This window comes from Comamonas fluminis (assembly GCF_019186805.1).
GTDB classification, from domain to species: Bacteria; Pseudomonadota; Gammaproteobacteria; order Burkholderiales; family Burkholderiaceae_C; genus Comamonas; species Comamonas fluminis.
The window spans coordinates 1,227,883-1,341,223 of record NZ_CP066783.1; the positions used below are offsets into that span (position 1 = coordinate 1,227,883).

103 protein-coding genes (2 of these 103 running past the window's edge) are annotated in these 113,341 nt (G+C 60.5%); 48 read left to right on the plus strand and 55 right to left on the minus strand.

Annotation, left to right across the window (positions count from 1 at the left end; translation table 11 throughout):
- The 18 genes from nuoF to JDW18_RS06045 all read left to right on the plus strand — a co-directional run.
- Positions 1-319 carry the 3' end of an NADH-quinone oxidoreductase subunit NuoF gene (nuoF, locus tag JDW18_RS05960; RefSeq protein ID WP_425514795.1) on the plus strand. The gene continues 1,031 nt to the left of window position 1, outside the view, so only the last 319 of its 1,350 coding nucleotides appear in the window; the start codon falls outside the window, past its left edge; its stop codon occupies positions 317-319.
- A 23-nt stretch (positions 320-342) separates the two neighbouring features.
- A complete protein-coding gene (gene nuoG / locus JDW18_RS05965) occupies positions 343-2,460 on the plus strand; it encodes an NADH-quinone oxidoreductase subunit NuoG (protein ID WP_218242779.1) in 2,118 nt (705 codons plus the stop codon).
- Complete coding sequence (gene nuoH, locus JDW18_RS05970) at positions 2,457-3,533, plus strand: NADH-quinone oxidoreductase subunit NuoH (RefSeq protein ID WP_218242780.1); 1,077 nt, start codon at positions 2,457-2,459, stop codon at positions 3,531-3,533. The genes nuoG and nuoH overlap by 4 nt, the downstream gene beginning before the upstream one ends.
- Positions 3,534-3,544: 11 nt before the next feature.
- Entirely contained in the window at positions 3,545-4,054 is a 510-nt protein-coding gene (gene nuoI, locus JDW18_RS05975; RefSeq protein WP_003057824.1) for an NADH-quinone oxidoreductase subunit NuoI, read from the plus strand.
- Positions 4,055-4,089: 35 nt separating this feature from the next.
- A complete protein-coding gene (locus JDW18_RS05980; RefSeq protein ID WP_218242781.1) occupies positions 4,090-4,764 on the plus strand; it encodes an NADH-quinone oxidoreductase subunit J in 675 nt (224 codons plus the stop codon).
- Entirely contained in the window at positions 4,761-5,069 is a 309-nt protein-coding gene (gene nuoK, locus JDW18_RS05985; protein WP_218242782.1) for an NADH-quinone oxidoreductase subunit NuoK, read from the plus strand. The genes JDW18_RS05980 and nuoK overlap by 4 nt, the downstream gene beginning before the upstream one ends.
- Positions 5,070-5,099: 30 nt before the next feature.
- Complete coding sequence (gene nuoL / locus JDW18_RS05990) at positions 5,100-7,136, plus strand: NADH-quinone oxidoreductase subunit L (RefSeq protein WP_218242783.1); 2,037 nt, start codon at positions 5,100-5,102, stop codon at positions 7,134-7,136.
- A 16-nt stretch (positions 7,137-7,152) separates the two neighbouring features.
- Complete coding sequence (locus JDW18_RS05995; protein WP_218242784.1) at positions 7,153-8,628, plus strand: NADH-quinone oxidoreductase subunit M; 1,476 nt, start codon at positions 7,153-7,155, stop codon at positions 8,626-8,628.
- Between the two features lie 24 nt (positions 8,629-8,652).
- Positions 8,653-10,146: an NADH-quinone oxidoreductase subunit NuoN gene (gene nuoN, locus JDW18_RS06000; protein WP_218242785.1), complete on the plus strand. Its 1,494-nt coding sequence runs from the start codon at positions 8,653-8,655 to the stop codon at positions 10,144-10,146.
- A gap of 56 nt (positions 10,147-10,202) precedes the next feature.
- Complete coding sequence (locus tag JDW18_RS06005) at positions 10,203-10,508, plus strand: DUF2818 family protein (protein ID WP_218242786.1); 306 nt, start codon at positions 10,203-10,205, stop codon at positions 10,506-10,508.
- Between the two features lie 8 nt (positions 10,509-10,516).
- Positions 10,517-11,050: a DUF1178 family protein gene (locus JDW18_RS06010; protein ID WP_218242787.1), complete on the plus strand. Its 534-nt coding sequence runs from the start codon at positions 10,517-10,519 to the stop codon at positions 11,048-11,050.
- 633 nt (positions 11,051-11,683) lie between these two features.
- Positions 11,684-12,451, plus strand: a complete 768-nt coding sequence (locus JDW18_RS06015; RefSeq protein WP_218242788.1) for an ABC transporter ATP-binding protein — start codon at positions 11,684-11,686, stop codon at positions 12,449-12,451.
- Between the two features lie 110 nt (positions 12,452-12,561).
- Positions 12,562-13,281 (plus strand): ABC transporter ATP-binding protein, encoded by a 720-nt coding sequence (locus JDW18_RS06020; protein WP_218242789.1) that lies wholly within the window; start codon positions 12,562-12,564, stop codon positions 13,279-13,281.
- 54 nt (positions 13,282-13,335) lie between these two features.
- Positions 13,336-14,532, plus strand: coding sequence for an ABC transporter substrate-binding protein (locus JDW18_RS06025; RefSeq protein WP_218242790.1), 1,197 nt, complete (start codon positions 13,336-13,338; stop codon positions 14,530-14,532).
- A 50-nt stretch (positions 14,533-14,582) separates the two neighbouring features.
- A complete protein-coding gene (locus tag JDW18_RS06030; protein WP_218242791.1) occupies positions 14,583-15,467 on the plus strand; it encodes a branched-chain amino acid ABC transporter permease in 885 nt (294 codons plus the stop codon).
- A 13-nt stretch (positions 15,468-15,480) separates the two neighbouring features.
- On the plus strand, positions 15,481-16,473 hold the full coding sequence (locus tag JDW18_RS06035; protein ID WP_218242792.1) for a branched-chain amino acid ABC transporter permease: 993 nt from the start codon (positions 15,481-15,483) through the stop codon (positions 16,471-16,473).
- 223 nt (positions 16,474-16,696) lie between these two features.
- Complete coding sequence (locus JDW18_RS06040; RefSeq protein WP_218242793.1) at positions 16,697-19,132, plus strand: membrane-bound PQQ-dependent dehydrogenase, glucose/quinate/shikimate family; 2,436 nt, start codon at positions 16,697-16,699, stop codon at positions 19,130-19,132.
- Positions 19,133-19,250: 118 nt separating this feature from the next.
- Positions 19,251-19,928 carry a TetR/AcrR family transcriptional regulator gene (locus JDW18_RS06045; RefSeq protein ID WP_218242794.1) on the plus strand — a complete coding sequence of 226 codons (678 nt, stop codon included), beginning with the start codon at positions 19,251-19,253 and terminating at the stop codon, positions 19,926-19,928.
- Here JDW18_RS06045 and JDW18_RS06050 read toward each other — a convergent pair.
- From JDW18_RS06050 to JDW18_RS06100, 11 genes are all read right to left on the minus strand, one after another.
- Positions 19,925-21,067: a lipocalin-like domain-containing protein gene (locus tag JDW18_RS06050; protein WP_425514775.1), complete on the minus strand. Its 1,143-nt coding sequence runs from the start codon at positions 21,065-21,067 to the stop codon at positions 19,925-19,927. The genes JDW18_RS06045 and JDW18_RS06050 overlap by 4 nt on opposite strands.
- Before the next feature lie 90 nt (positions 21,068-21,157).
- Entirely contained in the window at positions 21,158-21,598 is a 441-nt protein-coding gene (locus JDW18_RS06055) for a VOC family protein (RefSeq protein WP_218242796.1), read from the minus strand.
- 135 nt (positions 21,599-21,733) lie between these two features.
- Positions 21,734-24,370 (minus strand): FtsX-like permease family protein, encoded by a 2,637-nt coding sequence (locus JDW18_RS06060; RefSeq protein WP_218242797.1) that lies wholly within the window; start codon positions 24,368-24,370, stop codon positions 21,734-21,736.
- Between the two features lie 132 nt (positions 24,371-24,502).
- Entirely contained in the window at positions 24,503-25,210 is a 708-nt protein-coding gene (locus tag JDW18_RS06065) for a PepSY-associated TM helix domain-containing protein (protein WP_218242798.1), read from the minus strand.
- Between the two features lie 10 nt (positions 25,211-25,220).
- Positions 25,221-27,323 (minus strand): TonB-dependent receptor, encoded by a 2,103-nt coding sequence (locus JDW18_RS06070; RefSeq protein ID WP_218242799.1) that lies wholly within the window; start codon positions 27,321-27,323, stop codon positions 25,221-25,223.
- 190 nt (positions 27,324-27,513) lie between these two features.
- Positions 27,514-28,230: an ABC transporter ATP-binding protein gene (locus JDW18_RS06075; RefSeq protein WP_218242800.1), complete on the minus strand. Its 717-nt coding sequence runs from the start codon at positions 28,228-28,230 to the stop codon at positions 27,514-27,516.
- Between the two features lie 40 nt (positions 28,231-28,270).
- Entirely contained in the window at positions 28,271-29,278 is a 1,008-nt protein-coding gene (gene miaA / locus JDW18_RS06080) for a tRNA (adenosine(37)-N6)-dimethylallyltransferase MiaA (protein ID WP_218242801.1), read from the minus strand.
- Between the two features lie 117 nt (positions 29,279-29,395).
- Positions 29,396-30,718, minus strand: coding sequence for a sulfatase family protein (locus JDW18_RS06085; RefSeq protein ID WP_218242802.1), 1,323 nt, complete (start codon positions 30,716-30,718; stop codon positions 29,396-29,398).
- A 16-nt stretch (positions 30,719-30,734) separates the two neighbouring features.
- On the minus strand, positions 30,735-31,733 hold the full coding sequence (locus JDW18_RS06090; RefSeq protein ID WP_218242803.1) for a Bug family tripartite tricarboxylate transporter substrate binding protein: 999 nt from the start codon (positions 31,731-31,733) through the stop codon (positions 30,735-30,737).
- A 119-nt stretch (positions 31,734-31,852) separates the two neighbouring features.
- Positions 31,853-33,025 (minus strand): multidrug effflux MFS transporter, encoded by a 1,173-nt coding sequence (locus tag JDW18_RS06095; RefSeq protein WP_218243786.1) that lies wholly within the window; start codon positions 33,023-33,025, stop codon positions 31,853-31,855.
- Positions 33,026-33,230: 205 nt separating this feature from the next.
- On the minus strand, positions 33,231-34,091 hold the full coding sequence (locus JDW18_RS06100; protein ID WP_218242804.1) for an alpha/beta hydrolase: 861 nt from the start codon (positions 34,089-34,091) through the stop codon (positions 33,231-33,233).
- Between the two features lie 196 nt (positions 34,092-34,287).
- Between JDW18_RS06100 and JDW18_RS06105 the strand changes: the two genes are divergently transcribed.
- On the plus strand, positions 34,288-35,166 hold the full coding sequence (locus tag JDW18_RS06105) for a methylglyoxal synthase (RefSeq protein WP_218242805.1): 879 nt from the start codon (positions 34,288-34,290) through the stop codon (positions 35,164-35,166).
- 19 nt (positions 35,167-35,185) lie between these two features.
- Here JDW18_RS06105 and JDW18_RS06110 read toward each other — a convergent pair whose 3' ends face one another.
- From JDW18_RS06110 to JDW18_RS06130, 5 genes are all read right to left on the minus strand, one after another.
- Positions 35,186-35,551 carry a YfeK family protein gene (locus tag JDW18_RS06110; RefSeq protein ID WP_218242806.1) on the minus strand — a complete coding sequence of 122 codons (366 nt, stop codon included), beginning with the start codon at positions 35,549-35,551 and terminating at the stop codon, positions 35,186-35,188.
- Positions 35,552-35,617: 66 nt separating this feature from the next.
- Positions 35,618-36,040, minus strand: coding sequence for a cupin domain-containing protein (locus JDW18_RS06115; RefSeq protein WP_218242807.1), 423 nt, complete (start codon positions 36,038-36,040; stop codon positions 35,618-35,620).
- Positions 36,041-36,144: 104 nt separating this feature from the next.
- On the minus strand, positions 36,145-37,746 hold the full coding sequence (locus JDW18_RS06120; RefSeq protein ID WP_218242808.1) for an alkaline phosphatase D family protein: 1,602 nt from the start codon (positions 37,744-37,746) through the stop codon (positions 36,145-36,147).
- A gap of 114 nt (positions 37,747-37,860) precedes the next feature.
- On the minus strand, positions 37,861-38,874 hold the full coding sequence (locus JDW18_RS06125) for a porin (protein ID WP_246610294.1): 1,014 nt from the start codon (positions 38,872-38,874) through the stop codon (positions 37,861-37,863).
- 196 nt (positions 38,875-39,070) lie between these two features.
- Entirely contained in the window at positions 39,071-39,769 is a 699-nt protein-coding gene (locus JDW18_RS06130) for a hypothetical protein (RefSeq protein ID WP_218242809.1), read from the minus strand.
- A 91-nt stretch (positions 39,770-39,860) separates the two neighbouring features.
- Between JDW18_RS06130 and JDW18_RS06135 the strand changes: the two genes are divergently transcribed.
- A complete protein-coding gene (locus tag JDW18_RS06135) occupies positions 39,861-40,505 on the plus strand; it encodes a Crp/Fnr family transcriptional regulator (protein ID WP_218242810.1) in 645 nt (214 codons plus the stop codon).
- Positions 40,506-40,577: 72 nt separating this feature from the next.
- On the opposite strand, the gene gdhA is transcribed toward JDW18_RS06135, so the two are convergent.
- From gdhA to JDW18_RS06150, 3 genes are all read right to left on the minus strand, one after another.
- Complete coding sequence (gene gdhA / locus JDW18_RS06140; RefSeq protein ID WP_218242811.1) at positions 40,578-41,924, minus strand: NADP-specific glutamate dehydrogenase; 1,347 nt, start codon at positions 41,922-41,924, stop codon at positions 40,578-40,580.
- Positions 41,925-42,579: 655 nt separating this feature from the next.
- Positions 42,580-44,802 carry a DNA mismatch repair endonuclease MutL gene (gene mutL, locus JDW18_RS06145; RefSeq protein ID WP_218242812.1) on the minus strand — a complete coding sequence of 741 codons (2,223 nt, stop codon included), beginning with the start codon at positions 44,800-44,802 and terminating at the stop codon, positions 42,580-42,582.
- Positions 44,803-44,932: 130 nt separating this feature from the next.
- Positions 44,933-45,184: a hypothetical protein gene (locus tag JDW18_RS06150; RefSeq protein ID WP_218242813.1), complete on the minus strand. Its 252-nt coding sequence runs from the start codon at positions 45,182-45,184 to the stop codon at positions 44,933-44,935.
- A gap of 380 nt (positions 45,185-45,564) precedes the next feature.
- Here JDW18_RS06150 and JDW18_RS06155 point away from each other — a divergent pair, with 380 nt between their 5' ends.
- Positions 45,565-46,218, plus strand: coding sequence for a DedA family protein (locus JDW18_RS06155; RefSeq protein ID WP_218242814.1), 654 nt, complete (start codon positions 45,565-45,567; stop codon positions 46,216-46,218).
- Between the two features lie 123 nt (positions 46,219-46,341).
- On the opposite strand, the gene JDW18_RS06160 is transcribed toward JDW18_RS06155, so the two are convergent.
- From JDW18_RS06160 to tsaE, 3 genes are all read right to left on the minus strand, one after another.
- Positions 46,342-46,557 carry a glycine zipper 2TM domain-containing protein gene (locus JDW18_RS06160; RefSeq protein WP_218242815.1) on the minus strand — a complete coding sequence of 72 codons (216 nt, stop codon included), beginning with the start codon at positions 46,555-46,557 and terminating at the stop codon, positions 46,342-46,344.
- Positions 46,558-46,698: 141 nt separating this feature from the next.
- Positions 46,699-48,219: an N-acetylmuramoyl-L-alanine amidase gene (locus tag JDW18_RS06165; protein WP_218242816.1), complete on the minus strand. Its 1,521-nt coding sequence runs from the start codon at positions 48,217-48,219 to the stop codon at positions 46,699-46,701.
- Positions 48,216-48,737: a tRNA (adenosine(37)-N6)-threonylcarbamoyltransferase complex ATPase subunit type 1 TsaE gene (gene tsaE, locus JDW18_RS06170; protein WP_218242817.1), complete on the minus strand. Its 522-nt coding sequence runs from the start codon at positions 48,735-48,737 to the stop codon at positions 48,216-48,218. The genes JDW18_RS06165 and tsaE overlap by 4 nt, the downstream gene beginning before the upstream one ends.
- Before the next feature lie 12 nt (positions 48,738-48,749).
- Between tsaE and queG the strand changes: the two genes are divergently transcribed.
- Positions 48,750-49,790, plus strand: a complete 1,041-nt coding sequence (queG, locus tag JDW18_RS06175; protein ID WP_218242818.1) for a tRNA epoxyqueuosine(34) reductase QueG — start codon at positions 48,750-48,752, stop codon at positions 49,788-49,790.
- Between the two features lie 62 nt (positions 49,791-49,852).
- Here queG and JDW18_RS06180 read toward each other — a convergent pair whose 3' ends face one another.
- Positions 49,853-50,761, minus strand: coding sequence for an AEC family transporter (locus JDW18_RS06180; protein ID WP_218242819.1), 909 nt, complete (start codon positions 50,759-50,761; stop codon positions 49,853-49,855).
- Positions 50,762-50,997: 236 nt separating this feature from the next.
- On the opposite strand from JDW18_RS06180, the gene JDW18_RS06185 reads away from it, so the two are divergent.
- Positions 50,998-51,978: a tripartite tricarboxylate transporter substrate binding protein BugE gene (locus JDW18_RS06185; protein ID WP_218242820.1), complete on the plus strand. Its 981-nt coding sequence runs from the start codon at positions 50,998-51,000 to the stop codon at positions 51,976-51,978.
- 91 nt (positions 51,979-52,069) lie between these two features.
- Here JDW18_RS06185 and JDW18_RS06190 read toward each other — a convergent pair whose 3' ends face one another.
- Positions 52,070-53,305, minus strand: coding sequence for an AAA family ATPase (locus JDW18_RS06190; protein WP_218242821.1), 1,236 nt, complete (start codon positions 53,303-53,305; stop codon positions 52,070-52,072).
- Positions 53,306-53,346: 41 nt separating this feature from the next.
- Here JDW18_RS06190 and xerD point away from each other — a divergent pair, with 41 nt between their 5' ends.
- The gene (gene xerD, locus JDW18_RS06195; RefSeq protein ID WP_218242822.1) at positions 53,347-54,303 is read left to right on the plus strand and encodes a site-specific tyrosine recombinase XerD; all 957 of its coding nucleotides are present in this window, start codon (positions 53,347-53,349) and stop codon (positions 54,301-54,303) included.
- 70 nt (positions 54,304-54,373) lie between these two features.
- Here the strand turns inward: xerD and JDW18_RS06200 are convergent, their stop codons facing one another.
- Both JDW18_RS06200 and JDW18_RS06205 read right to left on the minus strand, forming a co-directional pair.
- The gene (locus JDW18_RS06200) at positions 54,374-55,582 is read right to left on the minus strand and encodes a hypothetical protein (protein ID WP_218242823.1); all 1,209 of its coding nucleotides are present in this window, start codon (positions 55,580-55,582) and stop codon (positions 54,374-54,376) included.
- A 248-nt stretch (positions 55,583-55,830) separates the two neighbouring features.
- Positions 55,831-56,490: a molybdopterin-binding protein gene (locus tag JDW18_RS06205; RefSeq protein ID WP_218242824.1), complete on the minus strand. Its 660-nt coding sequence runs from the start codon at positions 56,488-56,490 to the stop codon at positions 55,831-55,833.
- On the opposite strand from JDW18_RS06205, the gene JDW18_RS06210 reads away from it, so the two are divergent.
- Together JDW18_RS06210 and JDW18_RS06215 are read left to right on the plus strand one after the other, a co-directional pair.
- Positions 56,489-56,659, plus strand: coding sequence for a hypothetical protein (locus JDW18_RS06210; protein WP_218242825.1), 171 nt, complete (start codon positions 56,489-56,491; stop codon positions 56,657-56,659). The genes JDW18_RS06205 and JDW18_RS06210 overlap by 2 nt on opposite strands.
- 20 nt (positions 56,660-56,679) lie before the next feature.
- Positions 56,680-57,684, plus strand: a complete 1,005-nt coding sequence (locus tag JDW18_RS06215; RefSeq protein WP_218242826.1) for a Bug family tripartite tricarboxylate transporter substrate binding protein — start codon at positions 56,680-56,682, stop codon at positions 57,682-57,684.
- Positions 57,685-57,798: 114 nt separating this feature from the next.
- Here the strand turns inward: JDW18_RS06215 and JDW18_RS06220 are convergent, their stop codons facing one another.
- From JDW18_RS06220 to JDW18_RS06230, 3 genes are read right to left on the minus strand one after another with little or no spacing between them, the layout of a single operon-like run.
- Entirely contained in the window at positions 57,799-59,076 is a 1,278-nt protein-coding gene (locus JDW18_RS06220) for an EAL and HDOD domain-containing protein (RefSeq protein ID WP_218242827.1), read from the minus strand.
- A gap of 31 nt (positions 59,077-59,107) precedes the next feature.
- A complete protein-coding gene (locus JDW18_RS06225; protein WP_218242828.1) occupies positions 59,108-60,376 on the minus strand; it encodes an EAL and HDOD domain-containing protein in 1,269 nt (422 codons plus the stop codon).
- Entirely contained in the window at positions 60,369-61,172 is an 804-nt protein-coding gene (locus JDW18_RS06230; protein ID WP_218242829.1) for a ferritin-like domain-containing protein, read from the minus strand. The genes JDW18_RS06225 and JDW18_RS06230 overlap by 8 nt, the downstream gene beginning before the upstream one ends.
- Before the next feature lie 52 nt (positions 61,173-61,224).
- Between JDW18_RS06230 and JDW18_RS06235 the strand changes: the two genes are divergently transcribed.
- On the plus strand, positions 61,225-61,749 hold the full coding sequence (locus JDW18_RS06235) for a gamma carbonic anhydrase family protein (protein WP_218242830.1): 525 nt from the start codon (positions 61,225-61,227) through the stop codon (positions 61,747-61,749).
- Positions 61,750-61,778: 29 nt separating this feature from the next.
- Positions 61,779-62,786, plus strand: a complete 1,008-nt coding sequence (gene hslO / locus JDW18_RS06240; RefSeq protein ID WP_218242831.1) for an Hsp33 family molecular chaperone HslO — start codon at positions 61,779-61,781, stop codon at positions 62,784-62,786.
- A 43-nt stretch (positions 62,787-62,829) separates the two neighbouring features.
- Here the strand turns inward: hslO and JDW18_RS06245 are convergent, their stop codons facing one another.
- From JDW18_RS06245 to pyrG, 8 genes are all read right to left on the minus strand, one after another.
- On the minus strand, positions 62,830-63,381 hold the full coding sequence (locus JDW18_RS06245; protein ID WP_218242832.1) for a hypothetical protein: 552 nt from the start codon (positions 63,379-63,381) through the stop codon (positions 62,830-62,832).
- Positions 63,350-63,628, minus strand: coding sequence for a septum formation initiator family protein (locus JDW18_RS06250; protein WP_218242833.1), 279 nt, complete (start codon positions 63,626-63,628; stop codon positions 63,350-63,352). Before JDW18_RS06250 ends, JDW18_RS06245 begins: the two co-directional genes overlap by 32 nt.
- A 121-nt stretch (positions 63,629-63,749) precedes the next feature.
- Positions 63,750-65,039, minus strand: coding sequence for a phosphopyruvate hydratase (gene eno, locus JDW18_RS06255; protein ID WP_218242834.1), 1,290 nt, complete (start codon positions 65,037-65,039; stop codon positions 63,750-63,752).
- Between the two features lie 49 nt (positions 65,040-65,088).
- Positions 65,089-65,346, minus strand: coding sequence for a hypothetical protein (locus JDW18_RS06260; protein ID WP_218242835.1), 258 nt, complete (start codon positions 65,344-65,346; stop codon positions 65,089-65,091).
- A 21-nt stretch (positions 65,347-65,367) separates the two neighbouring features.
- Entirely contained in the window at positions 65,368-65,655 is a 288-nt protein-coding gene (locus JDW18_RS06265; RefSeq protein ID WP_218242836.1) for a DUF1330 domain-containing protein, read from the minus strand.
- Positions 65,656-65,672: 17 nt separating this feature from the next.
- Entirely contained in the window at positions 65,673-66,359 is a 687-nt protein-coding gene (locus tag JDW18_RS06270) for a methyltransferase domain-containing protein (protein ID WP_218242837.1), read from the minus strand.
- 16 nt (positions 66,360-66,375) lie between these two features.
- A complete protein-coding gene (kdsA, locus tag JDW18_RS06275) occupies positions 66,376-67,233 on the minus strand; it encodes a 3-deoxy-8-phosphooctulonate synthase (RefSeq protein WP_218242838.1) in 858 nt (285 codons plus the stop codon).
- A gap of 157 nt (positions 67,234-67,390) precedes the next feature.
- Positions 67,391-69,049, minus strand: a complete 1,659-nt coding sequence (gene pyrG / locus JDW18_RS06280) for a CTP synthase (RefSeq protein WP_218242839.1) — start codon at positions 69,047-69,049, stop codon at positions 67,391-67,393.
- 113 nt (positions 69,050-69,162) lie between these two features.
- Here pyrG and coaBC point away from each other — a divergent pair, with 113 nt between their 5' ends.
- The 4 genes from coaBC to JDW18_RS06300 all read left to right on the plus strand — a co-directional run bounded on the left by coaBC (position 69,163) and on the right by JDW18_RS06300 (position 72,516).
- Positions 69,163-70,392 carry a bifunctional phosphopantothenoylcysteine decarboxylase/phosphopantothenate--cysteine ligase CoaBC gene (gene coaBC / locus JDW18_RS06285; RefSeq protein WP_218242840.1) on the plus strand — a complete coding sequence of 410 codons (1,230 nt, stop codon included), beginning with the start codon at positions 69,163-69,165 and terminating at the stop codon, positions 70,390-70,392.
- 2 nt (positions 70,393-70,394) lie between these two features.
- Entirely contained in the window at positions 70,395-70,931 is a 537-nt protein-coding gene (locus JDW18_RS06290) for a hypothetical protein (RefSeq protein WP_218242841.1), read from the plus strand.
- A 169-nt stretch (positions 70,932-71,100) separates the two neighbouring features.
- Entirely contained in the window at positions 71,101-71,550 is a 450-nt protein-coding gene (gene dut / locus JDW18_RS06295; RefSeq protein ID WP_218242842.1) for a dUTP diphosphatase, read from the plus strand.
- A gap of 285 nt (positions 71,551-71,835) precedes the next feature.
- Positions 71,836-72,516, plus strand: a complete 681-nt coding sequence (locus JDW18_RS06300) for a glycine zipper 2TM domain-containing protein (protein ID WP_218242843.1) — start codon at positions 71,836-71,838, stop codon at positions 72,514-72,516.
- Positions 72,517-72,675: 159 nt separating this feature from the next.
- Here the strand turns inward: JDW18_RS06300 and JDW18_RS06305 are convergent, their stop codons facing one another.
- Complete coding sequence (locus JDW18_RS06305; protein WP_218242844.1) at positions 72,676-73,197, minus strand: FKBP-type peptidyl-prolyl cis-trans isomerase; 522 nt, start codon at positions 73,195-73,197, stop codon at positions 72,676-72,678.
- A gap of 241 nt (positions 73,198-73,438) precedes the next feature.
- Here JDW18_RS06305 and JDW18_RS06310 point away from each other — a divergent pair, with 241 nt between their 5' ends.
- Positions 73,439-74,182 (plus strand): DUF2076 family protein, encoded by a 744-nt coding sequence (locus JDW18_RS06310; protein ID WP_218242845.1) that lies wholly within the window; start codon positions 73,439-73,441, stop codon positions 74,180-74,182.
- 306 nt (positions 74,183-74,488) lie between these two features.
- On the opposite strand, the gene JDW18_RS06315 is transcribed toward JDW18_RS06310, so the two are convergent.
- The 4 genes from JDW18_RS06315 to JDW18_RS06330 are packed head-to-tail and all read right to left on the minus strand — an operon-like array spanning position 74,489 to position 78,396.
- Positions 74,489-76,039, minus strand: coding sequence for an FAD-binding oxidoreductase (locus JDW18_RS06315; RefSeq protein ID WP_218242846.1), 1,551 nt, complete (start codon positions 76,037-76,039; stop codon positions 74,489-74,491).
- Between the two features lie 19 nt (positions 76,040-76,058).
- Entirely contained in the window at positions 76,059-76,565 is a 507-nt protein-coding gene (locus JDW18_RS06320) for a hypothetical protein (RefSeq protein ID WP_218242847.1), read from the minus strand.
- 13 nt (positions 76,566-76,578) lie between these two features.
- Positions 76,579-76,899, minus strand: a complete 321-nt coding sequence (locus tag JDW18_RS06325) for a c-type cytochrome (protein WP_218242848.1) — start codon at positions 76,897-76,899, stop codon at positions 76,579-76,581.
- A 45-nt stretch (positions 76,900-76,944) separates the two neighbouring features.
- The gene (locus tag JDW18_RS06330) at positions 76,945-78,396 is read right to left on the minus strand and encodes an aldehyde dehydrogenase (RefSeq protein WP_218242849.1); all 1,452 of its coding nucleotides are present in this window, start codon (positions 78,394-78,396) and stop codon (positions 76,945-76,947) included.
- Between the two features lie 365 nt (positions 78,397-78,761).
- Between JDW18_RS06330 and JDW18_RS06335 the strand changes: the two genes are divergently transcribed.
- From JDW18_RS06335 to JDW18_RS06345, 3 genes are all read left to right on the plus strand, one after another.
- Positions 78,762-79,712, plus strand: a complete 951-nt coding sequence (locus JDW18_RS06335; protein WP_218242850.1) for an AraC-like ligand-binding domain-containing protein — start codon at positions 78,762-78,764, stop codon at positions 79,710-79,712.
- A 72-nt stretch (positions 79,713-79,784) separates the two neighbouring features.
- Entirely contained in the window at positions 79,785-80,909 is a 1,125-nt protein-coding gene (locus JDW18_RS06340; protein ID WP_218242851.1) for a cupin domain-containing protein, read from the plus strand.
- A gap of 380 nt (positions 80,910-81,289) precedes the next feature.
- On the plus strand, positions 81,290-81,583 hold the full coding sequence (locus JDW18_RS06345; RefSeq protein ID WP_218242852.1) for a hypothetical protein: 294 nt from the start codon (positions 81,290-81,292) through the stop codon (positions 81,581-81,583).
- A 233-nt stretch (positions 81,584-81,816) separates the two neighbouring features.
- On the opposite strand, the gene bamC is transcribed toward JDW18_RS06345, so the two are convergent.
- Both bamC and dapA read right to left on the minus strand, forming a co-directional pair.
- Entirely contained in the window at positions 81,817-82,932 is a 1,116-nt protein-coding gene (bamC, locus tag JDW18_RS06350; RefSeq protein ID WP_218242853.1) for an outer membrane protein assembly factor BamC, read from the minus strand.
- 63 nt (positions 82,933-82,995) lie between these two features.
- Positions 82,996-83,892 carry a 4-hydroxy-tetrahydrodipicolinate synthase gene (dapA, locus tag JDW18_RS06355; protein ID WP_218242854.1) on the minus strand — a complete coding sequence of 299 codons (897 nt, stop codon included), beginning with the start codon at positions 83,890-83,892 and terminating at the stop codon, positions 82,996-82,998.
- Positions 83,893-83,934: 42 nt separating this feature from the next.
- On the opposite strand from dapA, the gene JDW18_RS06360 reads away from it, so the two are divergent.
- Complete coding sequence (locus JDW18_RS06360) at positions 83,935-84,216, plus strand: hypothetical protein (protein WP_218242855.1); 282 nt, start codon at positions 83,935-83,937, stop codon at positions 84,214-84,216.
- A gap of 51 nt (positions 84,217-84,267) precedes the next feature.
- On the opposite strand, the gene JDW18_RS06365 is transcribed toward JDW18_RS06360, so the two are convergent.
- From JDW18_RS06365 to JDW18_RS06375, 3 genes are all read right to left on the minus strand, one after another.
- Positions 84,268-85,302 (minus strand): hypothetical protein, encoded by a 1,035-nt coding sequence (locus JDW18_RS06365; RefSeq protein ID WP_218242856.1) that lies wholly within the window; start codon positions 85,300-85,302, stop codon positions 84,268-84,270.
- Positions 85,303-85,407: 105 nt separating this feature from the next.
- Positions 85,408-87,543, minus strand: a complete 2,136-nt coding sequence (locus tag JDW18_RS06370) for a DUF6630 family protein (RefSeq protein WP_218242857.1) — start codon at positions 87,541-87,543, stop codon at positions 85,408-85,410.
- A 28-nt stretch (positions 87,544-87,571) separates the two neighbouring features.
- Complete coding sequence (locus JDW18_RS06375) at positions 87,572-88,153, minus strand: class I SAM-dependent methyltransferase (RefSeq protein ID WP_218242858.1); 582 nt, start codon at positions 88,151-88,153, stop codon at positions 87,572-87,574.
- Between the two features lie 298 nt (positions 88,154-88,451).
- On the opposite strand from JDW18_RS06375, the gene JDW18_RS06380 reads away from it, so the two are divergent.
- A complete protein-coding gene (locus JDW18_RS06380) occupies positions 88,452-89,396 on the plus strand; it encodes a transposase (RefSeq protein ID WP_218242859.1) in 945 nt (314 codons plus the stop codon).
- A gap of 161 nt (positions 89,397-89,557) precedes the next feature.
- Here JDW18_RS06380 and JDW18_RS06385 read toward each other — a convergent pair whose 3' ends face one another.
- The 3 genes from JDW18_RS06385 to JDW18_RS06390 are packed head-to-tail and all read right to left on the minus strand — an operon-like array spanning position 89,558 to position 91,748.
- Positions 89,558-90,370: an SDR family oxidoreductase gene (locus JDW18_RS06385; RefSeq protein ID WP_218242860.1), complete on the minus strand. Its 813-nt coding sequence runs from the start codon at positions 90,368-90,370 to the stop codon at positions 89,558-89,560.
- 42 nt (positions 90,371-90,412) lie between these two features.
- A complete protein-coding gene (locus JDW18_RS22740; protein ID WP_281421606.1) occupies positions 90,413-90,544 on the minus strand; it encodes a hypothetical protein in 132 nt (43 codons plus the stop codon).
- 4 nt (positions 90,545-90,548) lie between these two features.
- Positions 90,549-91,748 (minus strand): MFS transporter, encoded by a 1,200-nt coding sequence (locus tag JDW18_RS06390; protein WP_218243788.1) that lies wholly within the window; start codon positions 91,746-91,748, stop codon positions 90,549-90,551.
- Positions 91,749-92,141: 393 nt separating this feature from the next.
- On the opposite strand from JDW18_RS06390, the gene JDW18_RS06395 reads away from it, so the two are divergent.
- The 3 genes from JDW18_RS06395 (at position 92,142) to parC (ending at position 97,470) form a co-directional block, all read left to right on the plus strand.
- On the plus strand, positions 92,142-94,112 hold the full coding sequence (locus JDW18_RS06395) for a DNA topoisomerase IV subunit B (protein ID WP_218242861.1): 1,971 nt from the start codon (positions 92,142-92,144) through the stop codon (positions 94,110-94,112).
- Positions 94,113-94,173: 61 nt separating this feature from the next.
- Positions 94,174-95,034 carry a lytic transglycosylase domain-containing protein gene (locus JDW18_RS06400; protein ID WP_218242862.1) on the plus strand — a complete coding sequence of 287 codons (861 nt, stop codon included), beginning with the start codon at positions 94,174-94,176 and terminating at the stop codon, positions 95,032-95,034.
- Between the two features lie 45 nt (positions 95,035-95,079).
- A complete protein-coding gene (gene parC, locus JDW18_RS06405) occupies positions 95,080-97,470 on the plus strand; it encodes a DNA topoisomerase IV subunit A (protein ID WP_218242863.1) in 2,391 nt (796 codons plus the stop codon).
- Positions 97,471-97,552: 82 nt separating this feature from the next.
- Here the strand turns inward: parC and JDW18_RS06410 are convergent, their stop codons facing one another.
- Positions 97,553-98,953, minus strand: a complete 1,401-nt coding sequence (locus tag JDW18_RS06410) for an aminotransferase-like domain-containing protein (RefSeq protein ID WP_218242864.1) — start codon at positions 98,951-98,953, stop codon at positions 97,553-97,555.
- A gap of 192 nt (positions 98,954-99,145) precedes the next feature.
- Between JDW18_RS06410 and JDW18_RS06415 the strand changes: the two genes are divergently transcribed.
- Positions 99,146-99,382 carry a hypothetical protein gene (locus JDW18_RS06415; protein ID WP_218242865.1) on the plus strand — a complete coding sequence of 79 codons (237 nt, stop codon included), beginning with the start codon at positions 99,146-99,148 and terminating at the stop codon, positions 99,380-99,382.
- Positions 99,383-99,426: 44 nt separating this feature from the next.
- On the opposite strand, the gene pdxY is transcribed toward JDW18_RS06415, so the two are convergent.
- Both pdxY and JDW18_RS06425 read right to left on the minus strand, forming a co-directional pair.
- Complete coding sequence (gene pdxY / locus JDW18_RS06420; RefSeq protein ID WP_218242866.1) at positions 99,427-100,338, minus strand: pyridoxal kinase PdxY; 912 nt, start codon at positions 100,336-100,338, stop codon at positions 99,427-99,429.
- 159 nt (positions 100,339-100,497) lie between these two features.
- Positions 100,498-100,956 carry a RidA family protein gene (locus tag JDW18_RS06425; RefSeq protein WP_218242867.1) on the minus strand — a complete coding sequence of 153 codons (459 nt, stop codon included), beginning with the start codon at positions 100,954-100,956 and terminating at the stop codon, positions 100,498-100,500.
- A 143-nt stretch (positions 100,957-101,099) separates the two neighbouring features.
- Here JDW18_RS06425 and JDW18_RS06430 point away from each other — a divergent pair, with 143 nt between their 5' ends.
- The 3 genes from JDW18_RS06430 (at position 101,100) to JDW18_RS06440 (ending at position 106,202) form a co-directional block, all read left to right on the plus strand.
- Positions 101,100-103,625, plus strand: coding sequence for a DNA internalization-related competence protein ComEC/Rec2 (locus JDW18_RS06430; protein ID WP_218242868.1), 2,526 nt, complete (start codon positions 101,100-101,102; stop codon positions 103,623-103,625).
- Between the two features lie 160 nt (positions 103,626-103,785).
- Positions 103,786-105,246, plus strand: a complete 1,461-nt coding sequence (locus JDW18_RS06435; protein WP_218242869.1) for a circularly permuted type 2 ATP-grasp protein — start codon at positions 103,786-103,788, stop codon at positions 105,244-105,246.
- Positions 105,246-106,202: an alpha-E domain-containing protein gene (locus JDW18_RS06440; protein WP_218242870.1), complete on the plus strand. Its 957-nt coding sequence runs from the start codon at positions 105,246-105,248 to the stop codon at positions 106,200-106,202. Before JDW18_RS06435 ends, JDW18_RS06440 begins: the two co-directional genes overlap by 1 nt.
- 61 nt (positions 106,203-106,263) lie before the next feature.
- Here JDW18_RS06440 and bfr read toward each other — a convergent pair whose 3' ends face one another.
- Positions 106,264-106,740 (minus strand): bacterioferritin, encoded by a 477-nt coding sequence (bfr, locus tag JDW18_RS06445; protein WP_218242871.1) that lies wholly within the window; start codon positions 106,738-106,740, stop codon positions 106,264-106,266.
- 397 nt (positions 106,741-107,137) lie between these two features.
- Between bfr and ahpC the strand changes: the two genes are divergently transcribed.
- Both ahpC and ahpF read left to right on the plus strand, forming a co-directional pair.
- A complete protein-coding gene (ahpC, locus tag JDW18_RS06450) occupies positions 107,138-107,716 on the plus strand; it encodes an alkyl hydroperoxide reductase subunit C (RefSeq protein ID WP_218242872.1) in 579 nt (192 codons plus the stop codon).
- Between the two features lie 175 nt (positions 107,717-107,891).
- Positions 107,892-109,448: an alkyl hydroperoxide reductase subunit F gene (gene ahpF, locus JDW18_RS06455; RefSeq protein ID WP_218242873.1), complete on the plus strand. Its 1,557-nt coding sequence runs from the start codon at positions 107,892-107,894 to the stop codon at positions 109,446-109,448.
- 91 nt (positions 109,449-109,539) lie between these two features.
- Here the strand turns inward: ahpF and JDW18_RS06460 are convergent, their stop codons facing one another.
- Positions 109,540-110,850 carry an NRAMP family divalent metal transporter gene (locus JDW18_RS06460; protein ID WP_218242874.1) on the minus strand — a complete coding sequence of 437 codons (1,311 nt, stop codon included), beginning with the start codon at positions 110,848-110,850 and terminating at the stop codon, positions 109,540-109,542.
- Between the two features lie 371 nt (positions 110,851-111,221).
- On the opposite strand from JDW18_RS06460, the gene JDW18_RS06465 reads away from it, so the two are divergent.
- On the plus strand, positions 111,222-113,341 hold the 5' portion of the coding sequence (locus JDW18_RS06465; protein ID WP_218242875.1) for a TonB-dependent hemoglobin/transferrin/lactoferrin family receptor. 172 nt of this gene lie beyond the right edge of the window; only the first 2,120 of its 2,292 coding nucleotides appear in the window; the start codon lies at positions 111,222-111,224; its stop codon lies off the right edge, out of view.

The following is a 113,341-nucleotide window of genomic DNA, read 5'->3' on the forward strand; positions in this document are numbered from 1 at the left end:
AGTGATCGTGATGGACGATTCGCGTGACATGGTCGAGTGCCTGCTGCGTCTGTCGTACTTCTATTCGCACGAGTCCTGCGGTCAGTGCACGCCTTGCCGTGAAGGCACAGGCTGGCTGTGGCGCGTGGTGAACCGTATCCAGCACGGCCACGGCCGTCCGGAAGATATCGAGCTGTTGGACTCGGTATCCGTAAACATCATGGGGCGCACTATCTGCGCGCTGGGCGATGCGGCAGCCATGCCGGTTCGCGCCATGATCAAGCACTTCCGCCACGAGTTTGAAGCGAAGATCCAGAACGCTTCCAAGCAGGCCGCATAAGCGCCTGATCGCGAGACAAGCATATGGTTGAAATTGAACTGGACGGAAAAAAGGTAGAGGTGAAGGAAGGCAGCATGGTCATGCATGCAGCCGAACAAGCCGGCTCCTACATTCCTCACTTCTGCTACCACAAGAAGCTATCCATTGCGGCTAACTGCCGCATGTGCCTTGTGGATGTTGAAAAGGCTCCCAAGCCCATGCCTGCCTGCGCCACGCCCGTGACGCAAGGCATGATCGTGCGCACCAAGAGCGAAAAGGCCATCAAGGCGCAACAGTCGGTGATGGAGTTCTTGCTCATCAATCACCCACTGGACTGCCCGATCTGCGACCAGGGCGGCGAATGCCAGCTCCAGGACTTGGCAGTCGGCTATGGCGGCAGCTCTTCGCGTTACGAAGAAGAAAAGCGCGTGGTGTTCCACAAGAATGTGGGTCCGCTGATTTCCATGGAGGAAATGAGCCGCTGTATTCACTGCACCCGTTGCGTGCGCTTTGGCCAGGAAGTGGCCGGCATCATGGAACTGGGCATGATTCACCGCGGTGAGCATTCCGAAATCACCACGGTGGCAGGCGATACCGTTGACTCCGAGCTGTCGGGCAACATGATCGACATCTGCCCCGTGGGTGCACTGACCAGCAAGCCTTTCCGCTACAGCGCCCGTACCTGGGAGCTGTCGCGCCGCAAGTCGGTCTCTCCGCATGACTCCACGGGTGCCAACCTTGTGGTTCAGGTCAAGAACCACAAGGTCATGCGTGTTGTGCCCTTCGAAAACGAAGAAGTCAACGAGTGCTGGATTGCCGACCGTGACCGTTTCTCCTATGAAGCGCTGAACAGCGACGAACGCCTCACCAAGCCCATGCTCAAGCAGGGCGGCGTGTGGAAGGAAGTGGACTGGCAGACGGCTCTGGAATATGTGGCCAACGGCCTGCAGCAGATCAAGAACGACCATGGCGCCAGCGCCATCGGTGCTCTGGTCAGCCCTCACAGCACGGTGGAAGAGCTGTATCTGGCTGGCAAGCTGGTGCGCGGCGTAGGTAGCGAGAACATCGACTACCGTCTGCGCAACGCGGATTTCACCGCTGCACAAGGCGTGCAGTGGCTGGGTCTGCCTATCGCTGCACTGAGCCAGTTGCAGTCCGCTCTGATCGTGGGCTCCAACCTGCGCAAGGACCATCCGCTGTTCGCTCAGCGAATTCGTCAGGCTGCCAAGGCAGGCTGCAAGGTCTTCTCCATCAACGAACGCGTGTACGACTGGGCTCTGCCCGTCAACGCTTCCGTGGTGGCTGCTGGTGACTGGGCACAGGCTCTGGCCGATGTGGCCGCGGCTGTGGCCGAAGCCAAGGGCGTTGCAGCTCCTGTGGCTGGTCAGGTGCACGACGAAGCCAAGGCGATTGCTGCCGCGCTGCTGGCGGGTGAGCAAAAGGCCGTGCTGCTGGGTAACGCTGCGGCGCACCACGCTCAGGCATCGGCTCTGTTGGCTGTGGCCAACTGGATTGCTGAGCAGACCGGTGCTTCTGTGGGTTATCTGACCGAAGCCGCCAACACCGTGGGCGCGCAATGGGTCAAGGCTCAGCCTGCTGGCAATGGTCTGAACGCTGCTCAGATGATTGATGGTGGCCTGAAGGCTGTCATCCTGCTGAACAACGAACCCGAGTTTGACAGCGCTGCTGGCAAGGCTGCGATCGCTGGTCTGAACAAGGCCGAGATGATCGTCACGGTGAGCCCGTTCAAGGCGAACATGGAATTCAGCGATGTGCTGCTGCCCATCGCTCCGTTCACCGAAACATCGGGCAGCTTTGTCAACGCCGAAGGCCGTGTGCAGAGCTTCCATGCAGTGGTCAAGCCTCTGGCAGATACCCGTCCTGCATGGAAGGTGCTGCGTGTGCTGGCCAACCTGATGGGTGTTCATGGTGTGGACTACGAGACATCGCAAGATGTGCTGGCTGCTGCTACGAATGGCGCCACTCAAGTGCCTGCCAATGTGCTGAACAACACGGCCAAGGCCGTGAGCGCTGTGGCTGCTGGCAATGTGGCTGCTCCCGTGGTCGCCAGCATCTACCAGCTCGACAGCATTGTGCGCCGCGCAACGTCGCTGCAATTGACGGCTGACGCTCGTCAGGTTCGTGAGGGAGGCGCCGCATGATCGACGCATTGAAAGCTTGGGGCCTCGGACTGTCCGCAGCCCCCTTCTGGACCGACGTGGCCTGGCCCGTCATCTGGATTCTGCTGGGCATCATCGCCATCGTGGCGCCGCTGATGGGCGCGGTGGCTTACCTCACACTGTGGGAACGTAAGCTGCTGGGCTTCATGCAAATCCGTTTGGGCCCCAACCGCGTGGGTCCATCGGGTCTGCTGCAGCCTCTGGCTGACGGCCTGAAGCTGCTGACCAAGGAACTGATTCAGCCCACGGCTGCTGCCAAGGGTCTGTTCTATGTCGGTCCCGTCATGGCCATCATGCCTGCGCTGGCTGCCTGGGTGGTGATTCCTTTCGCCCCTGATGTGGCTCTGGCCAACGTGAACGCGGGTCTGCTGCTGATGATGGCCATCACTTCGATCGAAGTGTATGGCGTGATCATTGCGGGCTGGGCATCGAACTCCAAGTACGCCTTCCTGGGCGCGCTGCGTGCTTCGGCTCAGATGGTGAGCTACGAAATCGCTCTGGGCTTCTGTTTCCTGGTGGTCATCATGGTGACCGGTAGCATGAACCTGACCGAGATCGTGCTGAGCCAAGGCAAGGGCCAGTTCGCATCCATGGGTGTGAGCCTGCTGTCCTGGAACTGGCTGCCTCTGCTGCCCATCTTCGTTGTCTACCTGATCTCGGTGGTTGCTGAAACCAACCGTCACCCGTTTGACGTGGTGGAAGGCGAAGCGGAAATCGTGGCGGGTCACATGGTCGAGTACTCGGGCATGGGTTTCGCGGTCTTCTTCCTGGCCGAATACGCCAGCATGTGGCTGGTCTCCATCCTGGCGGTGATCATGTTCCTGGGCGGCTGGTTGCCTCCTGTGGACTTCCTGGGCTTCATCCCGGGCTGGATCTGGCTGGCGATCAAGACCTTCCTGGTCGTGTCGTGCTTCATCTGGATTCGCGCCACATTCCCTCGCTTCCGTTATGACCAGATCATGCGTCTGGGCTGGAAGATCTTCATTCCCGTCACCCTGGTGTGGCTGGTGGTTGTGGGTGCTTGGCTGTACTCGCCCTGGAACATCTGGAAATAAGCGGAGTACGTATGTCTGCAGTAGCTGCAACACCTTTCTCCTTCAAGGATTTCCTCAAGAGCTTCATGCTCTGGGAACTGGCCAAGGGCATGGCCCTGACTGGTCGCTACACCTTCCGTCGCAAGATCACGGTGCAGTTCCCCGAGGAAAAAACACCTCAGTCGCCACGCTTCCGTGGTCTGCACGCCCTGCGTCGTTATGAAAACGGCGAAGAGCGCTGCATTGCCTGCAAGCTGTGCGAAGCCGTGTGCCCTGCCATGGCCATCACCATCGAGTCCGATGTGCGCGATGACGGTTCACGCCGTACCACGCGTTACGACATCGACCTGACCAAGTGCATCTTCTGCGGTTTCTGCGAAGAAAGCTGCCCGGTCGATTCGATCGTTGAGACGCACATCTTCGAATACCACGGCGAAAAGCGCGGTGACCTCTACTTCACCAAGGACATGCTCCTGGCAGTGGGTGACCGTTATGAAGCCGAGATTGCTGCCAACAAGGCGGCCGACGCCAAGTACCGCTGAAGCGGCTCCTTGATCACTTAAAAAAGATTCGATCCATGGACGCCAAAACTGGTTTTTTCTATCTGTTCTCGGCTGTGCTGCTGTTCGCAGCCTTCCGAGTTGTCACGGCTCGCAACCCTGTGCACGCCGTGCTCAATCTGATTCTGGCCTTCTCGCAGGCAGCGGCCATCTGGCTGCTGCTGAAGGCTGAATTCCTGGGCATTGCCCTGGTGCTGGTCTATCTGGGCGCTGTGATGGTGCTGTTCCTGTTCGTGGTGATGATGCTCGATATCCGTATCGATGATGTACGCCGCGGCTTCTGGAAGCACTTTCCGTTTGCAGCCCTGATCGGTGTGCTGATTGCCTTTGAAATGGGTATGGTGCTGATGGGCGGTTTCGGCGACGTTGAAGACGTCAAGGCCGCAGGCTCCACCATCGTCAATGCTGCAGGTCAGACTGTTCCTTACTCGAACACTCAGGCGCTGGGCAAGCTGCTGTACACGCAGTACCTGTACCCTGTGGAAATTGCAGCCGTGATTCTGCTGGTGGCCATGATTGCCGCGATTGCCCTGACGCTGCGCAAGCGCAAGGACAGCAAGGCCATGAACCCTGCCGATCAAATTCGTGTGCGCGCTTCTGACCGTATCAAGCTGGTCAAGGTGGAGACAACCAAGCCTGCACAAAAACCTGACGCCGAAGTCACGGCGCCTGCAGTGGAGACAAAAGCATGACACTGACTTTGGGCCACTTCCTGACGCTGGGTGCCATGCTGTTTGCACTCTCCGTGGTTGGCATCTTTCTGAACCGCAAGAACCTGATCGTCTTGCTCATGGCCATCGAGCTGATGCTCTTGGCCGTGAACATGAACTTTGTCGCGTTTTCCAGCTATCTGGGCGACATGCACGGCCAGGTGTTCGTGTTTTTCATCCTGACAGTGGCGGCTGCTGAGTCGGCCATCGGTCTGGCGATCTTGGTGCTGCTGTTCCGTAACAAGACAAGCATCGATGCGGAAGATCTCAACACCCTCAAGGGTTGAGTCCGCCGTAACTTGCAAGGTTCTCAAGAAATGAGTCAAACCCTTTCTGCATCCATGCTGCTTGCGGTGCCACTGGCCCCGCTGGTCGGCTCCGCACTTGCGGGTATCTGGGGCACGGCCTTTGGTGGCAACAAGATTGGTCGCACCGGCAGCAGCTCCCTGACGATTCTGGGCGTGCTCGTAGCCTTCGTTCTGTCGGCTCTCACGTTCCAGGCTGTCGTATTCGACGGCGCAAAGTTCAACGAAACCATCTACACATGGATGGTTGTCGGTGGCCTGAAGATGGAAATCGGTTTCCTGATCGACTCCATTACAGCCATGATGATGTGTGTGGTGACCTTTGTGTCGCTGATGGTTCACATCTACACCATGGGTTATATGGAAGAAGATGACGGCTACAACCGTTTCTTCTCGTATATCTCGCTGTTCACCTTCTCCATGTTGATGCTTGTGATGAGCAACAACCTGCTGCAGCTGTTCTTCGGCTGGGAAGCTGTGGGCCTGGTGTCTTACCTGCTGATTGGTTTCTACTTCAAGAAACCCACGGCCATTTTTGCCAACATGAAGGCCTTCCTGGTCAATCGTGTGGGTGACTTTGGCTTCATCCTGGGTATTGGCCTGATCGCTGCCTACACCGGCACGCTGAACTACTCTGAAATCTTTGCCAAGTTGCCAGAGATTCAGAACACTCAGCTGCCCGGCACAGGCTGGATGCTGGTCACTGTCACTGCCATTTGCCTGTTCATCGGTGCAATGGGCAAGTCGGCCCAGTTCCCTCTGCATGCATGGCTGCCAGACTCCATGGAAGGCCCCACACCTATCTCCGCACTGATTCACGCGGCGACCATGGTGACGGCTGGTATCTTCATGGTGTCCCGCATGTCTCCTTTGTATGAGCTGTCGGACACTGCGCTGAACTTCATCCTGGTGATCGGCTCCATCACAGCCCTGTTCATGGGTATCCTGGGCATCATCCAGAACGACATCAAGCGCGTGATCGCGTACTCCACGCTGTCGCAGCTGGGTTACATGACCATTGCTCTGGGCGTGTCGGCTTACTCCGTGTCCGTGTTCCACCTGATGACGCACGCTTTCTTCAAGGCGCTGCTGTTCCTCGGAGCGGGTTCCGTCATCATGGGTATGCACCACAACCAGGACATCCGCTGGATGGGCGGTGTGCGCAAGTACATGCCTATCACTTGGATCACCTTCCTGCTGGGTAATCTGGCGTTGATCGGTACACCGTTCTTCTCCGGCTTCTACTCCAAGGACGCCATCATTGAAGCGGTGCACGCTTCCAACCTGCCTGCTGCTGGCTTTGCCAACTTCGCAGTGCTGGCTGGCGTGTTCATCACTGCGTTCTACTCGTTCCGCCTGTACTTCATCGTGTTCCACGGTAAAGAGCGCTACGACCAGAACCCCGATGCCCACCATGACGACCACCACGCTCACGACGACCACGGCCATGGCCACGATGCCAAGCCCCATGAGTCGCCTCTGGTGGTGACTGGTCCTCTGATGCTGCTGGCCATTCCTTCCGTGGTGATCGGTGCGATTGCACTGATGCCCATGTTGTTTGGCGACTTCTTCAAGGGCGTGATCTACGTCGATGGTTCCAAGCACGGCGCTATGGCTGAACTGGCTGAACAGATTCACGGCTGGATCCCCATGGCACTGCACGGCTTTACGGCTGCGCCTTTCTGGCTGGCTCTGGCGGGTGTGGTGGTGTCCTATGTGTTCTACATGGTCAAGCCCGAGATTCCTGCTGCCATCATGGCTTTCTCCAAGAAGATTGGTCTGTACCAGGTTCTGGAAGGCAAGTACGGCGTGGACTGGGTGTATGAAAACATCTTCGCTCGCGGTGCCCGTGCTTTCGGTACCTTCTTCTGGAAGGTCGGCGATCAGGCCATCATCGATGGCGCTGTGGTCAATGGCTCCTGGAAGCTGATGGCCAAGCTCGGTCAGTGGATTCGCGGCCTGCAAACAGGCTATCTCTATCACTACGCGTTGGTCATGCTGCTGGGTATCGTTGCCCTCATGACGTACTTCGTGTGGCTCAACAAGTAGTAGGGGAAGAACAAAAATGGGTTTGTTGAGTCTTTCTATCTGGGTGCCGATTGCGTTCGGTGCCCTCCTGCTGGTCTTCAGCAAAGAAGGGCAAGCCAATGCAGTGCGCTGGCTGGCCCTGATTGGTGCGCTGATCGGCCTGGCGGTGACCATTCCTCTGGTCACCGGCTTTGACACCACGACTGCCAACATGCAGTTTGTGGAGAACATGCTCTGGATCGAGCGCTTCAACATCCACTACCACCTCGGTGTGGATGGCATCTCCATGTGGTTTGTGCCTCTGACAGCCTTTATCACGGTCATCGTGGTGATCGCATCGTGGGCCAACATCACCGAGCGCGTGAACCAGTACATGGGCGCCTTCCTGATCCTCTCGGGTCTAATGATTGGCGTGTTCTCTGCACTGGACGGCATGCTGTTCTACGTGTTCTTCGAAGCCACGCTGATTCCGATGTATTTGATCATCGGTATCTGGGGCGGCCCGAACCGTATTTACGCAGCCTTCAAGTTCTTCCTGTACACCCTGATGGGCTCACTGCTCACGCTGGTTGCCCTGATCTATCTGTACACCCAGTCGGGTGGCAGCTTCGAGATCCTGGACTGGCACAAGCTGCCCCTGTCCGGCACCGCACAGACACTGATCTTCTTTGCTTTCTTCGCGGCTTTTGCCGTGAAGGTCCCAATGTTCCCCGTGCACACCTGGCTGCCAGACGTTCACGTGGAAGCGCCTACCGGTGGTTCCGCCGTGCTGGCTGCCATCATGCTGAAGCTGGGTGCTTACGGTTTCCTGCGCTTCTCGCTGCCTATCGCTCCTGATGCAGCCCATGAGTGGTCCGGCCTGATGATCACCCTGTCCCTGATCGCTGTGATCTACGTGGGCGTGGTGGCTCTGGTTCAGCGCGACATGAAAAAACTGGTGGCTTACTCGTCCGTGGCTCACATGGGCTTTGTGACTCTGGGCTTCTTCATGTTCAACAACCTGGGCATCTCCGGTGGCCTGGTTCAGATGATTGCCCACGGCTTTGTGTCCGGCGCCATGTTCCTGTGCATTGGCGTGCTGTACGACCGCGTTCACTCGCGTGAAATCGCAGCTTACGGCGGTGTGGTCAACACCATGCCCAAGTTTGCGGCCTTTGCTCTGTTGTTTGCCATGGCTAACTGCGGTCTGCCTGCAACGGCTGGCTTCGTGGGTGAGTGGATGGTGATCCTGGGTGCTGTGCAGTACAACTTCTGGATCGGTGTGGGCGCTGCTACGGCTCTGATCTTTGGTGCCGCCTACACGCTGTGGATGTACAAGCGCGTTTACCTGGGCCCTGTGGGCAATGACCACGTGGCCGAGCTCAAGGACATCAACTGCCGTGAGTTCCTGGTGCTGGGCGTGCTGGCAGTGGCCGTGATGGTCATGGGCCTGTATCCCAAGCCCTTCACAGATGTGATGGACGTGTCTGTGGCTGAGCTCATCAAGCATGTGGCTGTGAGCAAGCTCAACTGACCCGACTGAAACGAGAGACACGAGATGATTGACAACATCAGCTGGCTGGCGATCTACCCGGAGATCACTCTCCTGGTCATGGCCTGCGTCATTGCCTTGGTGGACCTGGGCGTTTCAAGCGCCCGTCGCACCGGCACCTATGTTCTGACCATGCTCACCCTGCTTGTCGTAGCGGTGATGCAAGGCATGTATGCCGCGAGCGGCAACACTTTCTACGGCTGGGGCAACATGGTTGTCTCGGACGCCATGGGCAACTGGCTCAAGTGCTTTGCCACGATCGCCATGATGATCACCATGGTCTATGGCCGCCCTTACGCGGCTGAGCGTGACATGCTGCGCGGCGGTGAGTTCTTCACGCTGTCCATGCTGTCTCTGCTGGGCATGTTCATCATGATCAGCGGCAACAACTTCCTGGTCCTGTATCTGGGTCTGGAACTGCTGACCCTGTCCAGCTACGCGCTGGTGGCGCTGCGTCGTGACCATACCGCTTCGGTGGAAGCGGCCATGAAGTACTTTGTGCTGGGCGCCATGGCTTCCGGTTTCCTGCTGTACGGCATGTCCATGCTGTATGGCGCAACCGGCTCGCTCGATATCGGCCAAGTCTTCAAGGCAATCTACTCTGGTGAAATCAAGCACCAGGTGCTGGTCTTCGGTCTGGTCTTTGTGGTTGCAGGTCTGGCCTTCAAGCTGGGCGTGGTGCCTTTCCATATGTGGGTGCCTGACGTTTACCAGGGTGCTCCTACTGCGATTACCGCCCTGATCGGTGGCGCGCCCAAGCTGGCTGCGTTTGCCATGACCATCCGCCTGCTGGTGGACGGCCTGCTGCCCCTGGCAGTGGACTGGCAGCAGATGCTGATGGTGCTGGCCGTGTGCTCGCTGCTGGTGGGTAACCTTGCCGGTTTGCAGCAAACCAGCCTCAAGCGTATGCTGGCTTACTCGACCATTTCCCAGATGGGCTTTGTGCTGCTGGGTTTGATGTCGGGCGTGGTCGATGGCAAGGTTGATCCTGCTACTGTCGAGAACGCTTACAGCTCCGCCATGTTCTACATCATCACCTATGTGCTGACTGCTCTGGCAGCCTTCGGTGTGATTCTGCTGCTGGCCCGCGAAGGCTTTGAAAGCGAAGAGATTGCTGACCTGGCAGGTCTCAACCAGCGTAGCCCGCTGTACGCTGGCGTGATGGCTATCTGCCTGTTCTCCATGGCCGGTATTCCTCCGCTGGTGGGTTTCTACGCCAAGCTGTCCGTGCTGCAGGCACTGATTGCTTCGGGCAGCAGCCTGTACATCGGTCTGGCTGTGTTCGCGGTCATCATGTCGCTGATCGGCGCCTTCTATTACCTGCGCGTGGTCAAGGTCATGTACTTTGATGCTCCAATCACAGCTACCAGCGTTTCCGCTCCTCTGGATGTGCGCGTTGTGCTGACCATCAATGGTGCGCTGGTTCTGCTGCTGGGTATCCTGCCCGGCGGACTGATGGCCTTGTGCGCCGACGCTGTTGTCCGCGCCCTGGCTTCCTGATAAGACGAACGTAATGAGGGCTTGATGCCCTCATTACTTTTTCTAGGATTGGTTCAGTGTCTAGTACCGCCTCCATCTGGCTCATCATCTTGGCTGCCCTTGTGGCAGCCAATTTGCCTTTTATCAACCAGCGACTGGCCATCGTCGGCCCCGTCATGGCTGGCCGCAAGCCCCTGTGGGTGCGCCTGCTTGAAATGCTGGCGCTCTACCTGCTGGTGGGCGCTCTGGGCATGGTGCTGGAGCACCGTGCTGGTCAGAATGCTCCGCAGGGCTGGGAGTTCTATGCCGTTACCGGCGCGCTGTTTCTGACGCTGGCGTTCCCCGGCTTTGTGTACCGCTACCTGGTTCACCGCAAGGGCTGAAACATCCCATGAAAGTGCTTGATCTTCACTGCCCTGCAGGCCATGTCTTTGAAGGCTGGTTTGCATCGGAAGATGATTTTCAGAATCAGTTGCAGCGCAAACTGGTGCAATGCCCCATGTGCGGTGACAGTGATGTGACCAAGCGCCTGAGCGCCCCCAGAATCAACCTGGGTGCGCAGCCACCTAAAGCAGCGGCTGCCGCGCAGAACACTCCATCTGCCGCGCCTGCACAGCCTGCCTCGGCTCCTGTGCCCGCTGCAGCCCAGATGCCAGAGATCAGCGCAGAGGCGCGTGAGCAGTTGCACGCCATGCAAAGTGCCTGGGTGCAGTGGTCGCGCAAAGTGGCAGAAAACACCGAAGACGTGGGCAAGCACTTTGCGGAAGAAGCCCGCCGCATGCATTACGGCGAAACCGAGGACCGTGCCATTCGCGGCCAGACCAGCACGAAAGAGGCGCTGGAGTTGCTGGAAGAGGGCATTGGCGTTGTGCCATTGGCTTTGCCAGAAAGCGCTGGCAACGAAGGTGGCGGCAGCCTGCAGTAAGCCGCTTTCCTGCATCATTCATTGCATCAAGCCAGCAGTTCCATGAGCTGCTGGCTTTTTGGTTGCTGTAGTTTTGATAGCGCCTGTCGCAGAACAAACAAAGAGCTGAGGATGATTGACTATCAAATCTGATAGCTAGATAGCGCTGGCTGCTGTGAAATGCATAGCTATCTTTGTCGCTTTCTGGATTTTGGACGACAAACAGCAAGCATATTTAGAGTGCAGCAGCTAGTAACTTAGCGACGCCAAAGGTTATTGCCTTGCTACGGGTTTTCGACAGGGAGAGCTTTCCTGAGTCGCGCCGCTCATATCCGGATATCTATTCATTTTGATAGCGCTTAGCGCCTATCAGCTGTGCGGTAGAGCCGTGTTTGCCTTGTGTCGTGCAGCTGATATGCAAGATCAACTCATTGGTGTCTTTGATTTTTAATGTGAGTGCATGCTCCTTCTGTGGTGGCCTTTACTGCTGGAATCCTAGGGAAAAGCATAGGCAGGACGAAGCGTGCTGCCTAGGAGTTTCCCGCTGCGGCTTGCGTGCCCGGAGGACCAAGATGCCTGACCTAGGGGAGAGCGAGTTCAAGACCGCTCTGTCATTTGACTTGTTGTCTCGCACTCAGGACTGGCATAGCGCGCATGAGCGACCTTATTCTCGAAACCAGACAGCTCACCAAAGAGTTCAAGGGATTCACCGCCGTCAGCAAGGTGGATCTGGCGGTGCAGCGTGGCTCCATCCATGCGCTGATCGGCCCCAATGGTGCAGGCAAGACGACTTGCTTCAACCTGCTGACCAAATTTCTGGAGCCCAGCTCGGGAACCATCCGTTTCAACGGTGTGGACATCACGCGTGAGCCGCCAGCGCAGATTGCCCGGCGTGGTGTGATCCGCTCGTTTCAGATCTCGGCAGTGTTTCCGCACTGCACCTTGCTGGAGAACGTGCGCATTGGTCTGCAGCGTCAGCTGGGCACGGCGTTTCATTTCTGGACCAGCGAAAAGTCTCTGGACAAACTCAATGACCGCGCCATGGAGCTGCTGACCGAAGTGGGTCTGCAGGACATGGCCGATGAAATCACCATCAACCTGCCCTATGGCCGCAAGCGTGCGCTGGAGATTGCCACCACGCTGGCCATGGAGCCTGAGTTGATGCTGCTGGACGAGCCCACCCAGGGCATGGGCCATGAAGACGTGGACCGTGTGACGCAGCTCATCAAAAAGGTCTCGGCGGGCCGCACGATTTTGATGGTGGAGCACAACATGAAGGTGGTCTCCACCATTGCCGACCGCATCACTGTGCTGCAGCGCGGAGCGGTGCTGGCCGAAGGCCGCTATGAAGAGGTTTCGCGCAACCCGCAGGTGATGGAAGCGTATATGGGGACTACGGATGGGCAACTGAATGGTCATTGATCCCCCCTGTGCCGCCTCGCGGCTTCCCCCAGGGGGACGGCAGCCTCGCCGCAGGGCGGCCTTTGCTCGCTGCCCCTGACTTTTGCGCATGCTTGATTTGAGTGATGTGAATGAATAAAACAAGTACTCCGGCACTGGAAATTTCGGGACTTAATGCCTGGTATGGCGAGTCGCATGTGCTGCATGGCATGGATCTGGTGGTGCATCCCGGCGAAGTGGTGACGCTGCTGGGCCGCAATGGCGCGGGTCGCACTTCCACGCTGCGCGCCATCATGGGTTTGACGGGGTCGCGCAAGGGTTCCATCAAGATCAATGGGGTGGAGACTGTGCACATGCCCACGCACAAGATCGCCCATCTGGGCGTGGGCTACTGCCCTGAAGAGCGCGGCATTTTCTCCAGCCTGTCTTGCGAGGAAAACCTAATGCTGCCGCCGCCGCTCAAGACCGGCCAGCCCGGCATGAGCATCGACGAGATCTATCAGATGTTTCCCAATCTGTACGAGCGTCGCAACAGCCAGGGCACGCGTCTTTCGGGGGGCGAGCAGCAGATGCTGGCGGTGGCCCGCATTCTGCGCACGGGCGCACGCCTGCTGCTGCTTGATGAAATCTCCGAAGGGCTGGCACCCGTCATCGTGCAGGCCCTTGCGCGAATGATCACCACGCTGCGCGAGAAGGGCTACACCGTGGTGATGGTGGAGCAGAACTTCCGCTTTGCTGCGCCGCTGGCCGACCGCTTCTATGTGGTTGAGCACGGCCACGTTGCGCTGCGTTTTGGTGCCAGCGAGCTGGAAGAAAAGATGTCCACCCTCAATGAGCTGCTGGGCGTATAGCGCAGCAGCAAGTTCTCGATTGTTTCCCCAATAAGACTTAACCAGGAGACTGTGATGAAAGCAAAACTGAGTGTTCTGTCGTGCATGCTGGTGGCCGCGGGTCTGGCCAGCCCTCTGGTGCAGGCACAGGAAAAAGTGAAGATCGGTTTCGTCACCGATATGTCCAGCCTCTACGCCGATGTGGACGGAAAGAACGGCGCCATTGCCATGCAGATGGCGATTGAGGACTTCGGTGGCAAGGCGCTGGGCCAGCCCATTGAATTCATGAGCGCCGACCACCAGAACAAGGCCGACATTGCTGCCTCCAAGATGCGCGAGTGGATTGATACGCAGAACATCTCTTTGGTGTTCAGCGGCACCAACTCTGGTACGGCGCTGGCCGTCTCTCAGGTGGCCAATGAGAAAAAGCGTGTGCACTTCAACAATGGCGCGGGTTCCTCCGCGCTGACCAACGAGCAGTGCAACCCCTACACCGTGCACTATGTGTATGACACCGTGGCACTGGCCAAGGGCACGGGCGGTGCCGTGGTCGATCGCGGTGGCAAGGACTGGTTCTTTCTGACGGCCGACTATGCATTCGGTCAGGCCCTGGAGTCCGACACCACCAAGGTCATCAACGCCAAGGGCGGCAAGGTGCTGGGCTCGGTCAAGCACCCGCTCAACGCTTCGGACTTCTCATCCTTCCTGCTGCAGGCTCAGAACTCCAAGGCCCATATTCTGGGTCTGGCCAATGCCGGTGGCGACACCATCAACGCCATCAAGGCGGCCAAGGAATTCGGTATCAACAAGACCATGAAGACCGCTGGTCTGCTGGTTTTCCTGACCGATATTCACAGCCTGGGCCTGAAGAACACCGAAGGCCTGCTGCACACCACCAGCTGGTACTGGGACATGAATGACGAATCGCGCAAGTTTGCCAACAAGTTCTTTGCCAAGACCAAGCGCATGCCTACCGATGTGCAGGCTGGCAACTACTCGGCTGTGATGACGTATCTGAAGGCCGTCGAAGCCGTCAAGACCACCAATCCAGACAAGGTCATGGCCTATCTGAAGAGCACGCCGATCAACGACTTCTACGGCAAGGGCGTGATTCGTCCGGACGGCACGTTTGCCCACGATATGTATCTGGTCGAGGCCAAGAAGCCCAGCGAGTCCACCAAGCCATGGGATTACCTCAAGGTGCTGAACAAGCTGCCAGCCGATACGGTTTGGACGACCAAGGCTGAAACCAAGTGCGCGCTCTGGAAGTAAGCGTTTAGAACCGCTCTGAAGCACACCCCACACCTACCAGCGTATCTCTCATGGAAATCTTTGGTGTCTCATTGCCCGCTTTGTTGAGCCAGCTCCTTCTGGGGCTGGTCAACGGCTCGTTCTATGCCATTTTGAGTCTGGGTCTGGCTGTGATTTTCGGCCTGCTCAACGTCATCAACTTTGCGCATGGTGCCTTGTTCATGCTGGGGGCCATGGTCACCTGGATGGCCATGAGCTATTTCCAGATCAACTATTGGGTGATGCTGATTCTGTCGCCCTTGCTGGTTGGTTTGCTGGGGGTGCTGATAGAGCGCTTTTTGCTAAGGTGGATCTACAAGCTCGATCATCTCTACGGCCTGCTGCTGACGCTGGGGCTGTCGCTGTTGATCGAGGGTGTGTTCCGCTCGATTTATGGTGTGTCGGGTCTGGGCTACGACACGCCAGAGCTGCTGGAAGGCGCCACCAATCTGGGCTTCATGATCCTGCCCAACTACCGCGCATGGGTGGTTGTGGCATCCATCGTGGTTTGCGTGGCCACCTGGTTTGTGATTGAGAAAACCCGCATCGGCGCCTATCTGCGTGCAGGCACCGAGAACCCGCGCCTTGTTGAAGCCTTTGGCGTCAATGTGCCGGTCATGATTACGCTGACCTATGCCTTTGGCGCAGCGCTGGCCGCCTTTGCCGGGGTGCTGGCCGCGCCTGTCTATCAGGTCACGCCGCTGATGGGGCAGAACCTCATCATCGTCGTGTTTGCCGTGGTGGTGATTGGCGGCATGGGCTCCATCATGGGCTCCATCATCACTGGCCTTGCACTGGGTGTGATTGAAGGGCTGACCAAGGTTTTCTGGCCTGAAGCCTCATCCACCGTCGTCTTCTTCATCATGGTCATTGTTTTGCTGATTCGCCCCGCTGGCCTGTTCGGTAAAGAAAAATAAGAGGGCGCACGACATGAAATCCAAGACGCTTGTTCAACGCATTGCCCCGGTGGGCTACGGCCTGCTGCTGCTGGGCCTGGTCGTTGCACCCTTTGTCGGTGCCTACCCGGTGTTTGTGATGAAGCTGATGTGCTTTGCACTGTTTGCTTCGGCCTTCAATCTGCTGCTAGGCTACACGGGGCTGCTCTCGTTCGGCCATGCAGCATTCCTGGGCGGCGCAGCCTATGTGGCGGGTTACAGCATCAAGGCCTGGGGCTTCACGCCTGAGGTCAGCATGCTGCTGGGCACCTTGATGGGTGCAGCGCTGGGCCTGATCTTTGGCTGGCTGGCCATTCGCCGCCAGGGCATCTATTTTTCGATGATTACGCTGGCACTGGCCCAGATGCTGTTCTTCGTGGCGCTGCAAGCCAAGTTCACCGGCGGTGAAGATGGTCTGCAAGGCGTGGCACGTGGCAAGCTGTTTGGTGTGATTGATCTGAGCAATGACCTGGTCATGTACTACGTGGCGCTGGTGATTGTGGCGCTGGCTTTTTTGCTGATCGTGCGCACCATTCATTCGCCGTTTGGTCAGGTGCTCAAGGCCATCAAGGAGAACGAGCCGCGCGCTATCTCGCTGGGTTATGACGTCAACCGCTTCAAGCTGCTGGCTTTTGTGATCTCTGCGGCGCTGACGGGGCTGGCTGGCTCGCTCAAAACCGTGGTGCTGGGCTTTGCCACGCTGTCGGATGTGCACTGGACAACCTCTGGCCACGTCATTCTCATGACGCTGATGGGCGGGCTGGGTACTTTGTCTGGCCCCATTGTTGGCTCTGCCGTGGTGGTGGCGCTGGAAAACAAGATTGGTGATCTGGGCACTTTTCTGGCGCACACCACGGGTGTGGAGTGGTTCAACACGCTGGGCGAATCGGTCACCATTGTCACGGGTCTGATCTTTGTGCTGTGCGTGCTGCTGTTCCGCAAGGGCATCATGGGCGAGCTGATTGCCTGGCTGGATCGCCGCAAATAGCCGCTGACTTCACTTTTACCAAGGCCGCTTCAAGCGGCCTTTTTTGTGTCTGCAGCAGTGCGTGAAGATGAATTTTCAGAGTTTTCTGAAATATCCGGTACACGGTTTGAGGCTGTGGACTTTATTTCTCATAAACAATGGACTTTTTTTCTCACATCAAAAAAGCGTCAATGCAATGCACAGCGGCAGGCTGGTACTGCAGATGGACAGCTGGAGGTTCGAAATGACACAAGAGGAGCGGTCTCAACCCATGGCCGCACGTATCTGGATGGGGGTTCTAGGGGCGGTGCTGGCACTGGCTGGCCTGTTCTTTCTGATCGGTGGTGGAAAGCTCATCAGCTTGGGCGGCAGCTGGTACTTTTTGCTAGCCGGCCTGGGCCTGCTGCTGTCGGGCGTGCAGCTGCTGCGCCGCCGCCGTGCTGGTGCATGGCTGTATCTGCTGACGTTTGCCGCCACGGTAATCTGGGCGCTGGCCGATGTGGGCTTGGACTACTGGGGCCTGATCTCGCGCCTGCTGGCGCTGACCTTTGGCGCCGTGGTGGTGCTGGCCAGCATGCCGCTGCTGCGCAAGGCTGAAGAGCCAAGCCATGCCAAGCCCGCGTTTGCGGCCGCAGGCGTTTTGCTGCTGGCGGGTCTGGCAGCGTTTGTTTCCATGTTTCAGGTTCATCCCGAAGTGCAGAACCAGGCCAGCGCGACGCGCAAGCCTGTGGATGCCGCCAGCGAGCAAAAGGACTGGAGCCACTACGGCAGCAGCAGCAACAACGACCGTTTTGCTGCGCTGGACCAGATCAATGTGGGCAACGTCAACCAGTTGCAGGTGGCCTGGACTTTCCGCACTGGCGATGTGCCTAAATCCACGGGCGCGGGCGCTGAAGATCAGCTGACCCCGCTGCAGGTGGGCGACAAGGTTTTCCTGTGCACCCCCAGCAACAACGTGATTGCGCTGGACGCAGACACCGGCAAGCAACTGTGGCGCCATGACACCAACTCGCATGTGGGCGGTGTGTGGGAACGCTGCCGCGGTCTTGCGTATTTCGACGCCGATGCGCCGATTGCCGCACCCAGCGTGCCCGGCTCCACACCTGTGCAGGCTGTCAGTCTGCCTGCTGGGGCTGCCTGCAAGCGCCGCATTTTGATGAACACCATTGATGCGCGCCTGTTTGCCATCAATGCGGATAACGGCGAGCTGTGCGATGAGTTTGGCGACCACGGCGTGGTTGATCTCAAGCAGGGCATTGGCAAGATTCCCAACCCGGCTTTCTACACACTGACCTCGGCCCCCACGGTTGCTGGCACCACCATCGTGGTGGGCGGCCGTGTGGCTGACAACGTGCAAGTCGATATGCCTGGCGGCGTGATTCGCGGCTTTGATGTGGTGACTGGTGCCCAGCGCTGGGCGTTCGACTCCGGCTCGGCCACGCCCAATGAAGTGCTCAAGCCCGGCGAAAACTACACACGTTCGTCCGCCAACGTCTGGGCGGGTACTACCTATGACCCCAGCTCCAACACCGTGTACCTGCCCATGGGCTCGGCCTCGGTGGACCTGTATGGCGCCACGCGCTCTGCGGCTGACTTGAAGTACGGCTCCTCCATCCTGGCGCTGGATGCAGCCACGGGCAAGGAAAAGTGGGTTTACCAGACCGTGCACAACGACCTGTGGGACTTTGACATCCCCATGGCCCCCACGCTGATCGACTTCCCGCAACAAGACGGCAAGACGACCCCGGCGCTGGTGGTGGGCACCAAGGCAGGTCAGATCTTTGTGCTGGACCGCAAGAGCGGCCAGCCACTGACCAAGGTGGAAGACGTGGCCGTCAAGCCCGGCACCATTCCCAATGAAAAGTACTCGCCAACACAGCCGCTGTCTGTGGGCATGCCGCAGATCGGCACGCAAACCCTGACCGAAGCCGATATGTGGGGAGCAACGCCTGTGGATCAACTGATCTGCCGTCTCAAGTTCAAGTCCATGCGCTATGACGGCCTGTTCACCGTGCCGGATACCGATGTCTCTTTGAGCTTCCCCGGCTCGCTGGGCGGCATGAACTGGGGTGGCCTGTCGGCAGACCCTACCCAGAATCTGATCTTTGTGAACGATATGCGTCTGGGCCTGTGGGTGCAGATGGTGCCGCAGAACAAGGATGCCAAGCTGTCTGACGGCGGTGAAGCACCCAACACCGGCATGGGTCAGGTACCGCTGGGCGGCACACCTTATGCCGTGATGAAGGACCGATTCATGTCGCCTCTGGGCATTCCCTGCCAGAAGCCTCCATTCGGCACGCTGACCGCCATTGACATGAAGACCCAGCAGGTCGTCTGGCAAGTGCCTGTGGGCACGGTGCAGGACCAGGGCCCCATGGGTATCAAGATGCGCATGCCCATGCCTGTGGGTCTGCCCACACTGGGCGGCACGCTGGCCACGCAAGGCGGTCTAGTGTTCTTCGCAGGCACGCAGGACTACTACCTGCGCGCCTGGGATAGCGCCACCGGCAAGGAAGTCTGGAAGGGCCGTCTGCCCGTGGGCAGCCAGGGTGGCCCCATGACGTACAAGTCGCCCAAGACGGGCAAGCAGTATGTGGTGATTTCGGCTGGCGGTGCGCGCCAGTCGCCTGATCGCGGTGACTATGTGATTGCCTATGCGCTGCCCGGTAGCGCCCGGTAGCGCTAAATAAGTTCATTCAGAACTGATCGCTTTAAGCCATGGTGCGCAAGTGCCATGGCTTTTTTCATGGCTTGCTTGCGTGGTACGCTGCTGCGCCTGAGTCAATGGAGCAGTGGTCGTGAGCGAGCAGCAAGGTCTTGAAGTTTCCCAGAGCCAGCCAACCGAGGCAGACGAGGCGGCGGCCGATATGCGCCGCGCCTTGCTGGATGCGGGCAAGACCGAGTTCGCCAACTACGGCTATGACGGTGCACGCCTTGAGCGCATTGCGGCCAAAGTAGGCTGCGCCAAGCGCATGCTCTACTACTACTTTGGCAACAAAAAAGACGTGTACTTGGCCGTCATCGAGCAAAGTTATTCGGACATTCGCGAGTCCGAAGAGATGCTCAACCTGGATGCCATGGCGCCTTTGCAAGCCCTGCACGCGCTGGCCCAAAAAAGCTTTGAATACCACGAGCAAAACCTGGAGTTCACGCGCCTGGTGCTGCAGGAGAACTTTCAGGGCGGCGAAATGCTGGGCCAGATTTCCAAGACCGATTTGCTGCGCAAAGCCGCGCTGGAGCCGGTGGAGCGCATTCTGGAGCGTGGCGCAAAGCAAGGTGTTTTTCGCAGCGGCATCAGTGCCGTTGATGTGCACTACCTGATCTCGGCCCTGTCCAGCTTCCGGGTCGATCATGCTGCCACCTGGCGTAGCCTGCTGGAGGTGGATTTGCTGGGCGACAGCTTGCGCGAGCGGCATCTGCAGCTGCTGCTTGACCAGCTCTCCCGGCTGGTCGCACCAGTCCGCGAATCTCTCTAAAGCTTCATCGTGGCTGCGTAGCCTGTCATTTCCAGATAGCCGCTGCCCACAATCTGGCTGGCACCATTGCTGCCAAGGCGGCGCAGCTCGCTCAAGCCTTCCCAGTAAATGGCTCCTGTGCTGGCGCGGCTGTCCAGTTCCTGGTCGTCGAACAAGGCATGCACCTCGTAGTGCCCCGCAGGTGTTTGCACACGCCAGGCCACAGGGTAACGGGTCTGCGTGCGTGGGCTGACCCAGTGGCGCAGTGGCTCGAAATGCACCATGTCTGCACCAAAGATTTGCGCCTTCTGGCCCGGTGCGCGAAATGAGCCACCAGCCCATAGTGCGCCGCCCGTTTTGCGGCGCAGATGAAAGGCTGTGAGGGCGCTGCCGTCGTCCAGATTCATGCCGATCCAGTCCCAGCCCTGCGCGTTCGCATCCATGATGGATTCGCTGCATTCATGGTCCAGCCATGCGCGGTTGTGCTCGCTGGTCTGCACGGGCAGATGTTTGCCATCGACCACGATGGAGCCGCTGACCTTGAGCTGGGGCTGGCTGTAGTAATAGCTGGTCTGGTCGTCTTGCGGGCCTTTGTGAGAAAGACCATTCAAGCCCTGCAGTAGCAATGGCTGGGTGCTATCAAATTCAAGATTCAGTGCAAAGCCATCCGCAGCCAGTTGGGCACGGTAATGGCTGGCTTGTTCGGGGCGCTGGCCGGTGGCAGTTTCGCGCTGCAGAAACCAGTCGTTGATGTGCACATGGGTGTCGGTTTCACTGGCGCCCGCAAGGCCCAGACCCGCACGCGCCATGCGCTGGTCATGGCGCAGTTTCCGGGCTTGCACATCACTGAGTGCCACATGCGCAAAGATCAGCTGCCTGGCCGCCAGCGGCGATTGCAGGGCCTGAGCCACTCCCACGCGAGAGCGGAAAAACGTGAGCTGAAAGCCCCAGCGCTTGCCGCCCGCCTGTAACTGGCCGGTGATGTACCACCACTCGGTTTGCAGATCAGGGTGGCTGCCAAAATCGCGCGGAAATTGCAAAGTCTTGCGGGGCAGGGCGATTGCGGACGGCGGCAGACTCAGGCCAAGGCCTGCGGCCGCCAGCGTCTGCAAAGTGAGCCTGCGTGACAAGGTGGCAGCAGATAAGGTGGAAGCAGACAAGGGGGAGCGAAGAGTCAGAGGCGTTTTTCGCATGCCCCATTGTCACTGTAGTTATCTGTGCTTTCTTCGCAGACTTGGGGGAGCATGATCTCAGCCAATATCGGGCAGCGGAACAATCACCATCCAGCCGACGCCAAAGCGGTCAGCAGTCACACCAAAGCTGCGTGCGAAAAATGTGGGCCCCAGTGGCATCTGGATGGCGCCGCCCTGGCTGATGGCGGTAAACAGACGCTCGGCCTCGGCCTCATTGGGCGCTTCGATGGACAGGGAAAAGCCTTTGAAATCGGGCTTGCCGCCATTCATGCCGTCAGACGCCATGATCTGCGTTTCGCCAATTTTGAAGCTGGCGTGCATGATTTTTTCCGGGTCTGCCTGCGCAGGGCCACAGCCTTCCTGAGAGGGGTGATCGGGCTGGGGTGGCGCATCCTTGAAACGCATCAGCGCCGTAACTTCGGCACCCAGCGCGGCTTGGTAGAAATTCAGAGCCTCTTCGCAGCGGCCATCAAAGAAAAGATAGGACTGGACTTGCATGGAACCTCCTGAAGCAGAAGCTGGGTATGCCATTGTGCGCCCGGCGGTTTCGGGAGTCAGTCGGAAACCACAATCGCCAGTGCAGCTCTCAGTACTGGCTCTTGGTGCAGCGCTGTCTGTATGCCTGGTACATGGCTACCAGTCTTCCTTGACGGCCAGCACTGCATCGGTGCTGGCAGCCTTGCGCCCGGCCAGCCATGCGGTGATAACGCCAGCCAGCACCACGGCGGCAGCCAGGCTCAGCAGGCGCAGCAGCGGCAGGCGCAGCTCCATGGTCCAGTGAAAGCTTTGCGGGTTGACCACATGCACCAGAATCACGGCCACGCCCAGGCCCAGCAGCGTGCCTGCCAGCGCGCCCAGCGCTGTCCATGCCAGGCCTTCGGCCGCCACCACGGTCAGCACGTTGCGGCGCGTGAGCCCCAGGTGGGCCAGCAGGCCAAATTCCTTGCGCCGCGCCAGTACCTGGGCGCTGAAGCTGGCGGCAATGCCGAACAGGCCAATGGCAATGGCCACGGCCTGCAGCCAGTAGGTGACGGCAAAGCTGCGGTCAAAGATGCGCAGTGACCGCTCGCGCAACGCGGTGCTGCTGACAAATTCCAGCGCGGGCGTGGCCTGGCCGTTGCTCGTCAACGCTGATTCCATGGCTTGCTGCGTGGGTGGTGTGCCCTGCGGCCAGAGGGCCACTTCGCTGACTTGCCCGTCACCACCCAGCGCCAGATAGTCTTGCCAGTCCAGCGCAATCGCACCGAACTGGCGCACATAGTCGCGCCAGATGCTTGCTATATAAAAAGTAGCTGCTTGCGCTTGATGTGTCTGCGATTGCGTGCTGAAAGCCTTGGATAGCAAAGGCCAGTCGTCGCCCGGCTGCAGGCCGTAGAGCTGGGCCACGGCCTCGCTGATATGCACGGGAATGCCGGGGCGCTGTGCCTCCACAGGGCCTTGCACCCACGGCAGTTGCTGAGCGTCAGCGCCTTTGAGAGGGCGCACCAGGATGCTGATGGCGGGCTTTTCGGGGCTCAACAAAAGCGTGCTGCTGCGCATGGGCTGGGCGCGGGCAATGCCGGGCAGTTGAGACAGGCGCTGCGCCGCATCGGCGGGCAAAAGCGCTGCATCGGCGCGGCTGCTGCCGCCCGCTGCGCGCACATACAGCGGCGCGGGCAGCACGGCGTCCAGCCACTGCATCATGCTGCCGCGAAAGCTGGTGACCATGACCGTCAGCGCCACGGCCAGACTCAAGCTGGCCACCACGCCACCCACCGCCACAGTGGTAGATCGGCGCATGCGCCGCGCGCGCTCCAGCGCCAGCATGGACAAGGGTTGCTGCGACAAGCTGTTGGGCATCAGGCCCAGCACCGCACCCAGCAACCAGGGCAGAGCCGCCATGCCGCCCAGCAGCAGCAAGCCCACGGCGATATACGCTGCCAGTGGAATGCCCGCCACAGGCGGCATAAAAGCCAGAGCCACGCTGGCCGCAAGCAGCGCCAGCGCGGGCCAGATACGGGGCTGCGCCTCATGGTTGCTGCCCAGACCTTTGAGTGTGGCTGCGGGCGGTAAATCCATGGCTGATCTCGCGGGCCACCAGGCCCCCGCCAGCGTGGCAATCACGCCCAGCAGCCCAAACACCAGCGCGGCCAGCGGGCTCCATTGCAGGGCAGGTTGCACGCCTGCAAAAAAACCTCCACCCAGATCGCCGCCCAGCATGTGCAGGGCCAGCCAGGCCAGCAGACTACCCAGAGCGATACCGGCAATGCTGCCCAACAGACCCAGCACCAGCGCCTCCAGCAGCACCAGCGCCATGCGCTGGCGCGGCGTGGCGCCCAGCACGGCCAGCAGCGCAAACTGCGGCGCGCGCTGGGCCACACTGAGGGCCAGTACCGAAAACACCAGAAACGCCCCGGTGAACAAAGCGACCAGCGCCAGCACCGTGAGGTTGACCCGGTAGGCACGAGACATCTCCCCCACGCGTTGCTGGTCATCGCTGGGCTGCTGAACCAGAACCTGGCTTTGCCAGGCGGGCAGGGCGTGCAAATCCTTGATGACCTGGCTGCGGCTGGCGCTGCCAGACAGCAGAACATCCACGCGGTCGATCTGCTCAAAGCGCTGCAGCTTTTCCTGCAGCGCGGCTATATCCATCACGGCCACCGCAGCGCCGCTGGCAGTTACTGTTCCTGCAATGCGCAGGGTCTGAAGCTGGCCATTGAGCAGCCATTGAAAGCGGGCGTTGACAGCCTGCTCGGGGTTGAGCTTGAGCACCTGCAGGGCCGCTGCGTTGAGAAACACAGCATCAGGCGCAAACAGGTCCAGACGGCTGGCGCCTTGGAACAAGCGCGGCATCAGCGCGGGGGCCACGGGGGCGAGCTTGATGGCATCGCTGCCCAGTACCCTGAGCGTGCTGCCTTGCGCCGCGCCCCGGGTGTTTCTGGCACTGCTGTCGCCGGAGGCAGGATCGGTCTCACTGGCAGGCAGCAGCACCGTGGTTTCCAGCCAGGGAACAGCGGTCGTAATACCTGCGTTCTGCGCCACCTGCGGGTATAGCGCCAGCGGCAGACCGCCCTGCATGGCATGCAACTGCAGGTCCGGCTGGCCGTTGACGCTGCGCACTGCACGTGAGAATTCATCCAGTGCCGACTGGTTGATGACATGCACGGCAAAGCCCAATGCCACGCCCAGCATGATGGCAACCAGCGCCGTAGCTGTGCGCCAGGGGTGCTGGCGCAGCTCTTGCCAGGAGAAGCTGGTCAGCAACTGAAAAAGTGTGGAGCGGGAGTTCACGGCGGCAGTGACGAGGAAGCGGTGGCTTCCCGGATGTTACTGGCAAGTGCACTGGTCGCTTTTGCCGAGGGGGCGGAGCTGCTGACCCAGCTCAAGCCCCATCAAACATCACCCGTTGCGGGGCATCCTGGTTCAGGCGCTGATGCCAAGAAGCAGCAACAGCCCAAGGCTGGTTCCGCCAATGCCAAGCGCCAGCAGCCGTGAGCCGTGCAACTTGGTCCACAAAAGCATGCCAGTCAAAGACAGTGCAATCAAAGCGCCAGCCAGAGTGTCTGTCAGCAAAATCCAGGCGGCTGATGCACCTGTGGCCATGTGCAAACGGTTCAGCTTGGCCAGAAGATTCGGGTCCATGCGCTTGATGGATACCGAGAGGTTCCCCACCCAGTATTCGGCATTGACCGTGGCCTTGGGGGTGGCAAAGGCAATCAGCCAGCGCTCAGGCTGCATGGCACCGGGCCAGGGCGCAGGGCCTGCTGCTTCCACCTTTTTTTGATGTGGTGGTTTGGCTATGGCCAGTTCCTGCTGCAATTGGAGCACCAGCGTATCAATATCGGCGGGCTGCTGTGCCAGGCTCAGCTGCCACTGCGTATTGTTATGGGCCGGGCCTGGAATCTTCATCGTGGCACGATGATTGAGCAGCAGGCCGGTTGCGCCAAACAGCAGGCCCAGCGCGGCGCCCCACATTCCAAGCCAGGCGTGGGTGCGCCGCAGCCATTTCAGAACCACAGGCCTGTGCCAGCGAGCCGGAACAAACAGATGGCCGCCGCCAGACCTGGCAGGGCGCGGCGGGTTCACCGCGCCTGCTTGCGGCTGCAGTTCAGTCTCCAGGACTTTTTGCATGGAGCGGGTTTTAGAAGCGATAGCGCGCCACGACCTGGGCAGAGCGCGGAGCGCCTGGCAGGTTCAGGTTGGGCGAGCTGCCGTGACCGGCCACGATATAGCTGCGGTTGAGCAGATTGTTGAGCTTGAGCTGAACATCCCACGGGCCCTTGCGGTAGTAGGCCATCGCATCCACCGTGGTGTAGCCAGGCAGGGTGACCGTGTTGCCGGGGTTAGCGAATCGGGCCCCCACATAGTTCATGCCTGCTCCCAGACCAAAGCCGTTGCCCACAGCCTTGGTGACCCAGAGGTTGGCACTTTGTCTTGGGGTCAGCGTGGGGCGCTTGCCTTGCACTGGCTGGCCTGCGTCCATGGCAGGTGAGGTGGTCATCTCGCCGTCCAGGAAGGCATAGCCCGCCCAGACTTGCCAGCTAGGTGCAATTTCGCCAGCAAAGGTCAGCTCCAGTCCGTTGGTGCGCTGCACGCCCAGAGGCACGACGGTGTTGGTCGTTGGGTCGGTGCTCTTGATATTGGTGCGTTCCAGCTTGAACAGCGAGGCCGTGACGGACACCTTGCCATCCGGGCGCTCCCACTTCACGCCCACTTCCTGACTGGTGGTTTTTTCGGGAGCCAGCTGCGCATTGCTGGCGGCCAGTGCAAAGGTCTCGCCAGACGGCTGGAAGGATTTGCTCCACGAAGCGTAATACGACCAGGTGGTTGAAGGCTGATAGACCAGACCGATGCGGGGGCTCCAGGCCGTATCGGTGCGGCCCAGATCAGGTTTGCCAGGCAGACGCTCCTGAGTCTCTTGCTGGAAGCGGTCATAGCGCACACCCGCCAGCGCTTTCCATTGGGGTGTGATGCTCACCAGATCCTGCACATAGGCGCTGGCTACCTTGAAGGTGCTTTGATTGTTGGCCGAAGGATTGCCCGCAATCTGCAGTGGCAGGGTGGGCAGCACAGGGTTCAGCAGCGAAACCGTAGCGACATTGGCACGGCTGTATGACAGCAATCCCTTGCTCTGGCGGCCAAACTCGAAGCCGTACAGCAACTGGTGTTTCATGCCCCCTAGCTGAACTTTCTGGGTTAGCTCGGTCTGGTTGAAGAAGCCATCTTCTTCGCGCTGAATGGCGCCACGCGTCAGCGATGCGGTCATGGCTTTTTCATTGACGGACCCCACCAGCGTGTTGCTGCGGTCCAGCGAATAGTCGTAGTAGCGCAAGGCATTGCGAACCGACCATTCGTCATTGATGCGGTGGTTGAGCGTCATGCCCAGCGATGCCACTTCAGCGCGGCTGACATCTACATCCCTGGCGTTGGCCGCGCCGTAATAAGTGCCGGGTGACACATTGACAGGTCTGCCCTGGTAGGCAGGTATGCCGAAATCGGTCAGGCGCTGGTCTTTCAGGTAATCGGCCTGCAGCAGCACGCTGGTGTCGGTGCTGGGCTTGATGAGTACCGAGGCCGCCAGAGCCTTGCGGTCCAGGAATTGCTGGTCACGGTAGCTGTCTGCGCGCTCGATGGCTCCCGTCAGGCGGTAGGAAACGATGCTGTCCTGCGGTGCGCGGGCCAGGTCAAACTCGCCGCGGCGCTGATTCCAGCGGCCCAGAGTAATGCCCACCTCGCTGAGATTGCTGCCCGGCTTCTTGGTGATCCGGTTGATCAGGCCGCCCGATGAGCCGCGTCCGTAAAGTACCGAAGCGGGGCCTTTGAGGACCTCGATCTGCTCGATGTTGGACAGGTCGCGAAAGTACAGCGCATCGTCACGCAGGCCATCCACAAACTGATCGGCAATGGCCGAGAAGCCCCGGATGGTGACCTGATCGCGCTGGCCGTCGCCGTGTGACAGGCCCACACCGGGCACTGTCTTGAGCGCATCCTGCATGGACTGTGCGGCCTGGTCCCGCAGCAGGCTTTGCGGCACCACATTGACTGTTTGAGGAATATCGCGCAGCGGCGCTTCGATCTTGGTGGCGCTGGTGGCTGTGGGCGGGTTGTAGCCGGCCTCCTGCTGCTGACTGTCGCCACGAACCTGGATTTCGCCCAGCACGACTTCGGATGCGGGCTGAGCCCATGTTGCGCTGGAAAACGCCAGACCCAATGCCGCTGCCAGCGGCGAATACCTGAATGCCATGAATACCTCGTTATATGAAGTTTTTTTGAGATGGCTTGGCGGGTATTCGCCGAAGGAGGCCCCCGGCTTCAATTGGCTACAACCTATTTGCGATGCAAAAGTGTGTGAATCATAAATGAAAATCAATCTTATTTACGTGTACTTTACGGTACAGAAATAATGGGGAGGGCGCTGTCGTGTATAGGGTGGCTCAAGCGGGGTGAGCGGTCTCTATGCCGCTGGCCGTCAGCCGCAGCACGCGATTTGCGCGTTTGGCAGCGTCTGCCGAGTGGGTGACCAGCACCAGCGCAGTGCCGTTGTCGCGGGTTTGCTGCAGCAGCAAATCCATGATCTGTGCGGCGGTTGAGGGGTCCAGATTGCCCGTGGGTTCATCGGCCAGCAGCAGCGGCGGTGAATGCACAATGGCCCGTGCAATGGCCACGCGCTGAAGCTGGCCGCCGCTCAGCTGCTGCGGCAGGCGCTGGCCCAGCCCTTGCAGGCCGACAGCATTGAGCACCTGCTGCACACGCTGCTGACCTTCTGGATTCATGCGGCCCAGCAGCATCAGCGGCAGGGCAATGTTTTGCGCCACATCCAGATGCGGCAGTACATGAAACGCCTGAAACACAAAGCCAAGATGGGCACGCCGCCACAGTGCGCGCTGGGATTCGTCAAGGCTGGAAAGGTCCACGCCTTGATGCAGCACGCGGCCTTGCTGCCAGCTGTCCAGGCCCGCCAGACAGTTCAGAAACGTGGACTTGCCCACGCCGGAGTTGCCGACGATGGCGACAAATTCCCCTGCTGAAACTTCGCAGCTCACATGCTCGAAGACGCTGCTTTGCGCATCGCCCTCACCATAGCGTTTGGCGAGATCCTGAACTTGCAGCAGAGGATGTGCGGAGGTGGGGGCAGCGGCATTGGCGGGCATGAAGCCATCTTAACCAGCGCGGCTGCATAGCCTGTGCAGACTAGCGGCTGGCTTGCTGCGCTGCATCAATGACGGCCATGGCCGCACCCAGCAGTTGCTGCTGGGCATCGGGGGCATCGCAGGCAATGGCATGGCGCTGGGGCATGGATCGCAGCCAGGTGATCTGGCGCTTGGCCAGCTGGCGGGTGGCGGCAATGCCGCGTTCGCGCAGGCCCGCCATGTCCAGCGGCTTGGCGGGGTTGGTTTCAAAGGCGTCCAGCACTTCCCAGGCCTGACGGTAGCCCACACAGCGCATGGAAGGCAGGTCCGGGTGCAGGTCGCCGCGTGCACGCAGTGTTTTGACTTCACTCAGAAAGTCTTGCTCCAGCATCAGGTCAAAGCGCAGTGCAATGCGCTGGTGCAGCCAGGCGCGGTCTGTGGGTTCCAAGGAAAAAAGCGCTGCAAGCCCCATCTGCTCTGCGGGGCCTGCTTTGTTTTTGGTAGTGTGAAAGCTCGATAGAGGCTTGCCGGAAACATGCCAGACTTCCAGTGCACGTTGAATGCGCTGGCTGTCGCCCGGCGCCAGGCGTGCTGCCGTCACCGCATCCACCTCGGCCAGCTTTGCATGCATGGCGGGCCAGCCCAGCTCGGCCGCCTGTGCGTCCAGCATGGCGCGCACTGCGGGGTCTGCGGCGGGCATATCGTCCAGCCCATCCATCAGCGCCTTGAAGTACAGCATGGTGCCGCCCACCAGCAGCGGGATGGCGCTGCGTGCGCGAATTTCATCGACCAGCTTCTGTGTGTCGCGCACAAACTCGGCAGCGCTGTATGACTGCAGCGGGTCGATGATGTCGATCAGGTGGTGAGGCACGGCGGCCAGCTCTGCCGCTGTGGGCTTGGCGGTACCGATGTCCATGCCTTTGTAAACCAGCGCTGAATCCACGCTGATGATTTCTGCCTTTTGCCCCCGCTGAGCCAGTCGCTCGGCCAGTGCCAGCGCAGCGGCAGTTTTGCCCGAGGCAGTGGGGCCGGCAATGGCGATACAGGGCAGGGCGTGGGCAGCAGTCATGGGCGAAATCCGGTCAGGTCAAAGCACAAGAACCAATGACCGGGGCCATTGGTTCTTGCGGGGTGTGAGGATAACGCAGCCAGCCGCCTGGCGCCGCGCCGGGGCTTAGAGCGGCTCCTAACCCTGGCTCACGCGCGTTGGCACATAGCGGTCTGCCTGAATATCGGGCGACAGGCCGTGGCTGTAGTTTTCAGCGGTGATGGGCAGCAACTGCTCGTTCCACTCTTCCCACTGTTTGCGCAGCCGGGCGAAGATTTCAGGCTGGTGGTTCTTGAGGTTGGCGCGCTCGCGGGCGTCTTCCACCACATTGAACAAAAACTCGTTGTCGTTGATCTTGAGGTATTTCCACGGGCCCTGGCGCACGGCGCGCTGGCTTTGCGATTTGTAGCGCCAGAACAGGGTGCGGTCCGTGTTGCTGGCGCTGCCTTCCAGAATCGGCAGGATGTTCTGACCGTCGCTGGGAAAGTCCGGGCTTTGCGGTGCCCCGGCGGCAGCCAGCAAGGTGGGCAGCCAGTCAAACGTGGCGGTGACTTGTTCCTGCACCTGGGGCTGAATGCGCTGGCTCCAGCGCAGCAGCGTGGGCACGCGGATGCCGCCTTCCAGCAGCTCGGTCTTCTGGCCGGTAAAGGGCCAAGTCTTGGAAAAGCGCTCGCCGCCGTTGTCGCTGGTGAAGATGACGATGGTGTTGTCGGCCTGGCCCGTCTCATCCAGCGCCTGCAGCACCTGGCCCACGGCCTTGTCCAGGGCTTCGACGATTTCGCCGTATTTTTTGAGGCTGCCGCCGTCGTAGTGAAACAGATCCTTGATGCTGTGCGCCACATGCTCATCGTCCGGGCCTTCCCAGGGCCAGTGCGGCGCGGTGAAGTGCAGCGACAGGAAAAACGGCTTGTCGATTTCCTTGCGCTCATGCACATAGCGCGTGGCTTCATCGCCCAGGATGTAGGTGTAGTAGCCCGTGCGCTCCACCGGCTCGTCGCCCTGCCACAGGTCGGCGCTGAACTGCTCGCCCACGCCAGGCTTGTGCGTGAAGTAGTCAATGGCGCCGCTGTGATTGCCAAAGAAATAGTCGTAGCCGCTGCGCTGCGGGCCATAGGCGGGCGGCTTGCCCAGGTGCCATTTGCCGATCAGCGCGGTGTCATAGCCTGCCTGCTTGAGCAGCGACGGCAGCGTGGGGTGATCGGGCGGCAGGCCCAGTTGCGCGCCATAACGGGCCAGCGGCTCTTCCAGCCCTGCCTGAAGGCGGTACTGATAGCGCCCGGTAATGAGCGCAATGCGCGTGGCCGAGCACACGGCAGAGTTGGCATAGGCCTGATTGAAGCGCACGCCCTGTGCGGCCAGGCGGTCCAGGTGCGGTGTCTTGAAATCGGTGGCGCCATAAACGCCCAGGTCGGCCCAGCCCAGGTCGTCGGCCAGGATGAAAACAATATTCGGTGCAGTCATGAGTCAGTCTTTGTTGTTATTCAATCGTGAAGCCAGAGTTGGTAATCACAGGGCGCCACTTGGCAATCTCGGCCACGCGCAGTTGCTCCAGCGCCTGCGGTGTGCGCGGGTCGGGCTGTAGCGATAGCTCGGCCCATTTGGGTTGAAGTTTGGGGTCGGCTAGTGCCTGATTGACGGCGCGGTTGACGGTGGCAATCGCATCGGGTGATGTGCCTTTGCGCGCCCACAGGCTGTACCAGCCGCTGCCGGTGGCCTTGGGGTAGCCGGCTTCGGCAAAAGTGGGTACATCGGGCAGTTCGCGGCTGCGCTGGGCGCCGAAGGTGCCCAGAATGCGCACCTTGCCTTCCTTGTGCAGCGGCGCCAGTTCACTGGTGGTTTGGATGGCAGAAGCCAGCTGACCGCTGATAAGGTCGGTCATCATGGCAGGGCCACCTTTGTAGGGCACATGCACGATGTTGACGCCAGCGGCTTCGCCCAGCAGCAGGCCAAAGAAGTGCGGCAGGCTGCCCACGGCCGGACTGCCGAAGTTGGCCTTGTCGGGGTGGGCCTTGAGCCAGGCCACATATTCCTGAATATTGCGCGCCGGGTGCTTGGCGGGCACGGCAAGACCGAACTGAAAATGCGCCAGCAGGCCGACGGGAGAAAAATCACGCGCCGGGTCGTAGCCGGGTTTTTTGTAAACGATCTGCGAGAGCACCGGCGTAATCAGCGGGGCAATCAGATAGGTGCCGCCGTCGCTGGGCGCATTGAGCAGAATCTGCGCCGCAATCTGGCCATTGGCGCCGGGCTTGTTGTCGACCACCACGTAGTGGCTCTTGCCCAGCTGCGCGGCAATGCTTTCGGCCAGCACGCGGGCCAGCAGATCAATGCCGCCGCCTGCGCCAAAGCCCACCAGAATGCGGCTGGCCTGGGGTACGGCAGAGGATTCAGCCGCTTTGGCCAGAGAGCTCAGAGAGAAACCAGCGGCGCTGGCGGCAAGCAGCGATTGCTGCAGAAATGAACGGCGGGAATGCATGGACGGAGATCACAAAAGTGCGGCGCGTGGGCCAGTCCGTGCATTCTGAAAAAAACTCTATAAAAAGAAAAATAATAAAAACTGGTTTTTAAATAGCTTAAACATCTTATTTCAAATCATTATTTGCTGATGCCAAAACGCCGCACCAGCGTCCACGCCGTGATGGCCGTGCAGGCCGACCAGAACCACACGCCCAGCGCCAGCGGCGCGGTGGAATTGCTGTCCAGATGCAGGCCCAACCAGTGGCCCATGGCAAAGGCGATGATCATCATTACAAAGCCGTTGATGGCAGACGCCGTACCGGCGGCCTGCGGAAACGGCGCCACGGCATTGCTCTGCCCGCAAGGCATGTGAATGCCGTGGGCCACCTGATACAGGCAAAACGGCAGGGCATAGACCCAGATGCTGCGAAGACCGGCCAGTGCAGCAATGCCCATGATGGTGCCCGCCACCAGCGAGAGCCCGCCCGCCACGGCTACGGCGCGCTGCACGCTCATGCTGCGCAGCAGGCGGCGGCAGGCAAAGGTGCCGCTGATGTAGCAAAGAGCGTTGAAACCCATCATCAGGCCGTAGTGGGTTCTGTCCATGCCCAGCACATTGATGTAGGTGAAGGACGAGGCGGCCAGATTGGTGAACAGGCCTGCATAGGTGAAACAGGTCAGTAGGTTGTAGGCCTGAAACATGGGGTTGCACACAATGCGTGCCCAGGTGCCCAGCAGATTGGCCGGGTGTAGCGCCTTGGGGTTGCGCTGGGGAATGGATTCCTGAAAGCGCAGCACCACCATCAGCCAGGCGACGCAGCCCATCAGCGCCTGCGCCAGCATGGTGGAGCGCCAGCCTAGCCAGACCACGAACAGGCTGCCGCTGACGGGTGCCAGAAATGCCAGCACGCCCAGCCCCGTCAAAGCCTTGGACATGACTTGCGCACCCAGATGCGGCGCATACAGGTCGCGCACCACGGCGCGTGCGCACATGACGGCCGCGCCCAGTGCCGCGCCTTGCAGCGCACGCCAGGCAATCAGTGCATCCATGCTTTGTGCGCTGGCGCAGCCTATGGCGCCCAGCACATAGCCGCTCAGGCCCAGCAGCAGCACAGGCTTGCGGCCCAGGCGGTCTGACAGCGGGCCCCAGAACAGCTGAGAGCAGCCAAAAGCCAGCAGGAATGCCGTCAGCGTCAACTGCGCCTGCGAGACATGGGCGCCAAAGCCCTGCTGAATCAGCGGCAGGGCGGGCAGATACATATCGGTGGCCAGCGGCTGCAGCCCCAGCAGTAGGCCCAGGATGAGAATCATCCATGCTGCAGAATTGCTAGCGGATGGCGCTTGTTCTGCAATGGGCTTGGCCTGATCTGGCAATGAGGGCGAAGGGTCTGGTAGCGGCGCTGACATGGGCGTCAGCGTAGCAGAGAGCGGGTGATTTTCAGTGTACTGACGAGACAGTATCTGGAGATGCTGGCCCTTGCGGCTGGCGCTGCCCCGCTGCTGGTGGGTGCGTGCTTCAGCGTGGATTCAGTTCGAACAGCTCACGCAGTGCCTTGCGGTACTCGCCCATGGCTCGGGCCTGAGTGTTGTGGTGGGTGGCGCCGTCCACCAGAATGAAGCGCTTGGGCTCCTTGGCGGCATCAAACAGTTGCTGGCCCAGGCGGGCGGGAATCAAGGGGTCAGCCGTGCCGTGCACCACCAGCAGCGGCGAGCCTATGTCGGCCACCTTGTCGATGGAGTCAAAGCGCTGGGTAATCAGCCAGTCCACCGGCAGCCAGCCCCAGCGCATGGAGTCAAACACATCGGGGATATTGGTGAAGGTGGACTCGACCAGCACGCCTTTTTCATCCTTGACGCCGCGGGCCAGATCAATCGCAATGGCGCCGCCCAGCGAATGGCCAAAGATATAGCGCGGCTGGCCTGGGGACTTGCGTGCCAGCCAGTCCCAGGCGGCGCGGGCATCTTCGGTGGCCGTGGATTCAGAGGGCAGGGCATGGCTGCTTTTGCCAAAGCCCCGGTAGTCCACCGCCAGCACCGAAAAGCCCAGTTCGTTGAGCCTGCGTATGCGCGGGGACGAGCCCGTCACATTCCAGCGCGCACCGTGCAAAAACAGAAGCTGCGGCGCCTTGGCGCGGGCGGCAGGCATCCACAGGCCATGCAGCTGCACCTTCTGGCCGCTGCGCGTGGTGTAGGGAATATCGACTTCCTGCATGCCCGCCGTGTTGGCGCCCGGCCAGGTGCGGTTGCTGGGCTGGAAGATCCACACGCGCTGCTTGGCATCCAGCTCTTTCAGCCCCCACGCCGCGCCGCCCGCCAGCAGCACGGCCATGGCGCCGAAGAACAGGCGCTTGCGGGACCAGAAAGCAACGGCAGACATGGGTGTGAGTGGGTGAAACGGTGAAGGACAATGGATGTCAGGAACTGCACAAGTATGGCTGCAGCACCTGTCATCTCGGCATCAGCGTCATCAATTGGCGCTACGCTAGTGGGTGTTTGATCTGTGAAACTCTCATTTTGATAGCTGAAAGCGCATGCAATCATTGCGCTAGAGGCTGTTTTAGGATTTATTCGATATGCCGATCTGCCTGGGCCTGGCCGCTAACAAACTGCATCATCAAACCGAAGATGCCGCACTGTTTTCCCTGTTGCGCGCTTGCGAGGCCGGAATTCGCGAACTCAAGCTGGGCTTTCATGCCGTGGGCCGCACCTATGACGCCATTGCCGCTGCCGGCATGCTGCAGGGCTACCGCGGTCTGGTGCGCTACCCCTATGGCCGTGAAGGCGGGCTGATGCGCCTGGTGGCCGAAGTGGTGGGCATGGAAGGCGACGAGCGCACGCTGGACGGCGCCATCTACCTGATGGACCCAGTGGACCCGTCTTCCATCTTCCCCGAAGCGCTGGCCATGAAGCGCCAGTGCGTGATTCACGGCAAGCCTTTTCTGTCCACCGTGGCCTCCACACGGGACTGGATCGAGATGGAGCGCATTCATGCCGGTTTGCCGCGTGACCGCAATGCCGACCGCTTTCACGACTACGAAAACCAGACGCTGGCGCTGATTGCCCACGATGCGATGAAGCCCACCATGCTGGAGTTTGCCGAGCGTAACTTTGACCTGCTCAGCCGCTATCGCCGCCGCGTGGGCACGGGCACCACGGGCCAGAAGCTCAATGAAATGGCCTGGAGCAAGGGCTGGCCTGCCGACAAGCCCTGGGTGGACCGCTACAACAGCGGCCCGCTGGGCGGCGATGCGCAGATTGCCGACCTGGTGCTGGACAAGCGCTGCCAGCGTGCCATCTTCTTTGAAGACCCGCATGTGGCCCGCCAGCACGAGGCCGATATTCAGCTGCTGGAGCGTGCCGTGACCACCGTGACGCACGACGCGGTGTGCAGCACCTCGCCCCAGGTGGCGCAGCGCTGGTGCGACGCTGCGCTCAAGCGCGGCGCGGCCTGATGAAGGCTGAGGGCAGGGCTTATTTGCTGGCGCGGTAGCGCTTGAGCTCGGTCTGCAGCCAGCTCGCGCTGGGCTCGGCATCCTTGCCCGCGCAGCGCACCTGATAGGGCTTGTGGCTCATGCTGCTTTCGGTAGCCGCGCGGGTGATGAAGTCTTCAGAAGTCACCACCCAGCCTTTTTTCAGCAGATAGTCGTATTTGCCGCGCAGATGCTCGGCCGCTTTGGCGCTGTCGTACCAGCTGCCGTTGCGCTGAAACTCGCAGCCCGAGGCCTTGAGGTGACCGATCAGATGCTCAATTTCCTGACTGGCCGCCGGCGTGGGCTTTTCGGCCAGAGCGGCCAGAGGCAAAGCAGCGATCAGCAGTGCGGTGGTGAGTTTTTTCATGCTGGCATGTTACAAAACAAAGGCCTTCGCCAAGCATTGCCGACTGGCCAATAGGTAAGCAGAGGTTCAGGGCGCAGGCGTAGCCAGTGGCTTGCCCTTTTCCACCACATACACGCCAATCAGCTTCACGGTGCCGCTGCTGGCGTTGTGGGCGTCGTGTACCACGCCCGCAGGCACAACAAAGGATTCGCCCGCCTTGATGGTGCGCGGCGGCTGGCCGTCCATCAGTAAATCGACTTCGCCTTCGCTCACATAGCTGATCTCGTCGCCCGGATGGGTGTGACGGCCCGCACGCGAGCCAGGGGCGACTTCCACCTTGGCAACCACGGCTTCGCGCCCGGGCACCGAGACATCGGCTTTCCCGACCATGGTGCGTGTCAGGCCGCTGGCCTGGGGCGCACCAGCCTGTGCCATGGCGCTGCTGCTGAAGATCATGAAAGCGCTGGCACACAGCAGGCTGGCGTAACTGGCGCGGTAGTTGATGGACATGGATTTCCTCCCGAAAGAAAAAAGAGACAGGCGATAGACCTGTCTCTTTTACTGGCGAGCGGCTGTCCTACGCCATGGGGCCAGCCCTAGCTGCGGCGGGGCGTTCAGGCGCGCTGCGGCTCAAGCGTCTTGGTGTAGAGCGATTTGCCATCCAGATCCTTGAGTACCACGGTCAAGGCCTTGCTGCGGTGGTCAATATCGAGCTGGCCAAAGAACTGGTAGCCCTCGCTGGGGGCCGAGTTCTGATGCGGTGCGGCCTTGCTGTAGACCACGTCCAGACCAAAGGTCTTGTCGGCATCGTTGGGGCCAAAGCCGCCTGCGTTGAGCGGGCCGGAGACAAATTCCCAGAACGGGTCAAAGTCCTGAAACTGGGCGCGGTCCGGGCTGTAGTGGTGGGCGGCGGTGTAGTGCACATCGGCGGTGAGCCAGACTACGTTCTTGATGCCCGCGTCTTTGATGCCCTTGAGCAGGCGCGCCATTTCCAGCTCGCGGCCCTTGGGGCTGCCGTGTTCACCATTGGCTACGGCTTCCCAGACGGGGCGGCCTTCGGCGTCCTTGCCATCGGGAACAAACAGGCCGATAGGCATGTCGGCGGCAATCAGCTTCCAGGTGGCTTTGCTCTGTTTGAGGCCTTCAATCAGCCATTGCAGTTGCGGGCGACCGAGGAAAGCGGTTTCTGCACTTTCTGTGGTTTGCAGATTGTGCGTATTCGGGCCGCGATAGCTGCGCATGTCCAGCACAAAGATATCGGCCAGCGGCCCTTGCGGCAGCACGCGGTAGACGCGCTGGTGCTCTGCCGCGCCAAAGTTGCGCATGGGCGCGTATTCCATGAAGGCGCGTTGCCCACGCGCTGCCAGCAGCTGGATGTTTTTCTCGGTGTAGGCCGCGTTGGACGTGAGGTCCTTGCTATCAGAATAGTTGTTGGTGACTTCGTGGTCATCCCACTGCCAGATCTGGGCGACCTCGCTGCCCAGCGCCCGCACATTGGCATCCATCAGGTTGTAGCGGTGGCGGCCACGGAACTCGTTGAGCGTTTCGGCCACTTTCGAGACTTCGGGTGTGACGATGTTCTTCCACATCGTGCCATCGCGCAGCTTGATTTCAGCGGGGATGGGACCATCGGCATAGATGGTGTCGCCGCTGTGCAAAAACACATCGGGGTTGACCTTGCGCATCTGTTCATAGATGCGCATGCCACCAAAGGCTTCGTTGATACCAAAGCCCTGGCCTGCGGTGTCCCCGCTCCAGACCAGACGGAATGGGCGGGTGGCTGCGCCCGTGGCCGCCAACGGGGTGCGGAAATGCCCCTGAACTGCGGGCGAGCGCACATTGGCGCTGGCAAATTCTTCCAGCATCACGCGGTAGAAGATGTCCTGACCGGCTGGCAGGCCTTGCAGGTCAATGCGGCCTGTGCCGTCGCTGCTGCTGAGCAGATCAGGGCCGCGCAGTTGGGTACTTTGCGCAAAGCTGGCGGTGGTGCTCCATTCCAGCCACATGCGGGCATCGCGGCTGGCGCGGGCCCAGACGATGGCGCTGTTGGCCAGCACATCACCGCTTTGCACGCCGGAGGGCAGCAGGGCGCGGGCGCTGTCGCGGGTCACGGCGGCAGGGGCTGTCTGGGCGCGCAGCACGGCGGGCAGCAGGCCTGCGCCGGTGATGAGGGCGCTGGTGCTCAGTCCGTGACCTAAAAAGCGGCGGCGTTCCATGGTGGGGTCCTTGTAAGTAAACAGGCTTGCAAGCCTATTAAAGAGCTGTGACAAGCCCGTGAATACAGGCTTGTTTGCTCACATTTCAAGGAAACCCAGGCAGGGATCAGACGCTCAGAAGTAATGGCGCATGCCCAGCGCAATTGAGCTGAAGCCCACGCCTTGCTCGCCCGTCTGGTAGCTGGCGTGCTCGTGGTTGTTGACGCGGGTGTAGAGCGCATACAGCTTGGTGCGCTTGCTGAAGTTGTAGTTGTACGCCAGTGTCCACTGCGTGGCCTGGGTTCCGTCTTCGCCGCCCACCTTGCCTGCATGGCCCACGTTCAGGTGGTATTCGCTGGGGCCATCTGTGTATTGAACTGCCACGCGGCCCATATTGCGGGTGCGCTGGCTGCTATCAACCTGATAGTTGGCCTGGTCCCAGCCATGGCTGTTTTGCAGATAGCCAGCCACCGTCCAGGGGCCGGTGGTGTAGGCGGCGCGCACGGTGGTCTGCTCGGCAGCGCCCCAGCGGTTATGGCCCAGGCCCAGCGACAGGTTGCCCAGTTCATAGTTGGCGGCCAGGTCCCAGGCGTTCTTGCTGGGTTCGGCCTGCTTTTCATGCAAGCTGGTGCCCAGCTCCACCGTCAGGCCCTTGTATTCAGGCAACTGCCAGGATACATGGTTGGCCCCGTTGGACACCCAGGCGTACAGCGCATCGGCCGAGCTGCCGGTGTCGAAGTTGTGCATATTCACCACGTCTGCCGTGGCGTAGTAGGCCTCGCTGATCATGCGGCCCATGCGCAGCATGCCAAAGCGGCCCGACAGGTTCACCTCGCTCTTGCGGTTGAAGTAGCTGGTGTCGGTGTTGGCGCCGGTATCCAGTTCAAAACCATGCTCCAGAATAAAACCCGCCTGCATGCCGCCCCCCAGATCTTCCTGGCCGCGCAGGCCCCAGAAGGATTCGTTGTTCTGCAGGCCCATGACGGAGGATTGCCCCTCAATCTTCGCGCTTTCCACCGAGGTGTTCAGACGCCCATACACCTGCAGCGTGCCGTTGGGCGCTTGCTGGGCTTGGGCGAAGGGGGAAGCTGTCAGGGTGGTCAGAGCAACGCTGCCAGATAGCAGCAGGGCGCGGTTCAAAGCGGTCACGGTCGGAAAAAGGAATGCAAAGCGCCCGGTGGTTGCCGGGCGTTGGAAGATGCGCGCCAGGCGGGGCGCCTGGTGCAGGAAAGGTGCGAATCCTAGGGTAATCCCGCGTAAGACGCTGACAAGCAGCGCATACCGGCACGGCCTGCGCAGTTTTTACGCAGGGCTGTGCTGAAGGCCTGAGAGGCCATGCATCTGGCTAGCCGCGAACTTGCATTGAAGCGGCGGGGCGTGCCAGTCGCTCGGTGCGGTTGATCAGCCAGGTCAGCAGCAAGCCCGGCACCACAAAGCCCGCGGTGACCAAAATGCCGTGCTTGATATGGGCCATGGGCTCCGCAAGTGTTGCCACCTCCTTCATGGGCGAGAACCATGGCGACAGGTTCAAAAAGAGCAGCACCAAGACGGCGCATGGCCAGGCCCAGTTGGCCCCGCGCAACCAGGCCGAGCGCCAGGCGTACGCCGTCAGCGCCAGAGCAAACAGCCCTTCCAGCACCCACGACAAGGTGCCCAGCTTGCCCCAGGCGCCCAGGCCAAAGTGCTGCACGGCATAGGGAAAGAGCGCCAGGTCGTTGTTGTGCATGGGCCAGTCGGCCACAAAGTGCGAGAACGCCGCCACAAAGGCCAAGGCTGCAACGCGCTTGTCTTTGATGAACAGCATGCCCCAGACGGCGGACCAGAACAGCGCCATCAGCAGCGAGTGGTCCCAGTCAATGAAGGTGAGGTCAAAGAACAGATAGGGGCCTGCCTGCAAATTGGCGGTGACGGTGTTGAAGCCGGCCACGATAAAAAGGCCGTCCAGCAGATCCAGAAACCCCACGCCCAGCAGCAGGGGCAAGGTGGGGGTTTTGGGAAATTTGGCTTTGAGCGCCAAGCCAATGGCAAAGTGTCCAACGTACATAACAGTCTCGGGTGTCTGAATCAATGCCCGCATCTTGGGCTTGATGAAGATGCAAGACTGTCACTTTCTGGCACTTTCAAGCATTGGACGCATGACGCCGCATTCCGAACCCATCAGCCATCTGCCACCAGCGGTTTCGCAGCAGTTTCTGGCCGCATCGTCGCGCCGTTTGCTGGGCAAAGGCGAGCAGCTGTTTGCCCTGGGCTCCGAGCCCCGCGCCATGTTTTTGGTGCTGAGCGGGCGTTTGCAGGTGTCCATTCTGTCGGCGCAGGGGGAGCAGTTTTTTGCCAGCTTTCTGCCGCCGGGCCACTGGTTTGGTGAGATTCCCTTGCTGGACGAAGGGGCCCGGGCCTTCTATGCCGAAGCCGCAGAGCCATCCGAAGTGGCGGTTCTGGCTGCACCGGATTTCTGGCAGGCGGTGAATGCCGATCCGGCCGTCATGCTGGCCGTGATGCGCCTGTCTTGCAGTCGTTTTCGCGCAGCGGTGGCGTGGATTGAAGATGCCAGCCTACAACCCTTCAAGGTGCGCTTGGCATCGCGGCTGCTGGCGCTGGCGCAGATAGAAGGCGCTGGCTGCAACGCACTGCGCATTTCCCAGGAAATGCTGGCCGCCCAGCTGGGCATGGCCCGCCAGACCGTCAACCGGCAACTGCAAACGTGGTCGCACCAGGGGTTGATTCGTTTGCGTTACGGCACCATAGAGCTGCTGGATCCTGCTGCACTTCAAGCCTTGTAGTGCACAACACAAAAAGCAAAAAAGCAAAAAGGCCCCGAAGGGCCTTTTTGATGGTGTGCAAGCAGCGAATGCTTAGATCACGCCTTGTGCCAGCATGGCGTCGGCCACCTTCACAAAGCCAGCGATGTTGGCGCCGTCGATGTAGCTGATGGTGCCGTCTTCGCGCTTGCCGTGCTTGACGCAAGCGGCGTGGATGCTTTGCATGATCTGCAGCAGACGTGCGTCCACTTCTTCAGCAGGCCAGGACAGGCGAGCCGAGTTTTGCGACATTTCCAGACCGGAAGTGGCCACGCCACCAGCGTTGGATGCCTTGCCGGGAGCGTAGAGCACGCCAGCAGTTTCGAAAGCCTTGGCAGCTTCGTTGGTCGAAGGCATGTTCGCGCCTTCAGCCACGCACAGCACGCCGTTGGCGATCAGTGTCTTAGCATCGGCTTCGGTCAGCTCGTTTTGCGTAGCGCAAGGCAGGGCCACGTCCACCTTGATGGACCATGGGCACTTGCCAGCCAGGAATTCCACGCCGGAAACCAGCTTGGCGTAGTCGCTGACGCGGCCGTACTTGTTGTTCTTCACATCCATCAGGATGGCCAGCTTTTCGGTGGTGAAGCCCGCAGCGTCGTACACGGTGCCCGAGGAGTCGGACACGGTCACAACCTTGGCGCCCAGCTCCATGGCCTTTTCCACGGCGTACTGCGCCACATTGCCCGAACCGGACACGGAGACAGTCTTGCCTTCGAAGGACAGGCCGCGTGTGGCCAGCATTTCGCGGGCAAAGTACACGGTGCCGTAGCCGGTGGCTTCAGGGCGAATCAGCGAGCCGCCAAACGACAGACCCTTGCCGGTGAACACGGAAGAAGCGGTGTTCGACAGCTTCTTGTACATGCCGGCCATGTAGCCCACTTCGCGGCCACCCACGCCGATGTCGCCAGCTGGCACGTCGGTGTCAGGGCCCACGTGGCGGAACAGCTCGGACACGAAAGCCTGGCAGAAGCGCATGACTTCGGCTGGGCTCTTGCCCTTGGGGTCGAAGTCAGAGCCGCCCTTGCCGCCGCCCATGGGCAGTGTGGTCAGTGCGTTCTTGAAGGTCTGCTCGAAAGCCAGGAACTTCAGCACGGACTGGTTGACCGAGGGGTGGAAGCGCAGGCCGCCCTTGAAGGGGCCGATGGCCATGCTGTGCTGAATGCGGAAGCCGCGGTTCACTTGCACCTGGCCCTTGTCGTCCGTCCAGCTCACGCGGAACTGGATGATGCGCTCGGGCTCAACCAGGCGCTCCAGCAGAGCGTGTTCGGCGTACTTGGGATTCTTCTCGATGAAGGGCCACAGGCTTTCCATCACTTCGGTGACGGCTTGCAGGAATTCGGGCTGACCGGGATTGCGTTGTGCCACTTCTTCCAGGAATTGGCCTACGGACTCGTACTTCATAGAGAACTTTCTGACTAGACGGGGAGATGCGCTGAAACTCGCGAAACCAAGATTATGCCAAAAAGTTATGCCGTCATGCATGGATTCGGTGCATGACGGCGCAAATCTGGTGCGAGTCTGCTATTTAATAGTGCATGAACGTGAGGTTTTTTCTTACAAACCAAGCACTTAGATGGTGCATTTCATGTGCGGGTTTGCATCTCGCCTTGTCGCAAAAAATCCTCAGCAAGAGGCAAACAGCGCCTGAAAGCGGCCGAAACGGGGCCTGGCAATTCCTGAGTTTTCGCAATTTGTGATAGCACCAAGTTGGTGCAACATACGACAGAGAGATGTTCTGAGCGGTGAACGATGCGCCCGCTGTATCTGCCGGACTTTCTGGGCGCACCCGTGCAACTGCAGCCCGGGCAGTGGGCGCAGTTCTGTAGAGCCGATTTGGGGTGAGGGCGCCGCATGGCGCATGCGGCCAGGTTTTGCTCTGATATTCAGAGCGGCTGGCGCAAGGCATTTATAGAGTTCTGGTGCAAACCTTGAAAAACTCTATGAATAAAGATCGATGGCAGCTTCTGATTCAATAGCAAATAGCCCAATTCGGACAATGGCCGAACGGGTCAAAGAGCCATTCAGAAGCTGCAGAAGCAACTGCCCTGTGGCGCTATCAGCGGCCGCGCAGGAACAGCGCGTCCAGCTCCTTCATGGTCAGCTGGCGCCAGGTGGGGCGGCCGTGGTTGCACTGGTCGGAACGCTCGGTCACTTCCATCTGGCGCAGCAGCGCATTCATCTCGTCGATGGTGAGCTTGCGGTTGGCACGCACCGCGCCGTGGCAGGCCATGGTGGCCAGAATTTCATTGCGGGCGCGCTGCACCACGGTGCTGGCGTCGTGCTGGGCCAGTTCGGCCAGTACGCTGCGGGCCAGTTCCACCGCATCGCCCTGAGCCAGCGTGGCAGGCACGGCGCGCACGGCCAGTGTCTTGGGCGAGAAGGGGGAGATCTCCATGCCCAGCGTCTGCAAGGTGTCGGCATGCTCTTCGGCGGTGGCCACTTCCTCGGGCGTGGCGGCGAAGGTGGCAGGAATCAGCAGCGGCTGGCTGGGAATCTGCTCGCTGCCGTTGTCCGTGTTCACCGCGTTTTTCAGCTGCTCATAGACGATGCGTTCATGCGCGGCGTGCATGTCCACGATGACCATGCCCTGAGAGTTTTCCGCCAGGATGTACACGCCATGAATTTGTGCCACGGCCCGGCCCAGTGGCCAGACGGGGGCGTTGTCAGTGGCTGGTGCTGCGGCCGGTGCAGGAACGGGGGCAGGAATGGGAGCTGATACGGACGCAGCAGAGGGTGCGGTGGCTTCAAAATTGATAGCTGCTGGCGCTTCCTTTGCCTGGGCTACCGGTGGTTTTGACTGAAAGTAGCTTGATTGCCCAGAGGGGCGCAGCCTGATGCCTGATGTGTCAGCGTCTGCCGATGCTGTGACCGGTGTGCTGGCCACCTGGGCCGCAGGTGCTGGAATGGTTGCCGCAGGGGCGGGTGAGCTGGCTTGCGCAGCCGCATTGAACGGCGCGTGCGAGGGCGTTGTTGCCGCTGCTGCTGCTTGCGGCGTTGGTTCTTGCAGAGGTTCACGCATCGGGGCCCAGAGCTTTGCCAGATCGCTGACCTGGGTTCCCGCCCGCTCTTCGCCAAAGCTCATGCGGGTCTGGGGCCATGCGGGCGCGGCAGCAGGCTTGGCGGCGGCTGCACCGCTGTCAATCAGGCTGGGCTGGCGTGCCGCATCCTGCGCGGCTTCCTGGGCTGCGGCTTCCACCACGGCGGCAGCGCGTGGTGCGGCCAGTGCGTTGTCGATCGCGTGGCGCACGGCCTGGTGCACTTCGCGGCTGTCGCGAAAGCGCACTTCGATCTTGGTAGGGTGCACGTTCACGTCCACGCGCGCGGGGTCGATCTCGATATAGAGCGCGTAGATGGGCTGCTTGTTGCCGTGCAGCACATCTTCATAGGCAGCGCGGGCCGCGTGGGTCAGCACCTTGTCACGCACAAAGCGGCCATTGACATAGCAGAACTGGTGGTCGGGGCGCGAGCGGGCAGCGTCAGGAATACCTGCGCGGCCGGTGACGTGGATGGCGCCAGACCAGTGGTCCACGCTCAGCGAGTTCTTGACGAAGTTGTCGCCCAGCACATCGGCCAGACGGCTGGAAATGGCTTCTTCCGAATCGCCACTGGCAGCGCGCCACTGCTCGACCAGCTTGCCTTCGTGCCAGATGGAAAAGCCCACGTCGGGCCGTGCCAGCGCATGACGGCGCACGGATTCAATGCAGTGCGCCAGCTCGGTCGCATCGGTCTTGAGGAATTTGCGCCGTGCAGGGGTGGAAAAGAACAGCTCTTTGACTTCCACCGTGGTGCCCTGATTGCGGGCTGCGGGGCGCAGCTCACCGCTGCGGGCGTCCAGCAAAAATGCCGATTCCTGCCCTGCGGGGCGCGAAAAAATCGAGGTCTCGGAAACCGAGGCAATCGCCGCCAGCGCCTCACCGCGAAAACCCATGGTGGCCACGGTTTCCAGGTCATGCAGATCGGTGATCTTGCTGGTGGCATGGCGGCGCAGGGCCACGGGCAGCTCGGCTTGCGGAATGCCACAGCCATCGTCTTCCACTGCAATCAGGCGCACACCACCGGCCAGCAGGCGCACATTGATCTGGCGTGCGCCAGAGTCCAGCGCGTTGTCCACCAGCTCGCGCACCACGGAGGCCGGGCGCTCCACGACCTCGCCAGCGGCGATCTGGCTGATCAGCTCATCGGGAAGGTCACGAATCGGCCGTCGCGCAGGGGCAGCTTGCGCGGTAGTTTCTGTGAGGGCGGGGGAGAGTTCGGGGCTGGATGCGTTCACGCCGATCATTCTAGGCTGGAGCGGATGTCGGCCGGGCATTGAGCTTTTGTGTGCGTGTGCCGGGCAAAGGCAAAAACAAAAAGAGCTGCCTGGGCGGCAGCTCTTTTGCAGCAAATACCTGCTGATTCAGCGGGCTGATTTAGTGGCGGTGGCCACGGCCGCCACCACGGGTCAGCTCATTGCCCAGCAGCGCACCGGCGGCAGCGCCACCAACGGTGCCCACAGGGCCGCCGAACAGCATATTGCCCACGGCACCACCGGCAACGGCGCCTGCGCCGATACCGACTTGCTGACGGCTGGGGCCATGGGCGCAACCACCCAGGGCCAGGGCACCTGTCAGGGCAACAGCCAGAGTCAGGGCCTTGCCGTAGCGCTTAGTGATCTTGTTCATGCTCGTATTCCTCTCAGCGTGCTAGTTATGGAAGTGGTCTGGCTTCTGCGTAATCCTCTGAAATAGGGAGGTGAGAAACGCTGCACTGACAGGGCTGGGCCCTGATGTCATGGCTGGCAATGCACGGCTTGCTGTGACACACCTCTACTGTGCCAGCAGAAATCGCAAGCTGACGTCTTGTTGACGTATAGATTTATCAAAACTTGTAACAAACAGCGCATATTGCGCAGTGTTTGTAGCTTGCTGCAAGAGTCTGTGAGTTTGCTCTCAAAAACATGGCAGCTTTGCGAGGTCGGATGCGCCTGCGGGCTTTGCGGCTCGCAGTACATTACGCAGCGCGGCCTGCAGATGCGGGCCATCCATTTTTTGAGGACTGTGTTTTGGAAATCATTCAGTTTCTGATCGACTTCATCCTGCATATCGACAAGCACCTGGAAGCGTTTGTCGTGGCCTACGGGCCCTGGGTGTATGCCTTGCTGTTCATCATCGTGTTCGTGGAAACCGGCGTGGTGGTCATGCCCTTCCTGCCCGGTGACTCACTGATGTTCATTGTCGGCGCGCTGTGCGGCGCCGGGTACATGAGCTATCCGCTGGCGGTGGTGGTGCTGCTGGCCGCGGCCATTCTGGGCGACCAGAGCAACTACACGATTGGCCGCTATCTGGGACCCAAGGTCTTTCAGTGGGAAGACTCGCGCTGGTTCAACCGCAAGGCCTTTGATCAGGCCAATAATTTTTATGAGCGCTACGGCGGCGTGACCATCATCATGGCGCGCTTCATGCCCTTTATCCGTACCTTTGCGCCGTTTGTGGCGGGCGTGGCGCATATGAGCCGCTCCAAGTTCAGCATGTTCAATGTCATCGGGGCTTGCCTGTGGGTGCTGGGCATCAGCGCTGCGGGCTACTTCTTCGGCAATATGGAATGGGTCAAGAACAACCTGGAAAAAATCATCTGGGGCCTGATTCTGGTGCCGGGGCTGATTGCCGTGTTTGGCGCCTGGCGCGCAGGCAAGGCAGAGAAAGCCCGATCGGCTTGATGCTGTTTTGATAGCGTGCAGCGCTTGATCTGTAGGCGCTGCAGCCGAAAAATATAAAAATGCAGACGTAAAAAAGGCCCCGATTGTTCGGGGCCTTTCTGCTGGAAGGGTTCAGCGCAGTGATTACTGGCGCTTGCCCACTTCGTTGCCAATCAGGGCGCCAGCGGCTGCGCCGCCTACGGTGCCCAGAGTGCCGCCCAGCACGGCGTTGCCAACGACACCGCCAGCCACGGCGCCTACGCCGGTGCCAATCTGTGCGTTGGAAGGGTTGGTGGAGCAGCCAGCCATGGCAAGGGTCAGGGCGGCAGCGGCGGTCAGGGCAATAGTACGCAGTTTCATGGAAATCTCCGGTAGCGGCCGATGCAATGAAACGGCCTTCAGGAACATGACTCCATGGTGAACCTGAGGCGGCTTTTCGTCAGTAGGACATGCAGCCAAGCCCTTGTCGCAGCAGGCCGGTTGCATGTCTAGGCCGTCTGCTCAGACCGTGCGGCTGCGTGCCAGCGGCGGATTGTGAGCAAAGTATTTGCGAATGCCGGTCATCAGCGCATCGGCCAGTTGTTCCTGATAGGTGCTGCTGCGGAGCTTGGCTTCTTCCTCGGGGTTGCTGATGAAAGCGGTTTCCACCAGCACGCTGGGAATGTCGGGCGCCTTGAGCACGGCAAAGCCAGCCTGCTCCACGCGGGCCTTGTGCAGCTTGGCCATGGAGCCAATTTCACCCAGCAGCGAGGTGCCGAGCTTGAGGCTGTCCTTGATCTGCGCGGTGGTGCTCATGTCCAGCAGCATGCGCTGCACATGCTGATCCTGCAGGCCGCCTACGTTGAGGCCGCCGACCAGATCGGCCTGGTTTTCCTTGTTGGCCAGCCAGCGCGCTGCCGTGCTGGATGCGCCGCGTTCGCTGAGTGCAAACACGCTGGCGCCGCGTGCGGCAGGGGTGGTGAAGGCGTCGGCGTGAATGCTGATGAACAGGTCGGCCTGCACGCGGCGGGCTTTGTCCACGCGGGTGGCCAGGGGCACGAAGAAGTCGGCATCACGCGTCATGAAGGCGCGCATGGGGCTGCCGCCTATGCGTGAGTCATTGATGCGCTCGCGCAGCAGGTGGCCGATTCTGAGCACCACGTCTTTTTCGCGCAGACCGCTGGGGCCGGTGGCGCCGGGGTCTTCACCGCCGTGGCCAGGGTCCAGCGCCACGATGATGATGCGGTCGGTGCTGCGTGAGGTGGCGATATTGGGGGCTGCCCGTGGCGCAGGCGCCGGGGCGGGTGGTGGAGGGGGCGGCGTGGGCCGGGCGACTGCCACAGGAGGGGGCGCAGGCACGGGGGCTTGCGCAATCGTTACCGGTGGCGGCACGGGCGCGGGCAGAGCCGCTGGTGCGGGCGTGCGCTGGTTGCGCTCGGCAATCAGGTCGCCCAGCGGGTCCACAGGGGATGCGGCCACTGCAGGCGGGGGCGTGGTGATGGTGCTGCCGCTGGCAGCTGGTGTGGGGGCTGTCGCTGTATGAGAGCCCGCATCGCGCAGGCGTTCGCTGATGAGCGCCTCCATCGGGTCCACGGCCTTGGCGGGGTACAGGTCCAGCACCAGACGGTTTTTGTAGGGCGGCACGGGCGGCAGCGTAAAGACCTGGGGGCGGGCTTCCTGCTTGAGGTCGATGACCAGACGCACCACGCCGGGCGCGAACTGGCCCACGCGGATGCTGGAGATATTGGGGTCGTCCGAACGAACCTTGGCCACCAGTTCCTTGAGCGCCGGGTTCAGGTCCAGACCTTCCACATCCACGGCCAGGCGCGGGGGCGATGGCACAAAAATAGGTTTGGCGGTCAGCGGAATATCGGATTCCAGCGTAATGCGCGAATAGTCGGGCGCGGGCCAGATACGCACGGCCACGATGGTGGCGCCTTGCGCGATGTGCTGGCGACCCAGCAGCAGAACCACGCCGCCCGCCTGCAGCAGATTGCGACGCGACAGCCCCGAAGAAACCGTGGTGGAAGTTGTTTTGCTCATGCCGTTAATGCTTCAAGCACCGTGCAGCCAGCGAGGGTGCCTGCTTTGAGTGTCACCTGCCGTTGCACGTCGTCAATTGCTTCAATATGAATAGCTACATCCGCAACAGGTGTCACTGCTGCGGCCTTTTCAGGCCATTCTGCCAGTTTGAGTCCGGTGCTGGCAAAGATGTCGCGAAAACCCGCGTCTTCCCATTCGCGTGGGTCATCAAAGCGGTAGAAGTCAAAGTGCCAGATGGACAGATCGCCCGCCTCATGCGGCTCCACCACCGCATAGGTGGGGCTTTTGATGCGGCCCTGCACACCCAGGGCGCGCAGCCAGTGGCGCACCAGCGTGGTCTTGCCTGCGCCCAGGTCGCCGTGCAGCGTGACATAGGCGTTGCGCAGCTGGGGCAGGGCGGCCAGTTGCTGGGCAAAGTGCTCGGTATCTTGTTCGCTTTGCCAGACTATCTGGCGCTGCGCCAGCGCAGGTAGGGGCTCGCTTCCTACAATTCGGGGTGTATGTTGAGCAGCAGTCAATTGGTTCCTTTGATGCAAGCCTGGGCTCGCGAGCTGGGATTTTCCCAAATCGGCGTGGCAGGCGTGGATTTGTCCTCGGCAGAACCCGGTCTGCTGCAATGGTTGGCGCAGGGGTTTCATGGCGAGATGCATTACATGCAGACCCATGGATTGAAACGAGCCCGCCCTGCGGAATTAGTTCCCGGCACGGTGAGTGTGATCACTGCACGAATGGATTATTTACCGCGTGATACATCCAAAGGCTGGCAAGCCGTGGAATGGGATCGCCTCAATCGGCCCGATGAAGGCACTGTCTCCATCTACGCCCGTGGGCGGGACTATCACAAGGTGCTGCGCAACCGCCTGCAAAAGCTGGCCGAGCGCATTGCGCAGGATATTGGTCCCTTCGGCCACCGCGCCTTCACCGATTCCGCCCCCGTGCTGGAGGCGGAGCTGGCCAGCCGCAGTGGCCAGGGCTGGCGCGGCAAGCACACGCTGGTGCTCAGCCGCGAGGCCGGGTCGATGTTCTTTCTGGGCGAGATCTATGTGGACTTTGCACTCGATGCGACCGAGCCCGTTACCGCCCACTGCGGCAGTTGCTCGTCGTGCATGGACGCCTGCCCCACCGGCGCGATTGTTGCGCCGCACAAGGTGGATGCCCGCCGCTGCATCTCGTACCTGACCATCGAACACGCGGGCAGCATTCCCGAAGACATGCGCCCGCTGCTGGCCAACCGCATCTATGGCTGTGACGACTGCCAGCTGGCCTGCCCCTGGAACAAGTTTGCGCAAGCCTCAACCTTGCCGGACTTTGATGCCCGCGCCGGACTGGCGGGAACGCAGCTGGTGCATTTCTTTGCTTGGGATGAAGCCACGTTCTTGCGCGTGACCGAGGGCAGCCCGATTCGCCGCATAGGCCATGCACGCTGGCTGCGCAATGTGGCCGTGGCGCTGGGCAATGCCTGGCGTGAAACCGGCCAGCCCGAGCTGAAAGCCGCGCTGCAAAGCCGTGCCGACCACCCCGACGCGGTTGTGGCCGAGCATGTGGCCTGGGCGCTGGCGCAGCGGGCTTGATTTGAATGAAATTGGCTTGTAGTCCATAAGGTATATAGGCTAGCAGCTATCTTTTTGATATCTCAGATGCCAATCAGCCACAAGCCAAACGGCAGGCTGAGTACACCCAGCATGGTGGACAGCGAAATCAGGCTGGCCACCAGCGACCCTTCATAGCCCATGCGCACCGCCAGCACATAGCACGATGAGGCCGTGGGCAGGCTGGAAAAAGCCATCAGCGCAATGGCCTGTGGCTGGTTGAGCTGGAACAGCTTGACCATGGCAAACGCAATCAGCGGCTGAATGGCATGCCGAATCAGCAGCAGCTCGCCCGCCAGCAGCTTGTTGCTGGCCAGCGCGCTGAGCTTGAGGCCCGCACCCGCAGCCATCAGCCCCAGCGCAATGGAGGCAGCGCCCAGGCGCGCCACCGGTGTTTCGATCAGCGCGGGAATCTTCAGGCCCGCCGCATTGAACAGCAGGGCGCTGACGGTGGCAATGATGAGCGGGTTACGCAGCAACTGCCCCACAAATGGCTGGCCGCTGCCGCGCGACATGGGCCAGACAGCGGCCACATTGAACAGCGGCACCGAAACGCCAATCAACACCGAGACATAGAGCAGTCCATCCGGCCCCGCCAGCCGCGACACCAGCGCCAGCGCAATGAAGGAGTTGAAGCGAAACGCCACCTGCGCCGCGCCCGCATAGCTGCGGGCATCAATGCGTTTGCCCAGCCAGGGCAGGTGGGGCAGGCTGTACGTCAGCGCAATGCCTGCAAGCCCGCCCAGCACGCCAGCGGCCAGCAACTGGCTGGCCTCGCCCCACTGAATCGGGTTGCGCGTGATGGAGTGAAACAGCAGCACGGGAAACAGCAGGTAGTACACCAGCTGCTCCACCGGCTGCCACACGCTGCGGTTGATGGGCGTGAAGCGGCACAGCACATAACCGAGCACGATGAGCGCGAAGTCGGGGAAAAGCAGTTCGAGATAGTTCACGGCCCGCAAGCATAGGCGGTGGCAGGTGCTTGCTGAGAAAAAGCTGTCGGCAGATACGTAAGCGGTAGTACTTACTTGTGGGGATTACGTTATCAGCTATGAACTTTGATTCGGTTCAAAGAATTTGCAGGTATCTGGGGTAAATACCTAGAAATAAGGGCTAATAACAAGATGCCGGTTTTTTATCGGCACTTACTATCAGCCGTCAATTTCAGAACTCATAAGGAGACCCCTTCATGAATCGTCGCATGTACATGGGCCTGACCCTGGCTCTGGCAACCGCAGGTTTTTCGACCGCTGTGATGGCGCAGGCCAACTACCCCACCAAGCCCATCAAGCTGCTGGTGCCCTTCGCAGCAGGCGGTACGACTGACATCATCGCCCGCGTGATCGCCGAGCCTCTCTCCAAGGAGCTGGGCCAGTCCGTGGTGGTGGACAACAAGGGCGGCGGCGGCGGCGTGATTGGCGCGCAGGAAACCGCACGCCAAAAGCCCGATGGCTACAACCTGGGCATCTCCACGTTGTCCACCATGGCCACCAACCCGGCCATCAACCCCAAGACGCCCTACAACCCGCTGACGGACTTCACGCCCATCATCAACATTGCGGCCACGCCCAATGTGATCGCCGTGAACCCCAAGTTCGCTGGCAGCGCCAACTACAAGGCGTTTGAGGCAGAGCTCAAGGGCCATCCCAACAAGTACTCCTATGGCTCCTCCGGCACGGGCGGCATCCAGCACATGCTGATGGAGCTGTACAAGTCGCTGACGGGCATTGAAATGACCCACGTTCCTTACCGCGGCGCAGGCCCGGCACTGAACGATGCGGTTGCCGGCCAGATTCCCATGATTCTGGACAACCTGCCTTCGGCGCTGCCCTTCATCAAGGACAACCGCCTCAAGGCCATCGTCGTGGCCGCACCCCAGCGTCTGGCTGTGTTGCCTGATGTGCCCACCTTCAAGGAAGTGGGCCTGCCCCAGGTCAACCGCATGGCTTCTTACGGCATCCTGGGCCCCAAGGGCATGGACAAGGCCGTGGTCGATAAGATCAACGCCGCTGTGAAGAAGGTGCTGCAGGACCCCGCAGTGAAGAAGCGCATTGAAGACACCGGCTCGCTGGTGGTGGGCAACTCGCCTCAGGAATTCGCCAAGGAGCTGAAGGAAGAGTTCGAAACCTACAAGCAAGTGGTGGCCAAGCAGAAGCTGACACTGGATTGATGTCGTGATGCGCTACTGACTTGGTAGCGCATGCCGCTTATGCATAAAGCCCAAAGTGCCTGAAAGGCCTTTGGGCTTTTTGTTTTTTGACTCAAGCCGACAGCCATTCCCAACGTGGAATCTCGCTCTCGTTTAGATTGGCAATCTGGGTCTCGCCCAGGTCTTTTTCCAGATGAATGGGTTGCCAGTCGGGCAGTGCGGTGTCATTGCTGTCCTCGTCTGATGTGTAGCGACTGGCTTGTGCATCTTCCAGCGCATTGAGCAATCGGTTGGCGTGGGTCACCACAATCACCTGGGTCTGGCGCGCAGCCTGGGTGATGAGGCGGCCCAGCGCGGGCAGCAGATCGGGGTGCAAGCTGGTTTCAGGCTCGTTGAGCACCAACAACTGCGGCGGGCGCGGGCTGAGCAGGGCGGCTATCAGCAGCAGATAGCGCAGCGTGCCATCAGACAGCTCTGCCGCGCTCAAGGGGCGCAGCAGGCCTGGCTGATGCATTTGCACGATAAGACGATTGCCCTCGCTGGCAATGCTGAGGCTGGCGCCCGAAAACGCATCGCCCACGGCTTGCTGCAGTGCTTCGTTATCGCCAATTTGCCCAATGGTCAGCAGCGCAGCCGCCATATCGTGGCCATCGCCGCTGAGCACGGGCGTATAGCAGCCCAGCTGCGGCTGGCGTGCCGGGGCATCGGCATCGGTGCGGAAATGGTCGTAAAAGCGCCAGGCACGGATTTCTTCACGCAGGGTAACGATCTCGGGTGCGCCACGCGGGTCCACCAGCTCGGTCATCATGCTGGCCCAGCGGGCCACCGGGCGCTCCAGCGTCTGCCAGCTGGAGCGGCCACCGCCGTCGCTGCGCAGCTTCAGCGCCGGGCCTTTGCGCTCGACTAGCAAACTGGCGGGGCGGCGCACAGCTCCGGCCCAGACGGCTTCTGCTTTGATCTCAGGGTCTTGCGCAAACGGTGCGGGCACGCTGCTTGGCGCTGGGCGGCCCAGGGCAATGGCGTAGCTCAGCCCATCTCTGCCATGGCTGGCAAAGCCCAGTTCCAGCCGTTCGGTCTTTTTGCGCACTGTGCCTTGCACGGGATAGTCGCCCCGGCGCATGGCTGCGGTGATCTCTTCGGGCCCGGCCCAAAGTGTGGAGGGCAGGCCGCCTTCGCGCACCAGCGACTGTACGGCGCCGCCATAGGCAATATCGCCCAGCAGGCGCAGCGATTTATAGACGCTGCTTTTGCCGCTGCCATTGGGGCCGGTGACCACGGTCAATCGGCCCAGTGGCATGACCAGGCGGCGCAGGCTGCGGTAGTTGGCAATGGCAAGAGTAGAAAGCATGGCGGGCCATGGTAGCAGCGCCAGCGTGTACGCTAGCGGCCATGTCAGAAGCCGCCAAAAAACCACGCAAGCCGCAGATTCCTGAGGACTGGCCCCAGCCCCTGCCTGCCAGTCAGGACGCCATGGATTTATTCATAGATGCTCTGCTGCTGGAGGACGGCCTCTCGCGCAACACGCTGGCGGCCTACCGGCGCGACCTGACAGCAGCCTCGCGCTGGCTGGCCAAGCTGGAGCCGCCCAAAGCTTTGGATGCGGCGCAGGAATCTGACTTGCAGGACTATTTCAGCGCCCGGGTGGACGACACCAAGGCCACCTCATCCAACCGCCGCCTGACGGTGCTGCGCCGCTACTTTCACTGGGCGCTGCGCGAAAAGCGCGTAACGGCCGACCCCACGGTGCGCATGCTGGCCGCCAAACAGGCGCCGCGCATGCCCAAGGTGCTGACCCAGCTGCAGGTGGAAGCCCTGCTGAACGCCCCCGATGTGGACACGCCGCTGGGCCTGCGCGACCGCGCCATGCTGGAGCTGATGTATGCCAGCGGCCTGCGCGTGAGCGAGCTGGTGGGCGTGCGCATGCACGAGCTGGACCTGCGCGCAGGCGTGCTGCGCGTCACGGGCAAGGGGCGCAAGGAGCGACTGGTGCCCTTTGGCCAGGAGGCGCAGCACTGGCTGGAGCGCTATCTGGCGCAGGCGCGCAGCGCCATTCTGGGCGGGCAGCAAAGCGAGGCTGTCTTTGTCACCCAGCGCGGCGCTGGCATGAGCCGGGTGATGTTCTGGATCATCGTCAAGAAGTGCGCGCAACTGGCGGGCATTACCTCACCCCTGTCACCACACACGCTGCGCCACGCGTTTGCCACACACTTGCTCAACCACGGCGCTGATCTGCGTGTGGTGCAGATATTGCTGGGCCATGCCGATATCTCCACCACCACCATCTACACCCATGTGGCGCGTGAACGGCTCAAGGCGCTGCATGCTGAGCATCATCCGAGGGGGTAGGGGCGGCTTATGTGGGCTTGTTGTTGAATGGCGCTGATCGGCCAGAAGCAGCCGGTAGTGACTGACTGCTTCAGTTGCCGTTAGTCGAAGCGCCGCCTTCATCAGTGCTCGGTTTTGCTTTGCGTGAACGAGCTTGCGAAAGCGCGATCTTCTTCGCCCGCTTCGCGTCAAATGACACGATTGGCTTGAACTCCAACTTGTACGGTGTGTAGCGCCCCTTGAAATGTTTCTCACCAGGCAGTGGCTGAATTTCACGCCAATACTTCACACCACCCTCAGGGATAGGACCGCTCGGCAGGGGCCTCAAGATGCATCTAGCTTCGATTTTTCCGCGAACATCGTCCAGCTTGTGGATGTCTGAGTAGTCGGTCGTGCATGCTGACATGAGATAGAAAAGCCCGCTCAAGGCTGCGGTCGCTTCTTGTAAATCAGGCTGGTCACCACTGTGGATGAATTTATTGCGCGCTTTCCTTGCTTCGTTAAGAGTGCAGTACAGCTCCGCGTTAATTACCTTCTTTTGAAACAGAAGTTCAATCCGTGCTGACGTGGTCCAGACACGATAGTCCTTTAGAAAGCCACCACGCTGTGGGACTCCATCAGTTGAGGCTTTCGCTTCAACCTCAATACGCCACAGTCGACTCACTAACTGCTCAATGCTTGTCCACAAGCAGGTAAGGGCTTCGGCCAATGCGCCAGCGACGAAGTGCGAACAACCCGCCAAAACAATTTCATGACTCAACGGATCGCACTTGTTAACGATTCCTCTGCCTCGCTCAACTGCACTTTTAAGATTCGCAATCGTAGTGGGCACTAAATCGAGTAAGCGGATATTCTCTAATGAACTGGCGCTTCGATCTCGAAGCGCTGAATGCAAGCTTGCCACCTGGCCTGACCGTGCATACATGCGAACATATCCAGTCTTGTAGAGTACCCCTTGAAAGATATCAGCAGGTGCGGCCGCCTCCGTGTAGATTCCTCCAAGAAGCATTTCGAGCAAGACGCGGTTGAATATTTTCAGCGCCTTGCCATGCTCAGTAAACTCAGGAAGAGCGGGCAGCGCGAGCGTGCCGTCGAAGCCGACCAGCATCGCGTAAGGAGCGACGTTGCCGTCAATGAATCCACTGACGCGATTTAGCTTTAGGTAGTCGTAGCTGCCCTTATTGATTTGTTCAAGTGACGGATTCCACTTGTCGCGCCCATCCTTTGCGAATAGCTTTATCGGAGCACTAGCCGCCATGATTAGCGGCGTTCCTTCGGGGATCCCATTTTCATCAGTCATGCGCGGATATTGGCTGATTTCGATGCCCGACTATATTCGGAGAACAACTGGCAGCTTTGTTCCGTCGATTTTGTCGCAGCGAGAGGCTGCAATGGGTCGACCTGAGACAGTCATAAGCAACTCCAAAGCAAGCCTCCTAGTCGTTTTCAACCGCTAAAAAGCCCTGCAACTTGTTTGAGTTCTGGGCTTTTTCGTGGCAGCTGCGATTTGGGAATGAAGCCAGCTACCGCAGCTATCTAACCCCATCATCAGGCTGGCTGCTGAGCACTAATCTGTATGTAGTACAGCCCCCAGACAGCAGCCGTAAAGCGCTGCTTGAGGGGGAGCTGTTTGAGTTCATCAATATGCTGGGGCGCAAAGCTGGCCCATAGCGGGCCAAGGCCGCCGATGGACAGCGGCGTGCCGTCAAGCTGCGTGGCCAGCAGCATGCGCCAGCGCACGGCCTGGGCCAGGGGCAGCTGGCTGCGGTAGCCGTCAATGCCTTGTAGCGTCAGCCAGTGGCCCTGGGCCATGGCCTGGGCAATATCCACGCCGCTGGCTTGCAGCACGTTTTCCAGCAGCGGGCCTTGCAGGCTGTGCTCTGCGTTGTCGTATTCCAGTGTGGTTTTCAGTGTGTGCTGCTCAAGGCTGTTGAGGGCATCCAGCCCGCAGGCCCAGGCGCTTTCAAACTGGTAGCCGTGGGTTTGCAACATATGGTCGGTCACTGGCTGCGGCTTGCCCCGGTTGCCTTGCACGCCGGGGCCGGAGATGGTCAGCATGACGGGCTGCAGGCCGTTGAGCACGCAGGCCTGGCTGGCAGAGCGGGCGGCTTGCGCCGATGGAGCCAGTGCCAGTGTTCCCAGCGCAGCGCAGGCTGCGCCGCTGCGCGAGAGCAGGCCACGGCGGGACAGGGGTTTGGAGTCGCTCATGCGTTCCTTTCAGACGGGGATGAATCAGTCTAGCCTAGCTGGTATGAGTAGCAGGGCGTTTGATGTGATGCATTTCTTTCGTCATTCCGGCGAAAGCAGCCAATGGATTCGCCGAATCATTGATGGCGTGTTCAAGGATTTGCGCTTTGAGGAAAAATCGCAGCATTGATTTTTGGAATTGCATTGGTGATGACTAACTTTCTGCGCCGAAGCCTGCTGGCCTGTGCCATAGCTGCTGCCCTGCCGGCAGCGCTGTCTGTGAATGCGTATGCGGCTGACAAGGCTGATGCGGGCCACTGGCCTGCGCGCCCCATTCGCCTGGTGGTGTCTTACCCTGCAGGCGGCGTCAGCGATGTGGTGGCGCGTGCGCTGGGCGAGAAGCTGACGGCGGCGCTGGGCCAGTCGGTGGTGATTGACAACAAGGCGGGCGCGGGCGGCGCCATTGGCCTGGATCTGGTGGCCAAGTCCAACCCCGATGGCTATACGCTGGGCTTTTCGTCCATCAGCCCGCTGACGCTGAGCCCGCATCTGGGCAAGCCGCTGTTTGACGCGCACAAGGACATCGTGCCCGTGGTCAGCGTCATGTATTCGCCCGTGCTGCTGCTGGGCACCACGCGCTCGACGGCTGCCAGCTTTCCCGATCTGATTGCGCAGGCCAAGGCCCACCCGGGCGATGTGCGCTGGGCTACGGCGGGTCTGGCTTCGCTGGGCCACATCATGCTGGAGCAGATTGCCGACCAGTCCAAGACCCAGATCACCCATGTGCCTTACAAAGGTGGCGGCCAGCAGCTCAACGACGGCCTCAGCGCACAGTTTGAAGTGCTGTCCACCAATGCCGGCCCTGCCGTGATGCAGCACATCAAGGCCGGCAAGTTCAAGGCGCTGGCCGTGGGCGCGCCTTCGCGTCTGGATACTTTGCCCAATGTGCCTACGCTGGCAGAGCTGGGTTACAAGAACGCCAACACGACATCAGTCTTCGGCATCTTCGCCCCCGCCGGTGTGCCGGCCCCCGTGCTGGCGCGGCTGAATGCCGAGGTGAACAAGGCGCTGGCGCTGCCTGAAATTCGTCAGCGACTGGAAGCCACTGACAATGTGCCCACAGGCGGCAAGGCGGCTGACTTTGCCAAACAGATCGAGGCCGAATCCAGGGCCAATGCCAAGATCATCAAGGCAGCGCATATTCAGCTGAATTGACCGCCTTATTGATTACGGTTTTGATAGCGTTTCACGCTTGAAACACAAAGGGCTTGCAGTCGTATTGGCTGCAAGCCCTTTGTTTGTATGCGCTGTAAGCTATTGATTTGAGAGTCAGACGGCTTCGCTGATGAGGTCATCGGCCCAGCTCAGGGCCTGCAGGTGGGCCCAGTTGACCTGGTGGTTGGACAGTTGCAGCGCATTGGCAGCGCGGGCAAATGCCGCGTCGTCACCGGACTCGCAGGCGCGGGTCAGCTCCAGGAAGGGGGCGAACACGCCGGTGTTGTGCACCAGTGCATCCACCACGGACTGCGGCAGGGCCACGGATTCCAGTGCCTTGGTCATGGGCTGGCCCAGCATCACATCCAGCAGCGAGAAAACGCCTACCACAAAGGCGTGGTCGCTTTCTTCGGGCGGCAGCAGCTCGGAGGACAGCAGCTCCATCAAACGGCCGCGCACCACAGCAGTCTGGCCCACGGCGGGCGGCGTGCCGCCAGCGCGCGAGGTGGTCAGCAGCAAGGCCGCCCAGCGGAACAGCTTTTTGAGGCCCAGAATCATCACCGCGTGGCGGAACGAGGTGATCTCGCAGCTCAGGCCAAAGCCCGAGCTGTTGATGAAGCGCAGCAGGTTGAAGGATAGCGTGGGGTCCTTCTTGAGCAGCTCTTCAATCTCTTCCGTGCTGGCCTGCTGGCGCACCAGGTTGATGAGCTGAATCACCGTGGCATGCGTGGGGCGGATGGTGCGCGCCTGCACCACCTGGGGCTGGGCGAACCAAAAGCCCTGGAACAGCTTGACGCCCAGCGACTGCATGTGCTCGAACTGCTCGGCAGTTTCCACCTTCTCGGCCACGATCTGGGCGCGGGTGTAGTTCTGGGCAAACTTGACCAGCTTTTCTGCGTGCTCCAGGCCAAAGGTCTGCATGTCCAGCTTCACGAAGGACGCCATGGGCAGCCAGGCGGCGTAGTTGCGGCGCAGCAGGTTCTGGTCAAAAGCCAGACGAAAGCCGCGCTGGCGCAGTGCGTTGAAGGTGGGCAGGCAGGCGTCGATGTTCTGCTGCGTGGCATCGGCGGGCAGGGCGGGCACTTCCAGCACCACGCGGTCGGGGTGGATCAGCTCCAGGTGCGCGCCAGACAGGCTTTCATGCGTGCAGTTGATGAAGACGGTTTTCTTGCCAACCAGTGCTTCGGCACCGGCGTAGGACAGGGCGTTGAACAGCAGGGCCGCATCAGATGCGGCGGTGTGGGCTTTGCTGGCCACAGAACGGTCAAACAGTTCGTAGCCAAAGACATCGCGCTTATCGTCCACGATGGCCTGGCGCGCGATTCTGGCGATATTGGCATCGTCAGTTTCGGCAGGGGCGGCAGCGTTGGGGGGGATGTCGGTGGTTTCCATGGTGGGCAGGGCAGTAATAGGGCAAAGACCGTCAGGGCTGAAGGTCGGACAGGCAGTCCGTCCAGCTCATGGCCTGCAGGTGTGCGTGGTTGATCTGCTGGTGTGCCAGGTGCAGGCTTTGTGCGCTGCGGTCGAATTGGTCGTCGTCATGGCTTTCGCAGGCCCGGGCCAGCATCAGCAACTCGCCCAGAATGCCTTCATGGCGAAGCACGGCGGCGGATACGGCTTCCGAGACGGGAAGCAGCGCCAGTGCAGCAGGCAAGGGCATGCCCAGCATGCGGTCCAGCATCGAAAAAAGGCCGCAGATAAAAGCCAGGTCCGGGTCGGTCTCGGTCAGCGATTGTTTGGCCAGCAGCTCCATCAGGCGGCCGCGGATGACGGCAGTCTGGCCAACCGCAGGGGGCGGGCCGCCGTCGCGTGAAGCCGTCAGCAGCATGGCAGCCCAGCGAAACAGCTTGTTGAGGCCCAGCATCATGACGGCCTGGCGGAACGAGGTGATTTCGCGATGCGCCCCGAAGCTGGCGGAGTTGATGAGGCGCAGCAGGTTGAAAGCCAGTGCCGCATCTTTCTTGAGCACTTCTTCAATGGCATCGGTGCTGGCCTGCTGGCGCACCAGAGTCAGCAACTGAATGATGCTTTGCTGCGCGGGCGTGAGCAGACGGGTCTGCATGACAGTGGGGCGTGCAAACCAGAAGCCCTGAAACAGGGCAATGCCCAGGCGCTGGGCCAGTTCATGCTGCTGTGCGCTTTCGACTTTTTCGGCAATCAGCTCGGCCTGGGTGTGGCGAGTGGCGTAATTGACCAGCACGGTCAGCTGGCCGGGTGCCAGAACGGACAGGTCAATCTTGATGTAGTCGGCCAGCGGCAGCCAGGCGGCATAGACCGACTCCAGCACCGTGTGATTGAAGGCCAGGTGAAAGCCCTGGTCCTTGAGGGCCTGCAGCGTGGGCAGGCGGGCCACGACTTCCTGCATGGCGGCGTGGCCCAGAGGCGGAATCTCCAGCACCACTTTGTCGGCGGGTAGCAGTTCAAGGTGTTCGCCTGTCAGCCCCTCATGGGTGCAGTTGACGAACATCAGCTTGGTGCCCACCAGATCTTCTTCGCCGGCGTGGGTCAGTGCGGCGAACACCAGCGTGGCATCGGATGCCATGGTGTGGCCATAGGGCGCACGGGAACGATTGAACAACTCGTAGCCAATGATCTGCTGCAGTCCGTTGACGATGGGCTGGCGTGCAATCATGCCTTTGGACAGGTGGTTCGACGGCGCGAAGGTCGTGTCCGGTTGAGAGAGTTCACTCATGCAGCCAGGCGATTTCAGTGGCGGTAAAACCGGCGGCGCGGCGTGCTTTTTCGTTGAAGGGCGGGCGCAGGCGGGGGGCTTCGTAGCGGGCGGTCAGCTCCAGATACAGGGGCTCGGGGTCCAGCCCCTGCTTCTCGCACAGCCAGCGGTACCAGTGGTTACCAATGGCCACATGGCCCACTTCTTCGCGCAGGATGATGTCCAGAATGTCGCAGGCAGCCAGTGCATCGGGGGCGTGGGTGTTGCGCAGCTTGTTCTGAATTTGAGGTGTGGCGTCCAGGCCACGAGCTTCCAGCGTGCGGGGCACCAGAGCCATGCGGGCTGTGATGTCTCTCGCCGTTTTCTCGCACATGGTCCACAGACCCTGATGGGCCGGGTGGTCGCCATAGTCCTGACCGTGGTGCTGGCGCAGGTGGTCGCGCAGCAGGCGAAAGTGCTTGGCTTCCTCTGCCGCCACCTGCAGCCAGTCGTGGTAGTACTGCTCGGGCATGCCGTCAAAGCGCCAGATGGCATCGAGCGCCAGATTGATGGCGTTGAACTCGATATGGGCAATGGCATGAATCAGCACAGCCCGGCCTTCGAGGGTGGCGGGCGAGCGGCGGGCCACGGCCGTGTGGTGGCGTAGCTCGGGCCGGGCCGGGCGGCCGGGCAGCTCGGACTCGGAAACAGGCAGGCTGGGCGCAGTTTCTGCTATTGAATACAGAGCTTTATTCGCATACAGATCGATGGCTGCAGCGGCTTTTTGCTCAGGATCGGAAAAGCACAAGACCTCAAGTGCGCGGTGACGTAACTCCATCCCTACAATTCTAGGTTCTACCAAGAAGCAACCCAACCGGGAGACAAGACACATGGCAATTTACGAACTCGACGGAGTAGCACCGCAAATTGATGAGACTGCCTGGGTGGCTGACAGCGCCGAGGTCATGGGCCGCGTGACGCTGGAAAAAGACGCCAGTGTCTGGTTCGGCACCGTCATTCGCGGAGACACCGAAAACATCACGATTGGCGCGGGCTCCAATATTCAGGACGCCAGCGTGCTGCACGCCGATTTCGGTAAACCGCTGGTGGTGGGTTGCAATGTGACGGTTGGTCACCAAGTAATGCTGCATGGCTGCACGATTGGCGATGGCTCGCTCATCGGCATTGGTGCTGTGGTGCTCAATGGCGCAAAGATTGGCAAGAACTGCCTGGTGGGCGCTGGCTCGCTGGTGACCGAAGGCAAGGAGTTTCCCGATGGCTCCATGATCCTGGGAAGCCCTGCCAAGGTGGTGCGCGAACTCTCGCCAGAGCAGATCCAGAATCTGCAGCAGAGTGCCAAAAACTATGTTGAAAATGCACGTCGCTTCAAGAGCGGCTTGCGCAAGCTGGGCTGATAGCCTGGCGCTTACCGGAACCTTTTAGCGTGTCTGAACTGCATAAATTCATTTTTGACGGCCTGCCTGTGCGTGGAGCCATTGTTCGCCTGACCGATGCCTGGCAGGAAATCCTGCAGCGCCGCGAAGGCAACCACGACACCGGAGCCTATCCCGAGGCGGTGCGTGCGCTGCTGGGCGAGATGACGGCCGCAGGCGTGCTCATGCAGTCCAACATCAAGTTCAACGGCGCGCTGGTGTTCCAGGTCATGGGCGATGGCCCCGTCAAGCTGGCCGTGGCTGAAGTGCAGTCTGACCTGAGCCTGCGCGCTACGGCTTCGCTGGTGGGCGACGCCAACCAGCCGCTGCAAAGGCAGCAGGCGCCACTGGCATCGCTGGTCAATGCGCGTGGTGCAGGCCGCTGCGCGGTCACGCTGGACCCCAAGGATCGCAAGCCCGGCCAGCAGCCCTATCAGGGCGTGGTGTCGCTCAACAGCGTCAACGGTGGCCGCTTCGAGAACCTGGCTGATGCACTGCAGTTCTACATGCTGCAGTCCGAGCAGCTGGATACGGTGATGGTGCTGGCCGCCAATGACCGCGTTGCTGCTGGCCTGATGGTGCAGCGCATGCCCGTGAAGGGCGAAGCCAATCTGGCAGCGGCAACCGAAAGCGGTGACGCTGAAAACGACGCCCAGGGCCTGAACGAGGAATACAACCGCATTGCCACGCTGGCGGCCAGCCTGACGCAGGACGAGCTGCTGACGCTGGATGTGGACACCATCCTGCGCCGCCTGTTCTGGGAAGAGAAGCTGCTGCGCTTTGCACCGCAGGCAGACGAGCAGGCCCCGCGCTTTGCCTGCACCTGCAGCCGCGAACGTGTGGCCACCATGCTGAACTCGCTGGGCGAGGAAGAAGTGAAATCCATCATTGCCGAACGCGGCAAGGTCGATGTGGGCTGCGACTTCTGCGGTCAGCAGTATCAGTTTGACGCCATTGACGCAGCGCGCCTGTTTACGGATGCGCAGATTCAGCCGCCAAGCTCCAGCTCGGTGCAGTAACTTGTCTCAGTGCTGGCCCTCTGGGCTGGCATGGAAGAGCGCTTCAAGGCGCATCTTTCAGGCGCTCAAACAGCGCCAGCTCACACTCAGGATCGCCGCATTGCTCACAGGCTTTGCGGCGTATTTTTTGGCTGCTATTCCACGGGTTCTGGCTTGAAATCCACTGCCAGTCTGCGTCAGGTGCTATGAATTGCAGAGAGGCTGCCAGTTGCTGCCACTGGGCCGAAGGTCTGCCGTAAAGCATCACATAGCTTTGCGAGAGCGCATCCAGATGCGCACGCCACTGCTGTATCTGCCGGGCAATGGCGGGGTCCGGGTCTGTATCGCGCCAATCCTGGCCCAGTACATAGACGAGGGCATTGGCAGGCCAGTCCTCGCCCGCAGCGGGAGCGAGGCATTGCCAGGGCAGGGCCGCATCAGTCATGCCTGCATCCTGCCTTGCCTGAAGCAGGCCATGGGCCATGCTGCGTGCCAGGGCATGCGGAGCACCCAGCAGCACAACGCTGGGCGCAGGAACAGCAAAGCCAGCGCGGGGCTGGCTTTGTCGTGGCTGGGCTGCGGAGTCAGCGCTTGGAAATCTGAATATAGATTTCATTGGGTTTGACCATGCCCAGCTCGTAGCGGGCCTTTTCTTCCACGGTGGACAGACCATCCTTGAGGTCGTTGACCTCAGACTGCAGTCTGTCGTTTTCCGACTTTTCCAGGGCGTTGGCAGCGTACTGGTCCTTGATCTGGCCTTGCAGCTCGTGCACATAGGCCATGCTGCCATTGCCCAGCCAGAGTTGGGCATGGATGGCAGCCAGCAGGGCCAGCAAGACAACACAGACGACGCGATTCACCATAAAAAACTCAAAAAGCAGTGCGATCCCACAAAGGAGAGACACCGAGGAAGGGCCGCCCCGCGCCGACGGTGTCGTCCCCCTCTAAGGGGGAAGGCGCGAAGCGACTCAGGGGGTGCACTTTTTATCCACGCAGATTGTAGAAGGCAGCACGGCCGGGGTACTCGGCCACATCGCCCAGATCTTCTTCAATGCGCAGCAGCTGGTTGTACTTGGCGATACGGTCGGAACGGCTCATGGAGCCGGTCTTGATTTGACCTGCGTTCAGACCCACGGCGATGTCAGCAATGGTGCTGTCTTCGGTTTCGCCCGAGCGGTGCGAGATCACGGCGGTGTAACCAGCGCGCTTGGCCATTTCAATGGCGGCGAAGGTTTCGGTCAGGGTGCCGATCTGGTTGATCTTGATCAGGATGGAGTTGGCAATGTGCTTTTCAATGCCTTCCTTCAGGATCTTGGTGTTGGTCACGAACAGGTCGTCACCCACCAGCTGAACCTTGGCGCCCAGACGCTCTGTCAGGATCTTCCAGCCATCCCAGTCGCCTTCGTGCATGCCGTCTTCGATGGAGATGATGGGGTACTTGTCGCACCAGCCGGCCAGCATGTCGGTCCACTGGGTGGCGTTCAGCGTCATATTGCCTTCGCCAGCCAGAACGTACATGCCGTCCTTGTAGAACTCGGAAGCCGCGCAGTCCAGGCCCAGAGCGATCTGCTCGCCGGGCTTGTAGCCAGCCTTTTCAATGGCTTCGATGATCAGCTGGATTGCCGCTTCGTGGTTTTCCACGGAAGGAGCGAAACCGCCTTCGTCGCCCACAGCGGTGGACATGCCCTTGTGGTGGATGATGGCCTTCAGTGCGTGGAAGACTTCAGCGCCCCAGCGCACGGCTTCACGGAAAGTGGGCGCGCCGACGGGGATGATCATGAACTCTTGCAGGTCCAGCGAGTTGTTCGCGTGGGCGCCGCCGTTGATCACGTTCATCATGGGCACGGGCAGCTGTGTGCCGCCCATGCCGCCGAAGTAGCGGTACAGGGGCAGGCCAGCTTCTTCGGCAGCAGCGCGGGCCACGGCCATGGACACGGCCAGCATGGCGTTGGCGCCCAGGCGGCTCTTGTTGTCGGTGCCGTCGAGGTCGATCAGGGTCTTGTCCAGGAAAGCTTGCTCGGAAGCGTCTAGGCCCAGCACGGCTTCGGAGATTTCGGTGTTGATGTGCTCAACAGCCTTCAAAACGCCCTTGCCCAGGTAACGGCTCTTGTCGCCGTCACGCAGCTCGATGGCTTCGCGCGAGCCGGTAGATGCGCCGCTAGGCACAGCCGCACGGCCCATCACGCCGGATTCCAGCAGCACGTCGCATTCAACGGTGGGGTTACCGCGGCTGTCCAGCACTTCGCGGCCTACGATGTCAACAATGGCACTCATTGCATTTCCTTTGAGGTTTCTGAAATCGGTACGTGCAGGCTGATTTCTTTCATGAAATCATGCCCAAGCGCTTGTGCATCAAGCGCAAGCTGCTATTAAAACTTGTGAAGCCGGTGGTCTTGCACCCGCTGCGCGCGCCAAGCACGCAATCAGTATGAAAGAGGCTGCGGCGGCTATTGTGCACAAATTTGACAGGCCGCTTTAGCCTTGACGCGAAGCTGTAATCGAGTTTCATCTTTTGCGAAACAACGGTTACAGGCATTGGACACAAAAAAGGCATGACGTCACGAGGGTTCGTGTCAGTCATGCCTGCTTGCATCATGTCTTTTCAGACGCCTTCTACGCAGATCATGCGCATGATGGCGGCGCCTTCCCGGGCCTTGCGCGCCTTGCGGTATTCGGGCGAGTCATGAAAGGACTTGGCCGCTTCAAAGCTGGGAAATTTCAGCACCACCACGCGCTCGGGCGCCCAGTCGCCTTCCAGCACGGCCACTTGCCCGCCGCGCACGCAGACTTCGGCGCCATGTACTTGCATGGCCTCAGTGCTCCATTGGCGGTACTCGGTGTACTGCTCGGGGTTGGTCACCTCGACGTAGGCAATGATGTAGCCGCTCATCTGTTGTTCCTTAAAGTCTAGATAGGGCGAAAAAAAACGTGGTGAGACTGATCTTCAGAAAGGTCTAAAGAAATAGTGTCGTGCAATGTAAGCTGACGAACTTGAGTAGTCTGGTGTTCGCTGTTTCGCTGTTGCATAAAGGGCTGAGCATTTACGTGATTCACTAGATCTCGCATCGACGGGTCCTCATTCATTCCCAGATAGCCGCGCAGCAGATAAAAGTGCATGACATTGTTGCGGCAATGCGCCCAGAGGTCGTGCCACTGCATGGATTGCGGCCGCCACAGTGAGTTGTGCCCTTCGTAGAAGTTTGGCGAGCTCATGGGCATGCATTCCGGTGTCACGATCAGAATGAATTTGCAGCGGTAGTTGAGGTACTCCAGCAGATCCTGCCCTTCGGATTTGCGAAAGTGCTCAATCACATCGCCCAGAATGACAAAGTCGAAGGTTTCCTCGGGGCGGTCCATCAGGCTCAGGGCGCTGATGGATCGAACCTCGTCATAGCCCAGAGCCAGGAGCTCATCTTTGCGCCCTGGCTCGTACTCCACAGCCGTCAGATGAGGCTGGGGGAGGTTCGCAGCGCGTATCAGGCGGCCATACTTTCCTTCGCCAGCACCGATGTCCAGAACCCGTTTGGGCTGGATCTGCGTCAGGAGATAAACGCACAGATCATCGAACGTTGTGAAGGAGTAGCCACTGTACATAGCCTGACTGGGTGGCTTACGCCTCGAAGTGGTTTTCCAGGAAGCCGTTGCGCTTGGTCACATCGTCCAAGGCCACCAAGGTCTCCAGCAGCGCCTTCATGTGCTTGAGGGGCACGGCGTTGGGGCCGTCGCTCAGGGCGTTGCAGGGATCGGGGTGGGTTTCCATGAACAGACCCGCCACACCTACGGCTACAGCCGCGCGGGAGAGCACGGGCACCATTTCGCGCATGCCGCCGCTGGATGTTCCGTTGCCGCCGGGCAGCTGCACGCTGTGCGTGGCGTCGAACACCACGGGGGCGTTGGTCTCGCGCATGATGGCCAGAGACCGCATGTCGCTGACCAGGTTGTTGTAGCCAAAGCTGGCACCGCGTTCGCAGGCCGTGAAGCTGTCTTCTGGCAGACCCACTTCCTTGGCGGCAGCGCGGGCCTTGTCGATGACATTCTTCATGTCATGCGGCGCCAGGAACTGGCCCTTTTTGATATTCACGGGCTTGCCCGACTGGGCCACGGCGCGGATGAAATCCGTCTGGCGGCACAGGAAAGCGGGGGTTTGCAGCATGTCGACGACAGAGGCCACGTAAGGCACTTCGGCTTCGGTGTGCACATCGGTGAGGATGGGCACGTTCAATTCTTTTTTCACCTTGGCCAGAATTTCCAGGCCTTTTTCCATGCCGGGGCCACGAAAGCTGGTGCCCGACGACCGGTTGGCCTTGTCAAAGCTGCTCTTGAAGATGAAGTGGATGCCCAGAGAGGAGGTGATCTCCTTGAGCTGCCCGGCCACGTCCATCTGCAGCTGTTCGGATTCGACCACGCAAGGGCCGGCGATCAGAAAGAAGCGCTTGTCCAGACCAATATCAAAGCCGCAGAGTTTCATGGTGGGTTCCTTTGTGCACGCGGTGCATGCTTCAAAAACGGAAGCTGCTAACGCCTTGTGTTGAATGACTTCAGCAGTATTTAATGCTGAAGTCATTCATTTTCAAGCGCTGGCAGCTCCTTTTTCAGGACTGATTCCTGTGGGAATCAAGCCCGGATCAGGCTTTCTTGGCCTTTTGCTTGTTTTCCATCGATGCCTTGATGAAGGCATTGAACAGCGGGTGACCATCCCAGGGGGTGGACTTGAACTCGGGGTGGAACTGCACGCCGATGAACCAGGGGTGAACCTTGGCGGGCAGCTCGACGATTTCCGTCAGGTGCTCACGCTGGGTCAGGGCCGAGATCACCAGACCGGCGTCGCGCAGCTTGTCCAGATACTGGGTGTTGGCTTCGTAGCGGTGACGGTGACGCTCGGTCACCACATCGCCATAGATGCTGTGGGCCAGGGTGTCCTTTTGCACGTCCGAAGACTGTGCGCCCAGACGCATGGTGCCGCCCAGATCGGAGTTCTCGTCACGGGTCTTGATCGTGCCGTCTTCGTCCTTCCACTCGGTGATCAGCGCGATCACGGGGTTGGGAGTCTGAGGATCGAACTCGGTGGAGTTGGCGCCTTCGAGGCCAGCCACGTGGCGGGCGTACTCGATGGTGGCAACCTGCATGCCCAGGCAGATGCCCAGGTAAGGCACCTTGTTCTCACGGGCGAACTTGGCTGTCGAGATCTTGCCTTCCACGCCGCGCGAGCCGAAGCCGCCGGGCACCAGAATGCCGTCGTATTCCTTGAGCAGGGCCGAGGCATCTGCGTCGTGGATGGTTTCCGAGTCCACATGCGTGATCTTCACGCGCACATGGTTGCGCATGCCGGCGTGCTTGAGCGCTTCGTTGACCGACTTGTAGGCGTCGGTCAGCTCCACATACTTGCCCACCATGGCAATCTTGACTTCGCCTTGGGGATGCTCGGTCTCATAGACCAGATCGTCCCAGCGCTTCAGGTTGGTAGGAGGCGTGTTCAGGCGCAGCTTGTCGCAGATCAGGCCATCCAGACCTTGCTCGTGCAGCATGCGGGGCACCTTGTAGATGGTGTCCACGTCCCACATGGAGATCACGCCCCACTCGGGCACGTTGGTGAAGAGGGAGATCTTGCTCTTTTCCTCTTCGGGCACCTGGTGCTTGGCGCGGCACAGCAGCGCATCGGGCTGGATACCGATTTCGCGCAGCTTTTGCACGGTGTGCTGGGTAGGCTTGGTCTTGAGCTCGCCTGCAGTCTCGATGAACGGCAGATAAGTCAGGTGCACAAAGGCGGAATTGTTGGGGCCCAGCTTCAGAGCCAGCTGGCGCGCTGCTTCCAGGAAAGGCAGCGATTCGATATCGCCCACGGTGCCGCCGACTTCGCAGATGGCCACATCCACTTCGTGGTCGGTGCCCAGGCCCGCGCCGCGCTTGATGTATTCCTGAATTTCGTTGGTGACGTGGGGGATGACCTGCACGGTCTTGCCCAGATAGTCGCCACGGCGTTCTTTTTCCAGCACGGACTGATAGATACGGCCCGTGGTGAAGTTGTTGGTCTGACGCATGCGCGTTTCGATGAAACGCTCATAGTGGCCCAAGTCCAGATCGGTCTCGGCTCCGTCATCCGTCACGAACACCTCACCGTGCTGGAAGGGCGACATGGTGCCCGGGTCCACGTTGATGTAGGGGTCGAGCTTGATGAGGGTGACTTTGAGGCCGCGCGATTCCAAAATCGCTGCAAGGGAGGCTGAGGCGATTCCCTTACCGAGGGAAGACACCACACCGCCGGTGACGAAGACGAACTTGGTCATGTCTTTTTTTGGTGGTGGTAAAACAGGATTATAGGTTCGCCACGAATTTCGGCGTGGCGTACAGGGATGCTTGAGGTGCGGAAACAGCCCCCAGGTCTGCTAAATTGCGTGGCATGAATGACGTGTTCGCAGGCAAACATCTGGTGCTGGGTCTCTCCGGGGGCGTGGCTTGTTACAAATCAGCCATGCTGTGCCGCTTGCTGGTGCAAGCAGGCGCAACCGTGCAAGTGGTCATGACAGAAGCTGCCGAGCAGTTTATGACGCCCGTCACCATGCAGGCACTTTCTGGGCGCGCAGTCTACACCTCTCAGTGGGATGCGCGGGAGCCCAACAACATGCCCCACATCAATCTCAGCCGCGAAGCCGATGCCATTGTGATCGCGCCTTGCAGCGCCGACTTCATTGCACGCCTGGCGCAAGGCCGCTCGGATGAGTTGCTGAGCCTGATGTGCCTGGCCCGCCCCATCGACAAAGTGCCGCTGGTGATTGCCCCGGCCATGAACCGTGAAATGTGGGAACACCCTGCGACCAAGCGCAACCTCTGGCAAGTGGCCTATGACGGCGCCACGGTGCTGGGCGTGGGCAATGGCAGCCAGGCCTGCGGCGAAACCGGCGATGGCCGCATGCTGGAGCCTGAACAGATCATGGAAGAGCTGGCTGGCGTGTTCACCGCCAAGAAGCTCAAAGGCCAGAATCTTTTGATTACTGCCGGGCCGACCTTTGAAGCCATCGACCCGGTGCGCGGCATTACCAATCTCTCCAGCGGCAAGATGGGTTTTGCCATCGCTCGCGCTGCCCGCGCAGCGGGAGCGGAAGTCACGCTGGTGGCTGGCCCTGTGCACCTGCCCACGCCGCATGGCGTCAAGCGCATCAATGTGCAGTCGGCCCGCCAGATGCTGGACGCGGTACAGTCGCAAATTGGAGATGCTTCTATTTTCATAGCTACTGCCGCAGTTGCTGATTGGCGCCCGGCGGAATTCTCCGATCACAAGATCAAAAAAGACGGTTCGGGCGATGTGCCTGCAATGGCCTTTGTCGAAAACCCCGACATTCTGGCCACCGTCGCGCAGTCTGACGCCGCCAGATACGGCAATCTGTACTGTGTGGGCTTTGCGGCGGAAAGCCATGACTTGCTGCAGCATGCCAGTGCCAAGCGCTTGCGCAAAGGTGTGCCGCTGCTGGTGGGTAATATTGGCCCAGCCACGTTCGGCAAAGATGAAAATGCGCTGCTGCTGATTGACGACAACGGCACCAAAGAGCTGCCGTACGCCAGCAAAGACAAGCTGGCCCGCCAGCTGGTAGAGGAAATTGCGCAGCGGCTGCCTGCACCCGAAGGAGCTTGATGATGGTCCCCTCCAACTATGACGGTCCTAGCAACGGCGACTATGTGGCCTATGTGGACAAGCTCTTGCGCGCCAGTCCCGACTTTCGCCGCACGCAGCGCAGCATAGCTGGAGCGGTGCAGTCCGCTGTCGCAACCCCCGGTGCTCAGGCCGACTCGCCTGTTTCGCAGCTGCGAGACAAGCTGCAAAAAGCCCGGGAGCTGGTGGAGCAGCAAGCCAGCCAGCAGGCTGCGCGCAAACAGGCAACCACGCTGCAGCCAGCGGTCAGCCCTGCTGCGCAGGCACCGGGCACAGGTCGTCGCGCAGTCAGCAAGCAAGAGGCGCAGCAGCGTTTTCGTGCCATTGAGCAAGAGATTGAAAGCCAGAAGGCCAAAGCCTCTGCAGACAAGTCCACACCTTTTATTTCGCCGTTCTCCGTGGTGATGATCGTGGCCGGTATCGTGATTTCGCAGTTCGCATCGGGCTTTGGCACCATGCTGGTGATCATGGGCGGGCTGTCGCTGGTGGGCGGAGTGGTAAACAAACTCAAGGGCAAGTAAGCACAAGGGTGCGAAAGGGCGCTTGAACCATTGGGCTTGAGCCGGTGCACAAACATGCACAATGGCGCCCTTTGTTCGCTCCTGGCAATCCTGTAGCGGTTGCTCTTGCGGCGGCAGGCCGATACACCGCGTCTGCTGCCCAAACTTTCCAAGATTTACAAGGTTTTTTATGAACGTCGACGTCAAGATTCTCGATGCGCGCCTGCGCGACAACATGCCTGCATACGCCACGCCCGGCAGCGCCGGTCTGGACCTGCGCGCCTGCATCGACGCGCCGGTGACGCTGGAGCCCGGCCAGTGGCAGCTGATTCCCACCGGCATGGCCATGCACCTGAAAGACCCCAACTACGCCGCCATGATCCTGCCGCGCTCGGGCATGGGCCACAAGCACGGCATCGTGCTGGGCAATCTGGTGGGCTTGATCGACAGTGATTACCAGGGCCAGCTCATGGTCAGCGCCTGGAACCGCTCACAGACCGCTTTCACGCTGCAGCCCATGGACCGACTGGCCCAGCTCATCATCGTGCCCGTGGTGCAGGCGCAGTTCAATCTGGTCGAAGAGTTCGCCGCCGAGAGCGAGCGCGGCGAAGGTGGCTACGGCTCGACGGGCAAGCAATAAATTCAGCAGCAAGGCTCTCTGTTTTTGAGAGCTGCTAGCGCTGGTTCAGCTTGATATTTCATATTGATTGTTAATGAAATTCAGGCAGGATTGGCGCTACATGCTATGAATTGATGAGTTTCCCCGAGGCGCTTTCACGCAGGCATTGTTAGTAAATGTGAAAGCTGTCCTCCCAGACGCTGTCTGACGCGTTGATGGATAAAGTCGAGCGAGAGTTCGTTCTTGAATAAATTCACAACATTTCGCCAGTGCGGCCACGATGCCGACGCTGTCAGGAGATCCCTTATGCAAGCCATTCAACGTCTGGGCCGTATTGCGACCGTGGCAGCAGTTGCCATCGGCCTCAGCGCCTGCGTTGCCTATCCTCAGGGCACTTACCAGAACAGCTACCCCATGCCCCAGGGCGGTTATCAAGGCACTGTGTACCAGGGCGGCCACTCGGGCGGTGGCTTCCCCGGTGCGGCCAATGCCACATACCCCACCACCTCGTACCCCGTGGGCAGCTATCCTGCGCAGCAATACCCGAACAACAACTGTGGCCTGAATCGCAACAACGGCAACTATGGTGACCAGTACGGTCAGCAAAACGGCTACGACAATAACTGCTACCAGTACAACAACGTGCAGCAGGCCCGTGTGCTGAACATTGAAACCGTGCGCGTGCAGGACAGCAGCGGCATTGGCGCCGGTGGTGCTATTGCCGGTGGCGTGATTGGTGGCGTGCTGGGCAACCAAGTCGGCAAAGGCTCGGGCCGTACGCTGGCTACGATTGCTGGTGTGGCTGCCGGTGCGCTGGCGGGCAACGCCGTGCAAAACAGCGTGGGCGGCGGCGCCGTGCGTGATATCTATCGCGTCACAGTGCAGATGCGTGATGGCAGCGTGCGCGCTTTTGACTACCAGCAGCCCCCGCAACTCAACATCGGCGAATATGTGCGCGTGGACGGCAATCAGGTTTACCGCCAGTAAACAGGAGTGCTCCATGCAAAAGGGACTCCAGATCGGAGTCCCTTTTTTGTTGGCAGCCGCAAAGCAGGCATGTCCTAAAGCGAGAGACGCCGAGCAAGAGCCGCCTCGCAGCGATGGCGTCGTCCCCTCGGGGGAAGGCGCAAAGCGCCTCAGGGGGTATCAATGCACCGTGTCATTGCCCGGTGCCATGGGCTCGATGCGGAAAAATCCCGTGCCCGCAGTGCCACGGCCCACTTCTTCTTCTGTGGCTTCGCGGATCGCTGCAATCTTCAGATGCAGACGAATGGCAATGCCTGCCAGCGGGTGGTTGCCGTCCAGCACCACATGCTCGGGATAGATCTCGGTGATGGTATAGAGCAGATCGGCTGGGACAGGGTTGGTGCCCTTGGGCATGGCGCTGGACTCGAAGCTCATGCCTTCTTCGATCTCTTCGGGGAACAGCTCGCGTTTTTCCAGAAAGATCAGGTTTTCGTTGTAGTCACCAAAGGCCTCTTCAGGCTCCAGGTGCAGATCGAGTTCACTGCCGACTGCATGGCCCTGCAGCGCTTCTTCGATGCGCTTAAACAGGTCGTCGCCGCCGATAAGGAACTCAACGGGCTCGTCCAGCACGTCCAGCTCTTCGCCCAGAGTGTCTTTCAGTGTCCAGGTCAGAGCGACCACGCATTGTTGGGTAACTTCCATGGTGTGTATGCAGTTGGGTGCTGCAGGCCAGTCCCGCAGCAAAAAATAAAACGCAGCCACCAGCGAAATGCAGGTGGCGCAATGGACGGCATTGTCCCATGCACGGCTTGGCATTGCATGGCAGGCGTTTTGTTACACCCTGCAAATACAGATTGCCAGCGCTTCACATTCGCGCTCTTGCAGGCGCTCATACTGACCACATCTTGGATGCAATTCATCTATGGGTTGAAAGGAAAGCATCATGACCTCCCAAGAACAACAACTGCTGCAAGACCTGTGCGCCCGGCTGACGCTGACTCAGGGCCAGCCCAAGGACGCGCAGGCCGATGCTGAGCTGCGCCAAGGCCTGAGCGGCGCGCCTGACGCGACTTACTGGCTGGCGCAGCGCACGCTGATGCTGGAGCAGGCCCTGCAGCAAGCGCAGCAGCAGATTGCCCGGTTGCAGCAACAAGTGCAGCAGGCGCAGCAAAGCCAGAACCCACAAAGCGCAGGCAGCTTTTTGTCCGGCGGCCTGGGCACCCACTTTGGCCGCGCACCAGAGCGCAACGAAGGCGCATGGAATGCGCAACCGCAGGCTCCTGCACAAGCGCAACCTCCAGCGCAATTTCAACCCGCCGTTCAGCCATCCAGCTGGCGCGACCGCTTCTCTGGCAGCAGTGCAGCGCCGCAGGCGTATGCCCAACCTGCAGCAGGGGGTGGCAGCTTTCTGGGTGGAGCAGTTGCAGCCGCAGCAGGTGCGGCAGGCGGGATGCTGCTGGCGAATGGGCTGAGCAACTGGATGGGGCACCATGCCGCAGATACCGCTGGCCAGCATGGCATGAGCGGCAGTCAGTCGCTGGCGCAACAAGGCAGTTCGCAGAATCTGCACGACGGTGTGGGTGACACCTCAAGCCTGGCCAACGATGCAGGCCTGGGCAGCATAGACAGTGCCTCCGGTGAAAGCTGGGGCGATGGCGGCGACTTCTTTGATGATGACTTTGCCTGAGGTGGTTGAGTTTTTGAGGGTAGGCGTGCAAGCATCAAGCCTGCTAAATTAAGGCTCAAATTGCCGTCAAGCCCAATCAAATAAAGCGCAAGCAGCTATTGATGCAATAGCAATGCAGAAAAAAGAAAGCCACCTGGCGTTTTCAAATCAGGTGGCTTGAAAAAATTCAGCAACGATAGGAGCGAGCTTTAAAACTGGGCGCACTCCAACTCAGGGACAGCGAGCAAGCGCCGCCGCGCAGCGAGGCTGTCGTCCCCCTCCCGCAAAGCGAGAGAGGGGGAAGCGGCAAAGCCGCTCAGGGGGAGCTTAAATATCTATCCCGCACTTGCCCGGAGCCAGAATGCCATTCGGATCCAGCGCCCGCTTGATCTTGCGCTCGATATCGCGCTTGACCGGGCCGTAGCTCTTGGCCACGCGCTCCTGGAAGGCCGTGTTCACACGGTACACGGCATAGCCTTCCTTCTCGAACTCGTCCAGCAACTCGGCAAAGCAGGCGTTGGCACGCTTGGTTTCTTCTTCGCTGCTGCGGTCGTACAGCACATCGATGACGTGGTGCATATCGCGCCAGCCCACGATGAACTCGCCCACATAGTCCAGACCGTGCTTGTTCAAGATCTTCTTGGCCAGCGACTTTTGCTTGTCGCACTCGCTGCCACGTGCCTGCGACACGGGAGCGAACCACATCGAGCCGCCACCCCCACGCCAGTTGTACAGGCCAAACTCCTGCAGGTTGGGCACGCCGGACATGAGCTGGGCGCGGTACTTGAAGGGCTGGGTGTCGCCCGCCATTTCTTCGGTAATCAAGCGGCCCTTGCCCAGCTTCTTGAGCGCGTCCTGCACGATCTTGAAGTTGACGTCCACCTGCTCCTTGGTGCCGTACAGCGCGGCGTACACATTCCAGGCGCCCAGATGCTTGTCCTTCTGGATTTGCTTGAGGATGGCGTCGGGCGTGTGGCCGGGCTCGGTGGTGTAGTCAGAGCGGCGGGTGTTGCAGGTCGATGCTTCCCACAACACGCCAGCAATCACCACCGAGTTGGGGATGACCTGGGCAATGCGCAGGGGGCGGATAAATTCCACGATCTCGCTGATATCGCTGTCGTTGTCGAACTGAATCTCCAACGGTTTGAAAACCGGTGGCTTGGGCATGAGCCAGAAGCCCATCTTGGTGCAGATGCCGTAGTTGGACTGGGTGAACATGCCGTCCAGCGTGGGGCCGTAGCCCCACTTGAAGACTTGCCAGGCCTTGTCGCCCTTCACGCCGCCCATGCCGGTGCGGTACACATCGCCATTGGCCATCACCACTTCCATGCCGCACTGCATCATGAAGTGCTCGCCATAGGGGGTGTAGCCCACGCCGCGGTCCATGGTGTTGCCCAGAGGGCCGGCAATGGCCGATGGTGCCGAGAACGACAGCATCAGCGGAATCTTGTTCTCTTCCAGATAGTCGTAGAGCATCTGGTAGGTCACGCCGGGCTCGACCAGGGCGGTGCACAGCTCGGGGTCCACGTGGATGATCTTGTTCATCTTGCGCAGGTCCAGCACCACCTGGCCGCGCTGGCCGGGGGCGGCGGAGCCGTAGCCAAAGTTGCGGCCGGTGGAGATGGTCCACACGGGCACCTTGTGCTCGTTGCAGATCTTGACGACTTCCTGCACCTGCTCGACGGTGGTGGCCGTCACCACGGCGGATGGGGTGTGCTCCTCAGTGGGCACGGCCATCATCACCTTGGTGTAAGGACGAACCAGCTCGTCCTTGATCATCACGTTTTCAGCGCCCAGGGCCTTCTGGAACTTGGCGATGGCAGCGTCAAAGCTGCTCTCGCTCATGCCCTTGGGCAGGGCCATGTATTTGCTTGTCATGCTCTGCTTTCCTTGTTTTTTAGATCACGCAGCGAAAGGACACGCGGGCTTCGTTGCCTGCGGCGGCGGCGGTGGTGGTGGTCAGGGGCTGGCCAGCGGTCAGCGACTGGCCCAGTGCCTTGGCCCAGTCGGCTGCAGCGCTGTCCACGCGGTGGTTTTCGACCGCCAGCACGCGCCCGCCTGCGGAGCGCACCAGATCCAGCACCAGCGTGGCCGAGGCGTCATCGAGCAGGCCTACCAGCACGGTGTCCTTGCCGTCGGCCAGCAGCTCGCCCAACTGGTTGAAGGCTGCGCTGTCTAGACCTTGCAGGCCGGTGTGCGCTGCGCCGCGGGCCGTGCTTTGCACTCCTGCGACAAAGGCTGTATCCAGCGCAGAACTGCGCAGGGCAGATGTCACGGCCAGCACGTCGGCGGAGGCTGCGGGCTTGCCAGTCAGCACAGTGGCGGCTTGCGCCAGGCCCATGCCGGAGACGGCCAGACCGGCAGCGGCCAGGCCTTTGAGTAGAGAGCGACGATCGGTTTGCATCACTTCGTCCTCTTTACTTTTTGGCGGGCTCGGCGGTCTTGGGCGCTTCTGTCTTGGACAGATATTCACCCAGGTCCAGCAGCGTGGCGTCGTCAATGTCGGTCACGCGAAACGCGGGCATGGCGTTCATGCCGTTACGGGCGATCACGACATAAGTCATGGCCGGAAAGCCACGTCCCTTGATCACGGGGCCCACACCGGCTTCGTGGCACTTGGCGCAGGTCTTTTCGTAGAAGCGCTGGCCGGGGCCGATCTTCTGCGAATCCGCAGCCGATGCTGCGAAGGTGAGACCCGACAGCAGGGCTGCCAGGGTCAGCTTGGTTGCATGTTTCAACGTGGTTCTCCAGTTATGTGTTTTTTGTTCTAGACCTCTTCTGAATCAGAAGGGGTAGTGGCGGGGAGCGGTTTGCATGGTGATCCAGCGGGTATCGGTAAAGGCATCGATACCGGCCTGGCCGCCAAAGTGGCCATAGCCCGAGTTCTTCACGCCGCCAAAAGGCATTTGCGCTTCATCGTGCACGGTGGGGCCGTTGACGTGGCAGATACCAGCTTCGATACGGCCCGCCACGCGCCAGCCGCGGGCGGTGTCCTTGGTGTAGACGGAGGACGACAGACCGAACTCGTTGTCGTTGGCCATGGCAATGGCTTGCTCTTCGCCGCTGACGCGAACAATGGCCTTGACCGGCGCAAAAGTTTCTTCGCGGAAGATGCGCATCTCGGGCGTCACGCCGTCGATCAGCGTGGCGGCCATCAAGGTGTTGGTGGCTTTGCCGCCACAGAGGATCTTCGCGCCCTTGGCCACGGCGTCGTCGATCAGTTCATTGACGCGGTGCACGGTGTTCATGTCCACGACGGAGCCCAGCACGACAGGGCCCTGGCGTGGGTCGCCCAGAGGCAGGGAGTTGGCGCGGGCCACCAGCTTGCTGATGAACTCTTGGGCCACGGCTTCATCCACGATGATGCGTTCGGTGGACATGCAGATCTGGCCCGAGTTGGCAAACGCGCCAAAGGTGGCGCCAGCCACGGCGGCATCCACATCGGCATCGTCCAGCACCAGGAAGGGGGCTTTGCCGCCCAGCTCCAGAATGGCGGGCTTGAGGTGCTTGGCGCAGGTCTGGCCAATGATGCGGCCCACGCGGGTGGAGCCGGTGAAGTTCACGCGGCGCACGGCAGGGTGGGCCACCATGGCTTCCACCACGGCACCGGCGTCTTCGGGCGCATTGGTCACAAAGTTCACCACGCCCGCGGGCAGGCCGCCTTCTTGCAGCGCTTCAATGATGAGGCCCTGGGTGGCGGGGCTCAGCTCGGAGCCTTTGAGAATCACGGTGTTGCCGCAGGCCAGCGGCGTGGCAATGGCACGCACGGCCAGGATGATGGGCGCATTCCAGGGGGCAATGCCCAGCACCACACCAGCGGGCTGGCGCACGGCCATGGCCATGCTGCCGGGAATGTCGGAAGGAATGATTTGGCCGTTGATCTGCGTGGTCAGCGATGCGGCTTCCAGAAACATATTGGCGGCCAGATGCACGTTGAAGCCCGCCCAGATGCCGGAAGCGCCTGTTTCAGCGGCCATGGCCGCGGCAAAGGCTTCGCCCTTGGCTTCCAGTGCCTGCGATGCCTTCATCAGCATGTGGCGGCGCTCTGTGGGGCCCAGTGCGGCCCAGGCGGGGAAGGCGGCTTGTGCGGCTTCCACGGCGCGCACGGCGTCAGCGGGAGTGGCTGCCGGGGCGCGTGTGGCCACAGAGCCATCGAGCGGGTTTTTACGCTCAAAAGTCGCGCCATTGCTGGCCTGAGCGGTCTGGCCGCCGATGAGCATGCTTTGTTCAATCATGTTCGCTTCCTTCACTACCAAGGGGCGTGACTTTTGTCACAGCGTGTTGATGCAAGTTCAACAAGTGGGGGGAAGGCTTCTGGCTTGTGCGCAGTGTTTGCGCCAGCGGCTTGTCCCCAACTTGTTTTTTGTGTATTGCCAAAGAAATGGCATGGCAGTGATCGTAGGAAAAGCAGCGGCAATACGCTGTGCGCAAAGTGCACAAACCGTTTGACGAATCGTGCACTTCGCCTAGGGCAAACCCTAGACTTAAAACCCTGACGGGAGATTGCGCATGGCCTGAGCACGAAAGCGGTCACTTACCGATAATTGACGCCAAGTTTGCCGAGACAGGCAAAGATTTACAGAACGAGGAGTCAAGGCACATGACCGCGCCCGTGGTACTGAGTACTGATGGTCTTCCAGAGAAAGAAACAGCCCCGGCCTGGCATGACTGGATGGCGCAGCTGTTTTCGGGTCTGGATACTGATCTGTATGGGGACACCCGTTTCGATGGTCATCTGAGCGTGGCCTACGCGGGCGATGTGATGCTCACCAAGCTGGATGCGGGGCGCCACCGCGTCATTCGTGATTCACACAAACTGCGCGATAGCGAAGCGGCCTATCTCAAGATCGTTGCCCCATGGGATGGTTATGCCGAGGTAGAGCAGCATGGCAGCAAGGCCAGTGTGAGCAATGGCAGTTGGGCGATTTACGACACCTCGCAGCCCTATGTGGTGGCCAATCCGCAGCACACCGAGCACCTGATCATGATGGTGCCCAAGCAAAGCATTGCCGAGCGCGGGCTGCGGCTCGAAAGCCTGATGGGGCGCTCCGTGGGCGGCAGCGCAGGCATTGCCCGCATTGCGCTGCAGACCATGCGCAGCACCTATCAGGAACTGGACAATATGACGGCCCCGCTGGCTCGCCGCGCCGGGGAGCTGCTGGTGGACATGGTGCATCTGTCCCTGCAGGCACTGGGCGGGCAGGCCACGGCTGTGACGCAAAAGCAGGCGCTGTATGACCGTATCTGTGACCATGTGGCCAGTCATGTGCGTGACCCAGCACTGTCCGTGGATCAGGTGGCCGAAGCGCTGAACTGCAGCCGCCGCCATCTGCACAATGCCTTCGCGGGCAAGGAGCAGTCGCTGGGAGGCTTTATTCAGCAAAGCCGGCTGGAGCTTTGCATGCGCGAGCTGCATTCGCCCGCACTGGCGCACCGCACGATCACTGAAATTGCCATGAGCTGCGGTTTTGGCAACAGCGCCCACTTCAGTCGAGCCTTCAAAGCCTATGCGGGCATGTCGCCCTCCGAGTTCAGAGCGCTTGGTCATTGATCTGCCGCGAACGGCGTTTCAAGGGCTATAGGACAATGCAGGCCATTGCTTCAATGGCAGGACTGCATTCTCATGGACATCAATACACCGCTCGCCCTGCTGGGCGGGCTCACCGCTTCTCAATTCATGCGCAAGCACTGGCACAAAAAGCCACTGCTGGTGCGCCAGGCCATTCCTGGCTTCAAGGCTCCCATTCCCCGCGCTCGTCTGCTGGCCATGGCTGGCGAAGAAGGCGTGGAGTCGCGCCTGATTCAGCAGCTCGGCGGTGACAACTGGAAGCTCAGCCACGGCCCGCTGTCTCGCCGCAGCCTGCCTGCGCTGACCAAGCCTGGCTGGACGGTGCTGGTGCAGGGTGTGGACATGCATGACGCCAAGGCGCATGAGCTGCTGCAGCAATTTCGCTTTGTGCCCGAGGCGCGCCTGGATGATCTGATGATCAGCTTCGCCACCGACCAGGGCGGCGTGGGCCCGCACTTTGACAGCTATGACGTGTTCTTGCTGCAAGCCCATGGCAAGCGCCGCTGGCGCATTGGTCGCCAGAAGGATTTGTCGCTGCAGCCTGACAAACCTCTGAAAATTCTCTCCAACTTTGAGCCTGAAGAAGAGTTCGTGCTGGAGCCTGGCGACATGCTGTACCTGCCCCCCAAGTGGGCGCACGACGGCGTGGCAGAGGGCGAGTGCATGACCTATTCCATTGGTTTTCGCTCACCAGACCGTGGTGAACTGGGCCGGGAATTGCTGCTGCGCATGTCGGATGAGCCCGATGAGCTCGATACCCCTGTCATCTACAAGGATCCCAAGCAGGAAGCTGTCAGCAACCCTGCCATGATTCCCGAAGGCATGTATGAATTTGCCCGCGAAGCGCTGAAGAAAGCCATGGCTGAGCCGCTGGCGCTGGAGCGTGCGCTGGGCGAGTATCTGAGCGACCCCAAGCCCAACGTCTGGTTTGAGCACGGTGATGAAAACGGCATGTTCGAAAGTGTGGTGCTCGATCGCCGCACCCGCATGATGTACGACGCAAAACACATTTTCATCAACGGCGAAAGCTATCTGGCGGGTGGCCGCGATGCCACGCTGATGCGCAAGCTGGCTGACACCAAGGCCTTGTCCCGCAAGGATCTGGCGACAGCCAGCGATGATGCGCTGGAGCTGCTTTCCGCCTGGTTTGATGCTGGCTGGGTGCGCTCCGGCGACTGACGCGGGTGGACTTGTAACCAAGACCATGCTAACTTCGAGGATTCCCTGGCGGGTGATCCTCGTATCCCCTCTGTGATCCTGGGTGGCTTTAGTAAAGTTTTATGAAAGCTTATTCAGGAATTTGACAGGAATGGATTTATGGTCCAAAGTGCGAAGCACGGCAGGCGAGAGCTTGCTTGGTAAATAGACATCGCATGAATCTGTGCAGAATTGTTTAGATGCTGTCAGTGTTAGTCAGCAATGGGCAAAACTACTTATAATGCGATCTGAGTCGAATTTACTGTTTGACCTGATCTGCCAAAGCGATCAATAGCTGCAAAAGGCTGACCGTAATGGCAATCCACCTACTGTCTGCTGAACCTACAAACTAGGAAACTGTTATGAAGAACTCTCTGATTCTGGCTACCGTGATCGCTGCTGCAGCTCTGGCCGCTTGCGGTGACAAGAAGCCTGAAGAAGCTCCTGCTGCTCCCGCTCCTGCTGTGGAAGCTCCAGCTCCCGCACCTGCTGCTGAAGCTCCTGCCGCTCCTGCTGCTGAAACTCCCGCACCTGCTGCTGACGCACCTGCTGCTCCTGCCGCTGAAGCTCCTGCTGCTCCCGCCGCTGAAGCTCCTGCTGCTGACGCTGCCAAGGCTAACGCTGACGCCGCTACTGGCGCTGCTACCGCCAAGTAAGCACATTGCTTATGCAGTGATGGGGCTCAGGCCCCATGGCGCAAAAAAACCGCTCCTGGATTCAGGTGCGGTTTTTTTCGTCTGTCGGATATTGCTTCTGTGAACGGGGCGCTCAGCAGTGTGGTTGTACGGTTTGCCTTGTTGACTTTCTGGGCAGGGAAAAAGAGGCAAGAACGCCCAAGAAAAAAGCCACCGTGGCATGGCCAGGTGGCTTGATTGAATGATCCTGAGGCTTATTTCAGATCATCAGTGATCACGCGAATGATGCGCTGACCGTTGGCGGTGCTATCAGGCTGGCCTTGTTCGTTGAACACGGAGACCTGCGACTGGTTGCCATCGCCCTTGACCTGAATCTGGTACTTGACGGGCGGTGCAGCTTCCTTGCCACGGCTGAAGATCTTGCCGAAGAAGCCCTTGCTCTCTGTCTGGGCGTTGGGGTCCACATAGCGCACGTAGTAAGTGCCACGGCTGCGGTCGCGGTCTTCCACGGTGAAGCCGGTGCGGTCCAGGGCAACGCCAACGCGGCGCCATGCACGCTCAAAGCCTTCGCCCAGCATCAGAACAGGTACGCCGTTGACGGTTTCCATACGGGCGGTGCTGGTGCTTGCCACAGCAGCGCTGCGGTCAGCCTTGGCGACAGCAGATGCCTGCTCTTCGCTCACACCCAGCTTGACCATGATGCGACGCAGGAATTCGGTTTCCAGCTCGGGGTCACGGGCGCGTGGTTGCCAGATGGTGTTGTCCTTGCGCTCGCTGGTGTAGACCTCCTGCATGCCACGGTGCGTGACATAGATGCGGGTCTTGCCATCAGCTTCGCGCTCCAGGCGGGTGCGGAACTTGTCGCGCTCGCTGGTGGAGTACAGAGAGTCGAACACCTTGCCCAGTGTCTTGCGGATCACGTCCTGGGGCAGCTTGGCGCGGTTTTCGGCCCAGTCTGTTTCCAGAATGCCCAGCTGGCGGTCTTCCATCGAGTAGATGAAGCCGTTTTCCAGCCAGAAGTCGCGGGTGGGTTCCCAGAGCTTGTCGGCGCCACGGTCTACCACCAGCCAGTGCTCGGCGCCATCGCGCTCAATGCGCACGTCGCCGATCTTGTTGGAGGCTGTGTTGTTGTCCGTGGGCTTGGCAGCCTTGGCGTTAGCCTGAATGGCTGCCGCAGAGACCACGCCGCCAGGGACGATATAGCGCGAGTCTTGCGACAGCTGCGTCAGATCCGGAGGCACTTCGAGCGTAGGGGCTTGGTTTTTGCCTGCGCTCTTGTAGTCGATCTTGGTCTCTTGGAACGTGGTCGTGCAGGCTGTGAGGCCCAGCGCAAGGCTGAGCAGGCCCAAACGTGCAGTGTTTTGTTTCACGCGGATTGTCCTTGGGTAGCGTTCAAGCTATGTGCGAAAAACCGCTAGCTTAGCGCAACTCGATCAGAGTACGCCAACTTTACGCAGCGCAGCCTCGACAACGGGCTCGAATTGTTCGCTCAGAGGGGTCATGGGCAGGCGCATGGTGGGGCCGCACAAACCCATGCGGGCTGCAGCCCATTTCACGGGAATGGGATTGGCTTCCACAAACAGGCTCTTGTGCAGGGGCATGAGCTGGAACTGGATTTCCATGGCGCGCTGGATGTTGCCAGCCAGGGCTGCCGTGCACAGCTCGCTCATCAGGCGCGGGGCCACGTTGGCCGTCACGCTGATATTGCCGTGGCCGCCGCACAGCATCAGGGCCACTGCAGTGGGGTCATCACCGGAGTACACGCCAAAACCTTCGGGCACATCACGAATCAGCCACTGGGCGCGTTCGATGTTGCCGGTGGCTTCCTTGATGCCGACGATGCCGGGAATCTGGGCCAGGCGCAGCACAGTGTCGTGCTGCATATCGGCTACCGAGCGGCCGGGCACGTTGTACAGAATCACGGGCAGGTCACCAGTGGCTTCGGCAATCGCCTTGAAGTGCAGGTACTGGCCTTCCTGGGTGGGCTTGTTGTAGTAGGGCACCACTTGCAGTTGGCTGTTGGCACCAACCTTCTTGGCGTACTTGGCCAGCTCGATAGCTTCATGCGTGCTGTTGGCACCGCAGCCGGCCATGATGGAGACGCGGCCTGCCGCCTGCTCGACAGCGACGCGAATGATTTCGCAGTGCTCGTCCACATTGACGGTGGGGGATTCGCCCGTTGTGCCGACCACGCCGATGCAGTGGGTGCCTTCGGCCACATGCCAGTCGATGAGTTTACGCAGCGCCGGGTAGTCGACGCTACCGTCTTCGAGCATGGGCGTAATGAGGGCAACAATGCTGCCAGTCAGAGCAACGGAGGAAGATGTCATATCCGCAATCAGAAACGGGAAAGTTTCATTCTACAAAGAGGCTTGTCTGCTATTGCGCAGTTTGACCTTCATGTTGCCGAGCAAAAACAGGTTTTTGTCGATGTGTTGTCAATAAATGACGAAATGATGAAAACTGAATCATATGCACATCAATTTGCTGTGCAGTTTTTAGAACGCTTTCGCCAGCTTGTGAACACGGCCTGCTCGGGGATGGCTGTTCAGGCCATGCTCTCCACGGCGCTATCGACCCCGGTGATTTTGCGCCCTGAACAGGGCCGTCCATCACGGTTTCTGGACAAGCGCCTTGAACCTGGGGCTGGGTAAAACTGTGGAAGAAAGCCGCAGCGGGCTTGCCCATGACGGTTCAAGGACGGTTCAAGGGCGGTTGAGCCGCGCATTCATATGCGCTTCCCAGGTCTGACCAGCGAGGGTGAGGCTGAAATCCTTGATGGAAAACATGGCGATTTCGCCTTGAGGTCCTTGCTGTGTCAGCGTAAGCAGCTCACCTTTTTTTACCTTGCGGTGCTGAACAGGACAGTAAACAGGGGGGGCGGCCAGCAGTTGGCCCTGGGTGTTGTAGATGCGCGGCTGGCCTTCGTCGCTAAAGGCCAGCAGCTTGCCGCCGGGGTGAACGCGGGGTGGTGAGCTGAAAAAGCTGCGGTCGATCAACTCAAATTCACAGGGCACGATGACCTGGCCGCTGAGGTGGATGACGCCCTCCAGCGCGCGGGAACTGGCGCTGCCATCGCTTTCAGTATGTGGCAGGCGAACAGCGGCCACGGCCAGGCCAGTTTTGGGGTCAAAGGCTTCGATGCGCTCGTAACAGCTCTCAAACAGAAGCTGGCCGTGAATGTCCATCACCAGGGCCTGTTCTCGCATTTCGCCACCGCGGTCGGCACGCAAGGTGTTGTCTTCGGGGCGCCAGCCTGCGTCGATGAGGGTGGCCTGCAGCAAGTCCATGGCGGGCAGGCTACGCAGGTCGTGGCGCTCAGGCACTTTGTCAGACAGGCATTGCACCACATGGGGTGTGATGGCCATCAGTTCCAGATAGCCAGCTGAGGGTGGCACAACCCAGTGGCCGCTCAGATCCATCACGCCGCTGGCGCGTCCCGTCTGGTGGGGGGCTTGGGGAAAATAGACATTGATGTGCTCGCCGCTCACGAACACCTGGCAGGCCCCTTCGCCGGGCTGCAGCAGCCAGCGGCCATCGGGGGTGACCAGGCCAACAGGCCACGGTTCTTGTTCATCGCGCTCATCTTCCTCATGCTGCTGCGGCAAGGAGCGGCCCGTTCTGGGGTGCTTGCGCGGCATGACCAGCCAGGCCTGCGCTTGCGGCTCCCAGGCGCTGTCTTGGACGAGAAAGTCCTGGGTCAGCCAGTCGGGGACTTGCTGCGGTGCTTCTTCATTCATGGGTTTTTTGGGGATTTAAGAGCAAAAAGCGCTGAAGTCCAAGATAAACAATGGGGTGGTGCTACAAGTTTGGTAGTGATGGTGGGCTGCTGCAGTGGAGGGCTATCAGGCGCTGTAGTTCCACGCCGTAATGCTGGCTTGGGCCAGGCGGTCCAGAAAGTCCTCGGCGTCGTCGGCGCGCACCACGGTGATGCGGATGCTGTCGTCGTCCGTGGCCAGTTTGATCAGCGCCATGTCGCGGCCCGTCAAATGCTCGGCCAGGTGTTCCAGGCCAGATTCCACGCCGTCTGCCGGGGTGTCCCAGTGCCAGTCATCGGTGCCGGGCAGCCAGTGGGTGTCGGCAATGCCATCGGCGTCTTTCCAGTCAAAGCGGGCGAACTGGGTGGCGATGGGGATGAGGTGCACCCAGTACAGCGTCAGCGCGTTTTCGCCTGCGGGCAGGTGTATCTCATTGGGGTCGATCTCGTCATCTTCATCCCAGCCCATGTCGTCCGGGTCGGGCTCGGCCACGCAGTCGCGCCATTCCTGCAGCAGCTCGGCGGCTTCGTCCTCGTCGCCCAGGCACAGGATGCGGGTCAGGTCGCTCATCCAGACTTCGTCTTCGGCATCGATCAGCTCTGCGCGGGTCATGGTGGTGGTTTCGGCTTGGTCGCCGTCCAGCCCCTTGAACATGCCGCGCAGGGCGTTGCGGTAGTCGTCCCAGGTTTCGCCCGTGCGGATGATGCTGAAATCCTTGATGGAAAACATCACCATTTCTGCCTCGGGCCCTTCACCCATAAAGGTGAGCAGCTCATTTTTTTTCGGGCTGCAGTTCAAAGGCGGGCACCAGATATCGGGCGATGCCAGCAGCTTGCCCTTGGTGTTGTAAACATGGGGCTGGCCCTTGTCGGTAATGGCCAGCAGCTTGCTGCCGGGCAGCACCTTGGGGGGGGAGCTACTAAAGCCGCGCTCAATGGTTTTGTACTGGCAGGGGATGATTTCTTTACCGCTGATGTGCAGCACGCCTTCCCAGACATGGCAGGCTTCTTCGCCTTTGTCGTCGATGTAGTTCTGGCGCACCGTCACCACGGCCAGGCCGGTCTTGGCGTTGAAATCGTTGATGTGCTCGTACTTGCTGGCGTCAAACAGTGGCTGGCCGTCTTGCTTGAGCAGCAGCTTGCGCGAGTTGCCGTACGGCCCCTGATCGGCGCGGATGAACTGGTCTTCTTCCTCGTTGTAGTAGATGCTGCTCACACCCTCATGCAACAGCGCAAGCCCCGGCAGGCTGCGCAGGTCATCCATGCCGGGCCCGCTTGCTGATTTGCAGGCCATGACCTGTGGCGTGATGGCGTAGGCATTGCGGTAACCCGCCGAGGGCGGCACCACCCAGTTGCCGTTCAAATCCTTGAGGCCGGATTTTTCGCCCATGCCTTCTGCTTCCTCGGGGTAGCGCACGCTGATGTAGCCGCCTGAGGTGAAGGCACCGTTTGCGCCCTCAATGGGTTTGACCAGCCAGCGGCCATAGGGCGTGACCAGTCCGACGGGCCAGTTGTCGCGGTGGTTTTCGCCGGGCAGCTTGGCGCCGGTGCGCGGGTGGATTTTGGGCATGACGTAGTAAGCGTCCGTGCCTTCATCCCAGGCGCTGTGATAGCGCTCCTGGTAATGGTCTTTGAGCCAGGCGGGCCAGTCATCGTCGTTGTCGCGCTCGATGACTTCGGTGCGCATCAGCACCGAATGGCTCCACCACCCCAGCTGGGCTTGTGGGTTCTGCTGCAAAACCTGCAGCGAATCGGGCAAGCCTTCAGCGCTGCAATCCCACTGCAGGCACTGGTCGCGCAACTGGTTGAGCGCCGCCGCGTACTCGGGCGTATCGGTGTCTTCGGGGATCAGCGTGGCGCAGTCCAGCAGCAGCCACTGGCGCTGGCTTTGCGTGACGATGTCGTCAATCGCCTGCCACTGCTTTTTGACCGATTCGGGCCAGTTGGTGGGCAGCGGCTCCATCTGGGTTTTGAGCCACTGCCAGCGGGCCTTGACCTGATTCATGGGCGCCGCCAGCGAGATCAGGCTTTCCTTGTCCTGATAAGCGCTGCAGGGCACCCGCTCGGGCGGGTGCTTGGCATCGCCCAGCAGCACGCTGAACAGCAGCGGCACACTCTCAAACCACTCGGCCCAGCCTTCGCAGGGGCCGCCGGGCTGGGCAGGCCAGTCGGTGGTGGGGCTGGGGTGTTCGTCGTGGGCGAGGAGCAGGGCGTAGTTGGGCATGGCAGATCGCTCAGGGTTTGCGGTGAAATCAGGCTTGCAGCAAGACGGGGTGTGCGCTGTCAGCTCCTGGCTTGATAGCGGCTATGCGCTGCACCACGCGCTCGGGCTGGCGCAGCTGGCCGTGTTCATAGGCCACGATGGTCCAGCCCTTGCAGACCTTGAGCAGCTCGCCAGGGGCCAGCAGAAAGTCGGCGCGTGAAGGCTTGCCAAAGGCTTCATTACCCTGAGCAAAGGTCTCATACAGCAGCAGGCCGCCGGGTTTGACGCTGTCCAGAATCTGCGACCACAACGGGCGCCACAGGTAGTTGGTGACCACCACGGTATCGAACTGCTGGCCGGGCAGTGGCCAGGGGCCGTTCTCGATATCGGCCTGTATGGCCTGGCCCAGGCTTGCTACAGCATCAATAGCGGCCTGCGCTTGATCTATGCCGACTACGCGGTGATTTTGTGCATGAAACAAGCGCATGTGGCGGCCCAGACCGCAGGCAATGTCCAGCACCTGACCCTGTGGGCGAGCCAGATGGGCGAAGCGGGTAATCCAGGAAGAGGGCGCTTGCGCGCCATGGGGGTCAGGCAGTGTGGGTGCCAGGGCAGGTGTAGAGCGATTCATCTTGCTGAAAACTATAGCAGCGCTCCTGTCTGCCTGGGCTGCTGTTGCGCGGCGGTGTTGTAAGCGTTCTTTAGAGCCGCTTGTATGTTTACGGTGTCGGGGTGAGGGACAAGAGTCGCTATCGGCTGTTTGCGCAGACCGACTGAGTTAGATCCCTCCCACCCCACCTCATAGCGTCGATAAGGAACTGAGCAGCACGTAGCCATCAGGCTGCGTGACTGCCGATCTGAAGGCAAGCCAACGCACGTAGGTGGAACAGGCACCCCGACAAGCCATTGTCTTTGTTGGAGGTGCTGTTATGCAAACGACCTTTATCGGAGTGGATGTCTCCAAAGCGGAGTTGGTCATCAGCGTTGGTGATCAAGCTGCCGTGAGCGTGACCAATGACACATCTGCGATCATGCGCTGGTTGGCCTCGTTACCCCAAGATTGCTCTGTCGCCATGGAATCTACAGGGCGCTACCACTTGCTGCTCGCACAACTGGCTTTGCAAGCAGGGCTGAATGTGTATGTGCTCAATGCCCGGGATGTGTTCTTTTATGCCAAGGCACTGGGCGCCAGGGCTAAAAGCGATGCTCTGGACTGCGTGGTGATTCGGCGCTATCTGCAGGAGCATGTTCAAAGCCTGTATCCCTGGCAGCCTGGCACACCCGTTCAGCAGCAGCTCCATCTCTTGCTGACTCGACGTGCGCAGCTTAGCGCGCACCAGGCAGCCTTGAAGCAGACGCTCAAGGCGGTTGACTTACCCGGGCCGCAGATGGTGCACTTGATGGAATCGTTCAAAGCCCTGCTGCAGGCCATTGATGAGCAGGTTGTGCACCTGATCTCCAGTGACGACGCCATGCACCAAGGCTGCCAGCGACTGCAGTCGATTACAGGGATTGACCCACAAACCAGTGCACTGCTGACAGAGCTTTTAAGTCGCCTGCACTTTGCCAACTCGGACGCACTGGTTGCCTATAGCGGGCTGGACCCTCGTGCCAATGACTCTGGCACAAAGCGTGGGAGGAGGCGTTTAAGCAAACGAGGCCCAGCCTTGCTGCGCAGGCAGATGTATCTGGCCGCATTCGCTGCCAGCCACAGCAAAGCGCTCAAGCCGCTTTATGCGCATATTCGCGCTAAGGGCTTCTCAACGACAGAGTCGATGGTGATCTTGGGGCGTAAGCTGCTTCGAGTGGCCCTTGCTGTTTGGCGAGGCAATACGGTGTTCAACCCCGAGCAATTGCTGCCGAAAACTGCTTGACGCGAAACATAGAACCTAACACCACCCAGCGAACCGAAGGTTTGCGGTTGAGACGAGGCGCGAAGCCGCAGGCAGTACAAATGTACGACAAGGCGAAGCTACGACGTATAAAGGGTTGTGTTAGCGGGTCTTAGCAAACAAGGCTGCCCGCTGCGGCAGCATCAATGCGGCTTCACATCATCCTTGAGCGCTGCCAGGGCAATTTTTTCCACCAGTCCGGGGGCGATCAGTTTGAGAAAGCGGCCCAGCTTGCCTTTAGGGGTCATCACCACTTCGCGCTGGCGGCGGTTCATGCCGTTGATGATGAGCTGTGCGCATTCCTGCACCGTCATGGCTCCGTCTTCCTTGAGGCCGCTCACGCCTGCGGCCTGGCCCTTGGCGTTGTAGCCGTGGTAGCGAATGCGCGTGTCCACCACGCCGGGATAGGCGGTGGTGACGCTGACGCCCGCCGGTTTCAGCTCGGCGCGCAGCGCTTCAAAAAAGCCGGTCATGGCGAATTTGCTGGCGCTGTAGGCCGTGCGGCCCGGCACACCAATCAGCCCGGCCAGTGAGGACACGGCGACGATAGCGCCCTTGCTGGTCTTGAGGTGCGGCAGCGCCGCATGGGTGCACCACACGCTGCCCCAGAGGTTGATGCGCATCAGCCGCTCATACCAGCCCAGGTCCTGGGCGCTGACTTCTTCAAACAGGGCGTGGGCCGAGACTCCGGCATTGTTGATAAGGGCATCCAGCCCGCCAAACTGCTGAACGGCGGCGTCGATCAGTGCGCGGCACTGGGCTTCATCGCCTACATCGGTGGGCACGGTCAGCACCTGCGCCCCCAGTGCGCGGCATTGGTCTGCCACGGTTTGCAAGTTGCTGGCATTGCGCGCGGCCAGGGTCAGCTGCAACTGGCTTTGATGGGTTTGCGCCAGCTGGCGTGCCATTTCGGCGCCGATGCCGTCGGATGCGCCGGTGATGATGATGCGGGGCATGCTCTCTCCCGGCCGGGCTGCGGGGCCGGGTGGCGCCCAGGGTCAGAAGCAGGCCCAGACCTGATCGGCCAGCGTAAGCATGAACTGCGGCTGCAGATACAGGGCAAACACGGCCAGCAGCACCGCGAGCACGGCGGCCCAGATCAGTGAGCGTTGCCAGAGTTTGAGGGGCATGGCTTCAGGCAGCTTTGGTAGCGGGGTTGCGGGTAATGGCCGATTCACGCACGGGCAGGTTGACCAGAGCGGCAAAAATGCCCAGGGCAATCGACAGATACCAGACCATATCGTAGTTGCCGTTGATGTCATACAGATAGCCGCCCAGCCACACGCCCAGGAAGCTGCCGATCTGGTGGCTGAAGAACACAAAGCCGCCCAGCATGGAAAGGTGCTGCACGCCAAAGATCTGGGCAATGGTGGCATTGGTCAGTGGCACGGTGGACAGCCACAGAAAACCCATGGCCGCGCAGAAGATATAGACCGACCAGGGCGACAGCGGGGCCAGCAGAAAGCACACCGTGGCGACCGAGCGCAGGCCGTAGATGCCCGACAGCAGATAGCGCTTGGGCATTTTCTGGCCCAGATTGCCCGCCAGATAGGTACCAAAGATGTTGAACAGGCCCACCAGTGCCAGCGATGTGCTGGCTACCTGCGGCTCCATGCCAAAGTCTTTCAGATAGCTGGGCATGTGCACGCCGATGAACATGACCTGAAAGCCGCAGACAAAGTAGCCGGCCATCAGCAGCAAAAAGCTGGGATAGGTCCAAGCCTCTTTCAGCGCCTGGCCCACAGTCTGGTCGCGCTTGATGGGTGTGCCGCCGCCAAACCCCGGCTCGCGCAGGCCAAAGGCCAGTGCCATGATGAGCAGAGCAAAAATCGCCAGCACCAGCAAGGCGTTGGACCAGCCGAACTGGCCAATCAGGCCGCCTTCTACCGGCACCATGAAAAACTGGCCGAACGAGCCCGCTGCCGCAGTCACGCCCATGGCCCAGCTGCGCCGCGCCACGGGAATCTGGCGGCCCAGCACGCCGTAGATGACAGCATAGGTAGTGCCCGCCTGCGCAGCGCCAATCAGCACGCCGGCCGTGGCCAGAAACCAGATGGGCGTGGGCGCCAGCGCCATGCCCACCAGCCCCAGTGCATACAGAATGGAGCCGCCAATCAGCACCTTGAAGGCACCGATGCGGTCCGCCAGAATGCCCACAAAAATACCCAGCACGCCCCAGGAGAGGTTTTGCACGGCAATGGCCAGCGAGAAGCTCTCGCGCGTCCAGCCCATTTCCTGGGTGATGGGCAGCAGCCACAGGCCAAAGCCGTGGCGTATGCCCATGGAGAGGGTGACGATGGCTCCACCGCACAGAAGAATCTGCACCATGGACATAGGCGCGGGAGTGTTTTTTGTAGTCATGCCGTGCGAGGGAAAAACGGGTCAGGGCGACACTTTAACGAAACAAGTTGTTGTGTGCGTGTACACGACGTCACATGCGCGGCAGGCTCGCTTGCCAGAATGCGAAGCCCAAGAGCCGCGCGTAGTTAGCAACTTCAAAAACAGGAGCTGCCAGCGCTGGCTATGGAACGATTTCGGATGGAAAACGTTTTGAGATCCATGAACAGCAGGCGCTGGCAGCTCTGCTTTCAAGAGTTGGCAGAGTGTTCTGATCGTGGAAAAACACATGCGCGAGACAGATGTTCCTGCTTTGTGCAAGAGTATTGGGAGTAAACAACTGTGAATTTATCCAGCTCTTATCTGGAGAGGCCACTACAATCCGCTTCCATGGCAGTTAAACCGTCCAACGAATATTCCGAAGGCTCGATCCGCGTTCTCAAGGGTCTGGAGCCTGTCAAACAGCGTCCCGGCATGTACACGCGTACCGACAACCCCCTGCACATCCTGCAGGAGGTGATCGACAACGCGGCCGATGAGGCGCTTGCCGGTTACGGCAAAAAAATCAAATTCACCATGCACGCCGACGGCTCCTACAGCGTAGAAGACGACGGGCGGGGCATTCCCTTTGGTCTGCACCCCGAAGAAAAAGCGCCCGTGGTGGAGCTGGTCTTCACGCGTCTGCACGCGGGTGGCAAGTTCGACAAGGGCAATGGTGGGGCGTACAGCTTCTCCGGTGGCTTGCACGGCGTGGGTGTTTCGGTGACCAATGCGCTGGCAACGCGCATGGAAGTCACTGTGCACCGCGATGGCCAGGTGGCCAGCCTGGTGTTCTCGGGCGGCGATGTGATAGAGCCGCTCAAGATTCGCGATCTGCAGGCAGGCGAGCGCAAGCACGGCACCACCGTGCGTGCCTGGCCCGATGCCAAGTATTTCGAGTCATCGAGCCTGCCCATGGGCGAGCTGGTGCACCTGCTGCGCAGCAAGGCCGTGCTCATGCCCGGCGTGGCGGTTTCGCTCATCAACGAAAAAGCCCGTGATACCCAGACCTGGCAGTTCAAGGGCGGCCTGCGCGACTATCTGGCCCAAAGCCTGCATGGCGAGCCTGTCATCCCCCTGTTCGAAGGCGAGGGCTTTGCCGACAAGCACCACGACAGCTTTGCCGAAGGTGAAGGCGCGGCATGGTGTGTGGCCTTTACCGAAGACGGCGCACCGCTGCGTGAGAGCTATGTCAACCTGATTCCCACCACCGCAGGCGGCACGCATGACAGCGGCCTGCGCGATGGCCTGTTTCAGGCCGTCAAGGCGTTCATCGACATGCATTCGCTGCTGCCCAAGGGCGTCAAGCTGATGCCGGACGACGTGTTCGCCCGCGCCAGCTATGTGCTTAATGCCAAGGTGCTTGATCCGCAGTTTCAGGGCCAGATCAAGGAACGCCTGAATTCGCGTGATGCCGTGCGTCTGGTTTCGGGCTTTGTGCGCCCGGTGCTGGAGCTGTGGCTCAACGAACATGTGGACTGGGGCAAGAAGCTGGCCGAAATCGCCATCAAGGCGGCGCAAACCCGCCAGAAGGCCGGCCAGAAGGTGGAAAAGCGCAAGGGCAGCGGCGTGGCCGTGCTGCCCGGCAAGCTGACCGACTGCGAGAGCAAGGACACCTGCGTCAACGAAGTGTTTCTGGTGGAGGGCGACTCTGCCGGTGGCTCTGCCAAGATGGGCCGCGACAAGGAAACCCAGGCCATCCTGCCGCTGCGCGGCAAGGTGCTCAACACCTGGGAAGTGGACCGCGACCGCCTGTTTGCCAACAACGAAATTCACGATATTTCGGTGGCGATTGGCGTCGATCCCCATGGCCCCAATGATGAGCCTGATCTGTCCGGCCTGCGTTACGGCAAGATCTGCATTCTGTCGGATGCGGACGTGGACGGCTCCCACATTCAGGTGCTGCTGCTGACCCTGTTCTTCAAGCACTTCCCCAAGCTGGTGGAAGCCGGAAACATCCATGTGGCCCTGCCGCCGCTGTTCCGTGTGGACGTGCCTGCACGCGGCAAAAAGCCTGCCATCAAGGTCTATGCCCTTGATCAGGGCGAGTTGGACGCCATCTTGGAAAAATGTGCCAAGGACGGCGTGCCGCGCGAGAAATGCCAGGTCAGCCGTTTCAAGGGCCTGGGTGAAATGAATGCCGAACAGCTGTGGGAAACCACGCTGAACCCCGATACGCGCCGCCTGTTGCCTGTGCAGTTCATGAATCTGGACTTTGCCGAGTGCGAGGCCGTTGTCACCAAGCTCATGGGCAAGGGCGAAGCCGCTGCCCGCCGTGAGCTGATGGAACTGCACGGCGACGCTGTGGAGGTCGATATCTGAGCGGTTTGCAAGGCGCTAGCTGCTAGCTGTGAGTCGCCTGCCGCAGTGATGGGATCAAGTCATGCCAAGTTTTCAGTCTTCACATCAGTCATCCGCGCTGGCGCTCCTTGGTGGGCGTCTGCGCAAGGCAGGTCTGCACCTGCTGCTGGCGGGCGCGGGCTGGCTGGCGCTGGCCCCAGCCGCCCATGCGGACCTGTGGGCCTATGTCGATGAATTTGGCGTGACCCACTTTGCGGCAGAGGCGCTGGACAGCCGCTACAAGCTCTTCTTCAAGGGCGACCTCTACGACAGCAGCAAACCCGGCCTGCAGCCAAACGCCAGCGTAGCCGCTGCAGGCCTGAGCGCCCGCACGCGCACCGAGAATTTCTTTGAAGTCTCGCCGCGCTATAAGAGCGTGCGTCCCCATCTGCAAAAAGCCGCTGAAAAAACTGGCGTGGACTACGACTTGCTCAAGGCCGTGATTGCGGTGGAGTCGGGTTTTGACGCCGAAGCGGTGTCCCCCAAGGGCGCCGTAGGCCTGATGCAGCTGATGCCCGCAACGGCAGAGCGTTTTGGCGTTTCCGCCAGCAAAGCCCGCAATATGCAGCAGCAACTGGCGGACCCGGCTGTGAACGTCCCCGCCGGAGCACGCTACCTCAGTTATCTGATGGACCTGTTCCCCGGTCGTCTGGACCTGGTGCTGGCGGCTTACAACGCGGGTGAGGGTGCAGTTAAAAAATATGGCAAGTCTGTGCCGCCGTACAAGGAAACGCTGAATTACGTCAAGGCAGTCACTGGCATCTATGAACAGTTGCAGTCCGCCAATCCGCTGGCGGGCCGTGTGGCTTCAGGCAGTGCGCGTGGCGGTAAAAGCGGCGGCGCGGGTTCGCGTATTCGCATGACTTTGCCGGGGTCGCCCTCAGAGGGCGAAGCAAACCCATAAATTGAGTCGCCCCAAGGGCGCAATCTGAAAAATTACAAAGAATTCATGAGCGATCAAACCATACTGGATTTGTCTCAACAAGCCGCTGGCGATGCACTGGACCTGGGTCAATACGCACAGCGTGCCTATCTGGAATATGCACTCTCCGTTGTCAAGGGCCGCGCCCTGCCGGATGTCAGCGATGGCCTGAAGCCCGTACAGCGCCGCATTCTCTACGCCATGGACCGCATGGGCCTGAGCTATAGCGGCCCCAATGGCAACACAGCAGCCAAGCCAGTCAAGTCGGCCCGCGTGGTGGGCGATGTGCTGGGTCGCTTTCACCCCCACGGTGACCAGTCCGCTTATGACGCGCTGGTGCGCATGGCGCAGGATTTCAACCAGCGCTACCCGCTGGTCGATGGTCAGGGTAACTTCGGCAGCCGCGACGGTGACGGCGCTGCGGCCATGCGTTATACCGAAGCACGTCTGTCCAAGATCACCAGCTTGCTGCTTGATGAAATCGACATGGGCACGGTGGACTTCACGCCCAACTATGACGGCAGCACGCAAGAGCCCAAGCAGTTGCCAGCGCGCCTGCCGTTTTCGCTGCTCAATGGCGCCAGCGGTATTGCCGTGGGTCTGGCCACTGAAATCCCCAGCCACAACCTGGTGGAAGTGGCGGCGGCCTGCGTGGCGCTGATCAAAAAGCCGCAATTGCCCGAGGAAGAGTTGCTGGCACTGATTCCCGGCCCCGACTATCCGGGCGGCGGCCAGATCATTTCCTCCAGCAACGATATTGCGGACGCCTATCGCACAGGGCGCGGCAGCCTCAAGGTGCGTGCACGCTGGAAGATTGAAGAGCTGGCGCGTGGCCAGTGGCAGCTGGTGGTCAATGAACTGCCACCCGGTGTCTCGGCACAGAAGGTGCTTGAAGAGATCGAGGACATTACCAACCCCAAGGTCAAGACCGGCAAAAAGGCGCTGACACAGGAGCAGACCCAGCTCAAGGCCAGCATACTGGCTGTGCTGGATGGGGTGCGTGATGAGTCCAGCAAGGATGCGCCGGTGCGCATCGTGTTTGAACCCAAGACGGGCAAGGTGCCGCAGGCCGAGCTGATTACGGCGCTGCTGGCACACACCAGCCTAGAGTCGTCCAGCTCCATCAACCTGACCAGCATTGGTCTGGATGGCCGCCCGGTGCAGAAGTCGCTGCGGCAGATGCTGGAAGAGTGGATAGCTTTTCGCTTTCAGACCGTCACGCGCCGCAGCCAGCACCGTCTGGAAAAGGTGCTGGACCGCATCCATATTCTGGAAGGCCGTCAGGCCGTCTTGCTCAATATCGACAAGGTCATTGCCATCATTCGCGCCAGCGACGAGCCCAAGCAGGCCCTGATCGATGCTTTCAATCTGTCCGAGCGTCAGGCTGAAGACATTCTTGAAATTCGCCTGCGCCAGCTGGCACGCCTTGAAGCGATCAAGATCGAGCAGGAACTCAAGGAGCTGCGCACCGAGCAGGGCAAGCTCGAAGACATTCTGGGCAGCGAAGCCACCATGCGCCGCCTGATCTGCAAGGAAATTGAAGGCGATTCCAAGACCTTTGGTGATGCGCGTCGCACGCTGATTCACGAAGAGAAAAAAGTCGTGGCCGAGGTCAAGGTGGTGGATGAACCGGCCACCGTCATTATTTCCGAAAAGGGCTGGGTGCGCACACGCCACGGCCATGGCGTGGATGCCAATACGCTGAGCTTCAAGGCGGGCGACAGCCTGCACGGCACCTTTGAATGCCGCACGGTTGATCAGTTGCTGGCCTTTGGCAGCAATGGCCGCGTGTACTCGGTGCCCGTGTCTGCATTGCCGGGTGGGCGTGGCGATGGCCAGCCTGTGACCACGCTGATCGAGCTGGAAGCTGGCACGCAGTTGCTGTACTACTTTGCGGGCAGTGAATCCACGCAGCTGCTGCTCTCGGGCTCTGGCGCTTATGGCTTCACGGCCAATGTGGGCGATATGGTTTCGCGCCAGAAGGCGGGCAAGGCCTTTGTCACGCTGGGCGATGGTGAAACCCTGTGCGCACCTTCGGTGGTGCATGGCGTGCCCATGAATGCACGTGCTGAAACCGTGGAAGGCAGCGAGCAGGGCGCCGGTCTGCTGAACCCTGCGACGCATGTGATCTGCGCTTCGACGGGCGGACGTATTCTGACTTTCGAGATCAGCGAACTCAAGGCCATGCCCAAGGGCGGTCGTGGTCTCATGCTCATCAGTCTGGAAGACAAGGATCAGCTGGCAGGTGCCGCAGCCTATACCCGCAGCATTCGCCTGGATGGCGTGGGCCGTGGCGGCAAGGTCAAGAGCGAGTCGCTGGAAATCCGCAGCTTGAACAACGCCCGCGGCAACCGTGGCCGCAAGGGCAAGGCTGCAGATCTGGGCTTCAAGCCGCAGCAGGTGACCCGCGTGGAATAAGCGATTCGGTCGCCGAGTAAAAAGCCGCACCAGTTTTCTGGAGCGGCTTTTTTTATGGCTTTAGGGCGCAGAGAGCATGAGCTTAAATGACCGCAGACCCTGGTGATTCAGGCTGGCGTGCCAGCAACTGAGACAGCTTTTGCAGACCGGCCCGCAAGCGTTCGCGGTCTTTGATGCTGCCGAGGGAGATGCGGATGGCGTTGACCGGTTTGCTTTCTGCTCCATCGGCAGCGCCCGCTACAAAAGCCTCTGCGGGAGTGACTGCAATGCCTTCCTTGTCGGCGGCGTGCGCCAGTTGAGAGGGGGTCCAGTACCCTGGCAAGTTCAGCCATATATGCAGCCCATCGCCTGCCCCGCTGTAGCGGCCTGCCAGAACGTCTCTGGCCATCCAGTGCCTCAGCTGTGCTTCCTTGCGCACGCCATTCATCAGCTCGGTTGCAGAGCCATCCAGAATCCACTGCGTGGCCAGCGCTGCCGTCAGCGGTGCCACCATCAGCGCAAAGGCGCGCAGTGCGGCCAGAAACTGCTGGCGCTGCTGCGGATCGCGTATCAGCACAAAAGCCACGCGCAAACCGGGTGTCAGGCATTTGGACAAGGTGGAGAGATAGATTACCTGCTCGAGCGCCAATGCGGCAATCGGTGGCGGTGGGCTCTCGGCCAGCAGCCAGTAGGGGTCGTCTTCGACAATGCGCACATTGCAGCGCTGGGCCACGCTGGCAAGCGCCCGGCGCCGCTGATCCGGCATGGTGATGGCTGTCGGGTTCTGCAGCGTGGGGTTGAGATAAATCAGCCCCGGATGGTGCTGGCGGCAGGCTTGCTCCAGCAGCTCTGGCACCATGCCGTGTTCGTCGGCAGGCACGGCAATGATGCGCCGCCCGAACTGCGCGGCTGCGCTGCGCATGCCGGGGTAGCTCATGGGCTCGGCCAGAATCACATCGCCAGGCTGGGTCAGCGTCAAAATCAATGCGGCGATGGCTGCCTGCGCGCCGGGGCAGACCACGATGTGCCCCGCATCCAGCGGCCCGAGCATGGGCTGCAGCCATTGCGCAGCGGCGCTGCGGTCGGCCTCGCTGCCTCCGCTCAGGTGGTAGTTCATCAGCAGGGCGCCATCGGTGCGCATCAGCACTTGCGACAGGCCTTGTTTCAGCAGTTCGTCAAAGTCCACATCGCCCGGCGGTGGCGGGGTGTTCATGCTGAGGTCGAGAATGGAATTCAGCTCTAGCTTTTTTGCCGCCACATAAGTGCCCCGTGCACCACGCCCTTCCAGCAGGTGGCGGCGGCGGGCTTCGTCGTAGGCGCGGGTGATGGTGGTCAGGTCCACGCCCAGCTGCGCTGCCAGCTGGCGCTGGGTGGGAAGGCGGTCGCCGGGTTTGAGAGAGCCGTCGGCGACGGCGGCCTGCAAGGCATCTGCAATCTGCAAAAAACGCGGCCCGCCCTGAGCGGCCAGTTGCGGCAACCAGATCGGTGCGTGCTTGTTTTGCATGGGTCTTGCCTGGGACGTTTTGTCCCAATGTATGGAAATTGCTTTTAAGTAGTATCTGCCTGAACGTATAGCCATACCATTCTTGTATGGCCATCGCTGACGTTTGCGCCTCTCTTAATCGAGATGTGGCGCGCATCGCGATAGATAACGCCAAGTTAGATAGCGCCAAGTCACTGGCTGGAAATTTTCAAAATGATCGATTGGGTCCCCGTAGTCTTTGTGGTGTTCAAAGCGCTGATCTTTAGCGCCTGCATGTTTTTTGCCATCAAGTGGCATTACGACCAGGGAAAGAAGAAGGGTCTGGACCGGCGCACGCTGGTGATGAACATCGTCAAGGTGATTGCCGCGTTCATCGTGGGGCTGGTGTGCGTGCTGGGCTTTACCTTTGGTATTGCCAAGATGCTGGGCATGGACCTGAGCATGCCTTGAAGGCAAGGCATGCTCCCTGAGACTATGGGCTGATGTTTGCCCCGTCAGCCGGCAACAGGCTCGGCTGCAAAGATCTGCGCAGGTGCGTTGATCTGTTCACTGCAAGCGACCAGCGGCAGGTCACGCTGGCCGGGCTGGGTGCGAGAAACCAGCGCATACAAGCTGCTGACGGAGCGCGATACCGCATCGGCAATGGGCTTGCCCTGCAGCAAATGGCCCAGCAGCACGGCGGCAAATACATCGCCCATGCCGTTGGGCAGTGGGTGCAGGTCGATATACGGCGTTTGCACCAACCAGGCCTGATCGGCAGTTACGGCCAGTGTGGCCAACTGGTCGGCGGGCAGGTCGCTGGTGCGCAGGCTGGTGATGACGATGAGCGCCGATTTGCGGTCGTGCATCTGCCCCAGCATGGTGCGTGCGGCGGCTATCGCGGCCTGCACGGACTCCAGCGGCTGGCCGCCGCACAGCAGCTCAAACTCGTAATGGTTGGGTGTGATGATGCTGGCCAGCGACAGTGCACGTTTGCGCAGAAAGTCGGGAATGCCGGGGCGTACAAAGACGCCGCGCCCCACATCGCCCATGACAGGATCGCACAGGTAATGCGCCTTGGGGTGGTTCACTCGCACTTCCTGCACGGCGGCCAGAATGGCTTCGCCCACACCTGCATCGCCCAGATAGCCCGAGAGCACGGCGGTGCAGCGCTCCAGCACACTGCGCGCGCGCAGGCCGTCCAGCACGTCCTGCACATGGGCGGGGGTGAAGACTTGGCCCTTGAATTCGCCATAACCGGTGTGGTTAGAGAACTGCACGGTGTGCACTGCGACCGGTTCTATGCCCAGCAACTGCAGCGGCAGCATGGCGGCGTCATTGCCCACATGGCCGTAGGCGACGTGAGATTGAATGCTCAGAACCAGCGGCGGCTCCTGGTGCGCATGGTGCTCCTGGTGGTGGGGCATGAAAATTCCTTCAAGCAATGGCTGGGGCAAGGCGGCAGAACCATAAAAAAGTGAGCTGCCCGCGCCAGTCAAATCATGGGTTCAGATGATATTCATTCTGAACTCTATGAATAACCAGCGCAGCATGCTCACTTTATGCAAGCGAAGTGGGTAAGCCGCTTAGTTCAGTTCAGCCATCAGCTCGATCTCTACGCAGCAGCCCATGGGAATCTGCGCCACGCCAAAAGCGCTGCGGGCGTGCTTGCCGGCTTCGCCAAAGACTTCGCCCAGCAGCTCGCTGCAGCCATTGGTGACCAGATGCTGCTCGGTGTAGCTGCTCGAAGAGTTGACCAGGCTCATCACCTTGACGATGCGCTTGACGCGGCTCAGATCGCCACCGCAGGCGTGCTGCAGCGTGCCCATCAGGTCGATGGCGATGGCGCGTGCGGCCAGCTTGCCTTCTTCGGTCGTCATGTTTTCGCCCAGCTTGCCCACCCAGGGCTTGCCGTCCTGCTTGGCCACGTGGCCACTGAGGAAGACCAGATTGCCTGTCTGCGCATAGGGCAGGTAGGCGGCTGCGGGAATGGCGACTTCGGGCAGGGTGATGTTCAGGGCTTTGAGTTTGTCGTACACGCTCATGACGGGCTCCAAAAAGTGCGGAAGATGAAAGATGACCGAGTTTGACACAGGCCAGCGCTGGCATGGCTCAGGCGGCGCACGGCATGGACGCAGGCAGGGATAGCCGCAATCGTGGGCGCTGATTCGCGCATCTAGCATGGGGCATGAACTCTGTGCCCACACCGCCCGCCGAGCGCGTTCGCCTTTCATGGCTGGCGCCGCTATGGGGCTGTGTGCTGGGCGCGTCATGGCAGGTCACGCAGCCGCAGCTGTGGCGGCTGTCGGCGTACCAGTTGCTGCTGGGCCTGGGTCTGCTGATTGCGCTGCTGGTTCTCAGGCGGCGTCTTCGGCCCTGGCTCAGTTGGTGGCTTTTGCTGGCAAGTGCGGCTTGCTGCGTGGCAGGCATGACAGGCTGGCGGGCGCACGACTATCTGGCGCAGACCCTGCCTAAGGCGCTGGAGACGGTGGATCTGGTGGTGGAGGGACGTATCGCTTCCATGCTGCAAAACACCAGCAACGGGCAGCGCTGGCGTTTTGAGGTCGATCAGGCGGCGAGCGGCGTGGAAGGTTTGCCACCGCTGATGGAACTGTCCTGGTACGGGCCTTATGGCAAGGAGCTGGATGCCAGCCAGCCCTTGATTCCTGCATGGGCGCAGGGGCAGGCCTTGCGCCCTGGCCAGCGCTGGCGCTTTACGGTGCGCATCAAGCGGCCCCACGGCGCGCGAAACCCGCATGGTTTTGATTACGAGCTGCTGGCATGGGAGCAGGGCGTGCAGGCCACGGGCTATGTGCGCGATCAGCCTGCGCCGCAATGGCTGGAGCAGGGGGCTTCATATCGGCTGCAGCGCTGGCGCCAGTGGTTGCGCGATCGCATCCGTGGGCAGACATCGCAACTGCAGCAATGGTTTCCCGCACTTGAGCCGCAACGGCAGCAGGCGGCCATGGGTGTGGTGGCCGCACTGGCCGTGGGCGATCAGCAGGCCATAGAGCGCAATGACTGGGCGCTGTTTCGCCAGACGGGCGTATCGCACCTGATGAGTATTTCAGGGCTGCATATCACCATGTTTGCCTGGTTGGCTGCATTGCTGGTGGGGCGGCTGTGGCGGCTCAGTGCCACAGCCTGCCGCTGGCTGCCCGCACCACGCGTGGCTTTGCTGGCTGGCGTGCTGCTGGCAGCGGCATACGCCATGTTCAGCGGCTGGGGCCTGCCCGCGCAGCGCACGGTCTGCATGCTGGCGGTGGTGGCAGCATTGCAATGGCTGGGCGTGCGCTGGCCTTGGCCCTGCGTGTGGCTGCTGGCGCTGGCCGTGGTGCTGGTGGCTGACCCGTGGGCGCTTTGGCAGGCAGGCTTCTGGCTGAGCTTTGTGGCTGTAGGTGTGCTGCTTGCTACAGATAACAGAGCTGCAAGCCCAGGAGAACAAAGCGCGGAAGGTGGATTTTCTTCGAAATGGGCCTCAAAGCTGGCAGCGCTGTGGCGTGAGCAGTGGTTGATCTCTCTGGCACTGGCGCCGCTGGCTTTGCTGCTTTTCGGGCAGGTTTCCATCGTGGGGCTGTTGGCCAATCTCATCGCCATTCCCTGGGTGACTCTGGTGGTTACACCGCTGGCCTTGCTGGCGGCTCTTGTGCCGGTGGCGGCAGCAGGGGCCGCGGCTGCCATGCTGCCCCTGATGGCTTTGCTGCAGTGGCTGGCGCAGTTGCCCTGGGCTGTCTGGGCCCTGCCGCAGCCTGCTTGGTGGGCCAGCGTGCTGGCCATTGTGGCGGGGCTGTTGCTGATTGCGCCGCTGCCCTGGCGGCTGCGTCTGGCATCGGCAGGCCTGGCGCTGCCTGCGCTGTGCTGGCCGGTGCAGTGGCCGCAATGGGGCGAGTTCGAGCTGCTGGCCGCAGATATTGGCCAGGGCAATGCCGTCGTCATCAGCACGGCGGGGCGCCGCATGCTGTATGACGCGGGGCCGCAGTACAGCCGCAACAGCGATGCGGGGGAACGGGTGCTGCTGCCGCTGATGGCGGCGCAAGGCCTGCGGCTGAACGCCATGCTGCTCAGCCACCGCGATCTGGACCACACCGGCGGGGCGCTGGCCGTGAAAGCGGCGCAGCCTGGGCTGAAGGTCATGGGCTCCAGCTCGGTTGTGGACGATGCGCCGCTCGCGGCTCTGGCGCCGGTGCAGCTTTGCACGCAGGGGCAGCGCTGGCAGTGGGAGGGCGTTGATTTTGAAGTGCTGCACCCACCGGCTGGCGATGCGTGGCTGAACGGGCGCAAGTTCAAGCCCAACTTTGCCAGCTGTGTGCTGCGCATACGTTCGGCCTCCGGGCGTGTGGCATTGCTGACAGGAGATATCGAAGCTGCTCAGGAGCAGCAATTGCTGCAGTCTGGCCAGATGACGGCGGTGGACTGGTTGCTGGTGCCCCACCATGGCAGCAAGACATCATCCACCCCAGCATGGGTGCAAAGCCTCAGGCCGCGCTGGGCGGTGGTGCAGGCAGGGTATCTCAATCGTTTTGGACACCCGGTGGCGGAAGTCAGCCAGCGTTACGTTGCAGCGGGCACATCGCTGGTGCTGCAGGATGGATGTGGGGCAGCGCTGTGGTCTTCGGCAAAGCCGCTGGATTTGCAGTGTGAAAGACAGCGTCAGCCGCGCTATTGGGATGTGCATGCACGGCCTGTGAAAGCGATGGAATCAGGCACCCCTTGAGAAACTGGCACGGGGCTTGCATGATGTGTTCTGTCAGCTTCTGGCGGACGCAGACAGGTGCTGTTTGCTGGTCCCTGACTGGTCCGGGCCGGCATCAGACGTGGCTAAACTGAAACGAGCGTGGCGGTATGTCGCAGCCACCGTGAACGAGAGGATTGGAATGCGCACCTTCGATGAGATGTATCTGGACCCCGCTGCCCCGAATGCCGCGGTGCGAGAGCACTATCGGGACTACGCGCAGTGGCTTTCCAGGCAGTCGCCCGAGTTGCTGCGTGCGCGCAGCGAAGAGGCGGAAATCGTGTTTCGCCGCGTGGGCATCACCTTTGCCGTCTATGGCGACAAGGATGAGAGCGGCGCGGGCACCGAGCGCCTGATTCCGTTCGACCTGATTCCGCGTGTGATTCCCTCGCAGGAGTGGAGCCGCATGCAGGCCGGGCTGGCCCAGCGCGTGACGGCCCTCAACCGCTTTATCGGCGATTGCTATCACGGCCAGGACATGGTGCGCGCAGGCCTGATTCCGCAGGAGCTGGTGCGGGGCAACAGCCAGTACCGCCCGGAGATGGAGGGCATCAAGGTGCCCAACGATGTGTACGCCAATATTGCAGGCATAGACATCGTGCGAGCCCCCGATGCGGCGGGCAACGGCGTGTACTACGTGCTGGAAGACAATCTGCGCGTGCCTTCCGGCGTGTCATACATGCTGGAAAACCGCCGCATGATGATGCGTCTGTTCCCCGAGCTGTTCAGCAAGCACGCCGTGGCGCCTGTCGCCCATTACCCGGACATGCTGCTCGATACGCTGCGTGCCAGCGCCCCGCCCGGTGTGGCCGAACCCACCGTCGTGGTGCTGACGCCCGGCATGTACAACAGCGCGTATTTCGAACATGCCTTCCTCGCTCAGCAGATGGGGGTGGAGCTGGTCGAAGGGCAGGACCTGGTGGTGGAAAAAGACGTGGTCTATATGCGCACCACGCAGGGCCTGCAGCGCGTGGATGTGATCTACCGCCGTGTGGACGATGACTTTCTCGACTCCGAAGTTTTCCGCCCCACATCAACGCTGGGCTGTAAGGGCCTGATGCGCGCCTACCGCGCTGGTAACGTCAATATCTGCAACGCCGTAGGCACAGGGCTGGCTGACGATAAATCCGTCTACCCCTATGTGCCGGAGATGATTCGTTTCTATCTGGGTGAGGAGCCCATCTTGCAGAACGTGCCAACCTGGCTGTGCCGCAAGAGTGATGACCTCAAATACGTGCTCGATCATCTGCACGAACTGGTGGTCAAGGAAGTGCACGGCGCAGGCGGCTACGGCATGCTGATTGGCCCGGCGGCAACCAAGGCCGAGATCGAAGACTTCCGCCGTGTGCTGGTGGGCAACCCGAGCAACTACATTGCCCAGCCCACGCTGAGCCTGTCCACCTGTCCAACCATGGTGGATGCCGGCATTGCGCCGCGCCATATTGACTTGCGTCCCTTTGTGCTGACGGGCACAGAAGTGAACATGATCGCTGGTGGCCTGACGCGTGTGGCGCTCAAGGAAGGCTCTTTGGTGGTGAACTCATCTCAGGGCGGTGGCACCAAAGATACCTGGGTGCTGGAAGAACAAGAGGGAGGCCGCTGATGCTGAGTCGTACCGCCGATCATCTCTACTGGATGTCTCGCTACACCGAGCGGGCGGAGAACACCGCTCGAATGCTGAGCGTGTCCTACGAAACCGCCATGCTGCCCCAGAGCATTCGCGATGCCGAGCGCGGCTGGCACAGCGTGCTGTCCATCAGCGAGCTGGTGCCTTCGTTCATGGATCGCTATCGCACGGTAGATCAGGAGACGGTGCTGGAGTTCATGGTCTCCGATGAGGCCAACCCTTCCTCCATCTTCGCCTGCCTGAAAGCTGCGCGAGAGAACGCCCGCGCCGTGCGCGGCGCTTTGACCACCGAGTCGTGGGAGACGCAGAACCAGACCTGGCTGGCGCTGCAGCGCAACTTCAGCAAAGGTGGCTGGAAGAAAGACCCGGCGCAGTTCTTTGAGTGGGTCAAATACCGCTCGCATCTGTGGCGCGGCGTTTCGCTGGGTACCATGCTCAAGGACGAGGCCCTGCACTTTGTGCGACTGGGCACTTTTGTGGAGCGAGCCGACAACACCGCCCGTCTGCTGGATGTGAAGTTTCACGCCATTGAGCGCGACTACCACGGCATGCCGCGCGGGCGGGGCATGGCTAACTTTGACTTCTATCACTGGAGCGCGCTGCTACGCAGCGTCTCGGCCTTTGAGGTCTATCGCAAGGTCTATCGCGACGTGATTACGCCAGAGCGTGTGGCCGAGTTGCTGATGCTGCGGGTGGACATGCCGCGCTCGCTGCTGGCCAGCATGCGCGAAGTGGTCAAGAACCTGGAGCGTGTGTCCAACGACCACTCGCAGGAAACCGAGCGCAAGGCGGGGCGCCTGCTTGCCGATCTGCAATATGGGCGCATCGACGAGATACTGACTACCGGACTGCATGCTTACCTCACGCAGTTTCTGGACCGTATCAGTGATCTGGGCTCGGGCATCAGCCATGACTTCCTGATGCCAAGCTAGAGCCAACTGGCGCAAAAAAAGCGGTCCATCAGGGACCGCTTTTTTATGGGTAACCGTTGAGTTACTCGATCTCGCCCATCAGCGACTGCAGATAGTTCTGCGAGCCCACCTTGTCGATCAGGTCGATCTGGGTTTCCAGGAAGTCGATGTGCTCTTCGGTGTCGTCCAGAATCTTTTGCAGCAGATCGCGCGAGACATAGTCACGCACGGATTCGCAGTGGGCAATGCCGTCCTTGATGGTTTGCTGGGCGGCTTGCTCCAGGCGCAGGTCGCTGGCCAGAGCTTCTGGCACGTCTTCACCGATCTGCAGCTTGCCCAGATCCTGCAGATTGGGCAGGCCGTCCAGCATGAAGATGCGGTCCATCAGCCAGTCGGCGTGCTTCATCTCGCCGATGGACTCTTCGTATTCCTTCTTGGCCAGCTTGTCGAAGCCCCAGTGCTTGTACATGCGGTAGTGCAGAAAGTACTGGTTGATGGCGGTCAGCTCGTTCTTGAGTTGGGCTTGCAGCCAGGAAATAACTTGTGCATCACCTTTCATGGGGGACTCCTTCTTTGGCGGGTGTTGTGTTGCAGAGATTGTCGCTGCTTTATGCGACAGATCAATAAAGTCCACGCTCTGGCGCATTGGCTGCATATGAGGCGTGTTCTCGTTTAGCTTACGATTTGTGCGGTCACTGGCGCGCCTTTGCTTATTGACAGGCTGATGACAACAAAAGCTATGAGCGTGATTGAAGGACTATTGGCTTGAAGCGGGCAGATTCGGACCACAATACAAAGCTGAGCTGCAAAGCGATGCGCAGCTTGGCCTCAGAATCACTGGAACAGGGTTTGATAGATTTATCAAATTGAATTGATTCAATCAATTGATTGGATCAATTGAAAAAGTCGACCTAAACTTCATCCTGTCATCAACACTAACCACAAGGAAACAGCAAATGTCTTCTCTGATCAATACGCAAGTTCAACCGTTCAAGACCGAAGCTTACGTGAACCGTAACGGCAAGGGTGAATTCATCACCGTGACCGAAGAGAGCCTGAAGGGCAAGTGGTCTGTTGTGATCTTCATGCCTGCTGCTTTCACTTTCAACTGCCCTACCGAAATCGAAGACGCAGCCAACAACTACGCCGAGTTCCAGAAGGCCGGTGCCGAAGTCTTCATCGTGACGACCGACACCCACTTCTCGCACAAGGTGTGGCACGAAACCTCCGACGCAGTGGGCAAGGCTCAGTTCCCCCTGGTTGGCGATCCTACCCACCAGCTGACCAACGCTTTCGGCGTGCACATTGCTGAAGAAGGTCTGGCTCTGCGCGGTACCTTCGTGATCAACCCCGAAGGCGTGATCAAGACCATGGAAGTGCACTCCAACGAAATCGCTCGTGACGTGTCCGAAACTCTGCGCAAGCTGAAGGCTGCTCAGTTCACCGCCGCCAACCCTGGCCAAGTGTGCCCCGCCAAGTGGAAGGAAGGCGCCAACACCATCACTCCTTCGCTGGACCTGGTTGGCAAGATCTAAGCCTGATTAATATCGGCTGAGCGCGAAAGCGCTCTCAAAGCCGGACGACGATCAGGCACCCGGTGCCTGTCCGTCCGGTTTTTTTACGCCCAGTTTTTGCTTTTATGGGCGGGCAAATGGCTTCAAGGCCTTTGCTGCACGGCATCAACAACTCAAAAATTGATAGGAATCCACCATGCTCGACGATCAACTCAAAGCCCAACTCGCCGCCTACCTGGAACGTGTGCAGCAGCCGTTTGAGCTGGTGGCTTCTCTGGATGACAGCGAGACCAGCGCCCAGATGCGCGATCTGCTGGAAACCATCCAGTCCCTGCGCAGCAACAAGATCACGCTGCGCACTGATGGCAACGATGCGCGCAAGCCTTCGTTCCTGCTCAAGCGCGAAGGCGCTGACAACCAGCTGCGTTTTGCGGGTCTGCCCCTGGGTCATGAATTCACCTCGCTGGTGCTGGCCCTGCTGTGGACAGGCGGCCACCCACCCAAGGTGGAGCAGGATGTGATCGACCAGATCAAGGCGCTGGACGGTGACTTCAACTTCGAGGTCTACATGAGCCTGACCTGCCACAACTGCCCCGATGTGGTGCAGGCCCTGTCGCTGATGGCCATCCTGAACCCCAAGATCAAGACCACGGTGATTGAAGGCGGCGCCTTCCAGAAGGAAGTGACCGAGCGCGAAATCATGGCTGTGCCCATGGTGTTCATGAACGGCTCCGTGTTCGGTTCGGGCCGCATGAGCATCGAAGAAATCGTGGCCAAGCTCGATACCGGTGCGGCAGCGCGTGAAGCCGAGAAGATCTCGGCCAAGGAAGCGTTTGACGTGCTGGTGATCGGCGGTGGCCCCGCTGGTGCCGCAGCGGCTGTGTATGCAGCGCGCAAGGGCATTCGCACTGGCGTGGCGGCTGAGCGCTTTGGCGGTCAGGTCAACGACACGCTGGCCATCGAGAACTACATCTCCGTGCTGGAAACCGACGGTCCCAAGTTTGCCGCAGCGCTGGAAGCCCACACCCGTGCCTACGATGTGGACATCATGAACCTGCAGCGTGCCGAGAAGCTGATTCCCGCAGCGCAGCCTGGCGGTCTGGTGGAAGTGCAACTGGCCAACGGCGGCTCGCTCAAGGCCAAGACCGTGATTCTGTCCACGGGTGCCCGCTGGCGCAATGTGAATGTGCCCGGCGAAGCCGAGTACAAGAACAAGGGCGTGGCTTACTGCCCCCACTGCGACGGCCCCCTGTTCAAGGGCAAGCGCGTGTCGGTGATTGGCGGCGGTAACTCCGGCATCGAAGCGGCGATTGACCTGGCGGGTCTGGTGGCCCATGTCACGGTGGTGGAATTTGCCGATCAGCTCAAGGCCGATGCCGTGCTGGTCAAGAAGTTGCACAGCCTGCCCAATGTGACCGTGGTCACCAATGCCCAGACTACCGAAATCACCGGTGCCAGCGGCAAGGTCAACGGCCTGCGCTACAAGGACCGCACGACGGGCGTTGAGCACCAGGTTGAACTGGAAGGCGTGTTTGTGCAGATCGGTCTGGTACCCAACACCGAATGGCTCAAGGGCACCGTCGAGCTGAGCAAGTTTGGCGAAATCCTGGTGGATGCCAAGGGCCAGACGAATCTGCCTGGCGTGTTTGCTGCGGGTGACTGCACCACGGTGCCTTACAAGCAGATCGTGATTGCTGCGGGTGCTGGTGCTACGGCTGCGCTGTCGGCTTTCGATCACCTGATTCGCAACTAAGCATTAAAATGGCTTGAAGCGTATGTAGATAAAGCGCTGATAGCTATCAAAAAAGGACTGCATGGCGCAGTCCTTTTTTTGTGATCTGGGTTTACAGCGTCATCAGCATCACGATCACGGCGACGCCCATCAACGCGGTGGCGGCCCATCCCAATAAGCGGTGGCGGGTGGAGATCGTCAGCTCGCCCATGATGCGAGGTGACTGGCCCAGCCACAGCATCACAGCCATGATGGGCACCGAGATCACGCCGTTGACCACCGCGCTCCACACCAGGGCATTGATGGGGTCCACCTCCAGCATGCCAAGCACCGTGCCCAGGCCCGTGGCCGCAATGATGAGGCCGTAGAAGCCGCGTGCCTCCTGAAAATCATGCGAGAGGCTGGCCTTCCAGCCCAGCATGTCGCTGACGGCATAGGCGGCAGAACCGGCGAGCACCGGCACGGCCAGCAAGCCTGTGCCGATGATGCCCAGTGAAAACACGGTAAAAGCCAAATCTCCAGCCACGGGGCGCAGCGCTTCGGCAGCCTGTGCCGAGGTCTGAATCTCTGTGATGCCATGCAGATTCAGTGTGACGGCAGTGGCCACCACAATGCTCAGCGCAACGCCGTTGGACAGCAGCATGCCCACTGTGGTGTCCATGCGTATGCGGGCCAGGTGTTCCTGGACATAAGCCGGAATCTGGCGCAGTGCGCGGGCATCAGGCAGCAGGCGCTGGTCTTCGACTTCCTGCGCGGCCTGCCAGAAAAACAGGTAGGGGCTAATGGTCGTGCCCAGCACCGCAACCACCATGGCAGCGTAGTCGCGCAGCGATGCACCTGCAGGGAAAAATTTCCAGGGCTGTATCGATTCAATCGCCATTTGCTTGAGCGGCACATGCACCACCATCACCACGGCGAAATAGGCCAGCAGCGAAAGCGTGAGCCACTTGAGCAGGCGCACCGAGCGCTCATACGAAAAAAGCACCTGAGCCAGCAGGCAGATGGCGCCGAAGAACAGGCTCAGCAGCATGGGGTTGCCGCCCACAATGAGGCGCGCCGCCTCAGCCATGGCACCGATATCGGCTGCGATATTGATGGTGTTGGCCACCACCAGTAGCGCGATCAGGCTGCGGGTCAGCCAGCGGGGGCACAGCGCCGTCATATTGGCGGCCAGCCCACGGCCCGTGGCCCAGCCAATGCGGGCAGACAGCATCTGAATGCCAATCATCAGCGGCGTGGTCACCAGCAGCATCCACACCAGACCAAAGCGCCATTGCGCACCGGCCTGCGAATAGGTGGCAATGCCGCTGGGGTCGTCATCGGCTGCACCGGTGATAAGACCTGGGCCAAGACGGCGTGCGGCGGCGATGCTGCGAGGCACCAGCACAGACCCGCGCAGAAATTTTGGGGTGAAATGTGACATGACTCACTTCCTGCAGACCTGCGGCAGCAGGCTGCGAATGGCGGCTTTTAAAGGGCCCTCTCACACCCCTTGCCGCCGAGGTGTCAGCGCTGGAGTGAGGTGGCCCCGTGACTTCGGTCAGGGGACATGGTGAATCAACAGGAAATGCAGACAGGGCGGATCATGAACCTGCGGCAAAGCGCTCGCAAGTGGCCGATCTCTGCATTCATGAAAAGAATGGGTAAAGTATTTTTAATTTGTTATTGAGAATTATTCGCATATACTAAGCACCAATCAGCCAGCACATGCAGTAGCCAGCAACGGACTTCCTATCCGCGCCGCTAACCAGAAGCCAGCTCTTATCCATTCAATGAATCGAGAGGGTTTTCTGTATGGCATCAGCTGCTGCTGAGCGCGCCTGTTTCAAGGCGTCTTTTCCATCTGTCATTCATCCGCTGGCATTGGCCTGTGCGCTCGTCTGTGCCACGACCGCAGTGCAGGCTCAGCAGGCGCAACCTGAGCCCAATAGCGCTGCAGTCAAGGTTGCACAAGCAAATACCGCTATCCAAATTGCAGCAGCCCACGCTGACCGCAATGCGCCCGTGATGCGCGATGTGGTGGTCAGCGCATCGCGTGATGAGCAAGATGCCGACAGCCTGCCCATGACGGTGGACGTCATCGACGCCAAGCAGATGGAGGAAGACCAGATTGGCGACATTCGCGAGCTGGCTACCAAGCTGCCCAACGTGGAAGTGGCGCGCAGCCCGGCGCGCTTTTCGCTGGCGGGTTTATCCACCGGGCGCGATCAGAACAGTGGCTTCAACATTCGTGGTCTGGATGGCAACCGCGTGCTGATGCTAGTGGATGGCGTGCGCCTGCCGCGCAGCTACACCTTCAGCGCCAATTCTTTTGGTCGTGACTATCTGGATCTGGGTTTGGTGCAGCGCGTGGAAGTGCTGCGCGGCTCGGTGCCTGCGCTGTATGGCTCGGATGGCATGGGCGGCCTGGTCAACTTCATCACCATGCAGCCCGATGATTTGCTCAAGGATGGCAAGACCATTGGCGGCCGCGTTTCGGCCAGCTATGACGGTTCGGACAACGGCAAGCGCGTGGGTGCGACGATTGCCGGGCGCGCCAGCCCTGAATGGAGCTGGCTGGTGTCTGCCGGTATTGGCCGCTCAAGTGCGCTGGAAAACATGGGCAGCAATAGCGCAAACGGCGCATTGCGCACCACGCCCAACCCGGAAAAAGACAAAAGCCATTCGCTGCTGGGCCGGCTGGTCTACACACCATCGGCTGTGCAAAAACATGTGTTCACGCTGGAAAACGTGGACAAGCACGCCGACTACGATTTGCTGAGCGCACGCTCGGCCACGGTGACCGATTCGCAGGCGCAAACCACCATGAAGCGCTGGCGTGCCAGCTGGCAGGGCGAGTGGCGCGATCTGAATACGGCGCTGGCCGACGAGATCAAGCTGATGGCCAGCTATCAGAGCTCGGACTCGCGTGAGTTCGTGACCGAAACCCGTACCCCGCCGCTGGCCTATCGCGAACGCGATGTGACCTATGACGAAGATGCGCTGCAGCTGCATGCTCAGGCCGGCAAGACGCTGCGCTGGGGCGCCAATTCCAGTGGCAAGTTCACCTACGGTGTGGACTATCTGCGCGGCAAGGTGGTCAACACGCAGGACGGCATCACCCCGCCAGCGGGCGAGAGCTTCCCGCTCAAGCGCTTCCCCGACACCACCGAAACCTCGACGGCGCTGTTTGCGCAGGCTGAGCTGCATTACGGCGCTTTCAGCCTGACGCCCGGCGTGCGTGCCGAGCACTACAGCATCAAGCCCAAGCAGCAGGGCTTCGGTGGCACGGTGGTCAGCAATTCGGATTCAGCCATCTCGCCCAAGCTGGGCGCCATGTTTCAGATGAACGATGCCTGGTCGGTGTATGGCAATTACGCCGCGGGCTTCCGGGCGCCGAATGCAGGGCAGATCAATGCCTTCTTCGAAAACCCGCTGGCCTTCTACAAAAGCATTCCCAATCCTGATCTCAAGCCCGAAAAGAGCAACACCTTCGAGCTGGGTCTGCGTGGTCGCCTGAATGCGCTGCGCCTGGATGCTGCTGCCTTCACGGGCCGCTACAAGGACTTCATTCAGGATCAGGTGCAGGTTGCAGGCCAGTACGGCGACCGCAACAACCCGGCCGTGTTCCAGTCCGTCAACCTGAACCGCGTGCATATCAGCGGCTTTGAGCTGAAGGCCGATTACGACTGGGGCCAGTTTGCGGGCGGTAACTGGCGCACCAACGCTGCCTACGGCTATACCAAGGGCACGGACAAGAACACCAACAAGCCGGTGGACACCATCTCGCCGCAGCAGTTTGTGCTGGGCGTGCGCTATGACCGATCTACCGTTGGAGTTCAGCTCAGCGCGTCGCATTGGGCGGGCAAAAAGGCCAAGGACGCTGCAGCCGGTGCCTGGCTCAGCCCGTCGGCCACGGTGGTGGATTTGAGCGC

Bases quoted from the DNA above. Each gene is read 5' to 3' on its own strand.
- nuoG (WP_218242779.1), top strand. From the start codon at position 343: ATGGTTGAAATTGAACTGGACGGAAAAAAGGTAGAGGTGAAGGAAGGC.
- nuoH (WP_218242780.1), top strand. From the start codon at position 2,457: ATGATCGACGCATTGAAAGCTTGGGGCCTCGGACTGTCCGCAGCCCCC.
- nuoI (WP_003057824.1), top strand. From the start codon at position 3,545: ATGTCTGCAGTAGCTGCAACACCTTTCTCCTTCAAGGATTTCCTCAAG.
- JDW18_RS05980 (WP_218242781.1), top strand. From the start codon at position 4,090: ATGGACGCCAAAACTGGTTTTTTCTATCTGTTCTCGGCTGTGCTGCTG.
- nuoK (WP_218242782.1), top strand. From the start codon at position 4,761: ATGACACTGACTTTGGGCCACTTCCTGACGCTGGGTGCCATGCTGTTT.
- nuoL (WP_218242783.1), top strand. From the start codon at position 5,100: ATGAGTCAAACCCTTTCTGCATCCATGCTGCTTGCGGTGCCACTGGCC.
- JDW18_RS05995 (WP_218242784.1), top strand. From the start codon at position 7,153: ATGGGTTTGTTGAGTCTTTCTATCTGGGTGCCGATTGCGTTCGGTGCC.
- nuoN (WP_218242785.1), top strand. From the start codon at position 8,653: ATGATTGACAACATCAGCTGGCTGGCGATCTACCCGGAGATCACTCTC.
- JDW18_RS06010 (WP_218242787.1), top strand. From the start codon at position 10,517: ATGAAAGTGCTTGATCTTCACTGCCCTGCAGGCCATGTCTTTGAAGGC.
- JDW18_RS06015 (WP_218242788.1), top strand. From the start codon at position 11,684: ATGAGCGACCTTATTCTCGAAACCAGACAGCTCACCAAAGAGTTCAAG.
- JDW18_RS06020 (WP_218242789.1), top strand. From the start codon at position 12,562: ATGAATAAAACAAGTACTCCGGCACTGGAAATTTCGGGACTTAATGCC.
- JDW18_RS06025 (WP_218242790.1), top strand. From the start codon at position 13,336: ATGAAAGCAAAACTGAGTGTTCTGTCGTGCATGCTGGTGGCCGCGGGT.
- JDW18_RS06030 (WP_218242791.1), top strand. From the start codon at position 14,583: ATGGAAATCTTTGGTGTCTCATTGCCCGCTTTGTTGAGCCAGCTCCTT.
- JDW18_RS06035 (WP_218242792.1), top strand. From the start codon at position 15,481: ATGAAATCCAAGACGCTTGTTCAACGCATTGCCCCGGTGGGCTACGGC.
- JDW18_RS06040 (WP_218242793.1), top strand. From the start codon at position 16,697: ATGACACAAGAGGAGCGGTCTCAACCCATGGCCGCACGTATCTGGATG.
- JDW18_RS06055 (WP_218242796.1), bottom strand. From the start codon at position 21,598: ATGCAAGTCCAGTCCTATCTTTTCTTTGATGGCCGCTGCGAAGAGGCT.
- JDW18_RS06065 (WP_218242798.1), bottom strand. From the start codon at position 25,210: ATGCAAAAAGTCCTGGAGACTGAACTGCAGCCGCAAGCAGGCGCGGTG.
- JDW18_RS06070 (WP_218242799.1), bottom strand. From the start codon at position 27,323: ATGGCATTCAGGTATTCGCCGCTGGCAGCGGCATTGGGTCTGGCGTTT.
- JDW18_RS06075 (WP_218242800.1), bottom strand. From the start codon at position 28,230: ATGCCCGCCAATGCCGCTGCCCCCACCTCCGCACATCCTCTGCTGCAA.
- miaA (WP_218242801.1), bottom strand. From the start codon at position 29,278: ATGACTGCTGCCCACGCCCTGCCCTGTATCGCCATTGCCGGCCCCACT.
- JDW18_RS06085 (WP_218242802.1), bottom strand. From the start codon at position 30,718: ATGACTGCACCGAATATTGTTTTCATCCTGGCCGACGACCTGGGCTGG.
- JDW18_RS06090 (WP_218242803.1), bottom strand. From the start codon at position 31,733: ATGCATTCCCGCCGTTCATTTCTGCAGCAATCGCTGCTTGCCGCCAGC.
- JDW18_RS06095 (WP_218243786.1), bottom strand. From the start codon at position 33,025: ATGATTCTCATCCTGGGCCTACTGCTGGGGCTGCAGCCGCTGGCCACC.
- JDW18_RS06100 (WP_218242804.1), bottom strand. From the start codon at position 34,091: ATGTCTGCCGTTGCTTTCTGGTCCCGCAAGCGCCTGTTCTTCGGCGCC.
- JDW18_RS06105 (WP_218242805.1), top strand. From the start codon at position 34,288: ATGCCGATCTGCCTGGGCCTGGCCGCTAACAAACTGCATCATCAAACC.
- JDW18_RS06110 (WP_218242806.1), bottom strand. From the start codon at position 35,551: ATGAAAAAACTCACCACCGCACTGCTGATCGCTGCTTTGCCTCTGGCC.
- JDW18_RS06115 (WP_218242807.1), bottom strand. From the start codon at position 36,040: ATGTCCATCAACTACCGCGCCAGTTACGCCAGCCTGCTGTGTGCCAGC.
- JDW18_RS06120 (WP_218242808.1), bottom strand. From the start codon at position 37,746: ATGGAACGCCGCCGCTTTTTAGGTCACGGACTGAGCACCAGCGCCCTC.
- JDW18_RS06130 (WP_218242809.1), bottom strand. From the start codon at position 39,769: ATGTACGTTGGACACTTTGCCATTGGCTTGGCGCTCAAAGCCAAATTT.
- JDW18_RS06135 (WP_218242810.1), top strand. From the start codon at position 39,861: ATGACGCCGCATTCCGAACCCATCAGCCATCTGCCACCAGCGGTTTCG.
- gdhA (WP_218242811.1), bottom strand. From the start codon at position 41,924: ATGAAGTACGAGTCCGTAGGCCAATTCCTGGAAGAAGTGGCACAACGC.
- mutL (WP_218242812.1), bottom strand. From the start codon at position 44,802: ATGATCGGCGTGAACGCATCCAGCCCCGAACTCTCCCCCGCCCTCACA.
- JDW18_RS06150 (WP_218242813.1), bottom strand. From the start codon at position 45,184: ATGAACAAGATCACTAAGCGCTACGGCAAGGCCCTGACTCTGGCTGTT.
- JDW18_RS06160 (WP_218242815.1), bottom strand. From the start codon at position 46,557: ATGAAACTGCGTACTATTGCCCTGACCGCCGCTGCCGCCCTGACCCTT.
- JDW18_RS06165 (WP_218242816.1), bottom strand. From the start codon at position 48,219: ATGAGCAAAACAACTTCCACCACGGTTTCTTCGGGGCTGTCGCGTCGC.
- queG (WP_218242818.1), top strand. From the start codon at position 48,750: ATGCAAGCCTGGGCTCGCGAGCTGGGATTTTCCCAAATCGGCGTGGCA.
- JDW18_RS06185 (WP_218242820.1), top strand. From the start codon at position 50,998: ATGAATCGTCGCATGTACATGGGCCTGACCCTGGCTCTGGCAACCGCA.
- JDW18_RS06190 (WP_218242821.1), bottom strand. From the start codon at position 53,305: ATGCTTTCTACTCTTGCCATTGCCAACTACCGCAGCCTGCGCCGCCTG.
- xerD (WP_218242822.1), top strand. From the start codon at position 53,347: ATGTCAGAAGCCGCCAAAAAACCACGCAAGCCGCAGATTCCTGAGGAC.
- JDW18_RS06200 (WP_218242823.1), bottom strand. From the start codon at position 55,582: ATGACTGATGAAAATGGGATCCCCGAAGGAACGCCGCTAATCATGGCG.
- JDW18_RS06210 (WP_218242825.1), top strand. From the start codon at position 56,489: ATGCGTTCCTTTCAGACGGGGATGAATCAGTCTAGCCTAGCTGGTATG.
- JDW18_RS06205 (WP_218242824.1), bottom strand. From the start codon at position 56,490: ATGAGCGACTCCAAACCCCTGTCCCGCCGTGGCCTGCTCTCGCGCAGC.
- JDW18_RS06215 (WP_218242826.1), top strand. From the start codon at position 56,680: ATGACTAACTTTCTGCGCCGAAGCCTGCTGGCCTGTGCCATAGCTGCT.
- JDW18_RS06220 (WP_218242827.1), bottom strand. From the start codon at position 59,076: ATGGAAACCACCGACATCCCCCCCAACGCTGCCGCCCCTGCCGAAACT.
- JDW18_RS06225 (WP_218242828.1), bottom strand. From the start codon at position 60,376: ATGAGTGAACTCTCTCAACCGGACACGACCTTCGCGCCGTCGAACCAC.
- JDW18_RS06230 (WP_218242829.1), bottom strand. From the start codon at position 61,172: ATGGAGTTACGTCACCGCGCACTTGAGGTCTTGTGCTTTTCCGATCCT.
- JDW18_RS06235 (WP_218242830.1), top strand. From the start codon at position 61,225: ATGGCAATTTACGAACTCGACGGAGTAGCACCGCAAATTGATGAGACT.
- JDW18_RS06245 (WP_218242832.1), bottom strand. From the start codon at position 63,381: ATGAAATCTATATTCAGATTTCCAAGCGCTGACTCCGCAGCCCAGCCA.
- JDW18_RS06250 (WP_218242833.1), bottom strand. From the start codon at position 63,628: ATGGTGAATCGCGTCGTCTGTGTTGTCTTGCTGGCCCTGCTGGCTGCC.
- eno (WP_218242834.1), bottom strand. From the start codon at position 65,039: ATGAGTGCCATTGTTGACATCGTAGGCCGCGAAGTGCTGGACAGCCGC.
- JDW18_RS06260 (WP_218242835.1), bottom strand. From the start codon at position 65,346: ATGACTGACACGAACCCTCGTGACGTCATGCCTTTTTTGTGTCCAATG.
- JDW18_RS06265 (WP_218242836.1), bottom strand. From the start codon at position 65,655: ATGAGCGGCTACATCATTGCCTACGTCGAGGTGACCAACCCCGAGCAG.
- JDW18_RS06270 (WP_218242837.1), bottom strand. From the start codon at position 66,359: ATGTACAGTGGCTACTCCTTCACAACGTTCGATGATCTGTGCGTTTAT.
- kdsA (WP_218242838.1), bottom strand. From the start codon at position 67,233: ATGAAACTCTGCGGCTTTGATATTGGTCTGGACAAGCGCTTCTTTCTG.
- pyrG (WP_218242839.1), bottom strand. From the start codon at position 69,049: ATGACCAAGTTCGTCTTCGTCACCGGCGGTGTGGTGTCTTCCCTCGGT.
- coaBC (WP_218242840.1), top strand. From the start codon at position 69,163: ATGAATGACGTGTTCGCAGGCAAACATCTGGTGCTGGGTCTCTCCGGG.
- JDW18_RS06290 (WP_218242841.1), top strand. From the start codon at position 70,395: ATGGTCCCCTCCAACTATGACGGTCCTAGCAACGGCGACTATGTGGCC.
- dut (WP_218242842.1), top strand. From the start codon at position 71,101: ATGAACGTCGACGTCAAGATTCTCGATGCGCGCCTGCGCGACAACATG.
- JDW18_RS06300 (WP_218242843.1), top strand. From the start codon at position 71,836: ATGCAAGCCATTCAACGTCTGGGCCGTATTGCGACCGTGGCAGCAGTT.
- JDW18_RS06305 (WP_218242844.1), bottom strand. From the start codon at position 73,197: ATGGAAGTTACCCAACAATGCGTGGTCGCTCTGACCTGGACACTGAAA.
- JDW18_RS06310 (WP_218242845.1), top strand. From the start codon at position 73,439: ATGACCTCCCAAGAACAACAACTGCTGCAAGACCTGTGCGCCCGGCTG.
- JDW18_RS06315 (WP_218242846.1), bottom strand. From the start codon at position 76,039: ATGACAAGCAAATACATGGCCCTGCCCAAGGGCATGAGCGAGAGCAGC.
- JDW18_RS06320 (WP_218242847.1), bottom strand. From the start codon at position 76,565: ATGCAAACCGATCGTCGCTCTCTACTCAAAGGCCTGGCCGCTGCCGGT.
- JDW18_RS06330 (WP_218242849.1), bottom strand. From the start codon at position 78,396: ATGATTGAACAAAGCATGCTCATCGGCGGCCAGACCGCTCAGGCCAGC.
- JDW18_RS06335 (WP_218242850.1), top strand. From the start codon at position 78,762: ATGACCGCGCCCGTGGTACTGAGTACTGATGGTCTTCCAGAGAAAGAA.
- JDW18_RS06340 (WP_218242851.1), top strand. From the start codon at position 79,785: ATGGACATCAATACACCGCTCGCCCTGCTGGGCGGGCTCACCGCTTCT.
- JDW18_RS06345 (WP_218242852.1), top strand. From the start codon at position 81,290: ATGAAGAACTCTCTGATTCTGGCTACCGTGATCGCTGCTGCAGCTCTG.
- dapA (WP_218242854.1), bottom strand. From the start codon at position 83,892: ATGACATCTTCCTCCGTTGCTCTGACTGGCAGCATTGTTGCCCTCATT.
- JDW18_RS06365 (WP_218242856.1), bottom strand. From the start codon at position 85,302: ATGAATGAAGAAGCACCGCAGCAAGTCCCCGACTGGCTGACCCAGGAC.
- JDW18_RS06370 (WP_218242857.1), bottom strand. From the start codon at position 87,543: ATGCCCAACTACGCCCTGCTCCTCGCCCACGACGAACACCCCAGCCCC.
- JDW18_RS06375 (WP_218242858.1), bottom strand. From the start codon at position 88,153: ATGAATCGCTCTACACCTGCCCTGGCACCCACACTGCCTGACCCCCAT.
- JDW18_RS06380 (WP_218242859.1), top strand. From the start codon at position 88,452: ATGCAAACGACCTTTATCGGAGTGGATGTCTCCAAAGCGGAGTTGGTC.
- JDW18_RS06385 (WP_218242860.1), bottom strand. From the start codon at position 90,370: ATGCCCCGCATCATCATCACCGGCGCATCCGACGGCATCGGCGCCGAA.
- JDW18_RS22740 (WP_281421606.1), bottom strand. From the start codon at position 90,544: ATGCCCCTCAAACTCTGGCAACGCTCACTGATCTGGGCCGCCGTGCTC.
- JDW18_RS06390 (WP_218243788.1), bottom strand. From the start codon at position 91,748: ATGTCCATGGTGCAGATTCTTCTGTGCGGTGGAGCCATCGTCACCCTC.
- JDW18_RS06395 (WP_218242861.1), top strand. From the start codon at position 92,142: ATGGCAGTTAAACCGTCCAACGAATATTCCGAAGGCTCGATCCGCGTT.
- JDW18_RS06400 (WP_218242862.1), top strand. From the start codon at position 94,174: ATGCCAAGTTTTCAGTCTTCACATCAGTCATCCGCGCTGGCGCTCCTT.
- parC (WP_218242863.1), top strand. From the start codon at position 95,080: ATGAGCGATCAAACCATACTGGATTTGTCTCAACAAGCCGCTGGCGAT.
- JDW18_RS06410 (WP_218242864.1), bottom strand. From the start codon at position 98,953: ATGCAAAACAAGCACGCACCGATCTGGTTGCCGCAACTGGCCGCTCAG.
- JDW18_RS06415 (WP_218242865.1), top strand. From the start codon at position 99,146: ATGATCGATTGGGTCCCCGTAGTCTTTGTGGTGTTCAAAGCGCTGATC.
- pdxY (WP_218242866.1), bottom strand. From the start codon at position 100,338: ATGCCCCACCACCAGGAGCACCATGCGCACCAGGAGCCGCCGCTGGTT.
- JDW18_RS06425 (WP_218242867.1), bottom strand. From the start codon at position 100,956: ATGAGCGTGTACGACAAACTCAAAGCCCTGAACATCACCCTGCCCGAA.
- JDW18_RS06430 (WP_218242868.1), top strand. From the start codon at position 101,100: ATGAACTCTGTGCCCACACCGCCCGCCGAGCGCGTTCGCCTTTCATGG.
- JDW18_RS06435 (WP_218242869.1), top strand. From the start codon at position 103,786: ATGCGCACCTTCGATGAGATGTATCTGGACCCCGCTGCCCCGAATGCC.
- JDW18_RS06440 (WP_218242870.1), top strand. From the start codon at position 105,246: ATGCTGAGTCGTACCGCCGATCATCTCTACTGGATGTCTCGCTACACC.
- bfr (WP_218242871.1), bottom strand. From the start codon at position 106,740: ATGAAAGGTGATGCACAAGTTATTTCCTGGCTGCAAGCCCAACTCAAG.
- ahpC (WP_218242872.1), top strand. From the start codon at position 107,138: ATGTCTTCTCTGATCAATACGCAAGTTCAACCGTTCAAGACCGAAGCT.
- ahpF (WP_218242873.1), top strand. From the start codon at position 107,892: ATGCTCGACGATCAACTCAAAGCCCAACTCGCCGCCTACCTGGAACGT.
- JDW18_RS06460 (WP_218242874.1), bottom strand. From the start codon at position 110,850: ATGTCACATTTCACCCCAAAATTTCTGCGCGGGTCTGTGCTGGTGCCT.